Raw genomic sequence first — 112,775 nt, 5'->3', positions numbered from 1 at the left:
GAAGGTGAGCGCGAGCAGCACGATCGCGAGCAGCAGGAAGATCCGCTTGAGCGCCTTCACGGGGCCGACGGCGTCCGCGAGCTTGCCGCCCCACACGTTGCCGAACGCGACCGACACGCCGTAGCCGACGAGCACGAGGCTGACCTGCGACGGTGTGAAGCCGGCGATCTGCTCGAGCAGCGGGGCCATGTACGTGAACGCGATCAGCGAGCCGCCGTAGCCGACGGCCGTCATCGCATAGACCAGCAGCAGGCGCGGCTGCGCGAGCACGCGGAACTGGCGGGCGAGCGGCGCGGGCGCCGTTTGCGGCAAGCCGCGCGGCACGAAGGCCACCGCGCCGACGAACGCGACGAGGCCGAACAGCGCGACGACCAGGAACGTCGCGCGCCAGCCGAAGTGCTGGCCGATGAAGGTGCCGAGCGGAATGCCGGCGACGAACGCGACGGTCATCCCGCTGAACATCGTCGCGATCGCGCTGGCGGCCTTCTCCTTCGGCACGAGCGTGGTCGCGATGATCGAGCCGACCGAGAAGAACACGCCGTGCGCGAGGCCGGTGAGAATGCGCGCGACGATCAGCGATTCGTAGCCGGGCGCCTGCCACGCGACGAGGTTGCCGACGGTGAACAGCGCCATCAGCGCGGCGAGCAGGGTCTTGCGCGGCACGCGGCCGGTGAGCGCGGTGAGGAGCGGCGCGCCGATCGCGACGCTCAGTGCGTAAAGGCTGACGAGCAGGCCGGCGGACGGCAGGCTGACGCCGAGGTCGGCGCCGATCGTCGGGATCAGCCCGACGATCACGAATTCGGTGGTACCGATGGCAAATGCGCTGATGGTCAGCGCAAGCAGGGCGAGTGGCATGACGGGTGCTCCAGGGTCCGGTGAGGATGGAGCGCAGTGTGCCGACTTTACTTTTGCTGAAAAACAGGTCTATAAACCAAATTGTTTTGATTTGAAATCAAGAATGCAGCGATGAAGATTACACTCGACGAACTCCAGGCCTTTGCCGCCGTGGTCGACTCCGGTTCGATCACGGCGGCCGCGCAGCAGCTCGACCTCACGGTGTCGGCGACGAGCCGCACGCTCGGGCGGCTCGAGGAGAAGCTGAAGACCACGCTGCTGCGCCGGACCACGCGCCGGCTCGAACTGACCGAGGAAGGGCGCGCGTTCCTGCAGGACGCGCGCGCGATCATCGAATCGGTCGAGACGGCGGAAGAGCAGATGCTCGCGCGGCGCGAGATGCCGTCGGGGCGGCTGCGCGTGGACGCGGCGACGCCGTTCATGCTGCACGTGATCGTGCCGCTCGTGCGCGGCTACCGCGAACGCTTCCCGAAAGTCGAGCTGGAGCTGAACAGCAACGAGGGCATCATCGACCTGCTGGAGCGGCGCACCGACGTTGCGTTCCGCATCGGCCGGCTGAAGGATTCGACGCTCCACAGCCGCCGCATCGGCACCAGCCGGATCCGCATGCTCGCGAGCCCAGAATATGTGGCGGCGCACGGCCAGCCGCGCAAGGTGGAGGATCTCGACAAGCACACGCTGCTCGGCTTCACGCAGCCTGAATCGCTTAACGTGTGGCCGATCCTCGGCACCGACGGCGAGCCGTGCCGCATCGAGCCGGGCATCCGCTCGTCGAGCGGCGAGACGCTGCGGCAGCTTGCGCTCGATGGCGCGGGGGTCGTCTGCCTGTCGGATTTCATGACCGCGCAGGATCGCGAGGCGGGCCGGCTCGTGCAGGTGCTCGCACGCCAGACGCTCGAGGTCGAGCAGCCGATCCACGCGGTGTACTACCGCAATACCGCGATCTCGTCGCGGATCGCGTCGTTCGTCGATTACCTGATCGAGGCGCTGGGCGGCGGCGGCAGCGATGCGCCGGGGCGGCGCAAGGCGGCGTCGTGGATGGAGCCGCGCTAGGCGGCGGCCGGGACGACGGGGCGGGTTACGCCCCGTGCGATTTGGCGTGCGATCCGGCGTGCCGTACTCCGGCACGCCGTCGGGTGGCGGTTACGCCTCTTCGGACCAAGACATCCCGTCGCGCGCGAGCAGCGCCGACGAAGCCGCGGGCCCGAACGTGCCGGCCGTGTACAGGCGCGGCCGGTCGCCGAGCTGCTTCCAGCCGTCGAGGATCGGCTCGACCCACGACCACGCGGCTTCGAGCTCGTCGCGGCGCATGAAGTGCGTGAGGCGGCCGCGGATCACGTCGATCAGCAGACGCTCGTACGCTTCCGCGCGCCGCTCCGGAATCGCCTGCTGCAGGTCGAGGTTCAGGCTCACGGGCACCATGTTCATCCCGCTGCCCGGTTCCTTCGCGAGCATCTGCAGCTGGATCGACTCTTCCGGCTGGAGCTGGATCACGAGACGGTTGCTGTAGTGGCGCGGGCCGGTCGGGATGATCGAGAACGGCATGTCCGCGAACTCGATCACGATTTCCGACTGGCGGCGCTGCAGCCGCTTGCCGGTGCGCAGGAAGAACGGCACGTTCGCCCAGCGCCAGTTGTTGATGTGCGCGCGCAGCGCGACGAAGGTTTCCGCGCGGCTCTCCGCCGGCACGTTGTCTTCCTCGAGATAGCCCTTCACCGGCTGGCCGTCGACCGCGCCGGCCGTGTACTGGCCGCGCACCGTGTCGCGCGCGACGTCGGCCACCGCCATCGGCCGCAGCGAGCGCAGCACCTTCAGCTTCTCGTCGCGCACCGCGTCCGGGTCGAGCGACACCGGCGGCTCCATCGCGACGATGCACAGCAGCTGCAACAGGTGGTTCTGCACCATGTCGCGCAGCGCGCCGGTATGGTCGTAGAAGCCCGCGCGACTGCCGACGCCCACCGTCTCCGCCACCGTGATCTGCACGCTGCGGATGCTCGGCGCCTGCCACAGCGGCCCGAAGATCGGGTTGCCGAAGCGCAGCACCATCAGGTTCTGCACGGTTTCCTTGCCGAGATAGTGGTCGATCCGATAGATCTGCGATTCCTCGAAGTGCTTGCCGACCGCATCGTTGATCGCCTTCGCGGACGCGAGATCGTGGCCGAGCGGCTTTTCGAGGACGACGCGCGAGTGCTTGTCGACGAGATGCGCGGCCGACAGGTTGTCGCAGATGGTGGTGAACAGCTCCGGCGACGTCGACAGGTAGAACACGCGGATCGCGTCGCCGCGCGCCGCTTCCGCGAGCCGCAGGTAGTCGTCCGGTGCGTTCACGTCGATCAGCACGTACTTGAACAGGTCGAGGAAACGGCTCCAGGCCGCTTGATCGAACGCCTTTTCGTCGATGAACGGGCGCGACTGCTCGTCCATGAACTTGCGATAGCCGTCGATGCCCCAGTCGCGGCGGCCGACCGCGATGATGCGCGTCTCGGGCGGAAGGTTGCAGTGCAGGTGCGCCATGTACAGCGCGGGCAACAGCTTGCGGGCGGCCAGGTCGCCGCCGCCGCCGAAGATGATCATGTCGACGGGCCGGTCGGCTCCGGTCTGGGTAGGCTGATTCGTCATGGGAGGTTCGCGGTGTGAAACGGGGAACGTGAAACGAACATCGGAGGCGTCGGGCGCCGGTACGGCAAAACCCTAATAGTGCACGCTTTTGATGGATTGTGTGCGTGTCCGTTTACTGTCGCGAGGCGGCCGGGCGGCGTATTGCCGTCGAACGTACAGGAGTGAGCGCTGACATCGGGTTGGCTCGCCGGGAGCGGCAAGCAGCCGTTCGGCCCCGGCGCGTGAGGGCGGGCGTCGGCTGGCGCCCGCCCGCGTGCGGCGATCGACGGGCGCGGCCGTTGCCTCAACCCGCCTGTTCCACCAGCGCCTGCACGTCGTGCCCGGCCTTCGCGATGGCCGCTTGCACCGCATCGCCGCCCAATACGGTGCCTTCCATGCGGACTTCGCGGATGTCGGTCAACCCGATGAACCCGAGCAGATGCTTCAGATAGCCGGACTGGTAGTCGAACGGCGCATACGGGCCTTCCGAAAAGATGCCGCCGCTGGCGGTGACCAGATAGACCTGCTTGCCTTCCACCGTGCCGGCGACGCCGCTTTCGCCATAGCGAAACGTGACCTGCGGCCAGATCACGCGGTCGAACCACGCGCGCAGCTGCGTGGACGGGCCGAAGTTGGTCATCGCGGAGCCGATCACGACGATGTCGGCGGCGCGCAATTCGTCGACCAGCGCTTGCGCCAGCTCGACGGCCTGCGCTTGCTCCGCGTTGCGCGCGTCCGGCGGCAGCATGCGGCCGACGATGTAGGCATCGTCGATATGCGGCAGCGGATCGGTGGAGAGGTCGCGCAACGTCACGGTGCTGTTTGCGTCGCGCGCCGCGAGTTGCCGCGCGAGGTCGTGCGCGACGCGCGTGGACAGGCTGTCGGTGCTGCGGGGGCTGGAGGTGATCAGCAGGATGCGGCTCATGAGCGTTCCTTTCGGGATAAGATGAGAACCCGGTAACTTTTGATAACTCAGTTACCGAAAAGCATGTGGAATGCTAGGGTTCGCGCCCGGGCCCCACAAGAACGCACAGGGTTGTGCCCCAGTTACATCGATGTTCCTGCCACCATGCCCCGACCCAGCGAAGACGGCTGCCAGGCGACCCGCCAGATCCTCGATCGCATCGGCGACAAGTGGAGCCTCTACATCATCGCGACGCTGAACGACGGTTCGCGGCGCTTCAACGAGCTGAAACGCGAGATCGAAGGGATTTCGCAGCGCATGCTGACGCTGTCATTGCGCGGGCTGGAGCGCGACGGGCTGGTCACGCGGACGGTGTTCCCGACGATTCCGCCGCGCGTCGACTATGCGCTCACGCCGCTCGGCGCAACGCTGCTGGAGCCCGTCATGGCGCTCGTCAGGTGGGCGGAGAAAAACAAGGAGCCGATCGCGCAAGCGCGCGAGCGTTTCGACGAGGCGGCCGATGCGGCGCCGAAGCCGGGCGAGGGCGTCGTTTACCGCAGTCGCTAGGGGCGGAGCGCGGGCGCCGCGTCCCCGAGCGTCGCGTGCGCTCAGCGCCCCAGCGCGTAGAACTCCGCATTCGGCCGCATGTTCGTCACGTTCGCGATACGGTTGGACATGCCGAAGAAAGCCGAGATCGCCATGATGTCCCACACGTCTTCTTCGACGAAGCCGTGCGACTTGAGCGTGTCGAAGTCCGTTTCGCCTACCTGATGCGCGGCCTGCGACACCTTCATCGCGAAGTCGAGCATCGCCTTCTGCCGGGCGGTGATATCGGCCTTGCGGTAGTTGGTGGCGACCTGGTCGGCGATCAGCGGATCCTTCGCGCGAATGCGCAGGATCGCACCGTGCGCGATCACGCAGTACTGGCACTGGTTCACGCTGCTGGTGGCCACGACGATCATCTCGCGCTCGGCCTTGCTCAGGTTGCCCGGCTTGTCCATCAGCGCGTCGTGGTAGGCCATGAACGCGCGAAACTCGTCCGGGCGATGTGCCAGCGTCAGGAATACGTTCGGGATGAAGCCCGACTTTTCCTGGACGGTCGCGATGCGTTCGCGAATGTCCTCGGGCAAGTCTTCGAGCGCGGGCACGGGAAAGCGGCTGATGGGGGCGGTGTGTGCGGCGGTCATGAGGTCTCCTGGATAACGTGGCGCGGGCGGACTCGCTGCGCGAGCCGCCGTCCGAATGAAGCAGCGCGGGTGATCGTCAGCGGCGTCACGCGTTGACGTCGACGACGACGCGGCCGCGCACCTTGCCGTTGATCAATTCCCCGGCAAGCGGAATGACGTCGCCCAGGCCGACCTGGTGGCTGATCGCGCCCAGCTTCCCGACGTCGAGGTCGGACGCGAGCCGGCGCCACGCTTCCAGGCGGTCGGCGCGCGGGCACATGACGCTGTCGATCCCGACGAGCGTGACGCCGCGCAGGATGAACGGCATGACCGTCGCGGGGAAATCGAAGCCCGCGGCCAGGCCGCAGGCGGTCACGACGCCGCGGTAGCGCGTGGTCGCGCACACGTTGGCGAGCACGTGGCTGCCCGCCACGTCGACTGCGCCGGCCCAGCGCTCCTTGCCCAGCGGCTTGCCGGGCTCGCTGAATTGCGACCGTTCGAGGATCTCCGCCGCGCCGAGCTGCCGCAGGTAGTCGGCATCGGCGGGGCGGCCCGTCACTGCGACCACGCGATATCCCAGCTTGGAGAGGATGGCGGTCGCGACGCTGCCCACCCCGCCTGCCGCGCCGGTCACCACGATCTCGCCGTCGTCCGGGCGCACGCCGTGTCGCTCCAGCGCCATCACGCACAGCATCGCGGTGTAGCCCGCCGTGCCGATGGCCATCGCCTGTTGCGGAGAAAAGGCGGACGGCAGCGGCACCAGCCAGTCACCGTCGACGCGGGCCTTCTGCGCGAGGCCACCCCAATGCGTTTCGCCGACGCCCCAGCCATTGAGCACGACCTGATCGCCGGGGCGATAGTCCGGGTGCGTGCTCGCTTCGACTTCGCCGACCAGATCGATGCCGGGCACCATCGGGAACTTGCGGACCACCGGGCTCTTGCCGGTGATTGCCAGCCCGTCCTTGTAGTTCAGCGTCGAATAGCCCACGCGCACCGTCACGTTGCCGGCGGGCAACTGCGCGTCGTCCAGCGTCTGGAGCCGGGCCTGCTGGCCGGTTTCATGCCTGTCGATCACGATGCCTTGAAACATGTGTCCTCCTTTCTAGACCGATTGTCTAGTTAATGGCAAAAAAATTCAGCGGCGCGGCAGTCCATTGAAGAAAAACTGCGCGAACAGGGTCAGTGGTTTGTCGCTGCGCTCCAGCTTCGCGCGCAGCACGGCGCCTTCCCAGCCGATCCAGAAGAATGCGGCCAGCTCGGCGGGATCGGCCGAGCCGGCCAGTTCACCGGCTTGCTGCGCGGCGGCCAGGCATTCGGCGAGGCGGCGTTGCCAGTCCTCGAACGTGGTGCGCAGGCGTTCGCGGAAGCTTTCCGGCAGCGTGCCCATTTCCTGCCCGAGGTTACCGATCAGGCAGCCGCGGCTGTACGCATAGCGGGCCATGCCGTCGCGGGCGTCGTCGACGAACGCGCGTACGCGCTGCAGCGGCGAGCGTGCCGGGTCGCTGAAATGGCGGTCGAGCTTGCGCGCGAAGAAGTCGGCGTAACGGTCGATCAGTTCGAGGCCGAACGCTTCCTTGCTGTCGAAGTAGTGATAGAAGGAGCCCTTCGGCACGCCGGCGCGCCCGAGGATCTCGTCGAGCCCGGTGGCCGAGAAGCCCTTTTCGGTGAGGATCTCGAGCCCGGTGCGCAACAGCATGTCACGCGTGGCGACGAGGTCGTCGTGCTGCTTGGGTGGCCTGCCGCGGCGGCGAGGCGGATCGATTCGAGCGTCCATGGCGGAAATAATAGACCGTTCGTCTCGAAAATCAATGGGTCGCGTATCGTCCGTATTAACCCTGATTAAAAAACCTTATCGCGGTGAAAAATTCCGCATCTTATTGAACCGATATCGGCTGGCTATAGTGGCTCGCTTTCCCGCACGCCCTCGTTGCGTGCGCAGACAAACAGCAGGAGCCCCTTGATGCCCACCGATACCCGATTCACCGAAGTCGAGGATCTGTTGCCCGCCGCCCGCGGGTTGCGCGAGATCCGTCACCACATCCATCACCACCCCGAGCTCGCGTACGAGGAGCACGACACGGCCGCGCTCGTCGCCGAGAAGCTCGAACAGTGGGGCTGGCAGGTGACGCGCGGGGTCGGCAAGACGGGCGTGGTCGGCACGCTGCGCGTGGGCGACGGCACGCGCAGCATCGGCATTCGCGCCGACATGGACGCGCTGCCGATCATCGAGGCGACGGGGCTGCCCTACGCGAGCGGCACGCACGGCAAGATGCATGCGTGCGGCCACGACGGCCACACGACGATGCTGCTCGGCGCCGCGCAGCACCTCGCGAAGACCCGCAACTTCTCCGGCACCGTGCACCTGTATTTCCAGCCGGCGGAAGAGCATGGCGTCGACAGCGGCGCGAAGAAGATGATCGACGATGGCCTGTTCGAGCGCTTCCCGTGCGACGCGGTGTTCGGCATGCACAACCATCCGGGCGCGGCACCGGGCGTGTTCCTGACGCGGCGCGGCCCGTTCATGTCGGCCGGCGACAAGGCGATCATCACGATCGAAGGCGTCGGCGGCCACGCGGCCCGGCCGCACCTGACGGTCGACCCGGTGGTCGTCGCGGCGAGCATCGTGATGGCGCTGCAGACGATCGTCGCGCGCAACGTCGATCCGTCGCAACCGGCGGTCGTCACGGTCGGCTCGATGCACGCGGGCACCGCGAACAACGTGATCCCGAACGGCGCGCGTCTCGAACTCAGCGTGCGCTCGTTCAGCCCCGACGTGCGCGCGCTGCTCAAGCGCCGCATCACGGAGCTGGCCGAAACGCAGGCCGCAAGCTACGGCGCAACCGCGCACGTGGAATACATCGAAGGCTATCCGGTCGTCGTCAATACGGATGCCGAAACGGATTTCGCCGCGCAGGTCGCGCGCGAACTCGTCGGCGACGCGCACGTGGTCGAGCAGACCGACCTGCTGATGGGCAGCGAGGATTTCGCGTTCATGCTGCAGCAGCGGCCGGGTTCGTTCGTGCGGCTCGGCAACGGCGAAGGCGAGGACGGCTGCATGGTGCACAACCCGAAATACGACTTCAACGATCGCAACCTGCCGATCGGCGCGGCGTACTGGACGCGTCTCGTGGAGCGTTACCTGGGGCAGTGATGCCGGCGGCGGCGCGAGCGGCCGGCGCTTCCGGCGCATTGACAGGAGAGGATAGCGATGCAGAAAGATCATCTCGCGCTGCACCACGCATCGACGGGGGCGGCCGAAGTCAGTCCCGCGCCAGGCGCACCGGCCGTCACGCGGCGCGGTGCGATTGCCGCGGCCGTGATCGGCAACTGGCTGGAATTCTTCGATTTCACCGTGTACGGCTTCTTCGCGGTGCTGATCGGCAAGCTGTTCTTCCCGTCGAGCGACCCGACCACGTCGCTGCTGCTGTCGGTCGCGACGTTCGCGGCCGGCTTCTTCACGCGGCCGCTCGGTAGCGTCGTGCTCGGCGTCTATGCGGACCGCAAGGGGCGCAAGGCGGCGCTGAACCTGACGATCATGCTGATGGCGCTCGGCACGGGCCTGATCGCGATCGCGCCGACGTATGCGCAGGTCGGCGTGGCCGCGCCGCTGCTGGTCGTGTTCGCGCGGCTGATGCAGGGCTTCTCGCAGGGCGGCGAATTCGGCGCGGCGACGTCGACGCTGCTCGAACAGGGCGGCACGTCGCGCCGCGCGTTCCGCGCGAGCTGGCAGCTCGCGACGCAGGGTGGCGCCGCGCTGATGGGCTCGGGCTTCGCGGCGCTGCTGTCGAACACGATGACGAAGGATGCGCTGGAAGGCTGGGGCTGGCGCTTGCCGTTTCTCGTCGGCGTGCTGATCGCGCCGGTCGGGATGTTCTTGCGCCGCCGGCTCGCCGACGATGCGCCCGGCGACAGCCATCACGGCATCGAACGCGGCGTGCTGCACGAGCTGTTCTCGAAGCACACGCGCACGGTGCTGCTGCTGATGCTCACGGTGATGGGCGGCACGGTGTCGACCTACATCCTGACGTTCTACATGCCGACCTATGCGATCCACACGCTCGGCCTGCCGATGAAGCTGTCGATGTTCGTCGGCGTCGCATCGGGCTGCGTGATGCTGGTCACGTGCCCGCTGTTCGGCTGGCTGTCGGACCGGCTCGGCAGCCGGCGCCTGCCGATCTTCGTCGGCCGCGGCGTGCTGGTCGCCTTGCTGTTCCCGGCGTTCTGGCTGATGAATCATCACCCGACGCTGTCGGTGATCCTGCCGCTGACCGCGCTGATGCTGCTGTTCTATTCGCTCGGCTCGGCGTCGGAAATGGCGCTGATGTGCGAGTCGTTGCCGCGCCACGTGCGCGCGACCGGCATCTCGATCGCGTATGCGCTCGCGGTGACGATCTTCGGCGGCACCGCGCAGCTGATCGCGACCTGGCTCGTGAAGACGACCGGCAGCAAGCTCGCGCCGGCCGGTTACGTGGCCGCGTGTGTGGTGCTGTCGTTGATCGCGGTGGCGATGCTGCGCGAGACGGCGCGGGATTCGATCGACTGATACGCGTCGTAGCACAGCATGACGGGCGGCGAGCGGCAACCCGCAATACGCGCTTACCGCCCGCGCACCACCCTCAGGTACGACGCGAGCATCGTCGCGAGTTCCTGCGCGGCCGGCGTCAGCGGCACGGCCGCGCGCTGCAGCAGGCAGATGTCCTGCGATTCGGCCTGTTCGCGCACGGGCACTTTCGCGAGCGCGCCGGCGAACGGCCCGTGCCGCGTCACGGCTTCGGTTTCGAGCGACAGGCAATCGGTCTGCGTGACGAGCTGCAACGTCTCGAACATCCCTTCGACGGTGGCGAGGATCTTCGGCGGCGGCAGGCCATGCACGTCGAAGTACGCGAGCAGCCGGTTGACGACGGGGTCCGCGCTCAGGTTCGGCGAGCGCGTCGACACCCATGCGTAGTCGGCCAGTTCGGCGAGCGATTGCGCATGCATCGCCGGATGCCCGTTGCGGCACACGACCACCGGCGCGGAAGCACGCAGCGGCGTGACCGCGAGATCGGTCGTGTCGGTTTGCTTCGCGACGAGCGCGATCGCGAAATCGACCGCGCTTTCCCGCAGCCAGCCGATCATCATCCGCGACGTGCCGGTACGCAGGTGCACGTCGACCTTGTCGAAGCGCGCACGGAACGCGCTCAGCACCGGCGCGAACGCATCGATCAGCGGTTCGGCCACGAGGCCGAGCGTGACGGTGCCTTCGTACGCGCCGCTCAGTTGCCGGATTTCCCGCTCGACCTGCTCGCATTCGCCGAGGATCGACCCGGAGCGCGCGAGCAGCCGCTGGCCGACGGCCGTCGGCACGATCCCGCGATTGGTGCGCGTGAACAGCGTCGCGCCGAGCGTCGCCTCGAGGCTCTGCAGTTGCTGCGTGACACCGCTCTGCGCGAGGTCGAGCGCGCGTGCGGCCGCGCGCAGGCTGCCGTGCTCGACGACGGCCTGGAAGATGCGGAGCTGGGAGAGCGTGAACGCCATGGGCAAGCGCGGGGCCGGTGATCGGGAAAAGTGATCATGATAAGGCAGTGGGCGATTCCGGCGGCGGCGCGTGCGCACTACGATCGCAGGCAGTCCGGCTCGTGCCGTTTGCCCATCGTCCCGCCTTCGTCGACCATGAAACGTCCCTTCCTGCCGCTCGTTTCTCTATGCCTTGCGCTCGCGGCCGGTTCCGCGCACGCACTCGATGCGCGCCCCGTGCGCCTCGGCATCGATCCCACCTATCCGCCGATGGATTCGAAGGCGCCCGACGGCAGCCTGAAGGGCTTCGACGTCGATCTCGGCAACGAGATCTGCCGCCGCGCGCAGTTGCGCTGCCAGTGGGTCGAGCTCGAATTCTCCGGGATGATTCCCGCGCTGCAGGCGCGCAAGATCGACGCGATCCTGTCGTCGATGGCGATCACCGAGAAGCGCGAGAAGCAGATCCTGTTCTCGTCGAAGCTGTTCCGCTTCAAGTCGCGGCTCGTCGCGCGGCCCGGCAGCGGCGTCGACAGCACGACCGCGTCGCTTGCGGGCAAGCGCGTCGGCGTGCAGTCGGGCACGCAGTTCGAATCGTGGGCGCTCGCGCACTGGGCGCCGGCCGGTGTCAGCGTGATGCCGTACAAGAGCCAGGACGACGTGTTCGCCGATCTCGTCAACGGCCGCCTCGACGCGGCGTTGCTCGGCACCGTGGAAGCCGACTACGGCTTCCTGCGCACGCCGAAGGGCAAGGGCTTCGCGTTCGTCGGCGCACCGCTCGACATGGGCGATCGCGGCGTCGGCATCGGCATGCGCCAGTCGGATACGGCGCTCAAGGCATCGATCGACGGCGCGATCGCGTCGATGCTGAAGGACGGCACGTACGACCGGATTGCCAGGAAGTATTTCGACTTCAACCCATACGGCGACTGAGCGCCGAGTCACCTCGACGTTTCACCGGCTTCTTCGTTTTCATTTCGTTCGAGACCATCGATGCAGATTCGCACCACGCCGCTCCTGTCGCCGTCGATCGGCACGCAGCGCACGCTGACGAGCTTTCATTTCGGGCCGGCCGACACCGGCCGCAAGATCTACCTGCAGGCCGCGCTGCACGCGGACGAGACGCCCGCGATGCTCGCGGCGTTCGTGCTGAAGCAGCGTCTCGCGCAGCTCGATGCCGACGGCCGGCTCGCGGCCGAGATCGTGCTCGTGCCGGTGGCGAACCCGGTTGGCCTCAATCATCATCTGCTCGGGCAGTTCATCGGCCGTTTCGATCTCGCGAGCGGCCGCAACTTCAATCGCGGCTTCCTGCCGCTCGCGGAGATCGCCGCGCGTGCGCGCGACCGGCTCGGCGACGACGGCGAGCGCAATCGCGCGATCGTGCGCGAGTGCGTCGGCGCGGCGCTCGACGAGATCGCGCCGCGCACGGAGTTCGATGCGCTGCAGCTCGCGCTGCTGAAGCTGTCGCTCGATGCCGAGGTGGTGATCGACCTGCATTGTTCGCTCGAAGCGGTGATGCACGTGTACACGAGCGATACCGCCTGGCCGGAAGTCGAGCCGCTCGCGCGTTATCTCGGCTCGGAGGTGTCGCTGCTCGCCGAGGATTCGGGCGGGCACGCGTTCGACGATGCGCATCACCTGCTGTGGTCGCAATTGCGGCAGCACTTGCCGGCGGGCACGCCGATGGCGGCCGGCACCGTGGCCGTGACGGTCGAGTGCCGCGGCCAGCGCGACGTGACGTACGACTATGCGGAACGCGATGCCGATGCGCTCGTCGACTATCTCGTGTGGCGCGGCGCGGTGCAGGGCGAACCCAGGCCGCTACCGCCGCTCGCCGCGCCGGCCACGCCGCTGGCCGGCAGCGAGCAGTTCCATGCGCCGGTGAGCGGGATACTCGTGCACCGCGCGGCGATCGGCGCGACGATCCGCGCCGGCGATCCGCTGTTCGATATCGTCGATCCGCTGACGGACGCGATCACGACGATTTCGAGCGGCACCGACGGCGTGTTCTACATGCGTCGCGCGATTCGGTTCGTCACGGCGGGTGCGCCGCTCGGCCGTGTGACGGGCACGGTGCCGGTGCGCAAGGGGATGTTGCTCGGCGCGTGAGCGGCGCTGTGTCCTGCCGGTGTGCGACGCAATTTCGTTCTTGTCAAGTTGACCGCGTTTCGGTGCGTCACTAAATTGTGCGGCGCGGAGTTCGCTCCGTGTTCCGTGAGAAGAACGTTGTAACCAAGTGGAGTTGATACGGGCAGCCCTGGGCTGCCCGTTTTTTTGCTCGATTGTCGTATCGCTGATACGACAATCGAGCCGGATGCGTCGTTGCCCCGGTTATTCGGGAAGCCGCACCTCATGCCGGCCCGTTGTTCACCCCCGCCGCGCCACCAGCTCCGACACCGTCTGCGCGGCCTGCTGCAGCCACCCGAGAAATTCCTTCACCGTCTGCTTCGCATATAGGTGCAGCGTATTTTCGTTCGTGTCAGATAGACCGAGTCTTGTCCCGTCACTAAATTGTGATGCTCGGTCATCTCCGTGTTCCGCGGAGGGGATCGCATGGGCAACAGGACGCTTTCCATGACAACCGCGAAAAGATCTGTCGTGCCGGCCGGCTATACCGGCGTCCATAGTGGCATCGTCGAATTGCTCGAGGCCGCACGCCATGCGGCGGCCCGCAAGGTCAATGCGCTGATGACGGCGAGTTATTGGGAAATTGGTCGCCGTATCGTCGAGGCTGAGCAGCAGGGAAGGCGGCGCGCAGGATATGGCGAGCAGTTGATCGAGCGCCTCGCGAACGATCTTACCGGGCGGTTCGGGCGCGGGTTCAGTCGCCAGAACTTGCAGCAGATGCGGTCGTTCTTTCTGACCTGGCCAATTCGCCAGACAGTGTCTGGCGAATCTTCCCCGGCATCGGTCCACCCGAGGCGGCTCGACGAACTGGCACAGTGCTTCACGCTGCCGTGGTCGGCCTATGTGCGGCTGCTGTCGGTCAAGGACGACCAGGCCCGCCAGTTCTACGAGGCCGAAGCCCTGCGCGGCGGGTGGAGCGTGCGCCAGCTCGACAGGCAGGTCGGCAGCCAGTTCTACGAACGCACGGCGCTGTCCCGAGACAAGGTCGCGATGCTGGTCAAGGGCGAGAAACGCAAGCCGGCGGACACCGTCACGCCCGACGACGCGATCAAGGACCCTTATGTGCTGGAGTTTCTGGACCTCAAGGACGAGTACTCGGAGTCCGACCTCGAAGCTGCGCTGATCGAGCGGCTGGAAGATCTTCTGATCGAGCTCGGCGAGGAGTTTGCTTTTGTCGGGCGTCAGCGCCGGTTGCGTATCGACCAGACCTGGTATCGGGTGGACTTGCTGTTCTTCCATCGTCGGCTGCGCTGTCTCGTCATCGTCGACTTGAAGCTCGGCAGCCTGACCCACGCGGACGTGGGCCAGATGCACCTGTATTGCAACTACGCCAAGGCGCATTGGACGCTTCCTGACGAGAACCCGCCGGTGGGGCTGATCCTTTGCGCCGACAAGGGGCACGCACTTGCGCGGTATGCGCTAGAGGGTTTGCCCACCAAGGTCATGGCAGCAAACTATCGAACCGTGCTACCGGATGCGGAGTTGTTGCAACGAGAGTTGGAGAACACGCGGCGCATGCTGGAGTCTCGCGTCAGGCCGCTCCGAAGATAGCGGAGCACGCCGATACGGGCGGCCGCGTCGGCTTGGCGGAGTGCCTCGATCTGCATCGGAGCGCCCTCTCTGCCGGCGCAGTGTTGACGACGATACCCACAGCGTTGCCGCTCCGCCCATGTCGAAGAGCCAGCAGGGCGGCAACGGCTTCATCGTCGCCGAGCGTGACAGCTTGTACTCACCCCCGCCGCGCCACCAGCTCCGACACCGTCTGCGCGGCCTGCTGCAGCGGCCCGAGAAACTCCTTCACCATCTGCTTCGCGGTATGCCGCTGCGCGTTGCCGCTGATGTTCATTGCCGCGATGATCTGCCCACGCCGGTTGCGGATCGGCGCGGACAACGACATCAGACCCACTTCGAGTTCCTGGTCGACCACCGCCCAGCCCTGCTGGCGCACCTGCGCGATCGCCGCCTTCAGTTCACCGAGGTCGGTGATCGTGCGCGGCGTATGCGCGCGGATGCCGCTTTGCGCGAGCGTCTCGTCGAGCTCGGCGTCGTCGAGCGCGGACAGCAGCACGCGGCCCATCGACGTGCAGTACGCGGGCAGCCGGCTGCCGATCGACAGGTTGATCGTCATGATCTTGCGGGTCGGCACGCGCAGCACGTAGACGATCTCGGTGCGGTCGAGCACGGCCGCCGAGCAGCTTTCGTGGATCTGCGCGGACAGCTGCTCCATCACGGGATCGGCGAGATTCCAGAACGGCATCGACGTGAGGTACGCGAAGCCGAGCTCGAGGATCTTCGGCGTGAGCCGGAACAGCCGGCCGTCGGCCTCGACGTAGCCGAGCGTCTGCAGCGTGAGCAGGATCCGGCGCGCGCCCGCGCGCGTGAGCCCGGTGGCCGAGGCGACCTCGGTGAGCGTCTGCTCCGGACGGGCCGCGTCGAATGCGCGGATCACCGCGAGGCCGCGCGCGAACGACTGGACATAGGAGTCGCCGGGTTTCGTCTGAGTGTCTTCGGTTGTCATGAGCGCCTGGAATATCGTGCAGCCGAGAAGATAGCGCATGGGGCCTGACACGCCAACCGCGCGGCGGACCGCGCGCTTGACAGGTCGTCCCCGCACTCCCTATGATGCGTTGAACGTTCGATACACGATCTTATGTTCGTATATAGAACATTTAAGCGCATCCCGGCGGGCAATGCAAGGGGCGCGCCCTGTTCATTCCCCCAGCCTGTCCTGGGACCGGAGACACTGATGACCGAAGCTTTTCTGTGTGATGCGATCCGTACGCCGATCGGGCGTTACGGCGGTGCACTGTCCGGCGTGCGCGCCGACGATCTGGGCGCGGTGCCGCTCAAGGCGCTCGTCGAGCGTAACCGCGACGTCGACTGGACGGCGATCGACGACGTGATCTACGGCTGCGCGAACCAGGCCGGCGAGGACAACCGCAACGTCGCGCGCATGTCGGCGCTGCTCGCAGGGCTGCCGCAGGGCGTGCCCGGTTCGACGATCAACCGCCTGTGCGGTTCCGGGATGGATGCGGTCGGCGTGGCCGCGCGGGCGATCAAGTCCGGCGAGGCCGCGCTGATGGTCGCGGGCGGCGTCGAGAGCATGACGCGCGCGCCGTTCGTGATGGGCAAGGCCGCGAGCGCGTTCGCGCGCCAGGCCGACATCTACGATACGACGATCGGCTGGCGCTTCATCAATCCGCTGATGAAACAGCTGCACGGCGTCGATTCGATGCCGGAGACGGCCGAAAACGTCGCGGTCGACTACAACATCAGCCGCGCCGACCAGGACCTGTTCGCGCTGCGCAGCCAGCAGAAGGCCGCGCGGGCGCAGCAGGACGGCACGCTGGCCGAGGAAATCGTCGCGGTCACGATTGCGCAGAAGAAGGGCGATCCGCTGGTCGTGTCGCGCGACGAGCATCCGCGCGAGACGTCGCTCGAAACACTGGCGAAGCTGAAGGGCGTCGTGCGCCCGGACGGCTCGGTGACGGCCGGCAACGCGTCGGGCGTCAATGACGGCGCCGCCGCGCTGCTGCTCGCGAACGAGGAAACCGCGAAGCGCTTCGGCCTGACGCCGCGCGCTCGTGTGCTGGGTATCGCGACGGCCGGCGTCGCGCCGCGCGTGATGGGCATCGGCCCCGCGCCGGCCACGCAGAAGCTGCTCGCCCGGCTCGGGATGACGATCGACCAGTTCGACGTGATCGAGCTGAACGAGGCGTTCGCGTCGCAAGGTCTCGCGGTGCTGCGCATGCTCGGCGTGGCCGATGACGATCCGCGCGTGAACCCGAACGGCGGCGCGATCGCACTGGGCCATCCGCTCGGCGCGTCGGGCGCGCGTCTCGTGACGACCGCGATGTATCAGCTGCATCGCACGAACGGCCGCTTTGCGCTGTGCACGATGTGCATCGGCGTCGGCCAGGGCATCGCGATCGCGATCGAGCGCGTCTGACCAGCGTCACACGGCGAAGCGGCAGCGCACGCGCCGCTTCGCGCTATCCGAATCGATGCGCGGCACGAGGTTCTCGTGCCGCGCATCGTCGTTAACCGGCTTGCGACAACTGCTTGAGGCGCGCATCGAGCGCGTCGATCTCGGTGTCCGCGAACACTTCGATGCCATGCTCGCGCAGCAACGCCGCGGTGACACCGGCGCCCGCGTGCCGCCGGTTCTCGAAGCTTCCGTCGTAGATGAACGTGCTGCCGCACGACGGACTGCCGTCGGCCAGGATCGCGAAGCGGCAATCGTGCGTGCGCGCGAGGGCCAGCGCGGTGTGCGCGCCGAACACGAACGGCGCCGTCACGTCGGTGCCGTTCACGTCGACGATGCGCGCGGCGCCAGCCAGCACCCGCTGCCCCGATTCGCCGTGGGCGATTTCGGCGGGCGGGCGCGGCACGCTGAAGCCGCCGGCCAGTTCGGGGCAGACGGGCACGAGACGCCCTTCGCGCTGCCACCGTTCGAGCGCCTCGTGCGCGGCGGTCTTGGCCGAGCCGTTGTAACGGACCGGATGACCGATCACGCACATGCTGACGAGGATCTTCGGCATGGCTTGCGGCTGCGCTTCGTTCTGCAATTTCACTCTCCGTGATGCGGCGATGGCCGATAGCGCCGTGGCAAAGCGGGAAATTCCACGCTTTGCCCGCGCGCCGGTGCGTCAGGCCGTCGGTCCTTCCAGGTGAATGTCTTCCGGCTCGAGCGCGTACAGCGCCGGGTCGGGCGATGTGCTGACCGTGAAGCCGAGCCGCAGGTAGAAGTCGATCGTGTTCTGCGACGGCGTCGCGGACACATACAGGCGCGCAGCGCCCATCGCGCGCGCCTGCTCGCGGGCCGCGCGGTAAAGCTGCTCGCCGAGCCCGCAGCCGCGCCAGTCGTGGCTCACGTGCAGGAACTTCAACTGCAGCATGTCGCCGTGCGGGCCGAGCGGCTGGCTGTCGACGATGACCGCCGCGACGAGCCGCGCGCCGTCGAACATGCCGACGCACCAGCCGCCGCGATCGTGGCAGTCGAGCAGGATCGGCGTGTAGTGGTCGGCTTCGCCGTCGGGCCAGCCCGCGACGTCATAAAAGTCGGGAACGAGATGCAGCGTGCCGTCGCGCAGCACGTACAGGTGCTCGATGATCTCGCGCCGGTCGATGGTCCACACGAGCGGCACGTCGTCGCGCGTGAGCAGGCGGGTGGACAGTGCGTCGCGTTCGGCGGCGGTGCGGCGCGTCATGCGGCCTCCCGATGCGCGGCGATCGCATACATCAGCGGCAGGCGCGGCATGTGATCGGGCGGCACCATCCGGCGGCCGTTCAACTCGCGCATGTCGTCGAAACCCTTCCAGCCGTTCGCGTACGGATATTCGGTCAGGCGGTCGATCGCGAGCCCGGCCGATACGAGCGCGTTCACGACATCGCCGATGCCCCACATGAACTCGTAGCTCGGATGCGGGTTCGCGAAATCGACGACGCCCGGATGGTCGTGCTGCGCGCCGAGCCCCGTGCCGGATGCGGCCACGTAATCGCCGACACCTGCCGGCTCCTCGGTCGCATCGCCTTTGAAATAGTCGTAGTGCGGCTTCCAGTGTTCGTCGAAATACAGCGCGAACGGATGGAACTCGACCATCGCGAAACGGCCGCCGGGCGCGAGCAGCGCGGCGATCCCGCGGGCCCACGCGTTCAGGTCGGACAGCCAGCAGATCGCGCCGTACGACGTGAACACGCGATCGAAGCGTTCGCCGCGCGCCGCGGCCTCGGGCATCCAGTCGAGCACGTCGGCGCGCTCGAAGCGTGCGGGCAGGCCCGCGTCGGCCGACAGTTGCCGTGCGAAGGCGATCGCTTCGTCGGAGATGTCGACGCCCGTCGCGTCCGCGCCGTCGCGCACGAGGCTCAGCGTGTCCTGCCCCGCGTTGCACTGCAGGTGCAGGAGCCGCAGCCCGCTGACGTCGCCGAGCAGTTCGCATTCTTCCGGGAAGAGCGTCGAGCCGCCCGCGCGAAAAAATGCGGCCTGATCGCCTTTATGACTGTTATGCGCGACTGTCGCCGTATTCCAGGACAGCCGATTCAGTTCGTGCAATGCCTTTTTCATCGAATTCGAATACCGATTGAACGGGACAGGATAGACGGAATCGTTTCGCCGCGTGCAACGGCCGACGGCGTTGGCGTGCCGTGCGGCCCGGCTGGGCAGTGCGGCGTGACAGGCGGATGAACACGCGCAGCGAATATTGCCGGATTATTTGATCGAAATCATGGCGTTCGCCAAATTGAATATTTTATGCGATCAAAGGGTAAGGTTTTTCCCCAATATGCCGACAGTAAGATGAAGACCGTCGTAAAGCGATAAACCGTTTTTCGGCTACTGAGCGTGAAGTCAGCGCGACGCGGACGTCAGATCCGCTTTTCGGAGCCTTGCATGCGCAATAACCAGCCCGTTACCCAACAGGAATTCGATTTTCCCGACGACGTCACGCTGATGTCGACGACCGACGCAGACAGCATCATCACCTACGCCAACACGACGTTCGCGCAGGTGAGCGGCTTCACGAACGAGGAACTCGTCGGCCAGCCGCACAACGCGGTGCGCCACCCGGACATGCCGCGCGAAGCGTTTGCCGACATGTGGGCGACGCTCCGGCGCGGCGAGCCGTGGACCGCGCTGGTGAAGAACCGCCGCAAGAACGGCGATCACTACTGGGTGCGTGCGAACGCGATTCCGGTGATGCGCAACGGCGAACCGCAAGGCTACATGTCGGTGAGGACGAAGGCGCCGCACGACGAGTCCGAGGCCGCCGACGCGCTGTATCGCGCGTTCCGCGAAGGCAAGGCCGGCCAGCGCCGGTTTCACAAGGGGCTGGTGATCCGTACGGGGCTGCTGCGCATCGCGTCGCTGTCGCAGACGATGTCGGTGCGCGCGCGGGTGCACTCGGCGCTGTGCGTGCTCGCGCCGGCGGTCGTTGGCGCAGGCTGGGCATGCGGGCTGGCGGGCGGCGGGCTCGCGGCGTTTGCCGGCGTGACGGTCGGCGTGGCGGCGGCGGCCGGCCTGTGGCTCGATGCGCAGATCGTGCGTCCGCTGAAGCGGCTGCACGACCAGGCGCTGAACGTCGCGACCGGCGAAAGCCGGCGCGGCGTGCGGATGAACCGTGTCGACGAGATCGGCATGACGCTGCGCACGATCAACCAGCTCGGGCTGATGTTCCGCTGGCTCGTCGACGACGTCAGCGAGCAGGTGCACAACGTGCAGCGCGCGAGCAACGAGATCGCGCAGGGCAACAACGACCTGAGCGCGCGCACCGAGCAGGCGGCGTCGAGCGTGCAGGAGACGGCCGCGTCGATGGCCGAGATGACGGCGACCGTCGACAGCAACGCGGAGACCGCGCTGCAGGCGAACCGGCTCGCGATGTCGGCGAGCGAGGCGGCCGGGCGCGGCGGGCAGGCGGTGGGCGAGGTCGTCACGACGATGAGCGACATCACGGCCAGCTCGCGCAAGATCGCCGACATCATCGGCGTGATCGACGGCATCGCGTTCCAGACCAACATCCTTGCGCTGAACGCGGCCGTGGAAGCGGCACGCGCGGGCGAGCAGGGGCGCGGCTTCGCGGTGGTCGCTGGCGAGGTGCGGGCGCTCGCGCAGCGCAGCGCGAACGCGGCGAAGGAGATCAAGACGCTGATCGGCGCGAGCGTCGAGCGCGTCGAATCGGGCGCGCGGCGCGTGGACGAGGCGGGCAAGACGATGGAGGACATCGTCGCGCAGGTGAAGCGCGTGTCGGACCTGATCGCGGAGATCAGCTCGTCGACGGCCGAGCAGAGCACGGGCGTGTCGCAGGTCGACCAGGCGGTCGTGCACCTGGACAACATCACGCAGCAGAACGCGGCGCTGGTCGAGCAGAGCACGGCGGCGTCGGAGAGCCTGAAGCAGCAGGCGACGCGGCTGGTGGATGCGGTGAACGTGTTCCGGTGAGCGTGGGGGCGCGCACGTGATGTGCGCGCCCGATCAATGCAGCATGATTGACGTGCGCAATGCGCGTTAGGGATTTTTTAGCCAATCAAAAATGCGCTGATCGACGAATATTCGTATTCGAGATTTTATGTTGATACATTGAATCGCGATTGATTAAATGGCGTTTAATGATCAGACGAATGCCCGTCAAACCGTTGCCTGGCCTGGTGTTTGGTTTATCCATAAACAAATTGTTCGGTAAAAACAAGATCATGTATTTCTAATGCATATTTACCCGAATACACCATAATGTTTTCGTGGAATTTGCCGAAAGCGCAGGGGTAAGACCAACGTGCATGCGGACAGACCGCAATGCGCGGGTCTCGAATCAATCGACAAGCGGACGCAAGATCCGTTACCCGGAGCTCCACACATGCGTAACAACCAGCCCGTCACGCAACGCGAATTCGATTTTCCCGATGACGCGACGCTGATGTCGACCACCGACGCGAACAGCTACATCACCTACGCGAACGCGGCCTTCATCCAGGTCAGCGGATTTTCCCCCGAAGAGATCGAAGGCCAGCCGCACAACGTCGTGCGGCATCCGGACATGCCGAAGGAGGCGTTCGCCGACATGTGGGCGACGCTCAAGGGCGGCGAGCCGTGGACCGCGCTCGTGAAGAACCGCCGCAAGAACGGCGATCACTACTGGGTGCGCGCGAATGCGATTCCGGTGATGCGCAACGGCGAGCCGAAGGGCTACATGTCGGTGCGCACGAAGGCGACGCGCGACGAGATCGCGGCCGCGGAGGCGCTCTACAAGGAATTCCGTGGAGGGCACGCCGGCAACCGGCATTTTCACAAGGGGCTGATCGTCCGCAAGGGCGTGGTCGGATTCACGTCGCTGTTCCAGACGATGTCGGTGCGTGCGCGGCTCCATGCGTCGCTGTGCGTGCTCGCGCCGGTCGTGGTGGCCGGCGGCTGGGCGTGCGGGCTGGCCGGCGGCGGGCTCGCCGCGTTCGCGGCGGTGACGGCCGGCGCTGCGGCGGCCGCGGGGCTGTGGCTCGATGCGCAGATTGCGCGCCCGCTCATGCAGTTGCGCGACGAGGCGCTGCGCGTGGCGACCGGCGAAAGCCGCAGCGGCGTGCGGATGAACCGTGTCGACGAGATCGGCATGACGCTGCGCACGATCAACCAGCTCGGGCTGATGTTCCGCTGGCTCGTCGACGACGTCAGCGAGCAGGTGCTGAACGTGCAGCGCGCGAGCAACGAGATCGCGCAGGGCAACAACGACCTGAGCGCGCGCACCGAGCAGGCGTCGACGAGCGTGCAGCAGACGGCGGCGTCGATGGCCGAGATGACGGCGACCGTGTCGAGCAATGCGGAGACGGCGCTGCAGGCGAACCAGCTGTCGGTGTCCGCGAGCGAAGCGGCGGGGCGCGGCGGGCAGGCGGTGAGCGAGGTGGTCGCGACGATGAACGACATCACGGCCAGCTCGCGCAAGATCTCGGACATCATCGGCGTGATCGACGGCATCGCGTTCCAGACCAACATCCTTGCGCTGAACGCGGCGGTGGAGGCGGCGCGGGCCGGCGATCAGGGGCGTGGTTTCGCGGTGGTCGCGGGTGAAGTGCGGGCACTCGCGCAGCGCAGTGCGAACGCGGCGAAGGAGATCAAGACACTGATCGGCGCGAGTGTCGATCGGGTCGAATCGGGCGCACGGATCGTCGATGGCGCGGGCAAGACGATGGAGGACATCGTGACGCAGGTGAAGCGCGTGTCGGACCTGATCGCGGAGATCAGCTCATCGACGGCGGAGCAGAGCACGGGGGTTGCGCAGGTCGACCATGCGGTCGTGCACCTGGACAACATCACGCAGCAGAACGCGGCGCTGGTCGAGCAGAGCACGGCGGCGTCGGAGAGCCTGAAGCAGCAGGCGTCGCGGCTGGTGGAGGCGGTGAACGTGTTCCGGTGAGCGTGGCGTGCCTCGTTGGCCTTCACGCATGTCGACCGGCCTCATGCGTGGATCGCGCCGTTCAGTGACGAACTGAACGGCGCGATCGGCCAGGCTGGAGATTTTCCAGCCTTTCGGATTAACCGATGCTCACCCCGTGAGCTTCTGCCAGAGGCTTCAGGCCACCCGTGAAACCTTGTCCGATCGCCTTGAACTTGAACTCGTCGTTGTGGCGATACAGCTCGCCGAAGATCATGGCGGTTTCGGTGGATGCGTCTTCGGACAGGTCGTAGCGGGCGATTTCCTTGCTGTCGGCCTTGTTGACGACGCGGATATAGGCGTTGCTCACTTGGCCGAATGACTGCTTGCGGGCTTCTGCGTCGTGAATCGTGACGGCGAAGACCAGCTTCTTCACGTCGGCCGCCAGACCGGCCAGCTTCACGTTGACCTGCTCGTCGTCGCCATCGCCCTGGCCGGAACGGTTGTCGCCCAGGTGCTCGATGGAACCGTCGGCGGACTTCTTGTTGTTGTAGAAGATGAAGCTGGCGTCGTTCAGGACTTTGCCGTTTTCACCGGTGACGAAGATCGAGGCGTCGAGGTCGAACTCGGTGCCGTCGGTGACGCGCGGGTCCCAGCCCAGGCCGACGACGATTTCGCTCAGGCCCGGGGCCTCTTTCGACAGGGAGACGTTACCGCCTTTGGACAGACTGACAGCCATGGTGTGATTCCTTGTTCAGGTGAGGAGACCGTTCAGAAGTTCATGCCGTAGCCGTTGGCCAGGGCACGCAGGCCGCCGGCGTAGCCTTGGCCAACGGCGCGGAATTTCCATTCGCCGCTGCTGCGGTACAACTCCGCGAAGATCATCGCGGTTTCGGTGGAGGCGTCTTCCGCCAGGTCGTAGCGGACCACCTCGGCGCCGGAGGTCTCGTTCACGACGCGGATGAACGAATTGCTGACCTGGCCGAAGTTCTGCTTGCGCGCTTCCGCGTCGTGGATGGTGACCGTGAAGGCGATCTTGTCGATGTCGGCCGGAACGCGGCTCAGGTCGACCTTGATGACTTCGTCATCGCCGTCGCCCGCGCCGGTACGGTTGTCGCCGGTATGCTCGACGGAGCCGTCCTGGCTGCGCAATTGGTTGTAGAAGATGAAGTCGGCTTCACCGCGGACTTTGCCGTTGGCCCCCAGCAGGAACGCGCTGGCGTCCAGATCGAACTCGGCGCCATCGGTCGCGCGCGGGTCCCAGCCCAGGCCAACCAGGATTCGGGTCAGGCTCGGGTCGGCTTTGGACAGGGAGAGGTTGCCGCCTTTTTGAAGAGTCAGTGCCATGAAAAACAGCTCCTTTGGGTTGTGACGGGTTACTGATTTTCGGCTTGCGCGTCTTCCTTGTTCGGGAAGATCACGCTGGCCAGGATTCCGATTGCCAGGACCGCCATGACGATGAGCAGGCTGGTGTTCGGGGAGATGCTGATACCGTGGTGGAACAGATGGTCGGTCGCGTTCAGGCCCAGCTTCGCCGCGATGAAGAACAGCAAGACGACCACGGCCTTTTCCAGATGCACCACGTAGCGCTTCAGCGCTTCCAGCACGAAATACAGCGTGCGAAGGCCAAGAATGGCGAACAGCATCGCCGAGTAGACGATCAGCGGTTCACGGCTGACTGCGATGACCGCGGGGACCGAGTCGAACGCGAACAGGACGTCGGACACTTCGATCACGACCAGGCAGAGGAACAGCGGCGTAGCGAACAGGCCGCCTTTGGCCGCCAGGCTCATGTCCCGCTCGGCCGTCCGTGCTTCCGCCTCGAGCTGCTTGCGGCTCACGAAAAATTTGTGGCCGTGCAGCCTGGGCCATACGGGGAAGAGCTTTTTCGCGAAGCGGCAAGCAAGATGCTGCGAGTAATCCTTCTCCTCGTCATCGTCGTCACCGCCCTTGAGCATCATGACGGCGGTCCACGCCACGATCAGCGCGAAGGCGATCTCGACCCATGGGCCGAATGCCAGCAGGCCGGTACCGATGACGACAAAGACCCCACGGAAGACGATGGCCCCGATGATGCCCCAGTGCAGGATGCGGTGACGCATGCCGTCCGGGACCTTGAACCACGCGAAGATCGCCATGAAGACGAACAGGTTGTCGACGGAGAGGACCTTCTCCAGCGCATAACCGGTCAGGAACAGGCTGGCCACTTCCGCGCCGTGTTGCACGTACAGGAAGCCGGCGAATGCAACGGAGATGGCCACCCAGAATACCGACCAGATGGATGCCCGGGCGAGGGTGATCGGCTTGTCGTCGCGGTGGGTCACCATGTCCAGCACCAGGGCGGCCAGCGCCAGGCCGATGAATACCGCCATGGTCAACGGCGGGAAGCCAATGTGTGTCGTTTCCACGTTTCGGTTTCCTACAGTTCGAAGTCAACCGGGTTCAAGCCGAGCTCGAGGCAAATCAGGCGGCAAGCCGCTTTTTCCTTGTCGTCGAAATGACCGTCGGATGCGCCAATGGCACAGGCCACGCGCACCAGCAAGCGTGCTTCGCCATCCTTGCCCTTGATCTTGCCGATCGCCTTCAGCGCCTCGGCCTGGCCGATCTGGAAATCGAATTCGAACTTGCCGCAGGCGTCGTTGAACACCGCGATCACGTCGCTCAGGTTGAAGACCTTCAATTCCGGGGAATTGTTGATGAAGCCGACCATCTTCAGCTTCTCTTCGGATTTGATCTCGCCATCCGCGGCGGAGATCAGCGCGCAAGCATTGGCGGTTGCCTCCATGAACGTCCGGTTCTTGAATTTGGCGACTTCGATGGTCAAGGTTTCGCGGGCTTTGGCCGCGTTGGTTTTCAGCCAGTCGAGCATGTGTTTCCTCTCAGTGAGCGGGGCCGGACGGCCCCGCCGGTCAATGGTTACTTGGAGCCTGCTTTCCAGCGCATCCCCCAGCCGTAGGCACGATCCATTTCCTCGTGTCCGGGATGGAAGTCGACTCGACGAGAGACCTTGACGGCCCCGTTCACGTTTTCAAGCAGGGCAATCGCGCACATGCCGTGGCGGCCGCCTTCCTCGTTCATGCGAACTTCGATTTCGGACTGGCCGGGCACGAAAATGGTGACGACACCATCCGTTGCCTTCCAGTTCGGCGCGCCGTCGTAGATGAACGCGAAAATCAGGATGCGTTCGATCTTGTTCCACTGTTGCCCATTGATGCGAAGCCACTCGCCATCGGCAACCGAGCCGGTGCGGTCATCTCCCATCAGCTGGATGTAGGGTTCCTCCCGCAGATCGCCGAAACGCTTGCCGAGCGCCTGCACGGCCCCTTTGAATCCGTCCTGCATTTCGAACAGGCAACCCAGGTCCAGGTCGATGGCGCCGCGTTTTCCCAGGAAGCCGCCGAGCAGGCCACTCGTACCCTGGTTCCAGTTCAGGTTCACCTTGATTTCACCGAAGCCGGCAGCGGTCTTCTCCAGGCTGATGCTGGGGCGTGATTTGTCGAGCGTGACTTTGCTGAGTCGGATCGTGGACGTCGGTGCGCCAGGCGGTACCGGTGCGGGCGCGGGCGCTGGTACGGGCACCGGGGCCGGCGCGGGAGGGCTCTGCGTCGGGCTACCGGAAGGCGCGGCAACGTCGACGCCGAAGTGCCTGGCCAGCGGCTCCAGGCCGCCGGCAAAGCCCTGTGCGACACAGCGGAATTTCCACGCGTCCTGACGGCGGTAAAACTCCCCGAGGATCAGCGCAGTCTCCTTCATCCCGGCAGTCGGGATCTGCGCCTCGATCCCTCCCGTCACGGCCAGCGCCAGCGTCGAAACGCGATCGAAGGTCGCCTTGTTCTCATGGATGGTCGCGGTGAGCGCGACTTTCTCGACGGCAGGGTCGATCCGGGCGAGATCCACGGTGAACGTTGCGCGGCCGGCCGTCGTGGCGGTCAACTGAACCGCGCCGCCCAGGACACTGGTTTGGCCGTAGAAGCACATGTCGCCATCGCCCCGGACTTTCGCCGCAGCGGTGAGCGCGAATGCGGAGATATCGATCTCCGCGCCTGGAATCGGCGCGTAGTTGATGTCCACGCGCAATTGACCGGTGGCCACCGGTGCATTGCCGCCAGGTACCAGTGTCGTCATGCTCGCACCGCCTGAATCGCCAGATTGACGAGATCGTCCGCGGTGCGGCCGTGGGTGGACTGGCCGATCGCCTTGAATTCCCAGCCCCCGCCACCACGGCTGAGGCTGGCCATGACAACACCGGTGTGGCGGCCCTTCTCCGCGAGGTTGAAGCGCGCCAGCTCCTTGTCTTGGGCGTCGTCGAGGATGCGGCAGTAGGCGTTTTCGACTTGGTCGAACGTCTGACCGCGGAAGCTGTTCACGGTGAACACCAGGTGCTGGATGGTGCCCGGCAGGCGCTGCAGGTCGACGTGGATGGTTTCATCGTCGCCATCGCCTTCACCCGTCAGGTTGTCGCCGGAGTGCTCGATGGCGCCGTCCCTGGATGCCAGTTGTCGGAACCAGACCAGGTCGACGGAATTCATGTCGCCGTCCAGCAGGATGCAGGAAGCATCGAGGTCGATGTCGTTGCTGCCGCCGCCCAGCATCTTGGAGAAGAAGCCGCTGGGCTTTACCGGGTCCCAACCCAGGCCCAGACTAATCGAGGTCAAGCCACGGCCCGCGGTTTTTTCCAGCGAGATGCTCTGATTCTTGCTCAGGGTGAGTGCCATCTTTACGCTCCTTGTTGATCTTCAATGTTCAGTGTTCGTGCGAGGGATCGGACGGAGTCACGTTGCCGAGTCCCGGCTTGGCCAAACCACGAGGATTGCCGCCACACGGGGAAAGCGTCGCCATGACCCGTCTTGTGCGGCAGCCGCTCACTCACGGTCCGGATGCAAGTCGCCGCTGCTGCTCGGCCGACATCGCGTCGGCGGACAGCAGACCGTGCGCCTTTGGAGGCAGCCTCATGCATTTCCGCGCGCATCAGCCGGCCTCCGCCAGTCGGACGCCATGCTCGCCATTGCTCGGGGCGGTGGGCTTCACGCCGTGCCACTTGGCGCGTTCGAGGATGTTGACCGCCCACTTGTAGTGGGTTGCCGGTTCGCACATCGCGTCGTTGTGCTTGAAAACGGCAGGGGCCGCATCGTTGACGATCAGCGTGGCGCAGTTGAAGTCCTCGAGGCTCACGCGCAGCGCCTCCTGGATGATGCGGATCTGGCTCGGGTGAATGGCCGTCTTCCCTACCAGGCCATGAGCGATGTCCAGTTCCAGTTCCTCGTTCAGGAGATGGGGCGTGGCGAGTTGCTCGAAGACGGGCGCGGTCAGGGCGAATCCCTGCGCCCCCATGATTCCGGCAAGCATGGGAATCACGTAGCTGAGAGGCGTGCTGTAGAGCGTGGTGGCCGGATTGCGCCGCAGACCAAGACAACCCATCAGGTCGTTGCCGCCGATGCGCAGCGCGATGATGCGTCGGTTCAGGTTCGCCTTCAGGGCCGAGCCAAGCTCCACCATTGCGCCCGGGTCGTAAACGTCGGCCGTCTCCAGTGTCGGCATGAGGTACAGGTCAGGATGACTGACCGCGCGCTCCCACGACGAAAGGGACTGCAGGGTCAACTTGGGTACGACGAACCCGTCGACGTGCTTCATCAGCGGCCAGTCGTTCAGCACCGCCGCCATCGCGGCATCACGTGGCCGAACGAACAGCAGGGGACCGGATTCGGCGCGCCCGCCCCGGGCATCGATATTCATGAGGAGCGCCCGCAGGTTCGCCAGCGCGCTGTCGACGTCGATTGCCGCCACCGCGTCTTCCAGACAGACCACCAGCGAGCGCAGCTCGGGGAATCGGGTGCCGGAAACCACATCCAGAATGTCGCTGCGGGTGGCGGGCATGTACAGCGTCGCGCCGAGGGCGAACGGAGAGATGGTTTTAATCAATTCGCGCTCCGAATGATGGTGACCGCGCAGTACGGCCCCAGATCGGCACCAGCTTCCTCCACGGTCACGCCCGCGCGTTCGGTGAGGTGCAGCAGCAACTGAACGTCGCTGTCATCGCGGTCACGTACCAGCACGCGATCCGGCACACGGCGCAGGACCGCTCGGGTTGCCTCGGCGATACCCGGTTTCACGCGGTTCAGGTTGCCGATGTCGAAGCGGGTTGCCAGCGCGGACACCACGCCGTCCGCGGACGCCTGGAGCGTCAGTCGCTGATCGTTGGTCCATGGAGCGGCAGGTCGGGCGCCTGCCAGCGCCCGACGTTCGGCGTCGATCCTGTCGATGAACGCGCGCGTGACATCGTGTTCGCGCAGGTGTTCGTAGACCACGCAACCATGCAGGCCGCCTTGAGCCGGCCAGATGGAGCGGGACACCAGCCCGGAAACGGTTGCACCGAGAATGCCGGACGGAATGGTCCAGTCTTGCGCGGAGGCAGCCAGCCACGCGCGGCCGCAAGGATCCGCCAGAACCACGAGGCGCGGACCTGCGGGGAAGCGCGTGTCGTCCGCCAGGGTCCGTGCGAGCTCGCCGGAAATGGCACCTTTGCCGGTCCAGCCGTCGACGAAGACGATGTTTTCGGCGCCATGCAGCCGGATGATGGCTTCCAGCGCAACCGTGTCGATCCCGCGATCGCGAATGATGCTGATCCCGTAGTGGCGGGCGTCGCGCCCCATCTCCACGAGTGCCCGGCGCAGCAGCACGCCAAGCGGCAGGCCCGCGCGCACAAACGAGACCAGCGCGATGCCCGGCCTGGTGCAAGCGGCATTCAGCGCCAGCGCCAGGGACTGCACCTCCGAAGCCATGCGGGCGCCGTTCTGCAGCAGCGCGCGGGCGTAAAGGCGCTGGTGCACGTCGCTGGGCGCCTGCTCGAGGCCGATCATTTCCGAGTAGTGTTTTTGATTCGTCTGGATCAGACGTTCCTTCTCCTCGACGTCGGTGACGCTCATCCGCACGTGTTGCAGCAGGACATGCACATCGTCGGGGGCATAGCTGCCGCTGCCGACGGTGTTCAGGCTCGCGAGGCGATTACCCATGGATCGTCCCCGTCACCCAATTCGCAAGCTGGCTGCGCGCCGGTGTCGCCCACATGTGGCAGAGATCCATGTACCCGAGATCGGTGATGCTGTCGCCGAAGCCCAGGACCGGTCGCTCGCCGTGGATCTCACGGTCGCGGCGCAACCATTCCTGAACGGCTGCACGCTTGGCCAGCCCCGTTGGCAGGAAGGCGAGGTTGTTGCCGTTGGCGTGAACGTGCATGCCGTCGACCATGCGCCGGGACCGCACTCCGGCCAGCACCTCGGCGAGCACTGCGTCGTCGGACGCGTTGTGCTTGATCACCACGTAGTGGCGCAAGCCTTCTTCTTCCACGACCCAGCCGCGGAGTGAGTAGCCGAGTTCCTCGCCGATCGCCAGCGTGGCCTCGCACAGTGCCGGCAGTCGCTCCTGAACGCCCTGGAGAACCTCGATCATTCGCCCGTGCCAGCTTCGATCGCGTAACCCGTCGGGGCGGAGCATGACGCCCCCATGCGAGCAGATTGCGCCTTCGGTGAAGGGAAGCATGACGCGGCCGTATGCCTCCACGCTGCGCGCGGTGACCGGAACGACGTCGGCGGTGGCGAGCAGCCACGTGATGAACGCGTGCTGGACCGGGTCCATGAAGCCGTTTGGCTGACCGTGCACGTCCAGCGTGGCCGCCGTGCGCGGGACGCCTTCCGCCATCTTGCGGGCGGTCTGGAACAGGGTGTCGTCGAGGTCGACGAACGCCAGGGGGCGGTTACCGCTCATCGACAATCACCTCTGCGTTCAGTGCATCGACGAGTTCCACGGGGAGTGCCTGAGCGGGCGTTTCCGTGCAGATCAGGACCCGGTCGAACTGGCCGGGCTTCACGTTGTAGAGGAAGTTCGGAATACCGAGGCCGTAGTTGTCGGGGAACGACAGCGCGTGCTCGATGGCATGGCCCAGGGCGATGGGGGACCGCGTGGTCGAGCTGAAGTGGACATCCGCGCCAGATCGCTCCAGGCGTTCCGCCAGCAGAAAAGGACGCCAGACGAACTCGCCGGTACCGACGACAATGACTTTCTCGCCGGGCCGGACCTGAACGCCCGGCGCAAGCGTGTCGTCCACCTCCCGGACGCCCAGACGTCCCCAGTCATTGCGGGGCGAGAGCGGCCATTCGCCCATGGAAACGGTGCCGACGTTCGGCATATCCGGGAGGGGTGCGGACTGATCCTCGTGGAACTGGTAGGAGCCGGTCAGCAGCGATACCGCGGTGACCGGTTCCCCGATCGCGTGACGCGCGGCACCGGCAGTCCAGTCCGTCAGGACGCAGGTGACCACTCGCTCGACGTTGCTCAGGCCTGCTGCGACCAGTGCGCGGTGCAGGTTCAGGAAGGTCTTGCCGGTGGAGGCTTCGTCGTCCACCAGGATCAGCGATCGAGCCTTCAGCATCAGGTCACGAATCTCCGGATCGACCGGCCAGTGGATCAGATGGGCGCTCGCATGGCTGTGTTCTTCCTCGAATCGAGCAAAGACGCGCGTACCCAGCGGATGCCGGGTACTGGTGAGGTACACGCTGTCAGGGCGGCCCGCACGATAGGCGCGGTGCACGCCGGCACCGAGGCCCACCGCGGTTTCGGCCATGCCGATCACCAGTACCGGCCCGGGCAGGTCCGCCGGAATGCCGGCCGCCAGGCGCTCGAAGCTGGCCGCCATGATCGACGGGCGTACCGGGATGTGACGGCCCAGGACCTTGGATACGAAGAGGAAGGCTCGCTTGGGATTCCGGCGCTCCGCGAAACCGAACAGGTTCGCAGGAGGCAGCGCGGCGGCGTCGACTCTGATCTCAAGCAGCCCCCGCTTGAGTTGGGCGCGCAGGCACGTTGGTCCTACGTGGCTTTCCATGAACAGCATCCTCGTTGAGCGTGGCTCGAAGACTGACGACGACCGCTTGCGCCGGGTGCGCAGTCGGTCGAACCGCGTTCGCGCCGGGCGCCGGCACCGTCGGTCCGGTATCCCGAAACCTTTCAAAATGAAATTGAATCGTATCAAATTTGAAAGGTTGGTGGGTGGAGGCGTGTGCCGATGTCGCGAGGGCTTTTGTTTTTCGGTTTTGTTCGAGAGGACGGGCTTGGCAGGCGTGGCGCGGCCTGATGACGACGGTCAGCCGTTCGACCAACGCCGATGCTGTGATCGCAGTCCGGTGAAAGCGGTGAGGAGGGGGAGGGGGAAGGGTGAGGCAGGAGGACGGCGGCCCGCATTGTGCGGGCCGGTGCGGGGTGTCCTGCAAAGTCATTGCGTCTTCGGTATCGGGTTTAAGTTCGGGCAACAATGGTTGGGGCATCCTGGGCCGAATGTGATTTCGACACGCCGCCCTGTATCGTCAAACTCGCTCGCGGGAAACGATAACGTGTAGATTCGGGCGATCATGGAATTTCGTTCGCCTCGAATCGAAAATTGATCTAGTGCGGCTTTAACGTTCGCAGCACGTCGATGCGCAAGAACTGCCGGTTTTCTCTCCGTTGGCTCCGCTAGTCCAACGATCGACACCACGTCGACAATGGGGAAGCGATTGCGCATATCGTTCGACCATACGGAAAGCTTCGCCAGTTCGGTGGTGGAAATGTCGCTGGAATTGTTGTCGAATCGAACATCAAACCCCCAACCGGGCATGTTCGATGGACCATCGCATGCGAACGCCGTGTGTGCGCAGGTCAACGCGAGCGCGGCGGCGGCTAGGAGCTTGGCCATCGTTGATATCGCGTCTCGCGACACTGTCGTCATGTTGGAAGGAGAGCATCGCTGACGCGAGTGCTCCGCAATCATCGATCGATGAGTTTGCTGTGCGGCGTCACGCGAGGGTCGTCACACATCCATGCGCAGCTACCTTCACATATCGGCGTAAATTCCACGATGATCTGATTGGTTTTTATTGTGCCGTCCGATCGTCGTGTGATCATTTCATCAGTAAATGTCTTTTTGTCGATCAAAATGTGATCGGCGCTGATTCCAAGCAGTTTTAAATACTCCTTTATGCTTTCTCCGCGCAATTCCTTCAGTTTTTCGATGTTCTTCTCGGAGGCGAAGGCGCCCGAAATTATGATCGCTTGAATTTTGACATTCGGCCATTTTTTTGCTTTGATAACGCTATCAGCAATCGTCACTCTGTCTGCATTGGAAAGTGTGAACGTGTTGACTGGAAGTTGCAATCGCGCTTCCTCGCCTATCGTGCATGCCACCGCTAGGTTCGATAGCATTGACGACAGAATGAGCACACAGGCTGTAGCGCTGGATTTGAGGGAATTGCTGTTCATTACTCGATGGTCTTGTCAAAGGTTGCTATGTATCCAGTAATGCTATCGGCATTATTAATAGCGAGATCCGGGTTGTTCATTGCGAAAATCTTCATCCCGAATTCGGTGTTGCCATACATGGCATCATCTGAATCGAACGTGTCGGTGAAGTGGGTGCATTCGTGAATCAACACCTTTATCTGTGCCTCATGATACAACTCGCCAAACGGGTCGCTGCAAAATGACGAGTAGATGGCGATGACTCGTTTATCGGAGTCGGGTTTGCAAACGGCGGCACGGTTTTGGCCGCTGTCAGGTACGACTGCGCAAGATAAATTCCTGCTGGCTTTGCTGTCCCATCGAACAATTTTTTCTGGCACTAACTCCTGCATCGCGGAGCGCAATCGCGGAAGACGGGTCGATAACGTGTTGCGAATCTGCGCGTTAGCACGTCCAAAATAGGTGGTGACGCGTGCTTGTTCGTTCACGTCCCATCCTGCTAGCGCTGCAATGCGGGCATTAATCAGGCGGACGGCTTCGTCGCGAGCACGCATCACGATTTTTCTGAATTCTTCATTGCTCACGTTCGGGCATATCGGCTTCGTGTTGATATCGACATACACCTTGGAACCCGGCCGTGTGTTCGTCATGGCCGTGTCGTGTACCAGCACATAGTCATCGTCAGGATTCGACATTGCCGTTCCTCGTAATTTCGAACTTGAGTGGTTCCGCATACTCGGATGTGACGCGTTGCGTGTGGCCTGTTGCGTCTGTCACGCCGGTGAATATCTTTCCGGTTGATAGGCGAATCCGATATCGGACATTCGCCAGCGGTTGCCCGCTATCCGCCTCACGTAACACGTATTGTTCGTCATGGATGCCTGATGCCGACTCGTTTCGAGCGGGGGCGAATGCTGAATATCCGATGAATGGGGACGCCGAGCCGTGGCCGCCGCCTCCAATGAAAAACGTGCAGTCGCTGCCGGCGACTAAAAGGTTTTGCCCACATGGACAAAGTACCGCGTCGCCCTCCACGGCTACGGCGCGTCCGCTTCCGACAACGGATACCGCGCTTCCTGCTATCGGAAACATTCCCTCGCAGTTTCCGCATGTCGCTTTATCGCCGTCTAAGGCAATGTGCTTGTTGTTCACGAATATGCTTGCAGTGCCCGCGATGACGATTCCACCGGTTGTCGTTGCGTCGCCGTTTCTGATTGCTCGTCGACTCATGGCTATGTCCTCAATTGAAGTGGTTCAATACCCGATCGGCCGACTCCGGGGCATGCATCGCATCTTGGTCGATCGTGACACCTTCTACGTCGACGGTCGGTGTGTTCCTCTTCTTTCATTGACTTAAAACTCTGGAGCGTGGACGAGCTATAGACAGTGGCTGGAAGTATTTTCTTTGTATATGGGATGAGTACGATTTTGGTTCGGATTGCGACTTAAATGTCGTACCGTGTGATGGCCGGTGAGGCCGATCAGGCCGCCACCTCCGATGATGCCGAGTGCACCGAGGGTCGCCAGCGCGTTGCTGAACGCCCCCGGCGCTCAGCCCGGCGAACAGGTCGCGGATCTGACTCGCGAGCGACTGGACGAAGATCCGCGCGGAGTGAAACGCCCCGGCCTTGAAGCTGCCTCGCACCTCGAGACGCACCTCGGCGTTCTCGCCGTTAAGTTCCTTGATGGCGGACGTGAAGAGGTCGGCGATCGCAATCAGTGCCGGCGCGAGGTCGCGCACGTCCATTCGGTACTCGGCGAGCGCCGGCCCGTCGTAGATGATGTTGAACGGTTGGTGATTGCTCGTGCCGCTCGTGCTACGTGGTGGTGGTGGGAGCAATCGGCGATTGGCGGTACTGACGATCATGAGCGCGCTCCATGATTCGGAGCGGCGATGATGCACCTTGGGCATCGGTGGAGCCTGGGGCGAATGTGACGAAGTGGCCGAGGGGCGCAGTGCGCCGGGCAGGTATGAACCGGGCAGTCAGGAGAGGTGTTCATGAACGAGCAAACAGGATCGAGGCGGAACGCTCAATCTAGCGGTTTGCTGGTGAACGAGAAATGAGACCTGAACGAAAACTGGCGGGGTATGCCGTTCGGCGGAGAGTGGCTTTGCTGCCGCTGTCGCGTGCGCGGAGCATGCAGGCTTAGAGCGTACCGACTTAACGCAGAAGATGACGCGGGCACGGCGGAGAGGGGTACCGGCCCGCGTCGGACCGCCCGGTTCCGGCCGGGCGGTCAGGGCCTGTCGCCGAAGCGGCAGGCCCTGAACCGTCAGACGGCGAGGCAGAGGTACTTGATCACGACGTAGTCGTCGATGCCGTAGTGCGAGCCTTCGCGGCCGAGGCCCGACTGCTTCACGCCGCCGAACGGCGCGACTTCGTTCGAGATCAGGCCCGTGTTCACGCCGACCATCCCGTATTCGAGCGCTTCCGCCACCTTCCACACGCGGCCGATGTCGCGGCTGTAGAAGTACGCGGCCAGGCCGAACTCGGTGTCGTTCGCGAGGCGGATCACTTCGTCGTCGCTGCCGAACTTGAACAGCGGCGCGAGCGGCCCGAACGTCTCTTCCTTCGCGACCTTCATCGCCGGCGTGACACCCGTCAGCACGGTCGGCTCGAAGAAGCCGTGGCCGAGCGCGTGGCGCTTGCCGCCCGTCACGACGGTCGCACCCTTCGCGAGCGCGTCCTCGATGTGCGCCTCGACCTTCAGCACGGCGGCTTCGTTGATCAGCGGACCTTGCGTGACGCCCGGCTCCGTGCCGCGCCCCACCTTCAGCTGGCCGACGGCTGCCGCGAGCTTCTGCGCGAACTGGTCGTACACGGCTTCATGCACGTAGAAACGGTTCGTGCACACGCAGGTCTGGCCGCTGTTGCGGTACTTCGATGCAATCGCGCCCTGCACGGCCGCATCGAGGTCGGCGTCGTCGAACACGATGAACGGTGCGTTGCCGCCGAGCTCCAGCGACACCTTCTTGACCGTCGCCGCGCATTGCGACATCAGCAGGCGGCCGACCGGCGTCGAGCCGGTGAACGACAGCTTGCGCACGATCGGGTTCGACGTCAGTTCGCCGCCGATCGCCTTCGGGTCGCCCGTGACGACGCTGAACACGCCCGCCGGCACGCCCGCGCGCTCGGCCAGCACGGCCATCGCGAGCGCGGAGAACGGCGTCGCCTCGGCCGGCTTCACGACGATCGGGCAGCCTGCGGCAAGCGCCGGGCCGACCTTGCGCGTGATCATCGCCGCCGGGAAGTTCCACGGCGTGATCGCCGCGCACACGCCGATCGCTTCCTTCGTCACGACGATGCGCTTGTCGCTCGCCGGCGTCGGGATCGTGTCGCCGTACACGCGCTTGCCTTCTTCCGCGAACCACTCGAGGAACGATGCGGCATAGCCGATTTCGCCTTTCGCTTCAGCCAGCGACTTGCCCTGCTCGGTGGTCAGGATCAGCGCGAGGTCGTCGGCGTTCTCCATCATCAGGTCGTGCCACTTACGCAGGACGACCGCGCGTTCCTTCGCGGTCTTCTTGCGCCACGCCGGCCAGGCGGCGTTCGCGGCTTCGATCGCGTGACGCGTCTCGGCCGTGCCCATCGCCGGCACCGTGCCGAGCAGGCCGCCCGTCGCCGGGTTGCGGACTTCGAACGTCTCGCCGTTCGTCGCGCCTTGCCATTCGCCGTTGACGTACGCCTGCTGGCGGAACAGCGACGGGTCTTTCAGTGCCAGGGTTTCCTGAACCGTGCTCATATGAATCACCTGCTTCGAAAAGGACGGATGAAACGGCCGCCGCCGTCATGAAGACGGCGGCGGCGCATTCAGTTGATGAAGTCGACGGACACTCAGGCCGGTACGCCGACCGTTTCCTTCAGCACTTCCTCGAGGATCACGAGCGCTTCGTCGAACACGGCTTGCGGGATCGTCAGCGGGAACAGGAAGCGCACGACGTTCGAGTACACGCCGCACACGAGCAGCAGCAGGCCGCGCTCGAGCGCACGCGTCTGCACGCGCTTCGTGAATTCCGCATCCGGCTCGCCCGAGCCCGGCTTCAGGAACTCGACCGCGATCATCGCGCCCGGGCCGCGCACGTCGGCGATCTGCGGCACGTCGGCCTGCAGTGCGTTCAGCTTCGCCTTCAGCACGTCGCCGAGTTGCGTCGCGCGCTCGCACAGCTTCTCTTCGTCGATGATCTCGAGCACCGCGTGTGCCGAGGCGACGGCCAGCGGGTTGCCCGCGTACGTGCCGCCGAGGCCGCCGGGAGCCGCCGCGTCCATCACGTCCGCACGGCCGACGACGCCCGACAGCGGCATGCCGCCGGCAAGGCTCTTCGCCATCGTGATCAGGTCGGCCAGCACGTCGTAGTGCTGCATCGCGAACAGCTTGCCGGTACGCGCGAAGCCCGTCTGCACTTCGTCGGCGATCAGCAGGATGCCGTGCTCGTTACAGATCTTGCGCAGTGCGCGCACGAACTCGGCCGGCGCCGGGTTGAAGCCGCCTTCGCCCTGGACCGGTTCGAAGATGATCGCGGCGACGCGCTTCGGATCGATGTCGGCCTTGAACAGCATCTCGATCGCCTTGATCGAGTCGGCGGTCGTCACGCCGTGCACGGCGTTCGGGTACGGGGCGTGGAACACGTCGCCCGGGAACGGGCCGAAGTTCAGCTTGTACGGGGCGACCTTGCCGGTCAGCGCCATGCCCATCATCGTGCGGCCGTGGAAGCCGCCCGAGAACGCGATGACGCCCGGGCGGCCGGTCGCTGCACGCGCGATCTTGATCGCGTTCTCGACGGCTTCCGCGCCGGTCGTGAAGAACGCGGTCTTCTTCGGGAAGTCGCCCGGCGCGCGGTCGTTGATCTTTTCAGCCAGCTCGACGTACGACGCGTACGGGACGATCTGGTAGGCGGTGTGCGTGAAGTTGTTCAGCTGATCCGCGATCGCCTTGACGATCTTCGGGTGGCGGTGGCCGGTGTTCAGCACCGCGATGCCGGCGGCGAAATCGATGAAGCGGCGGCCTTCGACATCCCACAGTTCCGCGTTCTCGGCGCGGGCTGCGTAGAAATCGCACATCACGCCAACACCGCGCGGGGTGGCGGCGTTCTTGCGGGCCTGCAGGTCGGCATTCTTCACGGTCATCTCCTTGATGTTCTGTCCGGTGGGTAGAAAATCGGGCGCTTCGACAGCCCATGGAGGCGACTATAATCACATTTGGCTCTGACAATCAGAGCCATTTCAATAAATATTCAGGAGCCAATCATGCGCGCGAGCGTGTTGTCGGACTGGCTGGCGCAGCGCCTCGTGCGCGGCGGCGAACAGCCGATCTACCGGCAGCTTCACCGGCTGCTGCAACAGGCGATCCTGTCGCGCGAACTGCCGGCCGGCACGCGTGTGCCGTCGTCGCGGCTCCTGGCCGCCGAGCTCGGGATCGCGCGCAACACGGTCACGCAGGTTTACGAACAGCTTGCGCTCGAAGGCTATGTGAACTCGGCGACCGGCCGCGGCACGTTCGTCGCCGACAGCGCGCCGGACGAGATCGTCGGTGCGCCGACCGACGCGGCTACCACCCACGCGGCGCTCGTGCAGCCGTCCGCGCGGCGGCTGTCCGCGCGCGGCACGCGGCTCGTGGAAGGCGCCGGCGTGTCGAAGCGGCAGGGCGGCGCGTTCATGCCGGGCGTGCCCGATGTGTCGCGATTTCCGGCGCGGGTGTGGACGCGGCTGCACAACAAGTACTGGCGGCGCCTGCGCCCCGACCTGCTGACCTACGCGCCGGGCGGCGGGCTCGCGCTGCTGCGCGAGGCGTTGGCCGACTACCTGCGCACGTCGCGCTCGGTGCGCTGCACGCCGGAGCAGATCGTGATCACGACCGGCATCCACCAGTCGATCGACCTCGCGGTGCGGCTGCTGACCGACCCGGGCGATGCAATCTGGACCGAGGATCCGTGCTACTGGGGCGTGCGCAGCGTGCTGAACGTGTCGGGGCTGACGACGCGGCCGATCCCGGTCGACGACGAAGGGATCGCGCCATCGGCCGCCGATCTCGCCGAGCCGCCGAAGCTGATGCTGGTCACGCCGTCGCACCAGTATCCGCTCGGGATGGTGATGAGCCTCGCGCGGCGGCGGATGCTGCTCGAATACGCGCGCCAGCACGGCTGCTGGATCATCGAGGACGACTACGACAGCGAATTCCGCTACGGCAGCCGGCCGCTCGCGTCGCTGCAGGGTCTCGATACGGCCGGGCAGGTGATCTATGTCGGCAGCTTCGGCAAGACGCTGTTCCCGGGGCTGCGGGTCGGTTATCTGGTTGCACCGGAGCCGCTCGCGGAAAGTTTCGCGACCGCCAGCGCCGAGCTGTATCGCGAAGGGCAGTTGCTGCAGCAGGCGGTGCTGGCCGAATTCATCGCGGAAGGGCACTTCGTGTCGCATATCCGCAAGATGCGCACGTTATATGGGCAGCGCCGCGAGGTGCTGCTCGACGCGGTCGCGCAGCGCTACGGCGACACGCTGCACGCGCTCGGCAGCGATGCGGGGCTGCATCTGGTCACGCAGTTGCCGGAAGGCGTCGACGATCGCGCGGTCGCGCAGGCCGCGCTCGAACGCAATATCGTCGTGCGGCCGTTGTCGGGGTATTACGCGGACCGCGACCGTGCGGCATCGGGGTTGCTGCTCGGTTATGCGTGCGTGCCGGAGGACGAGATCGCGACCGCGTTCGCGACGCTTGCCGAGGCGATCGACGAGCGGGCGTTTGGTCGGGTGGTCGAGGTGGCTTGAGCGGCGTATTCGGTGGCGGTATCGCGTTGCGATGCCCGCCGCGGCCATCGATACCGGACGGCGGCGTGCGCTGCGCACCGCGAAGCGCACGCGCGTTCTGCAGCCCCTGCGGTGAAGCTCAGTATCCGATCCACACCGCGAACGTCAGCACGACGCACGACAGTGCAAGCAGCGTCAGGAACAGCGGCAGCACGAAGCGGATCCACGCGCCGAAATCGACGCGTGCGGTGGCCAGATACGCGAGCAGCATCCCGGACGTCGGCGTGACGAGGTTCGTCAGCCCGCCGCCGAGCACGAACGCGAGCACCGACGTCTGGCCGCTCACGCCCGACAGCTGCGCGATCGGCCCGATGATCGGCATGCTGACCGCGGCCTTGCCCGACACCGACGGAATGAATACGTCGAGCACCATCTGCACCCCCATCAGCCCGTTGGCGACCCACACCGGCGATTGCCCGTCCGCGAGCCGCGTGAAGAAGTGGATCAGCGTGTCGAGCACGAGGCTGTTCTGCAGCAGCAGTTCGACGGACGCGGCGAGCCCCATCAACAGCGCCGCGAGGATCATGTTCTTCATCCCGTCGACGAACGCGTCCGCCGCGCTGCGCGAATCGAGCCCGCCGATCACGGCCGTCACGATGCTCACGAACGTATAGAACGCCGCCAGTTCGACGTTGCCCCACTTCAGTTCGCGCGTGCCGTAGATCAGCATCGCGACCGCCGCGGCGAACACGGCCAGTGTCGCCTTGTGGCGCAGCGACAGCTTCGCGGTTGCGTGCGCGGCGTGGCCGGCGGCGGTCTGCCCGGCGCGATAGCCGGTGCTGCGCACGTAGCGCAGCAGGTACAGGATGCCGATCGTCAGGAAGACGACGAACACGGCCGCGCGCAGCGCGACGCCGCTGAACAGCGGCACGCCGACGAGCGGCTGCGCGACGGCCAGCGCGAGCGGGTTCGTCACCGACGCGATATAGCCGATCTTCGCGGCGAGCGCGACCAGAGCGACCGCGAACAGGTCGGAGAGCCCCAGGCGCCGCGCGATCACGACCACCATCGGAATGATCACGAGGTACTCGGAGATGAAGCCGAGCAGCGTGCTGCCGAGCCCGATCAGGATCATCAGCATCGGTGTCAGCAGGTACGCATTGTTGCCGGTGAGCTGCAGCAGACGGTCGATGCCCGCGTCGACCACGCCGGTGCGGCGCATCACGCCGAACATCCCGCCGACGAACATCACCATCACGATCAGCGGCGCGTTCTTCAGCAATCCTTCCGGTATCGCGACGAATGCCGAGACGAGGCTCGCCGGCATCGCATGCGTGGGCGTGCTGTGGCTGACTGCCGGTGCAACGAGCGTCGTGAGCGCCGTGGTCTTCGGCACCACGTGATAGGTGCCCGGCACGACGAGCCGGCCGTTGCGCTCGAAGCGGCCGGAATCGACGATCCAGGTGAGTGCGATCGCGACCGCCAGTACCCACAGCATCATCACGACCGGATGCAGCATCTTGCCGTGTGGATGCGGCGTGCGGCCGGCGTGGGCCGATGCGTCGCCGGGCGCATTGCCGGCCGCGTCGTGGGTCGCTGCGTCAGCCGGTGCCGCGAGCGTGGTGGCGTCGGCGGCGCGTGCGCCGGCAGGGTTCGGGGAAGAGGCGGACATCGGATCCTCGTCGGTGAGGGAAGCGGGCCGTCAGGCCGGTTGCAGCGCGGCACGCGCCGGGACGTAGCCGAGTTCGGCGGAAATCGCGAGGCTGCACGCCTGCAGTCGTTCGAGATAGTCGGGAATGTCGGCGTGGCTCACGCGCACCTCGGGCCCCGTCACGCTGACCGACGCGACTGTCGCCCCCGTCAGGTCGCGCACCGGCACCGCAATCCCGACCGCGCCGGGCGTCACCTCGCCGCTGCTCACCGCGTAGCCTTTGCGCGCGACCGCGTCGAGTTCGCCGGCGAGCTTCGCCGGATCGTCGGCGTGCCCGTTTCGGCGCAGTTGCGCGAGATAGTCGTCGCGCACCGGATCGGGCGCGAATGCGAGCAGCACCTTGCCCGATGCGCCGAAATTGATTGGCCGGCGATTGCCGACCGCGCCGACGGTGCGCACTGCATGCGTCGTTTCGCAGCGCGCGACGCACACCGATTCGAGCCCTTCGCGCACGCGCAGCACGATGGTCTCGTTGATCGCCTGGTTGAGCGCGAGCATGTGACGGTGCGCGGCGCGCACGAGCGCGTTCTGCTGCGACGCGGCCACGCCGATCACGAACGCCTGCGGGCCGAGCGCATAGGTGGACGTGCGCGGGTCCTGCACGACGAAGCGGTGCAGTTCGAGCGTGCACAGCATCCGGTACGTGCGCGACTTGTTGATGCCGAGCTGCGACGCGAGCTCGGTCACGCCGAGGTTCGGATGCTCGGCCACGTAGGTCAGCAGCTTCAGCGCGCTGTCGACGGCGTCGACGATATAGGTCGTCATGCGGGGTCTCCCTGCGGCGCGATGCGCGCGCGGACGTAATCGGCGAGTGCATCGAGGTACGCGTCGACCGAGCGCTTCAGCGTGGCGAAGCCCACGTGTTTCGCGAATGCGGCCTCGTCCATGTACAGCGCGCGATTGAACTCGATCTGGATGCTGTGGCGCTGCCGCGCGGGATCCGCGAGCGCGGTCAGCAGGTCGCCGCCCTGGTACGGGTCGTTGATTTGCACGCGATAGCCGGCGTCGGCGAACCACTGCGCGGTCCACGCGGTGAAGGCCGGATCCGAGGTCGTGCCGCGCCGGTCGCTGACGACGACGTCCGGCCGCCATGCGCCCGCGTCGACGTTCATCGCGTTGCCGCGCGACTTCATCGAATGGCAGTCGATATGCCACAGCGCGCCGTGCGCGGCGTGCAGCGGCTCGGCGATGCCGGCGAGCGCGCGGCGGTACGGCAGGTAGTACGCGTCGATCCGGTGGCGTACTGCTTCGAGCGACAGCTTGCGGTCGTATAGCGGCACGCCGGGCAGCGCGTCGCGACGGATCAGCCCCATCCCGCGCTGCGTGTACGGCTGCGGCGCAAGCGGCTCAGGCCACGGCTCGGCGAGCAGCGTTGCGTCGATGTCCGTTTCCGCGCGGTTCGGATCGATGTATGCGCGCGGAAACCTCGCGCCGAGCAGCGTGCCGCCGCGCGCGGGCGTGCCGGTCCACAGTTCGTCGACGTACGCGTCCCACGTCGTGCGGATCGCGTCATCGGGTGCAACGGTGGCGAAGTCCGGCGGATACGCGATGCCGCTGTGCGGCGAGTCGACGACGATCGGCAGGGCCGGCACCGTCGGCGTCGCGACGAAGTACGCAGGCGATGCGCCGGCGGCCGCGTTGTTGCAATTAAACGTCAGCATGGGGATCAGGTTCTTTACCTAGTTTCTCGAAGCGTCTCGTGCGTTTGTTTTAATCATTAAAACAGCGTATCAATATTTCACAACGACTGAAAATCGCGGTCAAGGGCTTTTTGCGATATCGGGATTGCGTGTCGAGATCGGGCTGTAATGCCCGTGGTTATTGGGTGTGTTTCATTCCTTGAAACGCCTGGAGATTCAGGGGTATTCCACTCCCATGTACGATTTTTGTCATCGCTTGACGCTTTAAATCGCCAAATTCGACAATGAATAAGACGATGTTTTATTCAATAAAACACGTGTCGAGCGAAATAAATCGCTCCCCATATTCGGTCGATAAAAGGGGTTGGAGATGAAGCGGAAAGGAATGGCGGTCGCGCTGGCGGGACTCGCAACGGCGGCGGGTGCGATGCACGCGCATGCGCAGTCGAGCGTGACGCTGTACGGCGTGGTCGATTCGGGGATCACGTACACGAACAACCAGAACGGGCATGCCGCGTGGCAGGCGACCGGCGGCAACGAGCAGGGCACGCGCTTCGGGCTGCTCGGCAAGGAAGACCTCGGCGGCGGCACGCGCGCGGTGTTCCGGCTCGAGAACGGCTTCAACATCGAGAGCGGCGCCGCGAGCCAGGGCGGCCGGCTGTTCGGGCGCCGCGCGTACGTCGGGCTGGAAAACGACCGCTGGGGCACGCTGACGATGGGTCGCCAGTACAACGCGGCGCAGGAAGTGCTGGAGCCGCTGCAGATCGGCGCGACCACCGCGCTCACGCAGTACGCGCTGCACCCGTTCGACACCGACGACCTGAACAACACGTTCCGCACCAACAATTCGGTGCAGTACCAGACGCCCACCTGGTACGGCTTGCGCGCGGTCGGCCTGTACGGCTTCTCGAATTCGACGTCGTTCGCGCAAAACCGCGTGTGGAGCATCGGCACGAGCTACGAGAACGGGCCGCTGCAACTCGGTGCGGCCTATGTGCGCGTCGATCATCCGGCGCTCGACACCACCGGCGCGGCGGCGTCCGACAACTACTACACGTTCATCAAGGGCGTGACGCGCCAGCAGATCTGGGGCGCGGGCGGCGCGTATGCGTGGGGTGCCGCGACGTTCGGGCTGCTGTACACGAGTTCGCTGTTCAACCTGCAGACGGGCGGCGCGATGCGCTTCAACAACTACGAGGGCAGCGTGCGCTACCTGATGACGCCCGCGCTGCAGTTCGCGCTCGGCGAAACCTATACGCAGGTGCTCGCGTCGCAAGGGCCGAAGCCGAGTTCGCACTACCTGCAGACGAGCGTCGGTGCCCAGTATTTCCTGTCGAAGCGCACCGATATCTACGTGAACGCGTTCTACCAGCGTGCGTCGTCGAACACGGTGGCCGCGATCGAAGGCATCTCGAATCCGTCGAGCACGCGCACGCAGATCGTCGCGGTGACGGGCATCCGCCACAAGTTCTGAGTGCGCCGGGAGACCGGCAAGGAGCAGGTGGTGCAAGTCCACTGCGATGAAGGCGTAGCGAACCACATTGGCCCCGAGCCGTGCGACGGCCGCCGCGAGGCGACCGGCGAAGCGTCGGTAGGGGAACGTGCGGGCCAGCCATTGAGCCGCGATAGTTGTGTTATTCCGGGTGCCGACGCGGTTCAGAACGCGGAAGGCAACACGAAGAGGTGCGCAAGCGCGAGTGCCTCGACGACCCGGCGTGGTCGGAGAACCTGGCACGTACGGACGCTCTTTGCGCGGGAACCGGGAGGTCTCTCGTTCGGCCAACTGCAGCATGGGTTGGTCCGCGTCGGGAAGGCGAGGAGCCGTAGCCGATGATGAACGGACGAGAGAAGTCAGACTCCGCCATAGTAGCGAGGAAGCCTGCGAACAACGCCGGGAAGCCGGCTGCGGAGTGGGTGGAGCCAAGGGCGGGGACCAAGAGGAGCACGGGTCAGTCGCACACGTGCCGGGCGCAGAACCGGGCAAGCGTGTCACAGGGGCTGGACCGTGTACGGCAGGCTGCAAGGCAGCGGAAGAAGGAACGGTTCACCGCGCTGCTGCACCACGTCACGATCGATCGCCTCAGGGCGTCGTTCTTTGCGCTCAAACGCAATGCGGCCCCTGGGGTGGACGGTTTGACCTGGCGGTACTACGAGGCAGGACTGGAAGACCACCTCCAGCGCCTGCACGCGCGAGTACACAGTGGAGCGTACCGGGCACTACCCGTACGGCGACAGTACATACCGAAGCCGGATGGCAAACAGCGCCCGCTGGGGATTGCCGCGCTGGAAGACAAGATCGTCCAGCGCGCGGTGGTCGAAGTGCTGAACGCGATCTACGAGGGGGACTTCCTCGGATTCTCGTACGGGTTCCGGCCCGGGCGCAGTCAGCACGATGCGTTGGACGCGTTGGCGACAGCGATCACCGGCACCCCGGTGAACTGGATTCTGGACACCGATCTCAAGAGCTTCTTTGATTCGGTCAGTCAGGAATGGCTGGTCCGTTTCATTGAGCACCGGATCGGCGACCAGCGCATCATCCGTCTTGTGCGTAAGTGGCTCAAGGCGGGCGTGCTGGAAGACGGAGAGCTAAGCGTGAGTGAGACAGGCACTCCGCAGGGATCAGTGGCCTCGCCACTGTCCGCGAACGTGTACCTACACTACGTCTTCGATCTCTGGGCCAATCGTTGGCGGCGGCGGGAAGCCAAGGGCAACGTCATCATTCTGCGATACGCAGATGATGTCGTGGTCGGCTTCGAGCACGAAGCCGACGCACGGCGCTTCTGGGATGCGATGCGTTCGAGGCTGGAGGAGTTCGCGCTTGCGCTTCACCCGGACAAGACGAGGCTGCTGGAGTTTGGTCGCTATGCAGCGGCAAATCGCCAACACCGCGGTCTTGGTCGGCCGGAGACCTTCGCCTTTCTAGGCTTCATCTTTATCTGCGGCAGATCGCGCCGTGGTGCCTTCCAGCTTCAGCGGAAGACCCGAGGCGATCGCATGCGGGCGAAGCTCAGGGGGATCAAGGAGGAACTACGGCGGCGTATGCATGAACCGATCCCAGTGCAAGGGAAATGGCTTGGGCAGGTGGTGCGCGGCTACTTCGCGTACCACGCGGTACCGACGAACTCGCGCGCACTTGGCGCGTTCCGTTACCACGTCGTGGATCTCTGGCGACGGGCGCTTCGACGCCGTAGCCAGAAGGATCACATGACGTGGACACGGGTCGAGCGGATCGCGGATGCCTGGCTACCCCAACCTCGAATCCTTCATCCGTGGCCCGACCGGCGCTTTGCCGTCAAACACTCAAGGTAGGAGCCCGGTGCCCGAATTGGGCACGCCGGGATCTGTGCGGGGGGTGTCCAGTAATGGGCATTCCTACCGCGATCGCGGCGGCAGGCGCGCGGGCGCGCGCTCGTTCTGCTTACAGCCGGATCAGCGCCGCGCCCGCCACCACCAGCACGCACGCGGCGAGCCGCTGCGCGCCGGGCCGCTCGCGCATCACGAGCCAGCCGATCGCGACCGCGAAGATCGAGCTCGTTTCGCGCAGCGCCGACACCGTGCCGACCGGCAAGTACCGGTACGCGAGGATCACGATCCCGTACGCCGCGAGCGAGATCGTGCCGGCGATCGCGCCCTGCGTGAGCGCGGTGCGCGAGCCGAGCACCGCGCGCGGGCCGCCACGCACCGCGCACACCAGCACGAATTGCGGCACGCTCCACAGCACGTACACCCATGCGATGTAGCCGAGCGCGCTGCCGGATACGCGCGAGCCGATGCCGTCGCAGATCGAATACGCGGCGATGAACACGCCCGTGAGCAGCGCAAACGGCACGCCTTCGCCGGAGAACCGGAAGCCGCGCCGCAGTGCGAGCGACATGATGCCGAACGACACGAGTGCGATGCCCGCGAAGCCGAGCGGCGTCGGCCGCTCATGCAGGATCGCGAGCGCGAGTACCGACACGAGCAGCGGAGAAATCCCGCGTGCGATCGGGTAGATCTGCCCGAATTCGCCGCTGCGATACGCGCGCGCCAGCGTGAAGCAGTACGCGACCTCGAGCACGGCCGACCCGGCGATATACGGCCACGCGGCGGGCGCCGGCGCGGGCAGCAGCGCGGCGCCCGCCGCGCCGAACACGAAATACGGCAGCGACATCGTGCCGAGCTGGACGAGCCGGTCTTCGCTGACGTGGAGGAAGGCATTCCAGATCGCGTGCAGCAACGCGGAGCACAGCACGAGGCCGATGAAGAGGTGGTCCATGGACGAAGCGGCGGACAGGGGCGGGAGCGGGGGCGGCGCCGTCATTATGTGGGTATCGGGCGCACTCGCATGGAATTGTCGATAATGGCGTGTTGTTATTCACCGGATGCCGACCATGACCGAAGCCACCCAAGCCCAGCCTGCCGTTCCGCGCCTCACGAGCCTGTCACATGGCGGCGGCTGCGGCTGCAAGATCGCGCCGGGCGTGCTGTCCGAGCTGCTGAAGCGCGCGACGCCGCCGGCGCTGTTCCCGGATCTGCTGGTCGGCACCGAGACCTCCGACGACGCGGCCGTCTACCGCCTCAACGACGAGCAGGCGATCGTCGCGACCACCGACTTCTTCATGCCGATCGTCGACGATCCGTTCGACTTCGGCCGCATCGCCGCGACCAACGCGCTGTCCGACGTCTATGCGATGGGCGGCAAGCCGATCCTCGCGCTCGCGCTGGTCGGCATGCCGATCAACGTGCTGCCGCACGAAACGATCGCGGCCGTGCTGCGCGGCGGCGAATCGGTGTGCGCGGACGCCGGCATCCCGGTCGCGGGCGGCCATTCGATCGATTCGGTCGAGCCGATCTACGGGCTTGCGGCAATTGGCGTCGTGCATCCGTCGCGTGTGAAGCGCAATGCGGCCGCGCGCGCGGGCGACGTGCTCGTGCTCGGCAAGCCGCTCGGCGTCGGCGTGCTGTCCGCCGCGCTGAAGAAGAACCAGCTCGATGCCGATGGCTATGCGCAGATGGTCGCGACGACCACCAAGCTGAACCGGCCGGGCGCCGAACTCGCCGCGCTGCCGGGCGTGCATGCGCTGACCGACGTGACAGGCTTCGGGCTGCTCGGCCATACGCTCGAGCTGGCGCGCGGCGCACACCTCACCGCGCGCGTGCACTATGCGTCGCTGCCGTGGCTCGCGAGCGTCGAGGCGTTCGTCGCCGATGGCGTGTTCACCGGCGCGTCGGGCCGCAACTGGGCCGCGTACGGCGCGGACGTGCAGCTGGCCGCCACGCTGCCGCCCGTCGCGCAGGCGCTGCTGACCGATCCGCAGACGTCGGGCGGCCTGCTGGTCGCGTGCGCGCCGGAGGCCGTCGACGACGTGCTCGCGTGCTTCCGTGCCGACGGCTTCGACCGCGCGGGCGTGATCGGCGAGATGGTGGACGGGCCCGCACGCGTCGACGTCGCGTGACGCTCACGCGCCACGCAGGATTTTTTTGCGGTCGCTAGAATCGATGCCTTCCATAGAAGGCATCGACGACCGATGAACGACTTCCTGTTCGGGCTGATGATCGCGCTGTCGGTCGGGCCCGTCGCGCTGATGATCGCGAACTACGGGATGCGCGCCGGCACCGCAAGCGGCGTGCGCGCGGCGGTGGGTGTCGCGACGGCCGACGGCTGCTATGCGGTCGTCGCATTCACGCTCGGCGCGATGCTCGCGAGCACGCTCGCCGCCCATCTGTTGCTGTTTCGCCTGGTGGGCGCGCTCGTGCTGCTCGCAATGGGCGCGCGGATGCTGTGGCAGGCGCTGCGGGATCGCCGCCGCACGCTCGACGGTGATGCACGGCCGCCAGGCAGCCGCCCGTTTTCATCGATGTTCTTCGTCACGCTGGCGAACCCGCTCACGATCCTGTTGTTCTACGGTTATGCAACGGCTGCCGCCGGTGCGCATCGGCACTGGCTGCTGGGTGCCGCGTGCGTGTTTGCCGGCAGTCTCGCGGGGCAGCTCGTGTTCGCATTCGGCGGCAGCATGATCGGCCGGATCGTGAAGTCGCCGGCGCTGCTCGCGGCGAGCCATGTGGTCGCGGCGCTTGTCGTGCTGGGTTACGGGGTGGCCGGGCTGGCACGGTTGTAGCGGCCGCCGGGTGACACGCGTGCACGTGCGATTGACGTGCCGGTGTCGAGCAACCGGATAGTATTCCTGATGGTGTGTCGACGCGCGGAGACGATTTCCCTCGTCATTCCCGCGCGTACCCGACCCGCACCGACGCACCGTCGCCGTTTCGTAGTCGGGTTCCGCATCGGGCACGCGCGTTCTATACTCCGACGCGCAGTCTACGAGAGCCGTTCTCACCCAACATCATCGAAACAAGGAACGCCGATGCTGACTCGCTCCATTCTTTCCGCCGCTGCATTCTCGCTCGCAGCCTGTGCGACCGCGCCGTCGATCGCGCAGGACAACCAGGGCAACAACGCGGGCAACAATGCATTCGCCGAGACCGGTGCACAGGGCCGCCCGGTCAAGGTCATGATCATCACGATGTTCGGTCCGGAGGGCCAGGCCTGGCTCGACCGGATCGGCCCGTGGCGCGACATCGCCGTGCCCGGCCTGTCGCCCGATTACCCGAACGTGCATTGCAACAAGCAGGACGTGTGCGTGGTCACGACCGGCATGGGCTATGCGAACGCGTCGGCGACGATCATGGCGCTCACATTCTCGCAGCGCTTCGACCTGCGCCGCACGTACTTCCTGATCTCCGGCATCGCGGGCGTCGACCCCGCGCAAGGCACGGTCGGTTCGGCCGCGTGGTCGAAATACCTCGTCGATTTCAGCCTGCAGTGGGAGCTCGATGCACGCGAGATTCCGGCCGGCTGGAATACCGGCTTCCTCGGCATCAACACGAAGAGCCCGAACGACAAGCCGCCGCTCGACTATCGCACCGAGGTGTTCCAGCTCAACCCGCAGCTGACCGACGCCGCGGTCGCGCTGTCGCGCAACGTCGTGCTCGCCGACAGCGCGCAGGCGCAGGCCGCACGCGCGAAGTTCAACTACGCGCCGGCGAACCGGCCGCCGACGGTGATCCAGTGCGACACGTCATCGGGCAACACGTGGTTCTCGGGCACGCTGATCGGCGAGCGCGCGCGCCAGTGGACGAAGATCCTGACCGACGGCAAGGGCACGTACTGCATGACCGCGCAGGAAGACAACGCGACGTATGAGGCGCTCAAGCGCGCGGCGAGCGTGAAGCGGGTCGACCTGTCGCGCGTCGCGGTGCTGCGCACCGGGTCCGATTTCGATCGGCCGTATGCGGGGCAGACGAGTGCCGACAACCTGCTGAACTACGCGGACCAGGGCGGCTTCGCCCCGGCGACCGAAAACCTGTACCGCGCGGGCAATCCGCTCGTGCAGGACATCGTGACGCATTGGGGCGAATGGCGTGATGGGGTGCCGCGCCGGTAAGTACCGGACGACGACTTAGCCGCGATCAATGCGAATGCGGGGCCGAACGGAACGGCGTCCACACCGGCGTGGTGTCGTCCCAGTGATCGAGCGGCGAAGGGAGTTGATCGTTCATCATGTTCTCCTGCAACTAACTATCTAGCTGACTGACTCGGCGAGTCGTCGATGGCGGGTTCGAAACGCCGCGCGCGGGGCAACCCGTTGCGCGGCGTTGCGCGTTTACCGGCCCCCGCCGGCGAGCTGGTTGCTTTCCGGCATCGAGCGATACGGGCCTTGCGCCAGTTCGAGCCCTTGCGGATACGAATTGGCCTTACGCAGGTACGCGAGCGTGCCGTCCTTGCGTGCCTGCGCGACTTCCGCATTCACTTCGGCGCGCGTACGCGGGCCGTTGTGTTGCGAGTACCACGACGTGTTGCCGTAGTCGCCGGCGTGCGGGGTGCCGGAATCGGCGAAGGCCGGGGCGGACACGGCGAGCGTGAGGGCGAGGGCGGAGAGAAGATGGCGGCGGTTCATGGCGTAACTCCTGTGTCGATATGAGTTAGCGCTTCAGCGCTTACTCAGATCCCATGCTTGGCATGTCGGAGCTGGCGCTAGAGCGCTTACTCCGGTCCCATCGAGCGGGATCTGTTCGATGCGCAACGAGGTGCGCGACAGGGTTTACTCTAGGTATCTGTTCCGTCGCGATAAATGCGGCAGATGCGAATTGAATTGTCGTGTCAGTGGAACAATCGCCATCCGTACACCCGGCAGGGTTATGCAGAAATCGCTCGAACCCGCTTGCAGCGGGCCTCGCACGGGCGCGACGGCGGCGCGCGACGACGCAGGCGGACGATTGCGTCGCCTGGCACAAAGGTTTGCTGCGGATTCGGGAAGGATCGGGTGCGCCGGGCGGGAAATGGGGCGCGGAGGCGGGACGACACGCGGGCCTGGCAGCCCGCGTGTGCGGTTCAGTTGCTCAGTTCAGGCGCTTACGCAACCCACTCGTTGATGACCGGCGTGTCGAGCGCCGGTGCGCGTTCGGCTTCCTCGAACGTGCGCTTGCTGCACGTCGCGTCGAGGCTGCCCTTGCCGCTCAGCAGCGGGCAGCGGTCGAACACCTCGGCGATCCAGTCGACGAACACGCGCACCTTCGGCGACAGATGGCGGCTGTGCGGATACACGACCGAGATCGGCATCGGCAGCGGCTTGACGCCCGGCAGCACTTCCTTGAGCCGGCCTTCGCGCAGATGCGGCAGCACCATGAAGAGCGGCGGCTGGATCAGCCCGAAGCCTTCGATCCCGCAGGTCACGTATGCATCCGCGTCGTTCACCGACACGATGCCTTCCATCTTCATCTCGACTTCCTTGCCGTCGGTCAGGAACGTCCAGTCGATCGTGCGGCCGGTGCGGCTCGAGAAGTAGTTGACGGCCTTGTGCTGGTTCAGGTCGTCGATCGTCTGCGGCTCGCCGTGGCGCTCGAGATAGTCGGGCGACGCGACCGTCACGCATTCGAACAGGCCGACCCGGCGTGCGACGAGCGACGAGTCCTGCAGCGCACCGACGCGGATCACGCAATCGACCCCTTCCTGCAGCAGGTCGACCGGCCGGTCGGACAGGCCGAGCTGCAGGTCGATGTCCGGATAGCGCGTATGGAATTCGCACAGCGACGGAATTACGAGCAGCCGCCCGATCGAACCCGGCATGTCGATACGCAACTTTCCGTGCGGCTTCCGGTTGTTTGCCTGGAAGCTCGCCTCGGTTTCCTCGACGTCCGCGAGGATCCGCACGCATCGTTCGTAGTACGCGGCGCCGTCCGGCGTGAGCGACAGCCGGCGCGTGGTCCGGTGCATCAGCCGCACACCGAGGAATGCTTCGAGATTCTGGATGATCGTCGTGACGGACGCTCGCGGCAAGCTGAGCGTTTCTGCTGCCTTGGTGAAGCTGCTTGTATCGACGACGCGAGTAAACACCTGCATGGCCTGAAGCCGGTCCATCACAACCTCCGCAATCTAATGAGCCTCCGGAACAAGAAGGCTGCGCTACCTCGTGGGTAAACGCAGCCTCGGATTGTTCGGGGGCGTTGAATTGTGTTGCCGGATTATAGGCATTTATCCCAATGTCTGCCGGACCCAGAATTCGTTCCATCTCGAAATGGATGCTGCATCGTCATGGACGCTTCTGAATTCAGCAAATTCCTGAAGGCCGCGTTGCCCGTGCAAGCCACGGCAGGCGCGGCGCTGACGGTCGCCGAAGTCGAAATTCCCGGCTACGCGCAGGACATCGTGCTGCGCCTCTACCGCCGCCCGGACAAGACCGGGTTGCCAGTAGTGCTTTATTTCCACGGCGGCGGCTTCGTGCGCGGTTCGCTCGAAGACGCCGATTTCGCCGCGCGTTTTTTAGCAGAACGCTTACCAGCGCTCGTAGTGTCGGTCGATTATTCGCTCGCGCCGGCCTTTCCTTTTCCGGCCGCGCCGGAGGATGCGTATCGCGCCGCCGTGTGGGCCGCGACGCGCGCCCGCGCGTTCGGCGGCAACCCGAAGAAGATCGGTGTCGCGGGCCACGACGCGGGCGGCCAGCTCGCGAACTGCCTCGCGTTCATCGCGCGCGATCGCGGCGAGGTGCAGATCGTCGCGCAGGCGCTGTTCGGGCCGATGCTCGACCCGAGCATGACGCGTATCGGCGACGCCGATCGCCTTTCCTCCGACATCACCCCGCGCGAATGCGCGGCCTGTTATCGCGCGTATCTGCCGCAGGCCGCCCAGCGCATGCATCCGTACGCGGCACCGCTCGAATCGGTGCGCCTCGCGGGGTTGCCGCCGACGCTCGTCGTCACCGCGCAGAACGACGTGCTGCACGTCGAGGCGGAGAAATATGCGGGCTGCCTGATCTCGTCGGGCGTGCTCACGCAGGTGATCCGCTATCCGGACATCACGCACGCCGCGCTCGCGACGCACGAAGCCGCCTTCGAGGAAGCCGTGCGCTTCTTCCAGTGCCGCTTCCAGGCGCGTCAGCCGAACCGTTCCGAATAACCAAAACCAATCCACGTTTACTGGAGATCCACATGGCCATCCTACGCACCTCCCGTTCCCGAATCGCGACAGCGGCGATCGTGACGCTCGCCGTCGTCGGCCTCGGAACGTTCGGCGCGATGCGCGTGAACGCAAACGCACCGGAGAAAGCGGCAGCACCGCTGCCCGAAGTCGACGTCGCGACCGTCGTGCCGCAGACCGTGACCGACTGGCAGAGTTATTCGGGCCGCCTCGAAGCGGTCGAGAAAGTCGACGTGCGCCCGCAGGTGTCGGGCACGATCGTCGCGGTGAACTTCAAGGACGGCGCGCTCGTGAAGAAGGGCGACGTGCTGTTCGTGATCGACCCGCGCCCGTACCAGGCCGAAACCGATCGCGCAGCCGCGCAGCTCGCGGCCGCGCAGGCGCGCAACGGCTACGCGCAGACCGACTGGCAGCGCGCGCAACGGCTGATCGGCGACAACGCGATCGCGAAGCGCGACTACGACGAGAAGCAGAATGCGGCCCGCGAGGCGACGGCGAACCTGAAGGCCGCGGAAGCCGCGCTGGAAACGGCGCGCATCAACCTCGGCTATACGCGGATCACGGCGCCGGTGTCGGGCCGCGTGTCGCGTGCGGAAATCACGCTCGGCAACGTCGTGTCGGCCGGCGCAGCGGCCGCGCCGCTGACGACGCTGGTGTCGGTGTCGCCGATCTACGCATCGTTCGACGCGGACGAGCAGACCTACCTGCAATACATCAACGGCGCGCGCAGCGGCCGCAAGGTGCCGGTCGAGCTCGGCCTCGCGAATGAAACCGGCTACTCGCGCAGCGGCGAGATCGACTCGGTCGACAACCGGCTCGACACGTCGTCCGGCACGATCCGCGTGCGCGCGCGCTTCGACAACGCCGACGGCGCGCTCGTCCCGGGCCTGTATGCACGCGTGAAGGTGGGCGGCAGCGCGCCGCACGAGGCACTGCTCGTCGACGACGCGGCGATCAACACCGACCAGGACAAGAAGTTCGTGTTCGTCGTCGACCAGCAAGGCCGCGTGTCGTACCGCGAAGTGCAGCAAGGGATGCAGCACGGCAACCGGCGCGTGATCGTGAGCGGGCTCTCCGCCGGCGATCGCGTGGTCGTGAACGGCACGCAGCGCGTGCGCCCCGGCGAGCAGGTGAAGCCGCACATGGTCCCGATGACGGGCGGTGACGCGCCGTCCGCGCCTTTGGCGGGCAACGCGAAGCCGGCCGCCCCGGCGAAGGCGGATTCGTAAGCGGCCCGCCGCTTCGTATCCGCGTTCAACCAGACAGAGCCACACATGAACATTTCCAAATTCTTTATCGACCGGCCGATCTTCGCAGGAGTCCTATCGGTGATCATCCTGCTCGGCGGGGTGATCGCGATGTTCCTGCTGCCGATCTCCGAGTATCCGGAAGTCGTGCCGCCTTCCGTGATCGTCAAGGCGCAGTACCCGGGCGCGAACCCGAAAGTGATCGCCGAGACGGTCGCGTCGCCGCTTGAAGAGCAGATCAACGGTGTCGAGGACATGCTCTACATGCAGTCGCAGGCGAACAGCGACGGCAACATGACGATCACCGTCACGTTCAAGCTCGGCACCGATCCGGACAAGGCCACGCAGCTCGTGCAGAACCGCGTGAACCAGGCGCTGCCGCGCCTGCCGGAAGACGTGCAGCGGCTCGGCATCACGACGGTGAAGAGCTCGCCGACGCTGACGATGGTGGTCCACCTGATCTCGCCGGACAACCGCTACGACATGACCTACCTGCGCAACTACGCGCTGATCAACGTGAAGGATCGCCTGTCGCGGATCCAGGGCGTCGGCCAGGTGCAGCTGTGGGGTTCGGGCGACTACGCGATGCGCGTGTGGCTCGACCCGCAGAAGGTCGCGCAGCGCGGACTGTCGGCCGAGGACGTCGTGCAGGCGATCCGCGAGCAGAACGTGCAGGTCGCGGCTGGGGTGATCGGCGCATCGCCGTCGCTGCCGGGTACGCCGCTGCAGTTGTCGGTGAACGCGCGCGGCCGCTTGCAGACGGAAGACGAGTTCGGCGACATCGTCGTGAAGACGACGCCGGACGGCGGCGTCACGCACCTGCGCGACATCGCGCGGATCCAGCTCGACGCATCCGAATACGGGCTGCGCTCGCTGCTCGACAACAAGCCGGCCGTCGCGATGGCGATCAACCAGTCGCCGGGCGCGAACTCGCTGCAGATCTCGGACGAAGTGCGCAAGACGATGGCCGAGCTGAAGCAGGACATGCCGGCGGGCGTCGACTACAAGATCGTCTATGACCCGACGCAGTTCGTGCGTTCGTCGATCAAGGCCGTCGTGCACACGCTGCTCGAAGCGATCGCGCTGGTCGTGATCGTCGTGATCGTGTTCCTGCAGACCTGGCGCGCGTCGCTGATTCCGCTGATCGCGGTGCCGGTGTCGATCATCGGTACGTTCTCGCTGCTGCTCGCGTTCGGGTATTCGATCAACGCGTTGTCACTGTTCGGGATGGTGCTCGCGATCGGGATCGTGGTCGACGATGCGATCGTGGTGGTCGAGAACGTCGAGCGGAACATCGAGAGCGGGATGAACGCACGGGCGGCGACCTACAAGGCGATGCAGGAAGTGAGCGGGCCGATCATCGCGATCGCGCTGACGCTCGTCGCCGTGTTCGTGCCGCTCGCGTTCATGTCGGGCCTGACCGGCCAGTTCTACAAGCAGTTCGCGATGACCATCGCGATCTCGACGGTGATCTCGGCGTTCAACTCGCTGACGTTGTCGCCGGCGCTGTCCGCGATCCTGCTGAAGGGTCACGGCGACAAGGAAGACTGGCTCACGCGCGTGATGAACCGCGTGCTCGGCGGCTTCTTCCGCGGCTTCAACAAGGTGTTCCATCGCGGCGCGGAGAACTACGGCCGCGGCGTGCGCGGCGTGCTGTCGCGCAAGACGCTGATGCTCGGCGTGTACCTCGTGCTGGTGGGCGCGACCGTGCTCGTGTCGAAGGTCGTGCCGGGCGGCTTCGTGCCCGCGCAGGACAAGGAATACCTGATCGCGTTCGCGCAACTGCCGAACGGTGCGTCGCTCGACCGCACCGAGAAGGTGATCCGCGACATGGGGTCGATCGCGCTGAAGCAGCCGGGCGTCGAGAGCGCGGTCGCGTTCCCGGGGCTGTCGGTGAACGGTTTCACGAACAGCTCGAGCGCGGGCATCGTGTTCGTCACGCTGAAGCCGTTCTCGGAACGGCACGGCAAGGCGCTGTCGGCCGGCGCGATCGCGGGGGCGCTGAACCAGAAGTACGGCGCGATGAAGGACTCGTTCGTCGCGGTGTTCCCGCCGCCGCCGGTGCTCGGCCTCGGTACGCTGGGCGGGTTCAAGATGCAGGTGGAGGATCGCGGCGCGGTCGGCTATGCGCGGCTCGCGGATGCGACCAACGACTTCATCAAGCGCGCGCAGCAGGCGCCTGAGCTTGGCCCGTTGTTCACGAGCTACCAGATCAACGTGCCGCAGCTCAACGTCGATCTCGATCGCGTGAAGGCGAAGCAGTTGGGCGTGCCGGTGACCGACGTGTTCAACACGATGCAGGTGTATCTCGGCTCGCTGTACGTGAACGACTTCAACCGCTTCGGCCGTGTGTACCAGGTGCGTGTGCAGGCCGATGCGCCGTTCCGCCAGCGCGCGGACGACATCCTGCAGTTGAAGACCCGCAACGACCGTGGCGAGATGGTGCCGCTGTCGTCGCTCGTCACGGTGACGCCGACGTTCGGCCCGGAAATGGTCGTGCGCTACAACGGCTACACGGCGGCCGACATCAACGGCGGCCCGGCACCGGGCTTCTCGTCGGGGCAGGCGCAGGCGGCGATCGAGCGCATCGCGCATGAAACGCTGCCGCGCGGCGTGCGGTTCGAATGGACCGACCTCACGTACCAGCAGATTCTTGCCGGCGATTCGGCGATGTACGTGTTCCCGATCAGCGTGCTGCTCGTGTTCCTCGTGCTCGCGGCGTTGTATGAAAGCCTGACGCTGCCGCTCGCGGTGATCCTGATCGTGCCGATGAGCATTCTGTCGGCGCTGACGGGCGTGTGGCTCACGCAGGGCGACAACAACATCTTCACGCAGATCGGCTTGATGGTGCTGGTGGGGCTGTCGGCGAAGAACGCGATCCTGATCGTCGAGTTCGCGCGTGAACTCGAACACGACGGCAGGACGCCGCTCGAGGCCGCGATCGAGGCGAGCCGGCTGCGGCTGCGCCCGATCCTGATGACGTCGATCGCCTTCATCATGGGCGTGGTGCCGCTCGTCACGTCGACGGGTGCCGGTTCGGAAATGCGCCATGCGATGGGTGTCGCCGTGTTCTTCGGGATGCTCGGCGTGACGCTGTTCGGGCTGATGCTGACGCCGGTGTTCTACGTCGTGCTGCGCACGCTCGCGGGCGGCAAGATCCACGTCGCCGGGAAGGACTCGGCGGGTTACGGTGTGCCGTCCCAGCACGTGCCGGCTTCGGATGCTTGAGGACAGGAAGATGAATAACTTGCACAACACGAATGGCCTGATGCGCTTCGCGAAGGTGGCGGCCGCGAGCACCCTGCTCGCGACGCTGCTCGCCGCGTGCGCGGTGGGGCCCGACTACAAGCGCCCGGATGCGCCGACGCCTGCCGCATTCAAGGAAGCGCCGACGCTCGCCGCCGGCGAACAGGCCGGCACGTGGAAGACGGCCGAGCCGTCGGACGGCGCGCATCGCGGCGAATGGTGGAAGGTGTTCGGCGACCCGGTGCTCGATTCGCTCGAGACGCAAGCGCTCGCCGCGAACCAGAACCTGAAGGCCGCGGCCGCACGTGTCGAGGAAGCGCGTGCGGCGACCCGTACCGCGCGCTCGCAATGGTTCCCGCAGATCGGTGCCGGCTTCGGGCCGACGCGCGAAGGGCTGTCGTCGGCGTCGCAGTTCCAGCCGCAGGGCACGGGCCCGACCAACGCGACGCTGTGGCGCGCGCAGGGCACGGTGTCGTATGAAGCCGACCTGTTCGGCCGCGTCGGCCGCAACGTCGAGGCGTCGCGTGCCGACCAGGCGCAGAGCGAAGCGCTGTTCCGCTCGGTGCAGCTCGCGCTGCAGGCGGACGTCGCGCAGAACTACTTCGAACTGCGTCAGCTCGATTCCGACCAGGACCTGTACCGCCGCACGGTGGAGCTGCGCGAGCAGGCACTGAAGCTCGTGCAGCGCCGCTTCAACGAAGGCGACATCAGCGAGCTCGACGTATCGCGCGCGAAGAACGAGCTGGCGACCGCGCAGGCCGATGCGGTCGGCGTCGCGCGGCGGCGCGCGGCGTCCGAGCATGCGCTCGCGATCCTGCTCGGCAAGGCGCCCGCGGATTTCGCGTTCAAGGAAACGCCGATCGTGCCGGTCGCGGTGAAGGTGCCGCCGGGCCTGCCGTCCGCGCTGCTCGAACGCCGTCCGGACGTGTCGGCGGCAGAGCGCGCGATGGCGGCCGCGAACGCGCGAATCGGCCTCGCGAAGTCGGCGTACTTCCCGAAGCTCGATATCACGGGCGCGTTCGGGTATGAGGCGTCGACGCTCGGCAACCTGTTCCTGTGGTCGAGCCGCACGTTCCTGCTCGGGCCGTTCGCCGGCACCGCGCTGACGTTGCCGCTGTTCGACGGTGGCCGTCGTGCGGCCGGTGTGCAGCAGGCACGCGCGCAGTACGACGAGCAGGTCGCGAACTACCGGCAGCAGGTGCTCGTCGCGTTCCGCGAGGTCGAGGACAATCTCGCCGACCTGCGCCTGCTCGACGACCAGATCCGCGCGCAGGATGCGGCCGTCAACGCGTCGCGGCGCGCGGCGACGTTGTCGCGCACGCAGTATCAGGAAGGCGAGGTCGCGTATCTCGACGTGATCGACAGCGAGCGCTCGGTGCTGCAGTCGCAATTGCAGTCGAACCAGTTGACCGGCGCGCAGGCCGTGTCGACCGTGAACCTGATCCGCGCGCTGGGCGGCGGATGGGGGCCGGCACCGACGGCGGTGGGCGATGCGGCGACGGGCAAGGCGGAGGTCGCCGCGCGGTGATGCACCGGCCCGAGACGGGCCGACTTACCGGTTAGTCGATCGAAGAACCCCGATCCGTGGCGACGCGGATCGGGTTTTTTATTGGCGGTCAGTCAGGGCGGTCAGGCCTGTTGCTCCGGTTTCACGTCTGTGCGTTCCGCGATCACCACCGCGTAGCGGCCGACCGCATCGGCGATGCGCTGTGCCAGTTCCGGATCGCGCACCGCGCGCGCGAGCGTGACGCCGCCCGACAGCAGCGCAAGAAACGCGATGGCCCGATCGTCATCGGGTGGGATATCCATTCCTGCCGACACTTCGGCAACGATCTGCCGCAGTGCCTGCTCGTAAGCGTCGCGCGTTTCGTCGTCGGCGCGCATCACTTCCGGGGACAGGCTTGGCAGCGCACAGCTTTCGCCGAGTTCGCAGGTGCGTCGCGGGCCGAGGTAGAACGACACGAACGGGCGCCGCCAGCGCGCGCCATGCTCGGCCTTGAACGTCGCGACGCCGTGCCGGAGCTGGGCAAGGCCATCGAGGACGACCTGCCGGAACGCTTCACCCTTCGTTTTGAAATGGCCGTAGAACGCGCCGTTGGTGACGCCCGCCGCCTTCGTCAGCGGACCGATGCCGGAGCCGCCATACCCCTCCTCGCGGAACAGCCGGCTCGCGGCTTCGAGGATGCGCGTACGGGTTTCGTGCTTGTGCTCGACGGAATAACGCATGACAGGCTCGCTTCAGAGTGATCACTCTTTATCTTGCATAGAGAGCGATCAGTGTCTAACGTATAGAGAGTGACTGGTATTTATATCACGTCACCCAACCGATGACCTGACCAGGAGAAAGTGCGATGCCGATTACGCTGACCGTATCCGAAGGGGTTTTCACGCCGGACGACGAGGGGCCGGTGTTTGCCGAGTTGACCGATGCGCTGCTGGAAGTGGAGGGGCTGACCGGGAATGCGTTCCTGGCGCCGAACGTGGTAGGCACGCTCAACGTGCTGCCGCGACACCGGACCTTCGTGCATGGGCGCGCGGAGCCTGCTGCGTTCGTCGAGCTGAAGTTGCCTGCCGTGGCGCTCGCGGCGCCTGAGCGGCAGCGGCAATTCGTCGAACGGGCGACCGCGATCGTGCTGCGCCGGGCCGGCGGGCGGCTGACGGCCGCGCAAGTGTGGGTGAATGTCGTTCATGCGGTCGACGGCGGGTGGAGCATTGCCGGGCGCCGCTACGACAACGCGGCACTCGTCGATTCGATCCAGCGTGCGGCGGCCGCTGCGCACTGATCGCAACTAACGGTCAAGCCGTCCGGTATTGACCGACGGCGTGGCGGCGCTCGCCGCCACGCCGCGTTCGCACCCCGGTGCCACGCGTGTCGGTTCACGTCAAAATTACTTGATCAAACGCATCCCGGCGACCTTCGAGGCCGTGACATCGAAAGTTGCCGTGTACTCGCAATCGGCGGCGTGCCCCGACCGCTCGATCAGGCAGTCGGCGAAATCGGCCTTCGCCGATGCCACGAAAGTGCGAAGCGCTTTTCGCACTGTGTCCGCACCTTCAACGACCAATTCCTTGGTCGCGATCATCGAATCGATAATGTCCTTCATCTGCTCGCGTTCGACACCGTAGCAGCGACCGAGTACCCACACGACCTCGACCAGCGCGACCTGCGAAACGTACCCCGGCCGTTCGGCCGAAAGGCTCTCCATCAGCGCTGTCGCCTTCTTCGACTGCACGACGTCCTCCTGGGCGAAGTAACGAACCAGCCCGTTTTTACATCCAGCCCAATCATCGCGCGGATGCTCCCGGCTCGGCGATGGCCCGGTTCATCTCTTCGAGCGACACCGGTTTCGAGGGCTTCCTCACGATGCCCTTGAGCGACGCGAGCGAGCGTGTGGCTGGATAGACCTCGTACCGGCCCGTGGTCTCGTTGTAGCTGAATTCGATCCGGTCGCCGGACCGCAAGCCAAGCCGATTCCGCACGTCGACGGGAATCGTGACTTGGCCCTTCGAAGTGATGGTTGCAGTGGTCATGGTGATGGCTCCAATTTTCCCTGCTTTAAGGTAAGGGAATGGGAAAGACAAGGTCGAGCACGCGGGTGCTCCGTGGACCAACTGCCCACGAGATCGGTCGGCGTCACTCGCCGAGGTCGATCGTGGCGACAGCATCTAGCTACTCGCGTTCGGACGCCGCCGCCACGAACGGATACCCCCCTAATTTTCGTCACCCGCCACCCGCAGCGCGCGAACCAGTTCGCTCGCCGCCTTGCCGAGCCCCGTATGCTTCGGCCGCCGCAGGTACACGGGCAGCGGCAGCCCGTTGCGGATGTTCGCGAACACGAGCGGCGCGAGTTCGCCGTCGGCGACGTATCGGCCGATCATGGATTTGGGCAAATTCGCCCAGCCATGCCCGGCCTTCACGAGCGCGATTGCGGTGGCCATGTCGGTCACCTTCCACGTGCGGTTGCCGATCAACGGCCGCACATCGGTGAGCGGCCGCTCGGGATCGGCGATCACGATCTGCCTGAAGCCCGACAACCGCTCGATCGCTTCCGGTTGCGCGCATTCGGCGATTGCCGGATGGCTCGGCGCGGCGACCGCGACGAGCGTCTCGGTCCACAGCGCGTGGATCTGCTCCTGCGGATGCAGGTCGAGCCCGCCATACGCGACACAGAGATCGACGGCACCGCGATGCAGCGCATCGATGATCACGTCCTGCGGCGCCGTGACGATGCTGATCGCGAGCGCCGGGTATTTCGCGGCGACGGCCGTCAGCGCGCGGGCGACGGGCGCGCCGTCGAGTTCGGCGGCGAGGCCGAGCCGCAACGTATCCTCGACGCCTTCCGACAGGTGCTGCGCATGCGCGCGCAGCGCGTGCAGCCGCTCGGCGATCGACCGCGCGTCGGGCAGCAGCGCCGCCATCGCGGCGGTCGGCGTCGGTTCGCGCGTGCCGCGGTCGAACAGCATGAGGTCGAGCTCGGCCTCGAGGTTCGCGATCGCCATGCTGATCGCGGACGGCGTGCGGCCGAGCGCCCGCGCGGCAGCGGAAAACGAGCCTTTGTCGATGACGGTCAGCAGCATGTCGATGTGGTCGCTGGTCAGCATGCACTGGCCTCCTGTCAGAAAAATTGAAAGGACCTGACTTTGGCGGACGCGCTACCCGCTGATAGTCTCGCCACCTTGTTCGATAGAAGGTGGATGGTGATGCAAGGGTGGAAGAGACGCATAGTCTACGTCGTGATGTTCGAGGTGCTCGGTATCCTGATCGCATCGTCGGTGCTCGGCATGCTGAGCGGCGCCAGCGTGGCGGCGAGCGGCCTGCTGGGCGTGATGATTTCGACGACGGGCGTCACCGTCAATTTCCTGTACAACCTCGTGTTCGAGGCGTGGGAGCGCAGGAGTGCAGCGACGACGCGCACGGTCGGACGCCGCGTACTGCATGCGATCGGCTTCCAGATCGCGCTCGTGACGTTCCTGATCCCGCTGATCGCATGGTGGCTCGACGTGTCGCTGCTGCAGGCGCTCCTGTACGACGCGGTGCTGATCGTGTTCTTCCCGATCTTCACGTTCACGTACAACTGGGCGTTCGACAGCGTGTTCGGGCTGCCCGATGCGGTCACGCGCAAGGCGGAGCCGGAGCCGGCCGTGTGGTAAGCCGTGCTGACGGAATGGCGCAGGCGGATTGACGGGGCGGACGCGCCGGTGACGCACGGCGGTTGATGAAGCGGCGATGCGGCGCGTATCCGCATCGTCGTTGAACAGCGAGGAGAACGGGCGGCGCGGAAACCGCCCGCGAGCGTTACGCGGCGACGAACTCGTGCACGAAGCGGTTGAACACGGCGGGGCTCGCGGCGTTCATCCCGTGCGACGCGCCGGCAACGGTCTGCCGTTGCGCATTGCCTATCCACTGCGACAGCGTGTCGACGTTGTTGCGGAACATCTTCGGGCTGCGCTGGCCGTCGATCAGCAGCGTGCGGCATGCGATGTCGCCGGCCGTGTGCTGCGAGTACGCGGGCAGCGGGTCGCGCAGCTGCTTCGGCAGCGTGCTCGCGTTGTCGATCGCCATCGTGCGGAAACGCGACGTGCTCTTCTTCCATGCACCCGGCAGGCTCACGGAATCGACGAACATCTCGAGGCCCGATTCGACTTCGCCTTGCCCGATCAGGTTCACGGCCTGCGTGCGCAGCGCGATCGCGGCGGCCGGCAGCGCGGCTTCGCGCACGCCCGGCTGTTGCAGCGGGCCGCCCGGATCGGCGAGGGTCAGCGATTCGACGAGATGCGGATGCTGGCGCGCGACGTTGAACGCGACGCTGCCGCCGCGCGAGTGGCCGACCAGGTGCACGGGGCCGAGATCGAGCGCGTCGATGAATTCGGCGAGCTCGTCGACGTGGTTCTGCCAGCTGAACTCGTCCTGGATGCCCGCTTCGACGGCCGGCCAGTAATGGCTGAGGCTCGGCGCGATGCAGCGGTAGTGGGCCGACAGCGACGCGAGCTGCGGATCCCAGTAGCGGTAGTCGCACAGCGAGCCGTGCACGAACACCATCGGCGCGCCGCTGCCCCGCTCGACATACGGCAGGCTGATGCCTGACGAAAGCGTCGCAAATTGCAGGTCGGGGTTCGCGAGCACGGACGGCTCGATTCGCATGTTCATGACTGAAAGACTCAAAGGTGCGTCAACACGACGCAACTATGCATCACGGCGACCTGCAAGGAAAACGCATAATTTTCATCGTGACGATCAATTTTATTGATGGCTCGGCCGGAAACCCTTGTCGGAAGGGGGCGGGTGTCGATGCTTTCAATCATCTGACGATTGGTCGAGACGCCCGAAAGGCCGGATAAAGACGTGCGGCGACCTGCGCACCTGCACATCGCATCTTTGGAAAACGGGAAGAAAGCGCGCCGCGACAGCGGCCCGCGCGTCAGCGCACCGCCAGCGCGGGCGCGGTCTGAAGCACGACGGGGAGGCCGTTGTCGGCCGCGAACTGCATCGCGAAATCGAATGCGTCCGCGCACACGGTGCGCAATTCGTCCGACACGAACAGGCATTTGACGTTGCCGTCGACGACGGGCATCGCGAGCCGCGACAGCGCGCACGGATAGCCGGGCCGCCGTTCGCCGACGAACAGCGTGATGACGCCCGCGAGGCGTTCGGGCCAGTCGCTCGGGCGGAAGGTTTTCTGCGCGTGCGTGACGCCGCGGATCAGGTGGCCGGTGACGCGGCCGTGTTCGGTGATGTCGATGCGATCCATGCTGGAGTGTGTGTCCTCGTTCGCGTCATTCGCCGCCATCGGCCGCCGCGTCGCCGCGCGAGGGTATCCGCAGGTTGCGCAGCTTGTGATAGAGCGTTTTCTTCGGCATCCCGAGCGCTTCGCTTGCCTCCGCGACGTTGCCGTTGTGACGCTGCAGCATGTCCTCGATCAGCATCCGCTCGAAATACGCGAGCTGTTCCGCGAGCGTGCCGCCCGCGGCCGGCGTGCCGCCGGACGACAGCAGGCTGTCGCCGGTCAGCCCGAGCACGAAGCGGTCGGCCACGTTCTGCAGCTCACGCACGTTGCCGGGCCACGCGTGCGTCATCAGTTCGGACACCTGTGCAGCCGTGACGACCGGCGCCGGCTGCCCGAAGCGGCGTGCGGCCGCGAGCACGAAATGTTCGAACAGCAGCGGGACGTCCTCGCGCCGCTCGCGCAGCGGCGGCAGTTCGATCTGCGCGACGTTGAGGCGATACAGCAAGTCCGCGCGAAAGCGGCCGTCGGCCGCGAGCTCGGCAAGATCGGCCTTCGACGCGGCGACCACGCGGCAGTCGACCGGAATCAGCTCGTTCGCGCCGAGCCGCTCGACCACGCGCTCCTGCAGCACGCGCAGCATCTTGACCTGCAGCGGAATCGGCATCGTCTCGATCTCGTCGAGGAACAGCGTGCCGCCGTCCGCCCATTCGATCTTGCCGATGCGTTTCTTGATCGCGCCGGTGAACGCGCCGGCTTCATGGCCGAACAGTTCGCTCTCGAAGACCTGCTCGGGCAGGCCGCCGCAGTTCAGCGCGACGAAATGCGCGTCGCGCCGGCCGCCGAAGTCGTGCAGGCTGCGCGCGATCAGTTCCTTGCCGGTACCCGTTTCGCCGGTGATCAGCACCGACACCGACGTATCGGCGAGGCGCAGGATCTTCTTGCGGACGTCGGCCATCGCGGGCGACTTGCCGAGCACGAACGCCTCGATGCCCTGCCAGTTGTTCAGCGCCGCGCGCAGCCCCTGCACCTCGAGCGTCAGGCGGCGCTTCTCGACCGCGCGCGCGACGCGCCCCGCGATCACGTCCGACGAGAACGGCTTCTCGATGAAATCGTACGCGCCGACCTGCATCGCGCCGACGGCCGTCGAGATGTCGGCATGGCCGCTGATCAGCACGACCGGGATCTGCGCGTCGATGGCCATCACGCGATCGAGCAGCTGCAGCCCGTCGATGCCCGGCATCCGCACGTCCGACACGATCACGACCGGCGCGCCGGGCGCGACGTGATGCAGCGCGTCGGCGGCCGACGCGAACGCATCGACCGCGAAGCCGGCAAGCGCTACCGCCTGCTCGACGCCGATCCGGACGTTTTCATCGTCCTCGACGACCAGCACCCGAATCTCATCTTCCATGCTCTGTCCTTTGCAGCGTGGCCGCCGCGAATTCGATACTGAACTGCGCGCCGCCTTCGTCGCGGTTCGTCGCGGCGATCTTCGCGCCGAACGCCTCGACGATGCGCGACGTGATTGCGAGGCCGAGCCCGAGGCCCTGGCCGCGCGGCTTGGTCGTGACGAACGGCTCGAACAGGTGCGGCAGCACGTCGGGCGCGATGCCCGCGCCGCTGTCGGCCACCGTGAAGCGCACGCGGCCGGCTTCGTCCGGCCCGGCGGCCTCGATGACGATGCGGCGCACGGGTGCGTCGTGCACCGCGTCGAGCGCGTTGCCGAGCAGGTTCACGATCACCTGCTGCAACTGGCTCGATTCGGCCGACACGGCGGTGCCCGGCGCGATGTTCACGTCGAGCTGCACGCCTTCGTCGCGGATCCGCGCATCGTAGATGAGCCGCGCATGCGCGACGGCCTCGTTCAGCGACACCGCGACGCGCTCGACGTCCGGCTTGCGCGCGAAGGTCTTCAGCTCGCCGGTGAGCACCGCCATGCTGTCGACGAGCTTGCCGATCCGTTCGAGATTGGCGAGCGCCGGCGCGGGCTGGCCGCGCTCGAAGAACGTGCGCGCGTTGTCGCACAGCGTGCGGATCGCGACGAGCGGCTGGTTCAGCTCGTGCGTGAGGCCGGCGGCCATCTGCCCGAGCACCGCGAGCTTGCCCGCATGCACGACTTCCTGCTGCGATGCGCGCAGCCGCTGCTCGGTGCGCTCGCGCTCGACGATCTCGCGCTGCATCCGTTCGTTCGCGGCCGTCAGCGCGGCCGTGCGCTGCGCGACGGTCAGCTCGAGCTGGTCGTTCGCGCGCCGCAGCGCGTCCTGCGCGTTCAGCCGCGCGACGATCGCCCGGCGGCGCTGGATCGCGTAGCCGGCGAGCAGCGCGGCGATCAGGAACGCGCCGGTGACGAACACGAAGGCCGTCTGCTGCTGGCGCCGCGCGCCCGCGATGTCGAGCAGCACCATCAGCGAGTCGCCGGCCTGCGGCGCGGGGCGCGACATCACGAGATAGCGCGTGGTGCGGCCGCTGTGGCGCGTATCGGGGAAGGTGCCGAACCACGCGGCCGCGCTGCGGTCGCCGATATGGCGGTACGGCAGCGCGTCGACCGTGCGGCCCGCGTATTGCCGCGACGCCTGGATGTCGCGCTGCTGCTGCGCGGTGATCGGGCGCAGCGCGGTGAATTTCCAGGCGGGTTCGGTCGAGATCACGACCACGCCGTTGCTGTCGACGACCATCGCGGCGACGCCCGGCGCGCGCCACGCCGATTCGAGCGAATCGACGCTGATCTTCACGGCGGCCACGCCGATCGGCACGCCTTCGTCGCGCACCGCGCTGGCGAAGTAGACGCCCGGCACGCCGGTGTTGGTGCCGATGCCGAAGAAGCGGCCGCTGCCGCGCGCGAGCGCGTCCTTGAAATACGGCCGGTACGACACGTTGGTGCCGACGAAGCTGAGCGTCTCGTTCCAGTTGCTGGCGGCGATCACGTCGCCCTGCAGGTCGATCACGTCGACCGCGCCGCTGCCCGCGTCGCGGTTCACGGCTTCGAGGTAGGTGTCGACCGTGTGCACGAGTTCGGGAGCGTCATGCGGCGCGGCTTTCAGCATCGTGCGCACGCCATCCTGCCGCGCGACCAGGCCGGGCAGGATCTCGAAGCGGCCGAGCTCGCTTTTCAGGCTCGACGCATACAGGTCGAGCCGGTGCGCGCCGGTTTCCTCGAGCGCGTCGATCGCGCGTTCCCACGCGAAATCGACGGCCGCGGCCGCCACGCACACGTACAGCACGCCGGCCGATGCCCAGCCCCACCACGGGATGCCCTTGAAGCTCTTCTGCACGTTCGCCCTCATCGAAACCCGCAACCGTCCGCACGGCGTGACGCCCGAAGCGACACACGAAGCGACGCCCCGAACGACGCGCGCCGCGCGCCGGCTGGGCCGGCGGCGGCGCGTGCAAAGCGGCCTGCGCGACGGTGCGCGCGGCGGCGCGTCATCCGAAGTGGGCGATCAGGATCAGCGTGACCGTGACGACGATCGCGCCGCCGATCCGCGTCGCGATCTGCGCGAACGGCATCAGCTGCATCCGGTTCGCGGCAGTCAGGATCGCGACGTCGCCGGTGCCGCCTTGCCCACTGTGGCAGGCGTTCACGATTGCGGTGTCGATAGGGTACATCTTCATCAGGCGGCCGACCACGAAACCGGTGCCCATCAGCGTCGCGACGGTCGACACGATCGTGACGACGTTGACGATCGTGAACGCGGCGGTCAGCTTGTCCCACGGCGTCATCGCGACGCCGATCGCGAACAGCAGCGGGTACGTGACGGCGGTCGAGAAGAACTTGTAGACGACGAACGCGCCTTCCTGCAGCGGCGGCGACACCGCGCGCGCGAGCTTCACGAGCACCGCGAGGAACAGCATCGCGACCGGCGCGGGCAGGCCGAACAGCTTGTGCGCCATCAGGCCGACCAGGTACAGCGTGATGGCCGTGATGCCGGCGCCCGCGATGTGCGAGACGTCGACGTGGCCGCGGATTTCCTCGTTCTCGGGCGTCATGTCGCCCGATTCGCCGACCTGCAGGCGGCCGTTGCCGGTCAGGTGCGGGAAGCGCTTGCCGAGCATGTCGAGCGCGCCCGACAGGATGATCGCGGTCAGGCTGCCGAGCATCACCGGCGGCAGCACCATCGCGAACATTTCGCCTTGCGGCAGGTGCATCAGTTCCGAATAGCCGATCGACAGCGGAATCGCGCCTTCGCCGACGCCGCCGGCCATGATCGGCACGACGATGTACAGCAGCGTGTGGCGCGCGCCGAGGCCGAGCGCGGTGCCAACCGCCGTGCCGACGATCGCGGCCGCGACCGAGCCGGCCGCGAGCGGGATGAAGATCTTCACGAAGCCCTGGATCAGCACGCGGCGATCCATGCTCAGGATGCTGCCGACGATGATCGACGCGATGAACAGGTACAGGAAGTTGGTCGACTTCGTGAATTCGACGGTGAGGTTCAGCACGGGCTTCGGCAGCACGTGGTAGTACGTGAGCGCCGACGGCACGAAGGTCGCGAAGATCGCGGCCGCGCCGATGTTGCGCAAGAGCGGCAGGCGCTTGCCCAGTTCCGCGCAGGTGAAGCCGAAGAACGCGAGCACCGCGATCGCCATCGAGATCTCGCCGGGCACCTTGCCGGTCACCGAGAAGCCGACGATCAGCGCGAGCAGGATGAAGTAGACGGGCAGCGGAATGATGCCGATGCGGATTTCCATCAGTTTCCACCAGCCTTCAGGCCAGAAGCGCTCGCGCGGGGTGGCGACGGCGTCGGAAACCGGCTCCGGATGGGACGGGTCCGGATGGGACGGGGTATGGATAGAGGTCTGCAAGACGTGTCTCCTGATGTTGGTATGCCTGCATGGCTTCGCGGCATCGTGTGCCGTCTATTACGCAACCCCCGTGCCAGAAATCCGGCCTGTCGGAATATTTTTAATGCATTGATTTATAAGGGGTTTGTTTCGTCTGCGGAAAGGGCGGCCCGACCGGCTGGCCGAGATTTCGGAATTCGCCCGGCGCCCAGGCCGAGATTTCGGCCTGGCGGCCGGCCGGGCGCCCGGTCAGGCCGCCGATCCCGCATGGCCGCCCGCCATATCGCCGCGCGCGATTTTCTTCGCACAATCGCTTCGTAGACCGCCCCCGCGCCGCTCTCTATCATCGGCTGATCTTTTCCGATGCGTTTGACCTCTGTCCGGAGAACGCCCGTGCGTTCGCCGCGGCGTCGCTCATCCATCGATACCGTCTTTGGACAGGAGAGTGGTTTCATGCTGCATGCCGTTTTTTCCGCCCGCTTTTCCGCCGGCCGCGTCGCGCGCCTGCTGGCTGCCGCCGTGCTTGGCGTCGCATTGCTCAATGGCGCGCACGCCGACACCGCGCCGCTGAAGGTCGGCATCTCGACCAGCCCGCAGATCGAGGCACTGAAAGTTGCCGCGAAGGAGGCGAAGGCGCAGGGGCTCGACGTGAAGATCGTCGAGTTCACCGACTGGAATACGCCGAACGCGGCGCTCGCGAACAAGGACATCGACGTCAACTACTTCCAGCACATCCCGTTCCTCGAGAACGCGAACAAGCAGGGCGGCTACAACTTCGTGTCGATCGCGCCCGGCACGATCATGAAGATCGGCCTCTATTCGAAGAAGGTGAAAAGCTTCAGCGAGCTGAAGGACGGCGCGAAAGTCGCGATCGCGAACGATCCGGTGAACGGCGGGCGCGGGCTGTTGCTGCTGCAGCGCGCGGGGCTCATCACGCTGAAGCCGGGCGCCGACTACCGCGCGACGACGCATGACATCGTCGCGAACCCGAAGCACCTGAAGATCATCCCGCTCGAAGCGTCGCAGCTCGCGCGCTCGCTCGACGACGTCGATCTCGCGCAGGGCTACCCGAGCTTCATCAAGCTCGCCGGCACGACCGACCCGAACAGCGCGCTGCTGTTCGACGGCACCGAGAACAAGATCTTCGCGATCCAGTGGGTCGTGCGGCCGGACAGCGTGAACGATCCGCGCATCCGCAAGTTCATCGCGATCTACCAGCACTCGCCGGCCGTGCGCAAGGCGCTCGACAACGCGTTCGGCTCGCTGTACGCGATCGCGTGGTGACGGAGGCGCGCATGACGACGGCGAACCGCAAGAAAATCCTGCTCAACGCGTTCAACATGAACTGCGTCGGGCACATCAACCACGGGCTGTGGACGCATCCGCGCGACCGCTCCGCGCACTACACCGATCTCGACTACTGGGCCGACCTCGCGAAGACGCTCGAACGCGGCAAGTTCGACGGGATCTTCCTCGCGGACATCGTCGGCGTGTACGACGTGTTCGGCGGCGGCCCCGACGCCGCGCTGCGCGAATCGGTGCAGGTGCCCGTCAACGATCCGCTGCTGCTCGTGCCCGCGATGGCGCAGGTCACGCGGCACCTCGGCTTCGGCGTGACCGCGAACCTCACCTACGAGCCGCCTTACCTGTTCGCGCGCCGCATGTCGACGCTCGATCATCTGACAAAAGGGCGCGTGGGCTGGAACATCGTCACCGGCTATCTCGACAGCGCCGCGCGCGGCATGGGCCTCGCGCAGCAGATCGGCCACGACGACCGCTACGAGCGCGCGGACGACTACATGGACGTCGTCTACAAGCTGTGGGAACAGAGCTGGGACGACGATGCGGTGATCCGCGACGCGCAGGCGCGCGTGTTCGCGCAGCCGGGCAAGGTGCGGCGCGTGAAGCACGACGGGCCGTTCTATTCGATCGACGCGATTCATCTGAGCGAGCCGTCGCTGCAACGCACGCCGGTGCTGTACCAGGCCGGTTCGTCCGCGCGCGGTGTCGAGTTCGCGGGGCGTCACGCGGAATGCGTGTTCGTGAACGGGCAAAGCAAGGCCGCCGCGCGCGCGGCGACACTCGACATTCGCGCGGCCGCTGCACGGCAGGGCCGTGATCCTGCGTCAATCAAGATCTTTGCCGGCGTGAGCGTCGTGACGGCCGAGACTGAATTGCTTGCCCGCGAGAAATTCGACGAATACCGGCGCTACGCGAGCGCCGAAGCCGGTCTCGCGCATTTCGCGAGCTCGACCGGCATCGACTTCGCGAAGTACGGCCTCGACGAGCCGATCTCGTACGTGAAGACCGATTCGATCCAGTCGGCCGTCGACGCGATCTCGCGCAAGAGCACGACCGGCACCTGGACCGTGCGCCGCATGCTCGAACAGATGTCGCTCGGCGGCCGCTATGCGCCGATCGTCGGCTCGCCGTCGCAGGTCGCGGACGAGCTGCAGTCGTGGATCGACGAGACCGGCATCGACGGCTTCAACCTGACGCGCACCGTGATGCCCGAGTCGTTCGAGGATTTCGTCGACTGGGTCGTGCCCGAGCTGCAGAACCGCGGCGTCTACAAGGAAGACTACGATCCCGCGCCGACGCTGCGCGAGAAGCTGTTCGGCGCGGGCCCGCGCCTGCCCGCGTGGCATACCGGCGCGCAGCACCGGCCGGGCGCCGCCGTGCACGCCGAATCCGCGCATCCCGCGCATGTCTGAACGTGACGGAGCGAAGCGATGACGCAATTGTTCGATACGCTGGGTTTCATTGAGACCTCGGCAGTACGTGCGGGAGCCGAGGCAACGGCACATGACGAAGCGGCCGCGTCGGCCGAATCGACCCGCGCCGGCGCCGCCGTATCGCTGGAGCAGGTCGGCAAGGTGTTCGCGACGCCGCGCGGCCAGGCCGCCGCGCTGCGCGACGTGACGCTCGACGTGCGGCGCGGCGAGGTTTTCGGGATCATCGGCCGCAGCGGCGCCGGGAAGTCGACGCTGCTGCGGCTCGTGAACGGGCTCGAGCGGCCGAGTTCGGGCCGCGTGCGCGTGCAGGGCGTCGACGTCGGCGCGCTCGACGAGAATGGGCTCGTCGCGCTGCGGCGCCGCACCGGCATGGTGTTCCAGCATTTCAACCTGCTGTCCGCGAAGACGGTGTTCGAGAACGTCGCGCTGCCGCTGAAGATCGCCGGCGTGCCGAAGGCCGAGCGCGTGCGCAAGGTCGAGGCGCTGCTCGACCTCGTCGGGCTCGCCGCGAAGCGCGACGCGTATCCGGCCAGCCTGTCGGGCGGGCAGAAGCAGCGCGTCGGCATTGCCCGCGCGCTCGTGCACGATCCGGAGGTGCTGCTGTGCGACGAGGCGACGTCGGCGCTCGATCCCGAGACGACGCAGTCGATCCTCGCGCTGCTCGCCGACATCAACCGTCGCCTCGGGCTGACGATCGTGCTGATCACGCACGAGATGGAAGTGATCCGCGCGGTGTGCGACACGGTCGCGGTGATCGAGCAGGGCGAAGTCGTCGAAACGGGCCCCGTGTGGCGCGTGTTCGGCGATCCGCGCCACGGCGCGACGCGCGCGCTGCTCAGCACGCTCGTGCACGACCTGCCGGCCGAACTGGCCGCGCGCGTGCAGCCGTTGCCGGCACAAGCCGCGTTGCCTGAAGGCGCGCAGGTCGTGCTCGACGTCCGCTATACGGGCGAGAGCGGCGGCGAGCCGGATGTCGGCGCGCTCGCGGTGGCGCTCGGCGGCTCGGTGCGTTTCCTGCACGGCGGGATCGAGCGCATCCAGGGGCACGCACAGGGGCGGCTCGTGATCGCGGCGGCACTGCGTGCGGACGACGCCGGCCAATCGACCGCCCGCGGCGGCGCGGTGGCCGCGCTGCTCGAACGCGCGCGTCGCCACGCGAATCACGCGGAGGTGCTCGGCTATGTTTGACCTCTGGTGGCCCGAACTGCTCGACGCGATCCGCGACACGTTGTCGATGGTTGCAGCGTCGGCCGTGATTGCCGCGCTGATCGGCATCCCGCTCGCGGTGATCCTCGTGACGACCGCGCCCGGCGGCATCTACGAGCGGCGCGGCGTGAATGCGGTGCTCGGCGCGCTCGTCAACGTGTTCCGCTCGACGCCGTTCATCATCCTGCTCGTCGCTTTGCTGCCGTTCACGCGCGTGCTGATCGGCACGACGATCGGCGTCTGGGCAGCCGTCGTGCCGCTGTCGATCGCCGCGATCCCGTTCTTCGCGCGGATCGCCGAGGTGAGCCTGCGCGAAGTCGACCGCGGGCTGATCGAGGCCGCGCTCGCGATGGGCGCGAAGCGCCGCCACATCGTCTGGCACGTGCTGCTGCCCGAAGCGCTGCCCGGCATGCTCGGCGGCTTCACCATTACCGTCGTCGCGCTGATCGGCTCGACGGCGATGGCGGGCGCCGTCGGCGCGGGCGGCCTCGGCGATCTGGCGATCCGCTATGGCTACCAGCGTTTCGACACCACCGTCATGGCGACCGTGATCGTGATCCTGATCGCGCTCGTCTCGGCCGTGCAAATCACGGGCGACCGCCTGGTCCGACGCGTGACCCGGCGTACCTGAGCGACGCCACAAGCGTCCGCTCGCTTCATTCATGATCCTGAGAGAAAGAAACCTATGACCTTGCCCATCGGCGCGCCGCGCGAATGGAACGGACAATTCGAGGAAGCGCTGTTTCTCGACGTGGCGCGACGCCATCGTCCTGACTTCCCGGCGAAGCTCGCCACGCCGCCGCGCGAGCCGCGCAACGACGACGAACTGGCCGCCGTCGCCGACTACTACACGAAGATGGCGTCGCACGACCTGTTCATCGTGCAGGTCGTCGCGAAGGCGATCGACACGCTGTTCCGCGACGATCCGCATTTCCAGCTGATCCTGTCGCGCCAGCTCGGCGACGACGGCGCGCACGCGGTGATCGGCCGCGAACGCGTGACCGAACTGACGGGGCGTGACCCGCTGCCGGAAGTCGACCGGCTCGTCGCCGCGCACTGGGCGCGCATCGGCGACATCGCGGTGCGCGACATCGCCGGCTTTCTCGCGTTCGAATGGCACTACGAGCTGCACATCCTCGCGAAGCTGTGGATCCAGCGCAAGACCGGCCGCATCGGCGATTCCGCGATGCGCGAGCATGGCGAGAACCGGATCCGGCCGGACGAGGAATGGCATCGCGTGCAGATCGTCCAGTGGTGGTTCGACACGTTGAAGGCGTTGCCGCCAGCCGAACGCGATGCGCTGATCGATCGCGTGATCGCGGCCGATGAGGAAACGCAGGCGCGGCTCGACGGTTACCTGCACGACGAGTACGCGCATACCGCACACGTGTTCGGCGCGGATATCGCCGAATACCGCGCGATCTACGACGACTGGCGGCGCGAGATCCTGTCGCGGCTGACCGGCCGCACGCTCGACGCGCTGGTGCCGCTGTCGGGTGAAGCGGTTGCGCAGGAAGCCGTCGCATGAACGATCCACGCGGCCCGGCGACCTTTGCGCCCGATACCGATGCCCCGGCCTTCGACCACGCCGCGCTGGCGCGCGCGATCGACGCGTTGCGCACCACGGCCGCCGCGCGCGACCGCGCGGGCGGTCATGCGGCACAGGAGAAGCAGTGGCTCGCCGATGCGGGCCTGCTGTCGCTCGCGGTGCCGCGTGCGTTCGGCGGGCAGGAAGCCGCGTGGCCCGGGATCTACGACGCGATCCGGCAGATCGCGCGCGTCGACAGCGCGCTCGCGCATCTCGTCGGATTCCAGTGCCTGCAGGTGGTGAGCGTCGACGTGTGGGGCAACGCCGCGCAGCGCGAACGTTACCTGCGTGGCACGGTCGAGCAGCAATGGTGGTGGGGCAATGCGGTCAATCCGCTCGACACGCGGCTCGTGGCCACGGCCACGCCTGACGGCGGCTACCGGCTCGATGGCGTGAAGGGTTTCTGTTCGGGCACGCGCGGCTCGCAGCGCATGACGGTGTCCGCGCACGATCCGGACACCGGCCGCACCGTGTTCGGCGTGGTGCCGACCGATCGCGCGGGGATCACGGTCAACGAAGACTGGGATCCGATCGGCCAGCGCCAGACCGACAGCGGCAGCGTGCGCTTCGACGGCGTGACGCTTGCGGCGGACGAGGTGCTGCACCGTTCCGAGACGCCGCCGACCCCGCGCGCGACGCTGCGCACGCTCGTGTCGCAGCTCGTGCTGACCAACCTGTTCGTCGGGCTCGCGGAAGGCACGCTGGCGGAAGCGCGCGACTACGTGCTGAAGCATGGCCGCCCGTGGATCCAGTCGGAGGTCGCTCAGGCGAGCGACGATCCGTACACGCTGCAGCGCTTCGGCGACATGCGCGTGCGGGCGATCGCCGCGGCGGCGCTGGCCGATCGCGCGGCTGCGGCGTTGCAGCGTGCGTGGGCGCGGCAGGATGCGCTGACGGCGGACGAGCGCGCCGAGGTGGCGCTCGCGGTATCGGAGGCGAAGATCGTCGCGCAGCGCGCGGCGCTCGAGAACGGCGAGGCGCTGTTCGACGCCTGCGGCGCACGCGCGACAGCCGCGTCGCTCGGCCTCGACCGCTTCTGGCGGAATGCGCGCACGCATACGCTGCACGATCCGCTCGACTACCGGCTGCGGGATGTCGGCCGGTTCGCGTTGACGGGCGAGTTGCCGCAGGCGTCGCTCTATACGTAAGTGAGCGCGCGCGGTTACTGGTCGACGGTAGGCAAGGTGTCCGGCGGCACGGCCACCGGGGTGGACGCGGGCACAGGCTGGCTGGCCAGCGGTGCGCCGCCGTCCACGCCGGCGCGCTTGAACGACACCAGTTCGTTCGAGTAGCGCGCATTGCGCATCCCGTTCGCGTCGTAGAACTCCTCGACCGACTTGACCCAGCGTCCGACCGCCGGCACGTACCAGAACGCCATGTAGGTCTTGCCGGTCCCTTCCGCCGTTCCGTTGTTGTGGCTCTGCATCACGATCGTCGAGCCGTTCGCGTTGCGTGACACGCCGGACGTGACCGATTGCCCCGGCGCGAGCTGGGCCTTCCACATACCTTCGGCCTCGATCTTGATTGCATCGAACTTGCCGCCCGCTACGGTGACGGTGTCGGGGCCGACGACCTTGTAATGCGTGTCGTACGCCTCCGACGCGTGCCGCGCATTCGGGTGCGACTCGCTGTACTTGACCTCCCACGTCTTGCCGACCGTCAGCGGAAACGCCAGCGGACGGTTCACCACGGTGTCCGTGCCGTTGACGCTGCGCGAACGGCTCCAGTCCGCATCGACGATCAACTCACGCGGCGCCTGCGTCGTGCCGCTCTGCTGCGTTTCGACGTAGATGTGCTCGGACGTCGTGCGCTGCACGGAAATCTGGTCGCGCGTCTGGCGCCAGCCATTCGGGCCGATTTCGACGGTGTTGATGTAGGTCCAGGTATCGCCAGGCTTCAGCACGGGGGCCGCGATCGATTGGGCGAGCGCGACGCCGGGCAGCGTGGCGCACAGTGACAACGCAGCAAGTATTTTCGTTTTCATGGTGTGTGGGGGCCATCGGTCTCGCCGGAGAGCTTACCAATCACACCTTTCAATCGGCATGCCGTGCGCGATGCCGCTGCCGCTCGCGTAGAACCCGCGCCCGCGCCTCATCGCTCGATCGCGCGTAGGACTGATCGACGGGGCCGCTGGTCACAGTCACGGCCTGCTGGACGTCCGAAATGATATGTTATATCGTTGCGATACAATATATCATTCTCTCCTCAACGTCCTCGACCGGAATCGCCCGATGAGTGCTGCACTCCAACCGCCCGCGCGGCTTCCCGTGACCGTCCTGTCCGGCTTCCTCGGCGCCGGCAAGACGACGCTGCTCAACCACATCCTGAACAATCGCGAGGGCCGGCGCGTCGCGGTCATCGTCAACGACATGTCCGAGGTCAACATCGACGCCGCGCTCGTGCGCGACGGCGGCGCGGGGCTGTCGCGCACCGACGAGAAGCTGGTCGAGATGAGCAACGGCTGCATCTGCTGCACGCTGCGCGAGGATCTGCTGATCGAGGTCGACCGGCTCGCGCGCGAAGGGCGGTTCGACCAGCTCGTGATCGAATCGACCGGCATCTCGGAGCCGCTGCCGGTGGCCGAGACGTTCACGTTCGAAGGCGAGGATGGCCGCAGCCTCGGCGAAGTCGCGCGGCTCGACACGATGGTGACGGTGGTCGATGCGTTCAATTTCCTGCGCGACTACGCGTCGCGCGACAGCCTGCAGTCGCGCGGCGAATCGATGGGCGAGGAGGATGCGCGCACGGTCGTCGATCTGCTGATCGACCAGATCGAGTTCTGCGACGTGATCGTGATCAACAAGATCGACCTGATCGACGCAAGCGCGCGCGAGCGGCTGGTCGCGCTGCTGCGCGGCTTGAACCCGCGCGCACGGATCGAGATCGCCGAATTCGGCAAGGTGCCGCTCGAGCGCGTGCTCGACACGGGCCTGTTCGACTTCGAAGCCGCATCGCGCGCACCGGGCTGGCTGCAGGAGATGCGCGGCACGCACACGCCCGAGACCGACGAATACGGCATTCGCAGCTTCGTCTATCGCGCGCGTCGGCCGTTCCATCCGCAGCGTTTCTTCGATCTCGTCGAAAGCGAATGGCCCGGCGTTGTGCGCTCGAAGGGATTCTTCTGGCTCGCCACCCACCCGACCGTTGCCGGTTCGTGGTCGCAGGCCGGTGCGGTCGCGCGGCACGGGCCGGCCGGCTACTGGTGGGCGGCCATGCCGCCCGAGCGCTGGCCGCAGGACGCGGAAGCCGTCGCGCAGATCCGCGCGCGCTGGGACGAGCACGTCGGCGATGCGCGGCAGGAACTCGTGCTGATCGGCATGGACATGGACGAGCCCGCGCTGCGCGCGCGCTTCGACGCGTGTCTGCTGACCGACGCCGAGATGGCCACCGGCCCCGAACACTGGACCACGTGGGACAACCCGTTTCGCGACTGGCCCTGACCTGAACGCGCTTCCTGCATCGATCCGGATGGAGAAGGCGCTCCACCGGATTCCGAGCATGAACGCACCCCTTCCCGATATTTCCCTGACCGATGCCGCGCCGGGCGGCCGCCCGCTCGAATGGGTCGGCATGCAGGGCATCGACCTGCCCGTTGCCGTGGCCGAGCCCGGCTGCCGGCGCGACGTGCATGCGCGCGCCGACGTGCAGGTCGATCTGCCTGCGCCGCACGTGAAGGGCATCCACATGTCGCGGCTGTACCGGCTGCTCGACGGGCTCGATGATGGCGCGGCGCTGTCGCCGGCCGGCCTTCAGCGTGTGCTGCATGCGATGGTCGACAGCCATCGCGACTGCGACACGCGCAGCGCGCGGCTCCGGTTGCGCTTCGACTTGCTGGCGCGCCGCGCCGCGCTGGTGACCGACGGGCTGGCCGGATGGAAAGCCTATCCGGTCCGGCTCGACGCGACGCTGACCGGCTCCCGGTTCGCGCTGCGCGCGCAGGTGACGGTCGTCTATTCGTCGACGTGCCCGTGCTCGGCCGCGCTGTCGCGGCACTGGGTCGAGCAGGCGTTCCTGGCGGCATTCGGCCGCGACGATCGCGTGGAGCCGGCCGCAGTCGCCGCGTGGCTGAAGCGGCACGCGACGGCGGCCACGCCGCACAGCCAGCGCAGCGAAGCCGTCGTCAGCGTGGCGCTGCCCGACGATGGCGCGACGCTGGGGCTGATCGACCTGATCGATCGCATCGAGCACGCGCTCGGCACGCCGGTGCAGACGGCCGTCAAGCGCGCGGATGAGCAGGCCTTCGCGGTGCTGAACGGCGGCAACCTGATGTTCGTCGAGGATGCCGCGCGCCGGGTCCAGGCCGCGCTGGACGGCCACCATGCGACCCCGCACGTGCACGTGCGCCATCTGGAAAGCCTGCATCCGCACGATGCGGTGGCCTGGGCCGCGCCGGTGCGCGAAGGCGGCGACGCATGCTGATCCGCAAGCTGTTCCGCTTCGAGAACGCGCACGTCGTGCGCGGCTGCAGCACGCGGCGCTGCTCGCATTCGATCCACGGCCATTCGTACCGCGTCGAGCTGTTGCTGGAAGCGCACGCGCTGGATCACGGGCAGATGATCTACGACTTCGGGCTGCTCAAGGGCGACGTGCGCGACCTGATCGACGCGTTCGATCACGCCGTGACGCTGTGGTCGGATGACGACCCGTGCTATGTCGAGAGCATGCGCCGGCATTCCGAGCGCTGGGTGCTGCTGCCCGTGTCGCCGAGCGCCGAGCAGTTCTCGCGCGTGTTCTTTCGCCTCGTCGATGCGGCGCTGTCCGGCACCCGCATGACGAACGGCGAAGCCGACGTGCGGCTGCATTCGATCATCGTTCACGAGACCGAGACCGGTTACGCGCAGTGCTTTCGCGACGATGCGTTCAACCCGCGCATGGGCCGCATCGACCTGGACGACATCGTGTTCGCGCCGGCCATCGCCGGACAGTGGCGCGATCCGGGCCTGTTCGAGCGGATCAAGCGCGGCCGCCCCATTTCAAGGCAGGAATCCTGATGATCAGAAAGAACCCGCGCGGCGACCTGCCGCAGATTCATCCGAGCGCCTTCGTCGATCCGACCGCCATTCTGTGCGGGCTCGTGATCGTCGAGGAGAACGTGTTCATCGGCCCGTACGCGGTGATCCGCGCCGACGAAACGGATGCCGGCGGCCGGATCGCGCCGATCGTGATCGGTGCGCATTCGAACATCCAGGACGGCGTGGTGATCCATTCGAAGTCGGGTGCGAGCGTCACCATCGGCGAGCACACGTCGATCGCGCATCGCGCGATCGTCCACGGGCCGTGCAAGGTCGGCAACGGCGTGTTCGTCGGCTTCAACAGCGTGCTGTTCAACTGCACCATCGACGACGGTTGCGTGGTGCGCTACAACGCGGTCGTCGACGGCTGCCATCTGCCGCCGGGTTTCTACGTGCGTTCGACCGAGCGCATCGGGCCGGAAACCGATCTCGCCGCGTTGCCTCAGGTGACGGCCGACGCGAGCGATTTCTCCGAGGATGTCGCACGCACGAACAACGCGCTGGTGCTGGGCTACAAGCACATTCAGAACGAGTTCTGAATCATGGACGAGCCCATTCGACGTGAAGCGGGCACGAGCGACGCGCTGAAGCGACGTCACGCCGACCTGCTCGTGCATGGCGGCACCGCGATGACACCCAACGGAGCCGAGCGGATCGACATCGCGTGCGTGGGCGGCCGTGTCGTCGCGCTGGGCGCGTTGCACGGCACGTGGAGCGCCGACGTCCTGCTGGATGCCGGCGGCCTGCACGTGTTGCCGGGCGTCGTCGACAGCCAGGTGCATTTCCGCGAACCGGGCTTGACGCACAAGGAGACCCTCGAGGCCGGCACGCGCGGCGCGGTGCTCGGCGGCGTCACGACGATCTTCGAGATGCCCAACACGCATCCGCTGACGCTGACCGCGCAGGATCTGCAGGCCAAGCTGGATCTTGCGCGCGGCCGTGCATGGTGCGACTACGCGTTCTACATCGGCGGCTCGGCCGCGAACGCCGAACGGCTGCCGGTACTCGAAAACCTGCCGGGCTGCGCGGGGGTGAAGGTCTTCATGGGCAGTTCGTTCGGCGACCTGCTGGCCGACGACGAAGCCGTGTTGCGCCGGATCGTGCGCAACGGGCGGCGTCGCATGGCCGTGCACGCGGAAGACGAGGCGCGGCTGCGCGAACGCCGGGCGCTAGCCGAAGCGAGCGGCGACGTGCGTGATCATCCTCGCTGGCGCGACGAGGAAAGCGCGCTGGCCGCGACGCGGCGCATCGTCGGGCTGGCTGCCGAGACGGGCCGCCGGCTGCATGTGCTGCACGTGTCCACCGCCGGCGAAATGGCGTTCCTCGCGCGGAACCGGCAGCGCGTGACCGTCGAGGTCACGCCGCATCACCTGAGCCTGTACGCGCCCGATTGCTACGAGCGGCTCGGCACGTTCGCGCAGATGAATCCGCCGGTGCGCGAGCGGCATCATCAGGACGCGCTGTGGCAGGCCGTTCGCGATGGCGTGGTCGACGTGATCGGCAGCGATCACGCGCCGCATACGCGCGATGAAAAACGCCGGCCCTATCCGCAGTCGCCGAGCGGGATGACCGGCGTGCAGACACTCCTGCCGCTGATGCTCGATCACGTGCAAGCGGGGCGCCTGAGCCTCGAACGGCTGGTCGACCTGACCAGTGCCGGGCCGGCGCGTATCTTCGGCATCGCGGGGAAAGGGCGCATTGCGGCCGGCTACGATGCCGATTTCAGCATCGTCGACTTGCGTGCGCGTCGCATCATTCGGGACGAATGGATTGCCAGCGTGAGCGGTTGGACGCCCTACGACGGTTGTGCGGTTACAGGCTGGCCCGTGCACACGGTCGTGCGCGGGCAGGTCGTGGTGCGCGAAGGCGAGCTGAACGGGGAGCCGGCAGGGCAGGCCGTGACGTTTCTGGATGCGGCGGGTTAGCCGCGCATTACGCCGGCAACGCATCCGCCAGCGCCCGCATGGCCTCCACCGTCTCCGGGTTCGCCGGAAAGAACGCCTCGATCGCGAGTTCCGACAGCGTCACGTCGACCGGCGTGCCGAACACCGTCGTCGTGCTGAAGAACGTCAGTTCGCCGGCCGCCGTGCGCAGCCGCAGCGGCACGGCGATCTCCGCGAAGTCGGTGCGCGCGAGCGTGTCGTCGGACTGGCCGGCCGGCGCCGGATACGCGGCGAGTTCGTCGCGCAGCGTGTGCAGCGTGCGGTCGCCGCTCGCATCGATCTGCCGCTGCAGCCGATGCAGGATGTGCGCGCGCCATTCGTGCCAGTTGACGATCTGCGACGCGAGCCCGTCCGGATGCAGGCTCAGCCGCAGCACGTTGACGGGCGGCTGCAGCAGCGCCGGATCGGCTTGCGCGACCAGCGCACCGAGCATCCGGTTCGCCGCGAGCAGCGTCCAGTGGCGGTCCACGGCGAGCGCCGGATAAGGCTCGTGGCCGCGCAGCACGGCTTCGACCGCATGGCGCGCGGCATCCAGTTGCGGATCCGAAAACGGCCGTTCGCGGAACAGCGGCGCGAAGCCGGCCGCGACGAGCAGCGCATTGCGCTCGCGCAACGGCACGTCGAGGCGCTCGGCGAGATGCAGCACCATCTCGCGGCTCGGCTGCGCGCGGCCCGATTCGACGAAGCTCAGGTGGCGCGCGGAGACGTCCGCGTCGAGCGCGAGCGCCATCTGGCTCAGGCGCCGGCGTTGCCGCCACGTGCGCAGCAGCGGGCCGATGCCTGGCGTGCGGCCGGCGGACGGGGAGGGCGAATGGAGGGCGGCGGTCGGGTTCATGTGGCAGATGATAGGCAATCCCGCGCAGCTTGGGCATTACCTCGGACGTAAGCATCGCGCCGTTCCCCGGGCGTGTCACCGCGCTGCGTTACCATAGCCCCCGTGCCAACTGAGAGACGACGCCGGACCCGCGATTGAAAACGCCTGGGCCGGTGTCGTGCATATTTACGACAAGGCATTCCAGGGGAATCCAACAATGAAAAAACTTGCCGTCCGGCTCGCCTGCGTGGCGACGCTCGCATTCGCCGCGACCACCGGCCACGCGCAGACCGAAGCTGCGCAGGTGGAAATGAGGGCCGCCGCCGCGGCCGCCAACGACGCGGTCGTGAAGGGCCCGACCGACATCGACGTAAAACACGAAGCCGTGCTGAAGCTGAAAGCCGGCGAATCGTTCGTGCCGGCTGCCGAAGCCGGCCGCTACCTGCGCTCGATGGGCAACTCGATCGACGAATCCAAGCTGGTCGGCCTCGTGCTGCCCGACGATCCCGATGCCGACTGGATCTCGGTCGTGTCGTTCGAGCCGAGCGGCTATATCCGCGATGACGACGCGAAGGACTGGAAGCCCGACGAATTGCTGAAGAGCCTGCAGTCCGGCACCGAGGAAGACAACCCGGGGCGCAAGGAGCGCGGCCTGCCGGAGACCGAGGTGGTCGGCTGGGCGAAGGCGCCCGCGTACGACGCGGCCACGCACCGGCTCGTGTGGTCGGCGATCATCCGCGACAAGGGCGCGGCCCCGAACGCCGAGAACGACGGCGTGAACTACCGGACGCTCGTGCTCGGCCGTGACGGCTACCTGTCGCTGACGATGGCGTCGACGCTTGCCGACCTGCCGAAATACAAGGCGTCGGCCGACGAGCTGCTGTCGAACATCCGCTTCAACGACGGCAAGCGCTACGCCGATTTCAACAAGTCGACCGACCACGTCGCCGAGTACGGCCTCGCGGCGTTGATCGTCGGCGTCGGCGCGAAGAAGCTCGGCCTGCTCGCGCTGATCGGCGCGTTCGCGGTGAAGTTCTTCAAGATCGGTGCGGTCGCGCTGCTGGCCGGTGGTGCGGCACTGAAGCGCTTCTTCGGGCGCAAGCCGAAGGCGGCCGCGGTACCGGCCGTCGCCGAGGCATCCAGCGTCTCCGACGCATCCGGCATGGAGCGCAAGGAATGACGAAGCTGTTGCTGCTGATCTTCGGCGGCCTCAAGCTCGGCAAGGTGCTGATGTCGGCGGGCACCATGCTGGCATCGATCGCGGTCTACGCGCTGTTCTACGGCTGGCGGTTCGCGGCCGGTTTCGTGGCGCTGCTGCTGGTGCACGAGGCCGGCCACTACATCGCCGCGCAGCGGCGCGGGCTCGACGTCGGGCTGCCGACCTTCATCCCGTTCGTCGGCGCGTGGATCCAGCTGAAGGAGATGCCGCACGACGCGGAAACCGAAGCGTACGTCGGGCTCGCCGGGCCGTTCGTCGGCACGCTCGGCGCGCTGGCCTGCTACGCGGCCGCGCGCCACACCGACAGCAACCTGCTGCTCGCGCTGTCGTACACGGGCTTCTTCCTGAACCTGTTCAACATGATTCCGCTGTCGCCGTTCGACGGCGGGCGGATCACCGCGGTGCTGTCGCCGCGCATCTGGTTCGCGGGCGTGCCGGTGCTGATCGCGCTGTTCGTGTATCGCCCGAGCCCGTTGCTGATCGTGATGGCGATCCTCGCGCTGCCGCAGCTGAAGCGTGCGTGGCGCTACGATCCCGACGCGCCGGAGAACCGCGTGTACTACGCGACGTCGATCGAGACGAAGACGACGTACGCGCTCTGCTACGTGGGCCTGCTCGCGTTCCTCGCGCTGATGACGTCCGGCGTGCACGACATGCTGCGCGTCGCGCATTCGTCGATCTGACAGCGGATACCTGAGGTCGAATGCGACGACGGCGGCCGCTTTCATGCGGCCGCCGTTGTCTTGTCTTGAAGCTGAACGTCAGGCGTCGCGATGACGCAGTTCGACGCGTTTGATGTCCTTCACGATCACGAGATAGCTGAACACGGTGACGAGCGCGTTCAGCCCGACGAACACGAGCGCGCCGTTGAACGAGCCGCTCGCGCCGACGAGGTAGCCGATCGCGATCGGCGCGATGATGCCGGCCGTGTTGCCGAACATGTTGAACAGGCTGCCCGACAGGCCGATCGCTTCCTTCGGCGCGGTATCCGCGACGACGGCCCAGCCCAGCGAGCCGATCCCCTTGCCGAAGAACGACACGGCCATCAGCACGATCACCAGTACTTCGCTGTCGACGTAGTTGCAGCCGATGATGACCATCGACAGCGCCATCCCGCCGACGATCGGGATCTTGCGCGCGAGCGTGAGCGACACGCCGCGGCGGATCAGTCCGTCCGACAGCATCCCGCCGAGCACGCCGCCGAGGAACCCGCAGATCGCGGGCAGCGACGTCATGAAGCCGGCCTTCAGCAGCGACATCCCGCGCGCCTGCACGAGATAGATCGGGAACCACGTGAGGAAGAAGTACGTGAGCACGTTCACGCAGTACTGGCCAAGGTACACGCCGATCAGCATCCGGTTCGACAGCAGCTGGCGCACGTAGTACCAGCCGGCCACGCGGCTGCTTTCGGAGCGCGCGCCGTTGCTGCTGCGTGCAGCGGTGCGCACGAGGCCGCCGCCTTGCTCGATATGCTCGAGTTCGGCGCGGTTCACGGCCGGATGGTCGGCCGGATCCTTCATGACCCGCAGCCACAGGAACGCGAGCGCGATGCCCGCGAGGCCGAGCCACAGGTACACCTGGTGCCAGCCGTACGCATGCGTGAGCCACGCCATCAGCGGCGAGAACACCACGGCCGCGAAGTACTGCGCGGCGTTGAAGATCGCCGACGCGGTGCCGCGTTCGGCGGTCGGGAACCAGCTCGCGACCACTTTCGCGTTCGCCGGAAAGGCGGGGGCTTCGGCGATGCCGACCGCGAAGCGCATCGCGAACAGCGCGGCGACCGCGAACGCGGCGCTGCCGCCGAGGCCGATCGTGCTCTGCAGCAGCGTGAACGCCGACCACAGGAAGATGCTGGCCGCATACACGCGCCGCGCGCCGAAGCGGTCGAGCAGCCAGCCGCTCGGCAGTTGCGCGAGCACGTACGCCCAGCTGAACGCCGAGAAGATGTAGCCCATCGTCACCGGATCGATGCCGAATGCCTTGCGGATCGGCGTGCCGGTGATCGACAGCGTCGCGCGGTCCGCATAGTTGAGCGTCGTGACGACGAACAGCATCGCCAGGATCCAGTAGCGCACGGCGGTCCGGCGCGCGGTGCGCGCGAGGTTGAGCGGAAGCTCGCGAGAAGGGGTTTGATTAGGCACTTTAATGTATGTCGTCGTATGACTTGTCGACAGTTTATTGGCAATGATCAGAGGCAGAAACCTCGGGTTTTCCCTCTGGATGGTGGTGCGAAAGGGTGGAAATCCCAGATATTGGCGTGTGAAATAAGGGTTTTGCGCGTGTCGGCGCCAACCCGACAATTGACGCGAATATTGAGGTTAGGTGGGCGGACATCATATCTGTTGAGCTACAATGAGCGATCTATTCCCGAACCACGGAGCACACCCCATGCAACTGACTGGAGAGATGCTGATCGGCGCCGAAACGGTCGCCGGCTCGGCCGGTACCTTGCGCGCGTTCGACCCGTCGAAGGGCGAGCCGATCGACGCGCCGGCGTTCGGCGTTGCGGCGCAGGCCGACGTCGACCGCGCATGCGAACTCGCGCGCGATGCGTTCGACGCGTACCGCGCGCAGCCGCTCGCGGCCCGTGCGGCGTTTCTCGACGCGATCGCGGATGAAATCGTCGCGCTCGGCGACGCGCTGATCGAGCGCGCGCACGCCGAAACGGGCCTGCCCGTCGCGCGGCTGCAGGGTGAGCGTGGCCGCACCGTCGGCCAGCTGCGGCTATTCGCGCGCGTCGTGCGCGACGGGCGCTTCCTCGCCGCGTCGATCGATCCCGCGCAGCCGGCGCGTACGCCGCTGCCGCGTTCGGACCTGCGGCTGCAGAAAGTCGGGCTCGGGCCCGTCGTCGTATTCGGGGCGAGCAATTTCCCGCTCGCGTTCTCGGTGGCCGGCGGCGATACGGCGTCGGCGCTCGCGGCCGGCTGCCCGGTGATCGTGAAGGCGCACGAGGCGCACCTCGGCACGTCCGAGCTGGTCGGCCGCGCGATCCGCGCCGCCGTCGCGAAAACCGGCATGCCGGCGGGCGTGTTCTCGCTGCTGGTCGGCCCCGGCCGCGTGATCGGCGCGGCGCTCGTCAGCCATCCGGCGGTCCAGGCGGTCGGCTTCACGGGGTCGCGGCAGGGCGGCATGGCGCTCGTGCAGCTCGCGAACGCGCGCCCGCAGCCGATTCCCGTCTACGCGGAAATGAGCAGCATCAACCCCGTCGTGCTGTTCCCGGCGGCACTTGCCGCGCGCGGCGACGCGATCGCGACGGGCTTCGTCGATTCGCTGACGCTGGGCGTCGGCCAGTTCTGTACCAACCCGGGCCTCGTGCTCGCGATCGACGGCCCCGATCTCGACCGCTTCGAAACCGTCGCCGCGCAGGCGCTCGCGAAGAAGCCGGCCGGCGTGATGCTCACGCGCGGCATCGCAGATGCGTATCGCAACGGCCGCGGCAAGCTGGCCGAACTGCCGGGCGTGCGCGAGATCGGCGCGGGCGAGGCGGCGCAGACCGACTGCCAGGCCGGCGGCGCGCTGTACGAAGTCGGCGCGCAGGCGTTCCTGGCCGAGCCGGCGTTCAGCCATGAGGTGTTCGGGCCGGCGTCGCTGATCGTGCGTTGTCGCGATCTCGACGAAGTCGCGCGCGTGCTCGAGGCACTCGAAGGCCAGCTGACGGCCACGCTGCAGATGGACGCCGACGACAAGCCGCTCGCGCGCCGGCTGCTGCCGGTCCTCGAACGCAAGGCGGGTCGCCTGCTGGTCAACGGCTACCCGACCGGCGTCGAGGTGTGCGATGCGATGGTGCACGGCGGACCGTTCCCGGCCACGTCGAATCCGGCCGTCACGTCGGTCGGTGCGACGGCGATCGAGCGTTTCCTGCGGCCGGTGTGCTACCAGGATTTCCCGGACGATCTGCTGCCGGAAGGGTTGCAGGAAAGCAATCCGCTCGCGATTCCGCGGCTGCGGGACGGGAAGGCGGAGTAATCGGCACGTACGACTGATGGCGTCATGACGGCGGTCAATGCGCCGATTACATGCCTGAAATCGGAAAGGCGGAGGTAGCCGGTCGGCTGCTTCCGCCTTTTTTTCGTGCTTCGGAAACTGTCGGAGAACGGATGCATGCCACCCCGGCAGACTTTCGCCGCTCCCGCTTTTCTCCTACAGTACCGAAGCCCCGGGTCGACCGACCTGCGGGCGAAGCCTGAGAGATCCAGAAAAAGTCTAAAAGGGTACCGAATCCATGAATATCAACAAACGTGGCGACCACCTGTTCGCGGCCGGATTGTGGAAAGCGATCGGCGACGTCGCGAAATCCGTGCGCACCCAGATCGGCCAGTACAGCGAAGGACGCGTGCTCGCGAATGCACTGCTGGAATTCCAGCGCGACCTGGGCGGCAGCGAATTCGACATCACGATCAACCAGGGGCGGCTCGTCACGGGTTCCGACGCGCATTCGCTCGTGTTCGGTCAAGCCGTTCGCCGTTTCCGGCAGGACATGGAAGCGCTGGTGTTCGCGCTCCAGTACCGGCGCGGCATCGATGAACGCGATCCGGGCCTGCGCACCGAAGCGTTGATGCAGGCGAACAGCCAGCTCGCGACCGCGAAGCAGTCGGCGACGATCACGGTCGGCCGGTTCTTCGACGCGGTCGTTGACCGCGACGTACTCGGGCAGATCCTTGGCAGCGAATCGAATTCGCGCGCGCGATCGGGTGCGCAGGACCAGATCGAGGCGACACGCGTCAAGCTGGGGAACGTGCGTTACCGGATCGTCGGGGTCATCGCGCAGATGTGACGGTGGCGACACGCATTGCGGCGGATGCGTGCGTCATCGCGGAAAGCGCGCAAAAGGTCGCGGCCGGCGAATGCCGGCCGCGATGTAGCACTGCCGGCGCGGTGTCAATGAAGACGTGCGCCGCCGACGAACACCGCTTATTGCGGCCCCATCTTCTTGATCAGCACGTCGAGCTCCGCCGCTTCTTCATCGGTGAGATCGACGAGCGGCGCGCGCACCGGGCCTGCGTCATGGCCGACGAGCTTCGCGCCCGCCTTCACGATGCTGACCGCATAGCCCGCGCGGCGATTGCGGATCTTCAGGTACGGCAGGAAGAATTCGTCGATCAGGCGGCCGACCGTGGCGTGGTCGTCCTTCGCGATCGCTTCGTAGAATGCCATCGCCGTCTTCGGGATGAAGTTGAACACGGCCGACGAATACACCGGCACGCCGAGCGCCTTGTATGCGGCCGCATAGACTTCGGCTGTCGGCAGGCCGCCGAGGTACGCGAAACGGTCGCCGAGGCGCCGGCGGATCGTCACCATGCTTTCGATTTCGCCGACACCGTCCTTGAAGCCGATCAGGTTCGGGCAACGATCGGCGAGGCGCTCGAGCATGTCGGCGTTCAGCTTCGAATTCGCGCGGTTGTACACCACGACACCGATCTTCAGCGCACGGCACACCTGCTCGACGTGGTCGGCGATCCCTTCCTGGCTGGCTTCGGTCAGGTAATGCGGCATCAGCAGCACGCCGCTCGCGCCGAGGCGCTCGGCCTCCTGCGCATATTCGATCGCGACGCGCGTCGCGCCGCCCGCGCCGGCGAGGATCGGCACCTTGCCCTTGCAGGTTTCCGTCGCGACACGGATCACGTCCGAATACTCGCGCTGCGTGAGCGAGAAGAATTCACCGGTGCCGCCGGCCGCGAACAGCGCGCTCGCACCGTACGGCGCGAGCCATTCCAGGCGCTCGGCATAGGTGGACGGGCGGAAGCTGCCGTCGGCGTCGAAATCCGTCAGCGGAAACGACAGCAGGCCGTGGGAAATGATCTGTTTGAGTTCTTGCGGTGAGGTCATGGTTGGGTCGTCCGTCTAGCGCGAGTGCTGGGTTCGTTGGGAACGGCATACGAGCCACATTGGCGATGTCGTTGTATGTCATCGTACAACGAGGGGAGGGGCGACGCAAGCGGTTTGCTGCTCGATAAATAGTAGGGTCTTTCCGGATAAGGGTTTACGCAGCATCGCCGAGCAAGGTCGAATGTCGTATGATGACTAACGATATGGCCGATAGCCTCCAGGAATTCCGATGACTGCTTCCCCGCTCTATATCCGTGTGCATCCGGACGACAACGTCGCGATCGTCGTCAACGACGGCGGCCTGCCCGAGGGCGCGACGTTCGCCGACGGGCTGACGCTGCGCGAAGGCGTGCCGCAGGGGCACAAGGTTGCGCTGGTCGATCTCGCGGCCGGCGACCCGATCGTCCGCTACAACGTGGTGATCGGCTATGCGCTGGTCGAGCTGCGCCGCGGCAGCTGGGTCAACGAGCGCACGATGCGCATGCCCGAGCCGCCGGGGCTCGACGACCTGCCGCTCGCGACGCGCGCCGCGCCGCCGCTGCCGCCGCTCGAAGGCTATACGTTCGAGGGCTTCCGCAATGCCGACGGCTCGGTCGGCACGCGCAACATCCTCGCGATCACGACGACCGTGCAGTGCGTGTCGGGCGTCGTCGAGCACGCGGTGAAGCGGATCAAGGCCGAGCTGCTGCCGCGCTACCCGAACGTCGACGACGTGGTCGGGCTCGAGCACACGTACGGTTGCGGCGTGGCGATCGACGCGCCCGACGCCGACATCCCGATCCGCACGCTGCGCAACATCAGCCTGAATCCGAACTTCGGCGGCGAGGTGATGACCGTGAGCCTCGGCTGCGAGAAGCTGCAGCCCGAGCGCCTGCTGCCGCCCGGCACGATTCCGGTCGCGGCCGACGGTGCGACCGACAACGGCGGCGTGGTGTGCCTGCAGGACGCCGCGCACGTCGGCTTCAACTCCATGATCGACTCGATCATGACGATGGCCGAATCGCATCTCGAGCGGCTCAACCGCCGCCGCCGCGAAACGTGCCCGGCATCGGATCTCGTCGTCGGCGTGCAGTGCGGCGGCAGCGATGCGTTCTCGGGGCTCACCGCGAACCCGGCCGTCGGCTTCGCGGCCGACCTGCTGGTGCGCGCGGGCGCGACGATCATGTTCTCCGAGGTGACGGAAGTGCGCGATGGCGTCGCGCAGCTCACGTCGCGCGCGGCGACCGAGGACGTGGCGCGCGAGATCATCCGCGAGATGGACTGGTACGACCGCTACCTGCAGCGCGGCCGCGTCGACCGCAGCGCGAACACGACGCCCGGCAACAAGAAGGGTGGCCTGTCGAACATCGTCGAGAAGGCGATGGGCTCGATCGTGAAGTCGGGCAGCGCGCCGATCGCCGGCGTCGTGCGTCCCGGCGATCGCGCGAAGCAGAAGGGGCTGCTGTACGCGGCGACACCCGCGAGCGATTTCATCTGCGGCACGCTGCAGCTCGCGGCCGGGATGAACCTGCATATTTTCACGACCGGCCGCGGCACGCCGTACGGTCTCGCGCAGGTGCCGGTGATCAAGGTCGCGACGCGCAGCGACCTCGCGCGCCGCTGGCACGACCTGATGGATCTCGACGCGGGGCAGATCGCGACCGGCGCGGCCACGATCGAGGACACCGGCTGGGCACTGTTCCGGCTGATGCTCGATGTCGCGAGCGGCAAGCGCCGCACGTGGGCCGAGCAGTGGAAGCTCGCGAATGCGCTGACGCTGTTCAACCCGGCGCCGGTGACCTGACACGCGCGGCTGTTGCCGCCGGACGAAGCGGGCGCCCGAGGGCGCCCGTTTTCATTTCGGCGGAGCACGTGTCGGCTGGATGTCCACGATGAGGAGAACTGATGCATGGCGGGCGACGTCCGGCGTGCGGAGCAGCCATGGGCTCGAAGCGACCGGCGCGATTTCCTTACCCCGCACGTAATCGACCGCCCGCGCGCGGCCGGCGACGATGTCTGCACGCGAACACGCAACACGCCACGTTCGCGACATCGTCCTCTCATCGACCCAAGGAGCCTCGCCATGAACACCGCCCAATCCGCTTCGTCCGCATCGTCGGTTCACGCCGACCTGATCGACCGCTACTTCGACGCCTGGAACGAACCCGACGTCGCGCGCCGCCGTGCGCTGATCGACGCGACCTACGCGAGCGACGCGGCCTATCGCGATCCGCTGATGGCCGGCGACGGCCACGCGGGCATCGACGCGATGATCGCGGCCGTGCAGGCGCGTTTCCCCGCGTTCCGTTTCCGCCGCACGACCGACGTCGACGGCTTCGGCAAGCACCTGAGGTTCTCGTGGGCGCTCGTGTCGCCCGACGGCGCGGCGATCGTGAAGGGCTCGGACTTCGGCACCGTCGACGCGTCGGGCCGCCTCGCATCGGTCACGGGTTTCATCGACGAAATGCCGGCCGCGGCGTCGTGACGCGAGCGACGCATGCGCAGCGGCCACCGGGATCGGGTAACGTTATGCGGTTTGTTCCTGATCCCGGAGACTAGCCGACATGCTGAAGAATCTCGACCCGCTGCTGCACGCCGACATCCTGCACACGCTGCGCGCGATGGGCCACGGTGACGAAATCGCGATCTGCGATGCGAATTTCCCGGCGGAATCCGTCGCGGAGCACACGGTGGTCGGCCGCGCGTTGCGGATCGACGGTGCCGATTCGGCGCGCGTCGTGCGCGCGGTGCTGTCCGTGCTGCCGCTCGACACGTTCGTCGACACCCCCGCGTGGCGGATGGAAGTCGTCGGCGATGCGGCGGCGGTGCCGCCCGTGCAGCGCGAAGTGCAGGCCGAGATCGACCATGCGGAAGGGCGCGCGGTGCCGCTCGCGGGCATCGACCGGTTCGCGTTCTACGAGCGCGCGCAGCAGGCCTACGCGGTGATCGTCACCGGCGAGCTGCGCGGCTACGGCTGCTTCATCTTCAAGAAGGGCGTGTTGTTGAGCGACGCGGGCTAAACGCCTTTTCATCCCGCCGCCTTCGGGCCGCGCGGCCGCCGCCGTGTAAAGATTTGCTACAACCTTTTTCTTGGACACGGCCGAAACTCTGTCTATGCTGGCCCATTTGCCGCGGGCCCCGCAGGGTCGCGCGGCGCCGAACCGCCCGGGCGCGCCCCGCGCGGGCGGCCGAATTGCATACGAGGAGAGAGGCATGACGCGTTCCGTCGATTCCGGCGTCATTTTTTTCGCGCGCCTGGCGCTGGCGGCGTTGTTCCTGTGGGGCGGCGTGATGAAGCTGCTCGGCTACGGCGATTTCATCGGCTACCTGCATGGGCTGAACGTGCCGTATCCGCAGGTGATCGGGCCGATCGTCGTCGCGATCGAGGGGCTCGGCGGGCTGCTGCTGATCGTCGGCTACAAGGTGAAACCGCTCGCACTGCTGATGGCGTTCTACACGGTCGCGACCGCGATGGTCGGGCACAATTTCTGGGACGCGACGGACGCCGCGGTCCAGCACGACATGGTGATCCATTTCTGGAAGAACATCGCGATCGCTGGCGGTTTCCTGCTGCTGTTCGTCACCGGCGCCGGCGGCGCGAGCATCGACGGCCTGCGCCGGCCGAGTACGACGTACGGCAGCCTGCGCTGATCGCACATCCTCGCGCCGTCGCCGTCGCCGTTGCGCTGAAGCAGAACAAAAGGGCCGAATCCCGCGGGATTCGGCCCTTTGTTCATGGAGCGCGTGCATTCGGTCATTCAATGCGGCGCTGGACGCTACCGCACGCGCACCGTCGCCGCTCAGTGCGGCGAATCCTCCTTCGCATCCTTCGAGAACTGCACGGCGATCGCGCCGACCACGCAGATCGCCGCGACGTACACCACCGGTGCGAGCGGATTCGACTTCATCATCAGCGACACGATCACCGGCGTGAGGCCGCCGAAGATCGCATACGCGACGTTGTACGAGAACGAGATGCCCGAGAAGCGCACGACGGCCGGGAAGCTCTTGACCATCACGAACGGCACCGCGCCGATCGTGCCGACCATGAAGCCCGCGATCCCGTAGTAGAGCGGCAGCGTCGACGCATCCGCCGCGACCTGCACGAACAGCAGGTAGTAGCACGCGGCCAGCCCGATGCCGCCGATGCCGAGCACGCGCTTCGCGCCGATCCAGCCCGCGAGCGAACCCGCGGTGATGCAGCCGGCCGTCAGGCACAACGTCGCGACGCTGTTCGCGAACAGCGTCGTCGCGGGTGTCAGGTGGAACTGCTTCTGCAGCAGCGCAGGCGTCATCAGGATCACGACGACGATCGCGGCCGACAGCATCCACGTGAGCAGCATCGACACGATCACCGCGCGGCCGTGGTCGCGCAGCACGGCCTTCAGCGGAATCTCGGCCGCGAGCGCCTTCTTCGCCTTCATCTCGGCGAACACCGGCGTCTCGTGCAGCCAGCGGCGCAGGTACACCGAAAACAGGCCGAACACGCCGCCGAGCAGGAACGGGATGCGCCACGCGAACGCGCCGACTTCGGCGCTCGAGTAACGGCTGTTGATGCCGGCGGCGACCAGCGAGCCGAGCAGGATGCCGGCCGTCAGGCCCGCGGTCAGCGTGCCGCACGCATAGCCGATGTGGCGCGACGGCACGTGCTCGGACACGAACACCCATGCGCCCGGCACTTCGCCGCCGACGGCCGCGCCCTGCAGCACGCGGAACAGCAGCAGCAACACCGGCGCGAGGATGCCGATCGTGTCGTAGGTCGGCAGCAGGCCCATCAGCAGCGTCGGCACGGACATCATCAGCACGCTCAGCGTGAACATCCGCTTGCGGCCGAACAGGTCGCCGAAGTGCGCCATGATCACGCCGCCGAGCGGGCGCGCGAGGTAGCCGGCCGCGAAGATGCCGAACGTCTGCAACTGGCGCAGCCAGTCGGGAATGTCGTGCGGGAAGAACAGTTGCCCAATCGCCGGCGCGAAGAACACGAAGATGATGAAGTCGTAGAACTCGAGGGCGCCGCCGAGTGCGGCAAGGCCAAGGGTCTTGTAGTCGCTGCGCGTGAGCGCGCGTTCGGCGGCGCGAGGCACGCCGCTCAATTCGGAAGCTTGCATGGTCAGGACGATTGGTTTTCGAATAGTGTTGTCGGTGCTGCGTCTCCAGGGCCCGCTTTTCGGCATGGACTGACAAGGCGCGGCTTGCGTCGTCGAAGCGTGCCGCGTGCCGGGTGAGGCACGAAACACGCGCCGCCGCACCGGGATGGGGCGCGGCGGAGACGAAGCGTCAAAGCGGGTGGGGGGATTCTACAGGAGCGCGAAATGCACGCGCGTGGGTGCGCGCCGAGGAACGGTTCGGACCGCGAAGCCGAGGCAGACGCAGAAGCGCGCGCGGCGCGGGCGGCCGGTGAGCCGCTGACGCGCCGCGCGGGGCAGGGTTTTGCGTATCAGTTGCCGGCGATCGTATCGACCGGCTTGAACGCGCCGTGCTCGACCTTGTAGATCGTCACCGGCGCATCCCTCAGGTCGCCTTTCGTGTCGTACGCGATGCTGGGGGCCGACACGCCCTTGACCGACACCTTGCCGAGATACGGCGTGTACACCTTCGGGTCGGTCGAGTTCGCGTCCTTCATCGCGGTGAGCAGCGCGATCGTGCCGTCGTACGAGTACGGCGAGTAGGTGATCACGTCCTCGTTGAAGCGCGCCTTGTAGCGTGCCGCGTAGCCGGCGAAGCCGGGCATCTTTTCCTTCGGCAGCCCGCCCATGTAGACGATCGCGCCTTCGGCCGCGTCGCCGCCGACCTTCAGGAACGTCGGCGAACGCGACATCTCGCCCGTCACGAACGCCGACTTCATCCCGAGTTGGCGCATCTTGCGGATCATCGGCGACGATTGCGCGTCGCCGCCGCCGTAGAAGATCGCGTCCGGGTTCATCCCCTTGAGGTTGGTCAGGATCGCGGAGAAATCGAGCGCCTTGTCGTTCGTGAAGTCGCGCTTGATGATCGTGCCGCCCGCCGCTTCGACGGCCTTCGCGAATTCGTCGGCGATGCCCTGGCCGTAGGCCGTGCGGTCGTCGATGATCGCGATGCGCTTGAAGCGCAGCGTCTTCACCGCGTACGTGCCGACGATGCGGCCCGCCTGCGCGTCGCTCGTCAGCAGCCGGTAGGTCGTCTTGTAGCCGCGCGCCGTGTATTGCGGCGACGTGGCCATCGAGATCTGCGGCAGCCCCGCGCGATCGTACAGGTCGGACGCGGGAATGCTCGTGCCCGAGTTGAAGTGTCCGATGATCCCGCGGACGTTGTCGTCGATCAGCCGCTGCGCGACGGTCGTGCCGGTGCGCGGGTCGGCCTGGTCGTCCTGCGAGTCGAGCTGGAACGTGACGGGCTTGCCGCCGATCGTCGGACGCGTCGCGTTGAAATCGGCGATCGCGAGCTGCACGCCCTTCTGCATGTCCGTGCCGTAGTTCGACTGCGGGCCGGTCAGCGGTGCGGCGAAACCGATCTTGACGACGTCGGCGGCGATGGCGTGCGCGCCCGATAGTGCGCAGGCAGCGGCCAGCGCGACGTGCGATACCTTCAGCTTCACTTTCACTTCCCCTTGATGGCGTGGTTGGGCCGCCGCCGGCTGGCGGGTCGGCGCCGGTAAACCGGGCGAGACGGTTCGGTCGGCAGGCCGATGCGAGGGCCATGCGTGCGTGCCGCGTGCTGCCCGGGCTGTGCCGGAATCGGCGCAGCTTATGGCCGATGCCGCAGGCCATGCATGCCGATTGCTGCCGCGGCGTGAGGTCGTCTCGTGACCGTGAAGCGAAGTCTAGATAGCGAAAATGCGTGCGTCTTGCGCGTTCGATGCGCGGCCGGCGACGATATCGGCATATCGTCGATAACCCTGATATATGCCGAAATCGTCACGCCGAATGCGCAAACGCGCCAAGACGCTGCACGTTCGCATTTCTATGCTGGCGAGTTCGGGCGTACGGTGCCGGTGTGCGAATGCGCCAGTCCGCGCGTGGCGTGTCGGCACCGGCGCACGCGTAGTGGCTGCGTCGACACAAGCGGATTCGCGGCCGGCCGCCGCACGCTCGACGCAGTGGTTGCGCGCGCAACCTGTGTCGCATGACGATGCCGGCCGATCGGCGGCGCGTTGCGACGGCCGCCGCCAACTTGCCCGCCTTTGCGATCGGCGCGACGCGATCGAAGGGGCGCTTCTATAATCGACGCCATCTGCCACTCGCATTGCGGTTGCCGGGATGACGCCCTTGCTTGCCGTACCGCCCATGAGCCTGTCCGAACCGTTGCGCTACCAGCCCGACAACGCCGATTTCGGCGCGATGCTTGCGCACTTCCGCCTGCTCGAGCCGGTGTTCGATGCACTGCCGGACGTCGCGTTCTTCGTGAAGGATGCGGGCGGCCGCTACGCGATCGTCAATCGCACGCTGGCGATGCGCTGCGGCTACAAGGACAAGCGTGACCTGCTCGGCAAGACGGCCGACGAAGTGTTTCCGCGCCGCTTCGGCCGCAGCTATTTCGAGCAGGACATGGCGACGATCAACGCCGGCCAGCAACTGGTGGACCAGCTCGAGCTGCACCTGTATCCGGGCCGTCAGCCAGGCTGGTGCCTGACCTGCAAGGAGCCGCTGCGCGACGCCGCGGGCAGGGTGGTCGGCCTCGCGGGCATCTCGCGCGACCTGAAGGCGCATGAGGGATCGCACCCGGCGTACAGCCGGCTCGCCGACGTCGTGCAGCACATCCAGGATCACTACGTGCAGCCGCTGAACCTGAAGCAGCTCGCGCAGATGGCGGGGATGTCGGTCGCGCAGCTCGAACGCTACTTCCACAAGGTGTTCCACCTGACGCCGCGCCAGGTGCTGCTGAAGACGCGGCTCGATGCGGCCACCGCGCTGCTCGTCACGCACGACAAGGTGACCGACGTCGCGGCGCTATGCGGCTATACGGATCACAGCGCGTTCACGCGCCAGTTCAAGGCGACGGTCGGCGTCACGCCGACGGAATACCGGTTGATGCTGCAGGAGCGGGCAGGGTGACGCGACACGCCGACAGGGCCGGCGAGTCGCTGGGAATCGGGGTGATGCGGGAAAACGGGAAAGGGATGAAAACGGCGGCTCAGCGGTAGCCGAGCCCTTTCAGGACGGCGGTGCCGTCTTCGGTCAGCCGGAAGCTGGGTGCCGTTTCGGTGTCGAGCTTGACCATCTCGACGAGACCGGCTTCCTGCAGCGCAGGCAGTTCGGGTTTGGCGTTGGCGCCGATCGGTGCGTGCAGCAGCACGAGCAGCGTCGCGATTTCATGATGACTGAGCAGGCGGCGCAGCATCGTCTTCTTTGCAGGGGGCGCGGCCGGGCGGCCCGCGGGTGCTTCTACGGCGCTCATCGCTTTCCTCCTTTTCGAGATAACCGTCGGGTACTGGCTGCGGATGGTGCCGTCGAAGACTTAAGCGATTCTTAAAACCGCACGGGGCGACGAGATGCTGCGCTGCGGTATGGGTTACGGGATGTAACGCCATATGGAATGCGGTTTCCGGCCCGATCGCGGCGAGCCGCGCGGGCGGGGGCGCGGCCGAGCGATTCACCGCGATGGTGCGCGCATGATGTGGCCCTTTGAGGCGGCCGCGGGCCGCGAATGTGATGCGCCCCTTGAATCCCGGTCGGCTTCCTTCCGTTACTTCCTGCGCTGCGCCTGTGCGGCGAGCCGCACGGCCGCATTCGTCGCGCCGTAGCCGTCGTATCCGCCGCGCCGCTCGACGATTTCGAGCGAGAAGCGGTTGTCGACCAGTTCTGTATACGCGTGCAGGAATTCGCCGCCGTGCTCGTCACGGTCATACAGCAGGTGATGCGTGCTCAGCGTCTCGATCAGGTCGTCCGGCAGCGCGTAGCGTGCGGCGAGATCGTCGTAGTAGTTCGGCGGAATGCGGAGGAACGGAATGCCGTCGGCCGCGAACGCGGCGATCGTCTTCACGATGTCGTCCGTGCGGAACGCAACGTGGTTCAGCCCCGTGCCGTGGTAGCGGTCGAGCGATTCGGCGACCGCCGTGTGCCGGTCGACCGACGCGTTCAGCGCGATCCGCACCGAGCCGTCGGCGCTGCGCACCGCGCGGCTGCGCATCAGCCCGTACGGGTCGGGCACGAGCCAGCTGCGTTCCGCCTCGAAGCCGAATGCCGTCTTGAAGAACAGGATCCACGTATCGAGCGCGTCGGCCGGCAGCGCAAGGCACACGTGGTCGATACCCGCGAGCGGGCCGACTTCGCTCGGGCCGTCGATGTCGGTCAGCACGAAATCCGATTCGTACAGCGTCGGCGCGTTCGGCGCTTCGTCGACGAAGTATTCGAGGCTGCCGTCCGGCGCCTGCACGCTCGGCAGCACGCGCTCGTTCGGCCCGACGCGGCCGGAGAACGGCGCATAGCCGAAGCCGGCCGCGCGCTCGAACGCCACTTTCGCGTCGTCGACACGGAATGCCGATGCGCACAGCGACAGCCCGTGCTGCTGGAAGAACGCATCGGCGAACGAGTCGCGCTCCGCGTTCAGCACGATCGACGCGGCGCCGTGCTGGAACAGCGTCACGTCCTTCGAGCGATGGCGGCCCGCGAGCCGGAAGCGCATCCGGCCGAGCCATTCGCCGACGGTCGCCGCCGCCTGCGCGTCGACCGCGAATTCGATGAACTGGAACCCGACGTGCGCGGGCGGCGCCGGCGGCGCGAACAGCGGTTGGCCGGCGGCCGGTGCGCGGCCGTCCTGCGCGAGCCGCTCGCGCGTCAGTTCTTCCAGATAGAGCAGCGAGCGATGACCGTCGGCGGCCGTGATCGCGGTCGGCGCGGCGCGGAAGCCGTCGTTGAAGATCTCGAGCGACAGCGGCCCCGTATAGCCCGACTCGATCACGCGCGCGGTGAAGCGTGCGAGGTCGAAGTCGCCCTGGCCCGGGAACGAGCGGAAATGGCGGCTCCATTCGAGCACGTCCATCGCGAGCTTCGGCGCATCGGCGATCTGCACGAACGCGATCCGGTCGCCGGGGATGTCCGCGATCGCGTCCGGCGAATCGTCGAGCGACAGCGTGTGGAAGCTGTCGAGCGCCAGGCCGAGGTGCGGGCTGTTCACGGCATTCACGAGTTTCCACGCATGGCCGTAGCGCTTCACGACGCGGCCCCACGCGAGCGCTTCGTACGCGGCGACCACGCCGGCCTGCCGCGCGGCTTCGGCGAGCTCGCCGAGCTGGTCGACGAGCAGCCCGTCGTCCGCGATCGTGTCGGCCGATACGTTGCTGCACACCAGGATGCGGTCGGTGCCGAGCGCATGCATCACGTCGAACTTGCGCTTGATCCGGTCGAGGTTGCGGGCGAGCTGGGCCGCGCTCACCCCTTCGAAGTCGCGAAACGGCTGGAACAGCACGATGTCGAGGCCGAGATCGGCGGCCATGCGCCGGACGTCGGCCGGCGATCCATCGAAGTAGACGAGGTCGTTTTCGAAGATTTCGACGCCGTCGAAGCCTGCGGCCTGGATGGCGGCGAGTTTCTCGGCGAGCGTGCCGGACAGTGACACGGTGGCGATCGAGCGCTGCATGGGCGATTCCTGAGGATGAGCGGGCATGGCGTCGGCCGAACCGGCCCTGAATGAACCAGTCGTTGAGTTCATGACAGGCGCCATATCCCGAATTTACTAGGCGGGTGATGCATATTGTACAAACTAACTAGGTGGTACAAATTAGCGAAAACCCGAAAAGACAGCCCGCTTGCACGGGCGCACACTAGCGCCACATTCCGATGTCTTCGGGGCGGCGCCGATCGTGGTCCGCCCCTGTTTCAGGAGCAGAAACACGATGAGCAAGCACAAGGTGCTCGTGCTGAACGGCCCGAACCTGAATTTGTTGGGCACACGCGAGCCCCATATCTACGGCGCGGAAACGCTCGCCGATGTCGAGCAGCGCTGCCGTACGGCGGGCGAGGCGCTCGGGCTGGAAATCGACTTCCGCCAGTCGAACGCCGAGCACCAGCTGATCGACTGGCTGCATGTCGCGCGTCATGACACGCACGGCATCGTGATCAATCCGGCCGCCTATACGCATACGTCGGTGGCGCTGGCCGACGCGCTTTCAGCGATCGCGAAGCCGGTGATCGAAGTGCATATCTCGAACGTGCATCGCCGCGAGGCGTTCCGGCACCATTCCTATGTGTCGGCGCTCGCCGAAGCCGTGATCTGCGGCTGCGGCACCGAGGGCTACGTGTTCGCGCTGCAGCGTCTGGCGACGCTGTTCGCGCAGGGAGCCGCACGATGAGCCGCCCGTCGTTTCTGATCGGCCTGATCGGCCAGGGCATCGGCGGCTCGCTGTCGCCCGCGATGCACGAGGAAGAAGGCTTCCGCCAGGGGTTCGGCTATGTCTACCGGCGCATCGATCTCGACGTGCTGGGCGTGACCGTCGACGCGCTGCCGCAACTGCTCGATGCCGCGCAGCGGATGGGCTACAACGGCCTGAACATCACGCACCCGTGCAAGCAGCGCGTGATCGAGCACCTCGATGAACTGTCGGACGATGCGCGCGCGCTCGGCGCGGTGAACACCGTGCTGTTCAAGGACGGCAAGCGGATCGGCCACAACACCGACTGGTCGGGTTTCGCGAAATCGTTCCGCCGCGGGTTGCCCGGCGCGTCGCTCGAACGCGTCGTCCAGCTCGGCGCGGGTGGCGCGGGCGCGGCCGTGGCGCACGCAGCGCTGCAGATGGGCGCGGCCGAACTGACGATTTTCGATGTCGACGGCACGCGCGCCGCCGCGCTCGCCGCCGAGCTGCAGCAGCGCTTCCCGGCGGCACGCGTCGTGCAGGGCGACGATCTCGCGGCCTCGATGCGCGCCGCGACGGGCCTGATCCACTGCACGCCCACCGGCATGGCCAAGCATCCGGGCCTGCCGCTGCCGGCCGAACTGCTCCACGCGGGCATGTGGGTGGCCGACATCGTGTACTTCCCGCTCGAAACCGAACTGATCCACGCGGCGCGCGCGGCCGGTTGCGCCACGCTGCCGGGCGGCGGGATGGCCGTCTACCAGGCGGTCGACGCGTTCGAGATCTTCACCGGACGCACGCCCGACGCCGAGCGGATGTTCGAACACTTTCAGTCGCTCGTCGCGCGCTGACCCCTTCCATAAAGAGAGACCAGGAGACGACCATGCAGCACACCACCCACACGAGCGCCGCGCCGGCGCAGGCGTCCGGCACCGTCCGGCGCACTTCGGCGCGCTACAAGATTCTCGCGCTGCTCGCGATCGGCACGATGATCAACTATCTCGACCGCACCGTGCTGGGGGTGGCTGCGCCTCAGCTCACCAAGGAGCTCGGCATCAACGCGGCCGTGATGGGCATCATGTTTTCCGCATTTTCGTGGACGTATGTCGCGATGCAGGTTCCCGGCGGCCTGTTCCTCGACCGCTTCGGCAGCAAGATCACCTATTACTGGTCGATGACGCTGTGGTCGCTGTGCACGTTCCTGCAAGGCTTCGTGCCCGGCGTCGCGACGCTGCTCGCGTGCCGGCTCGGCCTCGGCGTGACGGAAGCGCCGTGCTTCCCGACCAACAGCCGCGTCGTCGCGACGTGGTTCCCGCAGAACGAGCGTGCGATGGCGACGGGTACCTATACCGTCGGCGAGTACATCGGCCTCGCGTTCTTCAGCCCGGTGCTGTTCGCGCTGATGGGGGCGTTCGGCTGGCGCTCGCTGTTCTGGGTCGTCGGCGCGGTGGGTATCGTGTTCGGCCTGGTCTGGTGGAAGTTCTATCACGAGCCGCGCAACCATCCGGGTGCGAACTCGGAGGAGCTGGCCTATATCGAGGCGGGCGGCGGTCTCGTACACGGTGCGCGCAAGAGCGGCGACAAGGGCGACAAGCCGGCGCAGGCCAAGTTCAGCTGGTCGATGGTCGGCAAACTGGTGAAGAAGCGCCAGCTCGCGGGCATCTGCCTCGGCCAGTTCGCCGGCAACTCGACGCTCGTGTTCTTCCTGACCTGGTTCCCGACCTACCTCGCCACCGAACGCCACATGGGCTGGCTGAAGATCGGCTTCTTCGCGGTGATGCCGTTCATCGCCGCGTCGGTCGGCGTGATGTTCGGCGGGATCTTCTCGGACTGGCTGCTGCGTCGCGGCAAGTCCGCGAACCTCGCGCGCAAGCTGCCGATCATCGCGGGCCTGCTGCTCGCATCGACGATCATTCTCGCGAACTACGTGCAGAGCAACGAAGCCGTGATCGCGATCATGTCGGTCGCATTCTTCGCGCAGGGGATGGCTGCACTCGGCTGGACGCTCGTGTCGGACATCGCGCCGGACGGCCTGCTCGGCGTCACGGGCGGCATCTTCAACTTCGCGGCGAACCTGGCGGGCATCGTCACGCCGCTCGTGGTCGGCTTCATCGTCGCGTCGACCGGGTCGTTCGTCGGCGCGCTCGTGTTCATCGGCGTGATCGCGCTGGTCGGAGCAGCGTCGTACATCTTCGTGGTCGGCGACATCAAGCGGATCGAGCTGTAAGCACCGGCTCCACGCAGATCCTGTGCGTTAGCCCGGCAGCCGCAAGGCCGCCGGGCTTTTTTGCGTGGTACGGCGCTTATGCGCGCTGCACTGCGATGCCGAGCGATTCGACCGCCTGCGCAATGGCCGCGACCGCGCGGCGGATATCGTTCGAGTCGATCGCGCCGATGCAGCCGACACGGAGCGTCTCGAGCTGCGTGAGCTTGCCCGGATACAGGATGAAGCCCGCGTCGCGCACCGCGTCGTAGAAGCGGCGGAAATCGTAGGCCGGGTGGTCGGGCGCGTGGAACGTGACGATCACCGGCGCCTGCACGCTCGCATCGAGGAACGGCGTGAAGCCGAGCGCGTGCATCGACTCGACCAGCGTCCGGCAGTTGTCCACATAGCGCGCGCCGCGCGCCGGCTGGCCGCCTTCGGCGAGGTACTGATCGAGTGCGGCGCGCAGCGCGGCGATCACATGCGTCGGCGGCGTGAAGCGCCACTGGCCTGTCTTGCGCAGGTACGCATATTGATCGTGCAGATCGAGCGCGAGCGACGGCGAGTTGCCTTCGCTCGCGTCGAGCGCGTCGCGCCGCACGATCGCGAACCCCATCCCCGGCACGCCTTCCAGGCATTTGCCGCTCGCCGAGATCAGCGCATCGATGCCGCTGCCGGCCAGCGTGATCGGCAGTGCGCCGAACGAGCTCATCGCGTCGACGATCAGCCGCTTGTCGTGGCGCCGGCACACGGCGGCGATGTCGTCGAGCGGGTTCAGGATGCCGGCGCTCGTCTCCAGATGCACCTGCGCGACATGCGTGATGCGCGGCTCGCGTGCGAACGCGGCTTCGAGCGCGGCCGGATCGACGGCCGCGTCCTCGCCGAACGGCAATGCGATCGCTTCGATACCGAGCCGGCCGAGGATCTTCAGGATGCGCGCGCAGTACGCGCCGTTGTCGGGCACCAGCACGACACCGTCACGCGGCACCAGCGTGCCGAGCGCGGCTTCGACCGAGAACGTGCCGCTGCCCTGCATCGGGACGCACACGTACTCGTCGCCGCCGTGCGCGATCGTGACGAGATCGGCGCAGACGCTGGCCGTCAGTTGATTGAACGCGGCATCCCACGAGCCCCAGTCATGTTGCATTGCGTGGCGCGTTGTGGCGGACGTCGTGAGCGGGCCAGGCGTAAGAAGAATCGGATCGGACATGGTTTTCCCTTGCAAAGATCGGAAGAAACGCCGGGCGGCATTTCTGAATGACTTGCATGATATTGGCAAAATGTGTCATTTTTTGGAAATTGCCGCATTCGTCACGGGTTTGTCATCGAACGCTGTGATCCTTCGCTTGCCGCGCGAAACCTAACCTCGGCGCGGTAGCGAGGCGGGCCGTCGCTCGGCCCCGCCCGGAGATAACAGGAGAGCCGGATCGTGCCCCGGCCATTTGGTGTTCCGCCTACGGAGAAGTCAGATGACACTGCAGAAACCCTCGCGCGCCGCTGCCGGCGCGTTCCGCAAGCTTGCGCTGGCCGCCAGCGTCGCCGGCCTGATGGGCGCCGCGCTGCCCGCACATGCGGCGAACGCGGTCGTGCTGTATACGGCAGACGGCCTCGAGAACCTCTATCGCGATGTGCTGCCGGCTTTCGAGAAGAAGGAAGGCGTCAAGGTCAACATCGTGACGGCGGGCAGCGGTGAAGTCGTCAACCGCGCGAACATCGAGAAGAACTCCCCGAAGGCCGACGTGATCGTCACGCTGCCGCCGTTCATTCAGCAAGCTGGCCAGATGGGCCTGCTGCAGCCGTACCAGAGCGTGAACTACAAGAACGTGCCGGCCATCGCGAAGGCTGAAGACGGCACGTGGGCGACGTTCGTGAACAACTACTTCTCGTTCGCGATCAACCCGGACGTCGTGAAGAGCCAGCCGAAGACGTTCGCCGACCTGCTCGCGCCGGCCTACGCCGGCAAGGTCGCGTACTCGAACCCGGCCACCGCCGGCGACGGGATGGCCGTGCTGATCCTGACGACGTCGCTGATGGGCGAGGACAAGGCGTTCGACTACCTCGCGAAGCTGTCGCAGAGCGTGAAGTTCCACACGAAGGGCACGGGCTACCTGAACGTGCTGCTGTCGCGTAACGAAATCAGCGTCGCGAACGGCGACCTGCAGATGGACCTCGACGATGCCGAACACGGCGCGCTGTCCGTCAAGCCGATCTTCCTGGCCGCGAAGGAAGGCGACCAGCCGACCACGTTCCAGCTCCCGTACGGCATCGGCCTGATCAAGAGCGGCCCGAACCAGGACGCCGGCAAGAAGCTGATCGACTACCTGATGTCGACGGACGTGCAGTCGAAGGTGCCTGACATGTACGGCATCCCGGGCCGCACGGACGTGCCGCTGGCCGGCAAGAACGGCGAAGCGGTCAAGAAGGCGATCGCGGGCGTGAAGCTGATCCCGGTCGACTGGACCCAGGTGATGGCGAAGAAGCCGGTGTGGATCGAGCGCTGGAAGAAGGACGTGATCGGCAGCTCGGGCAAGCAGCTCGACGTCGTCAAGCCGAAGTGATCGGCGTACGCCGCCTGTATTTGTGAGCAAGAGGATGAACCCGGTGGAAACCGCCCTGACCCATCCCGGCGCATTCGGCGCCGCCGAACCGCAGGCTACGCTGCGGTCCGGCGCGCCGGGCGGCGTGCAGATCGAACACCTGAGCGTGCGCTACGGCGCACGCACGGTGCTGGGAGATCTGTCGCTGTCGATCGGTGCCGGTGAATTTCTGACCGTGCTCGGCAAGAGCGGCTGCGGCAAGACCACGCTGCTGCGCTTCATCGCCGGGTTCGTGAAGGCCGACGGCCTGACCGGCACGCTGACCGTGGCCGGACGCGACCTGACCTATGCGCCGCCGCACAAGCGCAATCTTGGTCTGCTGTTCCAGAATTACGCGCTGTTCCCGCACCTGACGGTGTTCGAGAACGTCGCATTCGGGCTGCGCGCACGCGGCATGGCGTCGTCGGAAGTGACGCGCCGCGTCGCCGATGCGCTGAAGCTCGTGCAGCTCGGCGATGCGGGCCATCACCTGCCCGCGCAACTGTCGGGCGGGATGCAGCAGCGCGTCGCGCTGGCGCGCGCACTCGTGATCGAGCCGGACGTGCTGCTGCTCGACGAGCCGCTGTCGGCGCTCGACGCCAACCTGCGCGCATCGGTGCGCAGCGAACTGAAGGCGCTGCACGAGCGCCTGCCGAACCTGACCGTCGTCTGCGTGACGCATGACCGCGACGACGCGCTCGTGCTGTCCGATCGCGCGCTGCTGATGCGCGACGGCCACATCGCGCAACTCGGCACGCCGCAGCAGCTGTACGACGCGCCGCAGGACGGCTACGTCGCACGCTATCTCGGGCCGGCGAACCTGCTGCCGCCGCACGTGATCTTCCCGCTCGGCGATCCGCGCCACGAAGTGCGCGGCAAGGTGGCCTGCGTGCGCCCCGAGCGCCTGACCCTGATGCCGCCGGCCGCAGGCGGGCTGCACGGCACGGTGTCGTCCGTCGAATGGCAGGGCGCTGACCTGTCGATCGCGGTCACGATCGATGCGGCCCCCGACGAGCCGGTGCGCGTCACGATGCAACGCGGCCGCGGTGCGGCTCCCGAGCGCGGTGCGCGCGTTTCCCTGCATTGCGAGGCAGACGATGTCGTCCTTATCGAGCCCTGAAGCCCGCCTGCCGCCGCACGTGCTCGCGTCGGCCGCCGCGCACGCCGCCGCCGCGCGGCGCCGCAAGCGCATGGGCGACCTGCACCTGGCCGCGCTCGCGATCGTCCTGCTGGGCCCGCTCGTCGTCTATCCGCTGGTGCGGCTCGTGCTGCTGAGCGTGTCGGGCGATCACGGGCTGAGTTTCGCCGCGTACCGCACGTTCTTCGGCAACCCCGATACGCGCAGCGTGCTGCTGACCACACTTGGCGTGCTGTTCGCGAGCGCCGGCACTGCGTCGGTGCTCGGCGTGCTGCTGGCCGCGCTGCTGTTCTTCAAGCCCTTTCCGGGCGCATCGCTCGTCACGCGTTTCCTGGAGCTGTACGTCGCGTTCCCGTCGTTCCTCGTCGCGTTCACGCTGATCTTCCTGTACGGCTCGCAAGGCTCGATCAGCATCGCGCTACAGCACCTGTTCCATCTCGAGAATCCGCCGCTCGATTTCCTGTTCGGCATCGGCGGCGTGATTCTCGCGCAGACCGTGTTCTATACGCCGTTCGTCGTGCGGCCGACGCTCGCGTCGTTCGCGACGCTCGACCTGCGGCTGATCGAAGCCGCGCGCAGCCTCGGCGCGTCCGGCTGGATGCTGGCACGTCGCGTCGTGCTGCCGATCGCATGGCCGGGCATCGCTGCCGGCACCGTGCTGTGCTTCCTGCTGACGCTGAACGAATTCGGGATTCTGCTCGTGCTCGGCAGCGCGCGGCTCGTGACGCTGCCGGTTGCGATCTACAGCAGCGCGACGGTCGACCTCGACCTGCCGACCGCGTCGGCCGGCGCGGTCGTGATGCTCGCGCTGTCGCTGGCGTTGTATGCGGTTTATCGCCGGGTGAACCGGCGTGCGACGGGAGGGAACGATGTCCGCTGAATTCCGTATCGGGCAAGCCGTGCCGCGCCACCAGATCGGCTGGGGCGACACGGTGCTCAAGCATGCGTCGCGCGCGGCGCTCGCGCTGGCCGCGTTCGCGTGCTTCTGGCTGTTCGTGTTGCCGGTCATCGTCGTCGCGCTGTCGAGCGTGTCGACGCAGTGGTCGGGCACGATCCTGCCGGCCGGCTACAGCCTGCGCTGGTTCGAGCGGCTCGGGTCGCCGGAATACGATGCGCTGCTGACGAGCCTGGAAATCGGCTTCGGCGTGTCGGCGGTCGGCACGGTCCTCGGGCTGTGGCTCGCGCTGGCGCTCGAAGGGCGCGACCGGCGCGGCCTCGGCGCGGTGGTCGATGCGCTCGTGATGGTGCCGAACGGTGTGCCGAGCGTCGTGCTCGGGCTCGCGGTGCTGATCGCGTATCACCAGAAGCCGGTCGACCTGTCGAGCTCGGCGGCGATCGTCGTGCTCGTGCAGCTCGCGCTGATCTTGCCGTTCTGCTATCGCTGCGCGGCCGCCGCGCTGCGTCCGGAACTGACCGTGCTGCGCGAAGCGGCGGCGAGCCTCGGTGCGCCGCCCGCGATGGTGCTGCGTCGCGTGCTGCTGCCGCAGCTCGTGCCGGCGCTGCGCGCGAGCCTCGCGCTCGGTTTCGCGCTGTCGCTCGGCGAACTCGGCGCGACGCTGACGGTGTATCCGCCCGGCTTCGCCACCGTGCCGATCGTCGTGATCGGCCAGGTGGAGCGCGGGTATTACCTTCCGGCATCGGCGCTGTCGCTGCTGATGCTCGGCGCGTCGCTCGCGGCGCTGCTGCTGATCGCGGCGCGCGTGCCGCGCGGCAAGCGGGTGGCATCATGAACGCCGCGTTCGCCTTGCGCCAGCCTGGTGAAGCGTCGGCGGCCGGCGCATCGACGGGGCTCGCGGGACGTTCCGTCGACGTCAACGGCCGCCACTACCGGCTGCCGGTCGAGCCGACCGTCGTCGTCTGCGTCGACGGCTGCGAGTACGACTATCTCGAACGGGCGGTGGCAGCGGGCGTCGCGCCGTTCATCGGCCGGATGATCGCGGAAGGCACGGCCTGGCGCGCCGATTGCGTCGTGCCGACCTTCACCAACCCGAACAACCTGTCGATCGTCTGCGGCGTGCCGCCGGCGGTCCACGGGATCTGCGGCAACTACTTCTGGGATTCGGCCGCCGACGGCGGACGCGGCGCCGAAGTCATGATGAACGACCCGGCCTACCTGCGGGCCGGCACGCTGCTCGCGGCGGCGGCCGACGCCGGTGCGCGGGTTGCCGTCGTGACGGCGAAGGACAAGCTGCGCCGGCTGCTCGGCTGGCAACTGAACGGCATCTGCTTTTCGGCCGAGAAGGCCGCGCAGGCGAATCTCGCGGAAAACGGGATCGTCGACGTGCTCGACTGGGTCGGCCTGCCGTCGCCGGACGTCTACAGCGCGGCGTTGTCCGAATTCGTGTTCGCGGCCGGCGTGCGGCTTGCGCAGACGCGCCAGGTCGATCTGATGTACCTGTCGACCACCGATTACGTGCAGCACAAGTGCGAGCCGGGCAGTGCCGGCGCGAACGCGTTCTACGCGATGATGGACGGCTATCTTGCGCAGCTCGACGCGCTCGGCTGGGCGATCGGCCTCACGGCCGACCACGGGATGAACGCGAAGCACGATCCCGCGACGGGCCGGCCGAACGTCATCTATCTGCAGGACGCATTCGACGGCTGGTACGGCGCGCAGGCCGCGCGCGTGATCCTGCCGATCACGGATCCGTACGTCGTGCACCACGGCGCGCTCGGTTCGTTTGCGACCGTCTATCTGGCACCGGGCGTCGACCGGGCCGAGGCGATGTGGCGCATCGGCGGCCTCGACGGCGTCGAGCTCGTGCTCGACAACGCGGAAGCCGCAGCCCGTTTCGAGCTGCCGGCCGACCGGATCGGCGATCTCGTCGTGATCGGCCGCCGCGACATGACGCTCGGCACGCGCGAGCGCGAACACGATCTGTCGGGCCTCACGGTGCCGCTGCGTTCGCATGGCGGCGTGTCGGAGCAGGAAGTGCCGCTGCTGTTCAATCGCCGTATCGAGCCGGCCGATCCCGCGCGTCGCCCGCGCAACTTCGACGTGTTCGATTTCGTGCTGAACCGGGTCGCGGCATGATGGCTCATCCCCGACACGATCACCCGGCGTTTCGTGCAGAGGCGCTGCGCTGGTGCGGCACGCGCGCGACGCGGGAACGCACGCTCGACGTCATGGACCCTTACACGGGCACGCGCGTCGGGACGGTGCCGCTGGCGAGCATCGACGATGTGCGCGCGGCATTCGACTATGCGATGGCGTACCGGCCGAAGCTCACGCGGTACGAGCGTTCGCAGATCCTCGAGCGTGCGGCCGCGCTGCTGCGCGAGCGCACCGAGGAAGCGTCCGACCTGATCACGCTCGAATCGGGGCTGTCGAAACAGGACTCGCGCTACGAGATCGGCCGCGTGGCCGACGTGTTGAAGTTTGCGGCGGTCGAGGCGCTGCGCGACGACGCGCAGAGTTTCTCGTGCGACCTGACGCCCCACGGCAAGGCGCGCCGCGTGTTTTCGCAGCGGCAGCCGCTCGACGGTGTGATCGTCGCGATCACGCCGTTCAATCATCCGATGAACCAGGTGGCGCACAAGATCGCGCCGGCGATCGCGACCAACAACCGCGTGATCGTGAAGCCGTCGGAGAAGGTGCCGCTGTCGGCGTTCTACCTGGCCGATCTGCTGTACGAAGCCGGGCTGCCGGAGCCGATGCTGCAGGTGCTGACCGGCGATCCGCGCGAGATCGCGGACGAACTCGTCACGCATCCGCATGCGTCGCTGATTACGTTTACGGGCGGCGTGGCGATCGGCAAGGCGATTGCCGCGCGGGCCGGCTACCGCCGCATCGTGCTGGAACTGGGTGGCAACGATCCGCTGATCGTCCTCGAGGACGCCGATCTCGAACGCGCGGCGTCGCTGGCCGTGCTCGGCTCGTACCGGAATTCGGGCCAGCGCTGCACGGCCGTCAAGCGGATGCTGGTGCAGCGTTCGATCGCGCCGGCGTTTACCGAGTTGCTCGTCGAGAAGACGCGTGCATGGAAGTACGGCGATCCGTTCGATCCCGCGAACGAAATGGGCACGGTGATCGACGAGGAAGCGGCGCGGCTGTTCGAGGCGCGAGTGGAAGAGGCGGTCGCGCAGGGCGCGCGCTTGTTGACCGGCAATGTGCGGCGCGGCGCGCTGTATGCGCCGACCGTGCTCGACAACGTCGATCCGTCGATGACGCTCGTGCGCGAGGAGACCTTCGGGCCGGTCTCGCCGGTGATCACGTTCGACACGATCGACGACGCGATCCGGATCAGCAACGGGACGGCGTTCGGGCTGTCGTCGGGCGTCTGTACCGACAGCACGGCGGCGGTCGTGCGGTTCGTGAACGAGCTGAACGTCGGCACGGTGAATGTATGGGAAGTGCCCGGCTACCGGATCGAGCTGTCACCGTTCGGCGGGATCAAGGATTCGGGGCTCGGTTACAAGGAAGGCGTTCAGGAGGCGATGAAGAGCTTCACGAACCTGAAGACGTTTTCGCTGCCTTGGGAGTGAATGAATGGCATTGACGGTGGAAGAGATCCACGGGCTGTATCGCGAGCATGGCCATGTGGCCTATAGCGGCGAGCCGGTCACGCAGCTCGAGCATGCATTGCAGAGCGGATTGCTGGCCGAAGAGGCGGGGGCTGACGAAGCGCTGGTCGCGGCGGCGTTCCTGCATGACCTCGGGCATCTGCTGAATCGCCAGGGCGAGACGCCGAGCGCGCGCGGGATCGACGATCTGCATCAGTATTACGTGCTGCCGTTCCTGCGGCCGCTGTTTTCCGACGCGGTGCTGGAGCCGATCCGGCTGCACGTCGACGCGAAGCGCTGCCTGTGCCGCACGGACGCCGGCTACTTCGAGAGCCTGTCGCCGGACTCGGTGCGCAGCCTCGCGCTGCAGGGCGGCATCTTCAGTGAAGAGGAGACGGCGGCGTTCCTGCAGCGCCCGTTCGCGGAGGACGCGCTGCGTCTGCGCCGCTGGGACGATACGGCGAAGGAGGAAGGCAAGGCGACGCCGGATCTCGATCACTATATGGAGATCGTCGCGCGCCAGGTGCGCGCGGCCTGACGGTTCGGCTGCTTCTATATAAGGCCCCGCACGCGGCAGCGTGCGGGGCCTTATATTTTTTGAGAAACCCCTTGCGCAGATCGAAGAGGCTGCCTACAATCACGCCTCTTTCGCGCTAACGGAAACGCGGCGCGGGAGAAGGGAAGCAAGGTGGGTGGTGTGCTTGCAGTCTGGAGCGCGCAGCTGGCCTGGAAGTTGAGCCCCGCAGTCGCAACGATGCAGTAAAAAAGTTGTTGACGAACTGCGAAACACGGTTCATAATCTCGCTTCTCTGCTGCTGAAAACGCAGCGCTGCCGGGAAACACGAAGTTCCTCGCAGAATGCTCTTTAAAAATTAACAGCCGATAAGTGTGGGCGCTTGATGAAAGCGAGCTGATCCTCGGATCAGATAGCGAAAGTATCAAGAGTCTCACACTAAAGTAAGTCAGGTT

Annotated in this window: 103 protein-coding genes and 2 pseudogenes (1 of these 105 running past the window's edge); 52 read left to right on the top strand and 53 right to left on the bottom strand. The window is 66.6% G+C overall.

The genetic code is table 11. The annotated features are described in order from the left end of the window. A protein-coding gene (locus CFB39_RS30800; RefSeq protein ID WP_039349950.1) for an MFS transporter crosses the window boundary here: on the bottom strand, window positions 1-855 show its 5' portion. The gene continues 348 nt to the left of window position 1, outside the view; the window shows 855 of its 1,203 coding nt (coding positions 1-855); its start codon is at window positions 853-855; its stop codon lies beyond the left edge, outside the window. Between the two features lie 111 nt (window positions 856-966). On the opposite strand from CFB39_RS30800, the gene CFB39_RS30795 reads away from it, so the two are divergent. Beyond that, entirely contained in the window at window positions 967-1,908 is a 942-nt protein-coding gene (locus tag CFB39_RS30795) for a LysR family transcriptional regulator (RefSeq protein WP_089475779.1), read from the top strand. Window positions 1,909-1,998: 90 nt separating this feature from the next. On the opposite strand, the gene zwf is transcribed toward CFB39_RS30795, so the two are convergent. Together zwf and CFB39_RS30785 are read right to left on the bottom strand one after the other, a co-directional pair. Next, window positions 1,999-3,474, bottom strand: a complete 1,476-nt coding sequence (gene zwf, locus CFB39_RS30790; protein ID WP_089475778.1) for a glucose-6-phosphate dehydrogenase — start codon at window positions 3,472-3,474, stop codon at window positions 1,999-2,001. Window positions 3,475-3,757: 283 nt separating this feature from the next. Beyond that, window positions 3,758-4,378 (bottom strand): FMN-dependent NADH-azoreductase, encoded by a 621-nt coding sequence (locus tag CFB39_RS30785; protein ID WP_089475777.1) that lies wholly within the window; start codon window positions 4,376-4,378, stop codon window positions 3,758-3,760. Window positions 4,379-4,489: 111 nt separating this feature from the next. Here CFB39_RS30785 and CFB39_RS30780 point away from each other — a divergent pair, with 111 nt between their 5' ends. Beyond that, window positions 4,490-4,924: a helix-turn-helix domain-containing protein gene (locus tag CFB39_RS30780; protein WP_179257763.1), complete on the top strand. Its 435-nt coding sequence runs from the start codon at window positions 4,490-4,492 to the stop codon at window positions 4,922-4,924. Window positions 4,925-4,965: 41 nt separating this feature from the next. Here CFB39_RS30780 and CFB39_RS30775 read toward each other — a convergent pair whose 3' ends face one another. From CFB39_RS30775 to CFB39_RS30765, 3 genes are all read right to left on the bottom strand, one after another. After that, the gene (locus tag CFB39_RS30775; RefSeq protein WP_089475775.1) at window positions 4,966-5,544 is read right to left on the bottom strand and encodes a peroxidase-related enzyme; all 579 of its coding nucleotides are present in this window, start codon (window positions 5,542-5,544) and stop codon (window positions 4,966-4,968) included. Between the two features lie 85 nt (window positions 5,545-5,629). After that, window positions 5,630-6,613 carry an MDR family oxidoreductase gene (locus CFB39_RS30770; RefSeq protein ID WP_089475774.1) on the bottom strand — a complete coding sequence of 328 codons (984 nt, stop codon included), beginning with the start codon at window positions 6,611-6,613 and terminating at the stop codon, window positions 5,630-5,632. Between the two features lie 45 nt (window positions 6,614-6,658). Then, window positions 6,659-7,297: a TetR/AcrR family transcriptional regulator gene (locus CFB39_RS30765; RefSeq protein WP_089475773.1), complete on the bottom strand. Its 639-nt coding sequence runs from the start codon at window positions 7,295-7,297 to the stop codon at window positions 6,659-6,661. 186 nt (window positions 7,298-7,483) lie between these two features. Between CFB39_RS30765 and CFB39_RS30760 the strand changes: the two genes are divergently transcribed. Both CFB39_RS30760 and CFB39_RS30755 read left to right on the top strand, forming a co-directional pair. Next, window positions 7,484-8,674: a M20 aminoacylase family protein gene (locus tag CFB39_RS30760; RefSeq protein ID WP_089475772.1), complete on the top strand. Its 1,191-nt coding sequence runs from the start codon at window positions 7,484-7,486 to the stop codon at window positions 8,672-8,674. A gap of 57 nt (window positions 8,675-8,731) precedes the next feature. After that, complete coding sequence (locus tag CFB39_RS30755) at window positions 8,732-10,066, top strand: MFS transporter (protein ID WP_089475771.1); 1,335 nt, start codon at window positions 8,732-8,734, stop codon at window positions 10,064-10,066. 53 nt (window positions 10,067-10,119) lie between these two features. Here the strand turns inward: CFB39_RS30755 and CFB39_RS30750 are convergent, their stop codons facing one another. Beyond that, window positions 10,120-11,040: a LysR family transcriptional regulator gene (locus tag CFB39_RS30750; protein ID WP_089428962.1), complete on the bottom strand. Its 921-nt coding sequence runs from the start codon at window positions 11,038-11,040 to the stop codon at window positions 10,120-10,122. A 135-nt stretch (window positions 11,041-11,175) separates the two neighbouring features. On the opposite strand from CFB39_RS30750, the gene CFB39_RS30745 reads away from it, so the two are divergent. After that, window positions 11,176-11,949, top strand: coding sequence for a transporter substrate-binding domain-containing protein (locus CFB39_RS30745; protein ID WP_089475770.1), 774 nt, complete (start codon window positions 11,176-11,178; stop codon window positions 11,947-11,949). 60 nt (window positions 11,950-12,009) lie between these two features. After that, window positions 12,010-13,125, top strand: coding sequence for a succinylglutamate desuccinylase/aspartoacylase family protein (locus CFB39_RS30740; RefSeq protein ID WP_089475769.1), 1,116 nt, complete (start codon window positions 12,010-12,012; stop codon window positions 13,123-13,125). Window positions 13,126-13,383: 258 nt separating this feature from the next. Here the strand turns inward: CFB39_RS30740 and CFB39_RS41285 are convergent. Further along, window positions 13,384-13,467 (bottom strand): annotated as a pseudogene (locus CFB39_RS41285) (IclR family transcriptional regulator); the annotation flags it as partial. A gap of 102 nt (window positions 13,468-13,569) precedes the next feature. Here CFB39_RS41285 and CFB39_RS30735 point away from each other — a divergent pair. Next, window positions 13,570-14,694 (top strand): YhcG family protein, encoded by a 1,125-nt coding sequence (locus tag CFB39_RS30735; protein ID WP_256991491.1) that lies wholly within the window; start codon window positions 13,570-13,572, stop codon window positions 14,692-14,694. Between the two features lie 178 nt (window positions 14,695-14,872). Here the strand turns inward: CFB39_RS30735 and CFB39_RS30730 are convergent, their stop codons facing one another. Continuing rightward, complete coding sequence (locus CFB39_RS30730; RefSeq protein WP_039367952.1) at window positions 14,873-15,661, bottom strand: IclR family transcriptional regulator; 789 nt, start codon at window positions 15,659-15,661, stop codon at window positions 14,873-14,875. Window positions 15,662-15,889: 228 nt separating this feature from the next. On the opposite strand from CFB39_RS30730, the gene pcaF reads away from it, so the two are divergent. Beyond that, a complete protein-coding gene (gene pcaF / locus CFB39_RS30725; RefSeq protein ID WP_089475767.1) occupies window positions 15,890-17,092 on the top strand; it encodes a 3-oxoadipyl-CoA thiolase in 1,203 nt (400 codons plus the stop codon). A gap of 91 nt (window positions 17,093-17,183) precedes the next feature. Here the strand turns inward: pcaF and CFB39_RS30720 are convergent, their stop codons facing one another. The 3 genes from CFB39_RS30720 to CFB39_RS30710 form a co-directional block, all read right to left on the bottom strand. Then, a complete protein-coding gene (locus CFB39_RS30720) occupies window positions 17,184-17,684 on the bottom strand; it encodes a DUF523 domain-containing protein (protein ID WP_373452755.1) in 501 nt (166 codons plus the stop codon). A gap of 108 nt (window positions 17,685-17,792) precedes the next feature. Beyond that, window positions 17,793-18,353, bottom strand: a complete 561-nt coding sequence (locus CFB39_RS30715) for a GNAT family N-acetyltransferase (protein ID WP_089475765.1) — start codon at window positions 18,351-18,353, stop codon at window positions 17,793-17,795. Further along, window positions 18,350-19,207 carry a class I SAM-dependent methyltransferase gene (locus CFB39_RS30710; protein WP_089475764.1) on the bottom strand — a complete coding sequence of 286 codons (858 nt, stop codon included), beginning with the start codon at window positions 19,205-19,207 and terminating at the stop codon, window positions 18,350-18,352. The genes CFB39_RS30715 and CFB39_RS30710 overlap by 4 nt, the downstream gene beginning before the upstream one ends. 324 nt (window positions 19,208-19,531) lie before the next feature. Here CFB39_RS30710 and CFB39_RS30705 point away from each other — a divergent pair, with 324 nt between their 5' ends. Together CFB39_RS30705 and CFB39_RS30700 are read left to right on the top strand one after the other, a co-directional pair. After that, on the top strand, window positions 19,532-21,076 hold the full coding sequence (locus tag CFB39_RS30705; protein ID WP_089475763.1) for a PAS domain-containing methyl-accepting chemotaxis protein: 1,545 nt from the start codon (window positions 19,532-19,534) through the stop codon (window positions 21,074-21,076). A 412-nt stretch (window positions 21,077-21,488) separates the two neighbouring features. Beyond that, a complete protein-coding gene (locus CFB39_RS30700) occupies window positions 21,489-23,033 on the top strand; it encodes a PAS domain-containing methyl-accepting chemotaxis protein (protein ID WP_089475762.1) in 1,545 nt (514 codons plus the stop codon). Window positions 23,034-23,151: 118 nt separating this feature from the next. Here CFB39_RS30700 and CFB39_RS30695 read toward each other — a convergent pair whose 3' ends face one another. The 17 genes from CFB39_RS30695 to CFB39_RS30620 form a co-directional block, all read right to left on the bottom strand. Further along, window positions 23,152-23,730 (bottom strand): TerD family protein, encoded by a 579-nt coding sequence (locus CFB39_RS30695; RefSeq protein ID WP_089475761.1) that lies wholly within the window; start codon window positions 23,728-23,730, stop codon window positions 23,152-23,154. A 32-nt stretch (window positions 23,731-23,762) separates the two neighbouring features. Continuing rightward, window positions 23,763-24,338 carry a TerD family protein gene (locus tag CFB39_RS30690; RefSeq protein ID WP_089428971.1) on the bottom strand — a complete coding sequence of 192 codons (576 nt, stop codon included), beginning with the start codon at window positions 24,336-24,338 and terminating at the stop codon, window positions 23,763-23,765. 29 nt (window positions 24,339-24,367) lie between these two features. Continuing rightward, window positions 24,368-25,399 (bottom strand): TerC/Alx family metal homeostasis membrane protein, encoded by a 1,032-nt coding sequence (locus CFB39_RS30685; protein WP_089475760.1) that lies wholly within the window; start codon window positions 25,397-25,399, stop codon window positions 24,368-24,370. Window positions 25,400-25,410: 11 nt separating this feature from the next. Then, complete coding sequence (locus CFB39_RS30680; protein ID WP_089428973.1) at window positions 25,411-25,860, bottom strand: tellurite resistance TerB family protein; 450 nt, start codon at window positions 25,858-25,860, stop codon at window positions 25,411-25,413. A gap of 47 nt (window positions 25,861-25,907) precedes the next feature. After that, a complete protein-coding gene (locus CFB39_RS30675; protein WP_089475759.1) occupies window positions 25,908-27,116 on the bottom strand; it encodes a TerD family protein in 1,209 nt (402 codons plus the stop codon). Then, complete coding sequence (locus CFB39_RS30670; RefSeq protein ID WP_089475758.1) at window positions 27,113-27,706, bottom strand: TerD family protein; 594 nt, start codon at window positions 27,704-27,706, stop codon at window positions 27,113-27,115. Before CFB39_RS30670 ends, CFB39_RS30675 begins: the two co-directional genes overlap by 4 nt. Before the next feature lie 253 nt (window positions 27,707-27,959). After that, window positions 27,960-28,910 carry an HpcH/HpaI aldolase/citrate lyase family protein gene (locus tag CFB39_RS30665; RefSeq protein WP_256991490.1) on the bottom strand — a complete coding sequence of 317 codons (951 nt, stop codon included), beginning with the start codon at window positions 28,908-28,910 and terminating at the stop codon, window positions 27,960-27,962. After that, window positions 28,907-30,001, bottom strand: coding sequence for a cysteine protease StiP domain-containing protein (locus CFB39_RS30660; protein WP_089475757.1), 1,095 nt, complete (start codon window positions 29,999-30,001; stop codon window positions 28,907-28,909). The genes CFB39_RS30665 and CFB39_RS30660 overlap by 4 nt, the downstream gene beginning before the upstream one ends. Beyond that, a complete protein-coding gene (locus CFB39_RS30655) occupies window positions 29,994-30,752 on the bottom strand; it encodes a trehalose phosphatase (RefSeq protein WP_089475756.1) in 759 nt (252 codons plus the stop codon). Before CFB39_RS30655 ends, CFB39_RS30660 begins: the two co-directional genes overlap by 8 nt. Beyond that, window positions 30,742-31,869, bottom strand: coding sequence for a phosphoribosyltransferase domain-containing protein (locus tag CFB39_RS30650; RefSeq protein ID WP_179257762.1), 1,128 nt, complete (start codon window positions 31,867-31,869; stop codon window positions 30,742-30,744). The genes CFB39_RS30655 and CFB39_RS30650 overlap by 11 nt, the downstream gene beginning before the upstream one ends. 387 nt (window positions 31,870-32,256) lie before the next feature. After that, window positions 32,257-32,715, bottom strand: coding sequence for a hypothetical protein (locus CFB39_RS30645; protein ID WP_256991489.1), 459 nt, complete (start codon window positions 32,713-32,715; stop codon window positions 32,257-32,259). 71 nt (window positions 32,716-32,786) lie between these two features. After that, window positions 32,787-33,278 carry a hypothetical protein gene (locus CFB39_RS39740; RefSeq protein ID WP_144030341.1) on the bottom strand — a complete coding sequence of 164 codons (492 nt, stop codon included), beginning with the start codon at window positions 33,276-33,278 and terminating at the stop codon, window positions 32,787-32,789. After that, window positions 33,278-33,952 carry a M35 family metallo-endopeptidase gene (locus CFB39_RS30640; protein ID WP_089475753.1) on the bottom strand — a complete coding sequence of 225 codons (675 nt, stop codon included), beginning with the start codon at window positions 33,950-33,952 and terminating at the stop codon, window positions 33,278-33,280. Before CFB39_RS30640 ends, CFB39_RS39740 begins: the two co-directional genes overlap by 1 nt. Further along, entirely contained in the window at window positions 33,939-34,487 is a 549-nt protein-coding gene (locus CFB39_RS30635; RefSeq protein WP_089475752.1) for a PAAR domain-containing protein, read from the bottom strand. The genes CFB39_RS30640 and CFB39_RS30635 overlap by 14 nt, the downstream gene beginning before the upstream one ends. A 115-nt stretch (window positions 34,488-34,602) precedes the next feature. Further along, the gene (locus tag CFB39_RS30630; protein ID WP_256991488.1) at window positions 34,603-35,124 is read right to left on the bottom strand and encodes a hypothetical protein; all 522 of its coding nucleotides are present in this window, start codon (window positions 35,122-35,124) and stop codon (window positions 34,603-34,605) included. Between the two features lie 407 nt (window positions 35,125-35,531). Then, window positions 35,532-37,001 carry an NADP-dependent succinate-semialdehyde dehydrogenase gene (gabD, locus tag CFB39_RS30625; protein WP_021156413.1) on the bottom strand — a complete coding sequence of 490 codons (1,470 nt, stop codon included), beginning with the start codon at window positions 36,999-37,001 and terminating at the stop codon, window positions 35,532-35,534. Window positions 37,002-37,093: 92 nt separating this feature from the next. Next, window positions 37,094-38,377, bottom strand: coding sequence for a 4-aminobutyrate--2-oxoglutarate transaminase (locus CFB39_RS30620; RefSeq protein ID WP_083266220.1), 1,284 nt, complete (start codon window positions 38,375-38,377; stop codon window positions 37,094-37,096). Window positions 38,378-38,503: 126 nt separating this feature from the next. On the opposite strand from CFB39_RS30620, the gene CFB39_RS30615 reads away from it, so the two are divergent. After that, the gene (locus CFB39_RS30615) at window positions 38,504-40,015 is read left to right on the top strand and encodes a PLP-dependent aminotransferase family protein (RefSeq protein WP_089428978.1); all 1,512 of its coding nucleotides are present in this window, start codon (window positions 38,504-38,506) and stop codon (window positions 40,013-40,015) included. Window positions 40,016-40,133: 118 nt separating this feature from the next. Here the strand turns inward: CFB39_RS30615 and CFB39_RS30610 are convergent, their stop codons facing one another. Genes CFB39_RS30610 through CFB39_RS30600 form a run of 3 tightly spaced genes read right to left on the bottom strand, consistent with a single transcriptional unit; the run spans window position 40,134 to window position 43,366 of the window. Beyond that, window positions 40,134-41,666 (bottom strand): YfcC family protein, encoded by a 1,533-nt coding sequence (locus CFB39_RS30610; RefSeq protein WP_089475751.1) that lies wholly within the window; start codon window positions 41,664-41,666, stop codon window positions 40,134-40,136. 30 nt (window positions 41,667-41,696) lie between these two features. Next, window positions 41,697-42,470 (bottom strand): IclR family transcriptional regulator, encoded by a 774-nt coding sequence (locus CFB39_RS30605; protein WP_089475750.1) that lies wholly within the window; start codon window positions 42,468-42,470, stop codon window positions 41,697-41,699. Then, entirely contained in the window at window positions 42,467-43,366 is a 900-nt protein-coding gene (locus CFB39_RS30600) for an N-formylglutamate amidohydrolase (RefSeq protein ID WP_089475749.1), read from the bottom strand. Before CFB39_RS30600 ends, CFB39_RS30605 begins: the two co-directional genes overlap by 4 nt. A 349-nt stretch (window positions 43,367-43,715) precedes the next feature. On the opposite strand from CFB39_RS30600, the gene CFB39_RS30595 reads away from it, so the two are divergent. Both CFB39_RS30595 and ltrA read left to right on the top strand, forming a co-directional pair. Next, window positions 43,716-44,819 (top strand): porin, encoded by a 1,104-nt coding sequence (locus CFB39_RS30595; protein ID WP_179255322.1) that lies wholly within the window; start codon window positions 43,716-43,718, stop codon window positions 44,817-44,819. A 359-nt stretch (window positions 44,820-45,178) separates the two neighbouring features. Further along, window positions 45,179-46,654 (top strand): group II intron reverse transcriptase/maturase, encoded by a 1,476-nt coding sequence (gene ltrA / locus CFB39_RS30585; RefSeq protein WP_373452724.1) that lies wholly within the window; start codon window positions 45,179-45,181, stop codon window positions 46,652-46,654. 109 nt (window positions 46,655-46,763) lie between these two features. Here the strand turns inward: ltrA and CFB39_RS30580 are convergent, their stop codons facing one another. Next, window positions 46,764-47,600 (bottom strand): DMT family transporter, encoded by an 837-nt coding sequence (locus CFB39_RS30580; RefSeq protein ID WP_089475748.1) that lies wholly within the window; start codon window positions 47,598-47,600, stop codon window positions 46,764-46,766. Window positions 47,601-47,715: 115 nt separating this feature from the next. Here CFB39_RS30580 and selD point away from each other — a divergent pair, with 115 nt between their 5' ends. The 3 genes from selD to CFB39_RS30565 all read left to right on the top strand — a co-directional run bounded on the left by selD (window position 47,716) and on the right by CFB39_RS30565 (window position 50,769). After that, window positions 47,716-48,780, top strand: coding sequence for a selenide, water dikinase SelD (gene selD, locus CFB39_RS30575; protein WP_089475965.1), 1,065 nt, complete (start codon window positions 47,716-47,718; stop codon window positions 48,778-48,780). A gap of 72 nt (window positions 48,781-48,852) precedes the next feature. Continuing rightward, the gene (locus CFB39_RS30570) at window positions 48,853-49,443 is read left to right on the top strand and encodes a LysE family translocator (protein WP_089475747.1); all 591 of its coding nucleotides are present in this window, start codon (window positions 48,853-48,855) and stop codon (window positions 49,441-49,443) included. A gap of 246 nt (window positions 49,444-49,689) precedes the next feature. Then, window positions 49,690-50,769, top strand: a complete 1,080-nt coding sequence (locus tag CFB39_RS30565; protein ID WP_011353903.1) for a purine nucleoside permease — start codon at window positions 49,690-49,692, stop codon at window positions 50,767-50,769. A 219-nt stretch (window positions 50,770-50,988) separates the two neighbouring features. Here the strand turns inward: CFB39_RS30565 and CFB39_RS30560 are convergent, their stop codons facing one another. Both CFB39_RS30560 and ceoR read right to left on the bottom strand, forming a co-directional pair. Next, window positions 50,989-51,282, bottom strand: a complete 294-nt coding sequence (locus CFB39_RS30560; protein ID WP_089475746.1) for a DUF4148 domain-containing protein — start codon at window positions 51,280-51,282, stop codon at window positions 50,989-50,991. Window positions 51,283-51,737: 455 nt separating this feature from the next. Then, window positions 51,738-52,742 (bottom strand): putative multidrug efflux transcriptional regulator CeoR, encoded by a 1,005-nt coding sequence (gene ceoR, locus CFB39_RS30555; RefSeq protein WP_039367883.1) that lies wholly within the window; start codon window positions 52,740-52,742, stop codon window positions 51,738-51,740. Window positions 52,743-52,916: 174 nt separating this feature from the next. On the opposite strand from ceoR, the gene CFB39_RS30550 reads away from it, so the two are divergent. The 4 genes from CFB39_RS30550 to opcM are packed head-to-tail and all read left to right on the top strand — an operon-like array spanning window position 52,917 to window position 59,819. Beyond that, window positions 52,917-53,777, top strand: coding sequence for an alpha/beta hydrolase (locus tag CFB39_RS30550; protein WP_089428984.1), 861 nt, complete (start codon window positions 52,917-52,919; stop codon window positions 53,775-53,777). A gap of 32 nt (window positions 53,778-53,809) precedes the next feature. After that, window positions 53,810-55,027 carry a multidrug efflux RND transporter periplasmic adaptor subunit CeoA gene (gene ceoA, locus CFB39_RS30545; protein ID WP_089433383.1) on the top strand — a complete coding sequence of 406 codons (1,218 nt, stop codon included), beginning with the start codon at window positions 53,810-53,812 and terminating at the stop codon, window positions 55,025-55,027. Window positions 55,028-55,072: 45 nt separating this feature from the next. Beyond that, window positions 55,073-58,273: a multidrug efflux RND transporter permease subunit CeoB gene (gene ceoB, locus CFB39_RS30540; RefSeq protein WP_089433382.1), complete on the top strand. Its 3,201-nt coding sequence runs from the start codon at window positions 55,073-55,075 to the stop codon at window positions 58,271-58,273. Between the two features lie 10 nt (window positions 58,274-58,283). After that, window positions 58,284-59,819 (top strand): multidrug efflux transporter outer membrane subunit OpcM, encoded by a 1,536-nt coding sequence (gene opcM / locus CFB39_RS30535; protein WP_089475745.1) that lies wholly within the window; start codon window positions 58,284-58,286, stop codon window positions 59,817-59,819. A gap of 101 nt (window positions 59,820-59,920) precedes the next feature. On the opposite strand, the gene CFB39_RS30530 is transcribed toward opcM, so the two are convergent. Then, window positions 59,921-60,517: a TetR/AcrR family transcriptional regulator gene (locus CFB39_RS30530; RefSeq protein WP_089475744.1), complete on the bottom strand. Its 597-nt coding sequence runs from the start codon at window positions 60,515-60,517 to the stop codon at window positions 59,921-59,923. 125 nt (window positions 60,518-60,642) lie between these two features. On the opposite strand from CFB39_RS30530, the gene CFB39_RS30525 reads away from it, so the two are divergent. Further along, on the top strand, window positions 60,643-61,074 hold the full coding sequence (locus CFB39_RS30525) for a Tautomerase enzyme (RefSeq protein ID WP_089475743.1): 432 nt from the start codon (window positions 60,643-60,645) through the stop codon (window positions 61,072-61,074). Window positions 61,075-61,179: 105 nt separating this feature from the next. Here CFB39_RS30525 and CFB39_RS30520 read toward each other — a convergent pair. The 3 genes and pseudogenes from CFB39_RS30520 to CFB39_RS30510 form a co-directional block, all read right to left on the bottom strand. Further along, window positions 61,180-61,580: pseudogene (locus tag CFB39_RS30520) on the bottom strand (PIN domain-containing protein). Then, window positions 61,577-61,822 carry an AbrB/MazE/SpoVT family DNA-binding domain-containing protein gene (locus tag CFB39_RS30515; protein ID WP_089475742.1) on the bottom strand — a complete coding sequence of 82 codons (246 nt, stop codon included), beginning with the start codon at window positions 61,820-61,822 and terminating at the stop codon, window positions 61,577-61,579. Before CFB39_RS30515 ends, CFB39_RS30520 begins: the two are co-directional and overlap by 4 nt. A 180-nt stretch (window positions 61,823-62,002) precedes the next feature. Then, on the bottom strand, window positions 62,003-62,893 hold the full coding sequence (locus CFB39_RS30510) for a LysR family transcriptional regulator (protein ID WP_089475741.1): 891 nt from the start codon (window positions 62,891-62,893) through the stop codon (window positions 62,003-62,005). 99 nt (window positions 62,894-62,992) lie between these two features. On the opposite strand from CFB39_RS30510, the gene CFB39_RS30505 reads away from it, so the two are divergent. Then, window positions 62,993-63,442, top strand: coding sequence for a PACE efflux transporter (locus CFB39_RS30505; RefSeq protein ID WP_089475964.1), 450 nt, complete (start codon window positions 62,993-62,995; stop codon window positions 63,440-63,442). A gap of 145 nt (window positions 63,443-63,587) precedes the next feature. Here the strand turns inward: CFB39_RS30505 and CFB39_RS30500 are convergent, their stop codons facing one another. The 5 genes from CFB39_RS30500 to CFB39_RS30480 all read right to left on the bottom strand — a co-directional run bounded on the left by CFB39_RS30500 (window position 63,588) and on the right by CFB39_RS30480 (window position 69,819). Then, window positions 63,588-64,439, bottom strand: a complete 852-nt coding sequence (locus tag CFB39_RS30500) for an alpha/beta fold hydrolase (protein ID WP_089475740.1) — start codon at window positions 64,437-64,439, stop codon at window positions 63,588-63,590. Window positions 64,440-64,710: 271 nt separating this feature from the next. Next, window positions 64,711-65,040, bottom strand: a complete 330-nt coding sequence (locus CFB39_RS30495) for a DUF3579 domain-containing protein (protein WP_089475739.1) — start codon at window positions 65,038-65,040, stop codon at window positions 64,711-64,713. Between the two features lie 25 nt (window positions 65,041-65,065). Continuing rightward, on the bottom strand, window positions 65,066-66,427 hold the full coding sequence (locus tag CFB39_RS30490) for a sigma-54 dependent transcriptional regulator (RefSeq protein WP_089475738.1): 1,362 nt from the start codon (window positions 66,425-66,427) through the stop codon (window positions 65,066-65,068). Next, complete coding sequence (locus CFB39_RS30485) at window positions 66,417-68,300, bottom strand: ATP-binding protein (protein WP_089475737.1); 1,884 nt, start codon at window positions 68,298-68,300, stop codon at window positions 66,417-66,419. Before CFB39_RS30485 ends, CFB39_RS30490 begins: the two co-directional genes overlap by 11 nt. Window positions 68,301-68,439: 139 nt before the next feature. Further along, window positions 68,440-69,819 carry a 2-hydroxycarboxylate transporter family protein gene (locus CFB39_RS30480; protein ID WP_089475736.1) on the bottom strand — a complete coding sequence of 460 codons (1,380 nt, stop codon included), beginning with the start codon at window positions 69,817-69,819 and terminating at the stop codon, window positions 68,440-68,442. Between the two features lie 432 nt (window positions 69,820-70,251). Here CFB39_RS30480 and CFB39_RS30475 point away from each other — a divergent pair, with 432 nt between their 5' ends. From CFB39_RS30475 to CFB39_RS30450, 6 genes are read left to right on the top strand one after another with little or no spacing between them, the layout of a single operon-like run. Then, window positions 70,252-71,082, top strand: a complete 831-nt coding sequence (locus CFB39_RS30475; protein WP_089475735.1) for a MetQ/NlpA family ABC transporter substrate-binding protein — start codon at window positions 70,252-70,254, stop codon at window positions 71,080-71,082. A gap of 11 nt (window positions 71,083-71,093) precedes the next feature. Next, window positions 71,094-72,512 (top strand): LLM class flavin-dependent oxidoreductase, encoded by a 1,419-nt coding sequence (locus tag CFB39_RS30470; protein ID WP_089429229.1) that lies wholly within the window; start codon window positions 71,094-71,096, stop codon window positions 72,510-72,512. A gap of 18 nt (window positions 72,513-72,530) precedes the next feature. After that, complete coding sequence (locus tag CFB39_RS30465; protein WP_089428997.1) at window positions 72,531-73,721, top strand: methionine ABC transporter ATP-binding protein; 1,191 nt, start codon at window positions 72,531-72,533, stop codon at window positions 73,719-73,721. Further along, window positions 73,714-74,370, top strand: coding sequence for a methionine ABC transporter permease (locus CFB39_RS30460; protein WP_046546161.1), 657 nt, complete (start codon window positions 73,714-73,716; stop codon window positions 74,368-74,370). Before CFB39_RS30465 ends, CFB39_RS30460 begins: the two co-directional genes overlap by 8 nt. 54 nt (window positions 74,371-74,424) lie before the next feature. After that, the gene (locus CFB39_RS30455; protein ID WP_089475734.1) at window positions 74,425-75,267 is read left to right on the top strand and encodes a hypothetical protein; all 843 of its coding nucleotides are present in this window, start codon (window positions 74,425-74,427) and stop codon (window positions 75,265-75,267) included. Continuing rightward, window positions 75,264-76,475, top strand: a complete 1,212-nt coding sequence (locus CFB39_RS30450; protein WP_089475733.1) for an acyl-CoA dehydrogenase family protein — start codon at window positions 75,264-75,266, stop codon at window positions 76,473-76,475. The genes CFB39_RS30455 and CFB39_RS30450 overlap by 4 nt, the downstream gene beginning before the upstream one ends. A gap of 14 nt (window positions 76,476-76,489) precedes the next feature. Here CFB39_RS30450 and CFB39_RS30445 read toward each other — a convergent pair whose 3' ends face one another. Further along, on the bottom strand, window positions 76,490-77,311 hold the full coding sequence (locus CFB39_RS30445; protein ID WP_089475732.1) for a hypothetical protein: 822 nt from the start codon (window positions 77,309-77,311) through the stop codon (window positions 76,490-76,492). Window positions 77,312-77,558: 247 nt separating this feature from the next. Here CFB39_RS30445 and zigA point away from each other — a divergent pair, with 247 nt between their 5' ends. Genes zigA through CFB39_RS30420 form a run of 5 tightly spaced genes read left to right on the top strand, consistent with a single transcriptional unit; the run spans window position 77,559 to window position 82,264 of the window. Then, complete coding sequence (gene zigA, locus CFB39_RS30440; protein ID WP_179257761.1) at window positions 77,559-78,767, top strand: zinc metallochaperone GTPase ZigA; 1,209 nt, start codon at window positions 77,559-77,561, stop codon at window positions 78,765-78,767. A gap of 58 nt (window positions 78,768-78,825) precedes the next feature. Beyond that, window positions 78,826-79,746 (top strand): GTP cyclohydrolase FolE2, encoded by a 921-nt coding sequence (folE2, locus tag CFB39_RS30435; protein WP_179257760.1) that lies wholly within the window; start codon window positions 78,826-78,828, stop codon window positions 79,744-79,746. Beyond that, the gene (locus tag CFB39_RS30430; RefSeq protein WP_089475729.1) at window positions 79,740-80,318 is read left to right on the top strand and encodes a 6-carboxytetrahydropterin synthase; all 579 of its coding nucleotides are present in this window, start codon (window positions 79,740-79,742) and stop codon (window positions 80,316-80,318) included. Before folE2 ends, CFB39_RS30430 begins: the two co-directional genes overlap by 7 nt. Beyond that, window positions 80,318-80,878, top strand: a complete 561-nt coding sequence (locus tag CFB39_RS30425; protein ID WP_089475728.1) for a carbonate dehydratase — start codon at window positions 80,318-80,320, stop codon at window positions 80,876-80,878. The genes CFB39_RS30430 and CFB39_RS30425 overlap by 1 nt, the downstream gene beginning before the upstream one ends. Before the next feature lie 3 nt (window positions 80,879-80,881). After that, a complete protein-coding gene (locus tag CFB39_RS30420) occupies window positions 80,882-82,264 on the top strand; it encodes a dihydroorotase (protein WP_089475727.1) in 1,383 nt (460 codons plus the stop codon). Between the two features lie 7 nt (window positions 82,265-82,271). Here the strand turns inward: CFB39_RS30420 and CFB39_RS30415 are convergent, their stop codons facing one another. Continuing rightward, window positions 82,272-83,117, bottom strand: coding sequence for a helix-turn-helix domain-containing protein (locus CFB39_RS30415; protein WP_089475726.1), 846 nt, complete (start codon window positions 83,115-83,117; stop codon window positions 82,272-82,274). Between the two features lie 196 nt (window positions 83,118-83,313). Between CFB39_RS30415 and CFB39_RS30410 the strand changes: the two genes are divergently transcribed. Both CFB39_RS30410 and CFB39_RS30405 read left to right on the top strand, forming a co-directional pair. Then, on the top strand, window positions 83,314-84,276 hold the full coding sequence (locus CFB39_RS30410; RefSeq protein WP_089475725.1) for a DUF2167 domain-containing protein: 963 nt from the start codon (window positions 83,314-83,316) through the stop codon (window positions 84,274-84,276). Beyond that, window positions 84,273-84,998: a site-2 protease family protein gene (locus CFB39_RS30405; protein ID WP_089462013.1), complete on the top strand. Its 726-nt coding sequence runs from the start codon at window positions 84,273-84,275 to the stop codon at window positions 84,996-84,998. The genes CFB39_RS30410 and CFB39_RS30405 overlap by 4 nt, the downstream gene beginning before the upstream one ends. 78 nt (window positions 84,999-85,076) lie before the next feature. Here the strand turns inward: CFB39_RS30405 and CFB39_RS30400 are convergent, their stop codons facing one another. Further along, window positions 85,077-86,456, bottom strand: a complete 1,380-nt coding sequence (locus CFB39_RS30400; protein WP_089475724.1) for an MFS transporter — start codon at window positions 86,454-86,456, stop codon at window positions 85,077-85,079. Window positions 86,457-86,703: 247 nt separating this feature from the next. Here CFB39_RS30400 and CFB39_RS30395 point away from each other — a divergent pair, with 247 nt between their 5' ends. Then, window positions 86,704-88,281, top strand: a complete 1,578-nt coding sequence (locus CFB39_RS30395) for an aldehyde dehydrogenase (NADP(+)) (RefSeq protein ID WP_089475723.1) — start codon at window positions 86,704-86,706, stop codon at window positions 88,279-88,281. A gap of 256 nt (window positions 88,282-88,537) precedes the next feature. Continuing rightward, window positions 88,538-89,089, top strand: a complete 552-nt coding sequence (locus CFB39_RS30390; RefSeq protein WP_089429010.1) for a hypothetical protein — start codon at window positions 88,538-88,540, stop codon at window positions 89,087-89,089. A 137-nt stretch (window positions 89,090-89,226) separates the two neighbouring features. Here the strand turns inward: CFB39_RS30390 and kdgD are convergent, their stop codons facing one another. Next, entirely contained in the window at window positions 89,227-90,141 is a 915-nt protein-coding gene (kdgD, locus tag CFB39_RS30385) for a 5-dehydro-4-deoxyglucarate dehydratase (RefSeq protein ID WP_011546881.1), read from the bottom strand. A 229-nt stretch (window positions 90,142-90,370) separates the two neighbouring features. Here kdgD and garD point away from each other — a divergent pair, with 229 nt between their 5' ends. From garD to CFB39_RS30365, 4 genes are all read left to right on the top strand, one after another. Beyond that, the gene (gene garD / locus CFB39_RS30380; protein ID WP_089475722.1) at window positions 90,371-91,924 is read left to right on the top strand and encodes a galactarate dehydratase; all 1,554 of its coding nucleotides are present in this window, start codon (window positions 90,371-90,373) and stop codon (window positions 91,922-91,924) included. 279 nt (window positions 91,925-92,203) lie between these two features. Then, window positions 92,204-92,605, top strand: a complete 402-nt coding sequence (locus CFB39_RS30375; RefSeq protein WP_089475721.1) for a nuclear transport factor 2 family protein — start codon at window positions 92,204-92,206, stop codon at window positions 92,603-92,605. A gap of 79 nt (window positions 92,606-92,684) precedes the next feature. Beyond that, on the top strand, window positions 92,685-93,140 hold the full coding sequence (locus CFB39_RS30370) for an RbsD/FucU family protein (protein ID WP_089475720.1): 456 nt from the start codon (window positions 92,685-92,687) through the stop codon (window positions 93,138-93,140). 193 nt (window positions 93,141-93,333) lie between these two features. Continuing rightward, entirely contained in the window at window positions 93,334-93,771 is a 438-nt protein-coding gene (locus CFB39_RS30365; protein WP_069260786.1) for a DoxX family protein, read from the top strand. Window positions 93,772-93,920: 149 nt separating this feature from the next. Here CFB39_RS30365 and CFB39_RS30360 read toward each other — a convergent pair whose 3' ends face one another. Further along, window positions 93,921-95,228: an MFS transporter gene (locus CFB39_RS30360; protein WP_089429015.1), complete on the bottom strand. Its 1,308-nt coding sequence runs from the start codon at window positions 95,226-95,228 to the stop codon at window positions 93,921-93,923. A 329-nt stretch (window positions 95,229-95,557) separates the two neighbouring features. Then, window positions 95,558-96,694 (bottom strand): branched-chain amino acid ABC transporter substrate-binding protein, encoded by a 1,137-nt coding sequence (locus tag CFB39_RS30355; RefSeq protein WP_089433550.1) that lies wholly within the window; start codon window positions 96,692-96,694, stop codon window positions 95,558-95,560. A gap of 661 nt (window positions 96,695-97,355) precedes the next feature. Here CFB39_RS30355 and CFB39_RS30345 point away from each other — a divergent pair. After that, complete coding sequence (locus CFB39_RS30345; protein WP_089429017.1) at window positions 97,356-98,150, top strand: AraC family transcriptional regulator; 795 nt, start codon at window positions 97,356-97,358, stop codon at window positions 98,148-98,150. Between the two features lie 79 nt (window positions 98,151-98,229). Here CFB39_RS30345 and CFB39_RS30340 read toward each other — a convergent pair whose 3' ends face one another. Continuing rightward, on the bottom strand, window positions 98,230-98,493 hold the full coding sequence (locus CFB39_RS30340) for a hypothetical protein (RefSeq protein ID WP_039367795.1): 264 nt from the start codon (window positions 98,491-98,493) through the stop codon (window positions 98,230-98,232). 288 nt (window positions 98,494-98,781) lie between these two features. Beyond that, entirely contained in the window at window positions 98,782-100,674 is a 1,893-nt protein-coding gene (locus CFB39_RS30335; protein ID WP_089475718.1) for a bifunctional sugar phosphate isomerase/epimerase/4-hydroxyphenylpyruvate dioxygenase family protein, read from the bottom strand. 256 nt (window positions 100,675-100,930) lie between these two features. Between CFB39_RS30335 and aroQ the strand changes: the two genes are divergently transcribed. Genes aroQ through CFB39_RS30320 form a run of 3 tightly spaced genes read left to right on the top strand, consistent with a single transcriptional unit; the run spans window position 100,931 to window position 103,613 of the window. Next, complete coding sequence (gene aroQ, locus CFB39_RS30330) at window positions 100,931-101,386, top strand: type II 3-dehydroquinate dehydratase (RefSeq protein WP_089475717.1); 456 nt, start codon at window positions 100,931-100,933, stop codon at window positions 101,384-101,386. Then, entirely contained in the window at window positions 101,383-102,237 is an 855-nt protein-coding gene (locus CFB39_RS30325; protein WP_089475716.1) for a shikimate dehydrogenase, read from the top strand. Before aroQ ends, CFB39_RS30325 begins: the two co-directional genes overlap by 4 nt. 32 nt (window positions 102,238-102,269) lie before the next feature. Continuing rightward, window positions 102,270-103,613, top strand: coding sequence for an MFS transporter (locus CFB39_RS30320; RefSeq protein ID WP_089429021.1), 1,344 nt, complete (start codon window positions 102,270-102,272; stop codon window positions 103,611-103,613). Window positions 103,614-103,689: 76 nt separating this feature from the next. Here the strand turns inward: CFB39_RS30320 and CFB39_RS30315 are convergent, their stop codons facing one another. Beyond that, entirely contained in the window at window positions 103,690-104,799 is a 1,110-nt protein-coding gene (locus CFB39_RS30315; RefSeq protein ID WP_089475715.1) for a 2-aminoethylphosphonate--pyruvate transaminase, read from the bottom strand. A gap of 259 nt (window positions 104,800-105,058) precedes the next feature. On the opposite strand from CFB39_RS30315, the gene phnS reads away from it, so the two are divergent. The 7 genes from phnS to CFB39_RS30280 are packed head-to-tail and all read left to right on the top strand — an operon-like array spanning window position 105,059 to window position 112,344. Beyond that, complete coding sequence (gene phnS, locus CFB39_RS30310) at window positions 105,059-106,147, top strand: 2-aminoethylphosphonate ABC transporter substrate-binding protein (protein WP_089429023.1); 1,089 nt, start codon at window positions 105,059-105,061, stop codon at window positions 106,145-106,147. 34 nt (window positions 106,148-106,181) lie between these two features. Then, window positions 106,182-107,285: a 2-aminoethylphosphonate ABC transport system ATP-binding subunit PhnT gene (gene phnT / locus CFB39_RS30305; RefSeq protein ID WP_179257759.1), complete on the top strand. Its 1,104-nt coding sequence runs from the start codon at window positions 106,182-106,184 to the stop codon at window positions 107,283-107,285. Next, window positions 107,263-108,183 carry a 2-aminoethylphosphonate ABC transporter permease subunit gene (locus tag CFB39_RS30300; RefSeq protein WP_089475713.1) on the top strand — a complete coding sequence of 307 codons (921 nt, stop codon included), beginning with the start codon at window positions 107,263-107,265 and terminating at the stop codon, window positions 108,181-108,183. The genes phnT and CFB39_RS30300 overlap by 23 nt, the downstream gene beginning before the upstream one ends. Next, window positions 108,173-109,033 (top strand): 2-aminoethylphosphonate ABC transport system, membrane component PhnV, encoded by an 861-nt coding sequence (gene phnV / locus CFB39_RS30295; RefSeq protein ID WP_060074338.1) that lies wholly within the window; start codon window positions 108,173-108,175, stop codon window positions 109,031-109,033. Before CFB39_RS30300 ends, phnV begins: the two co-directional genes overlap by 11 nt. Continuing rightward, a complete protein-coding gene (phnA, locus tag CFB39_RS30290; protein WP_179257758.1) occupies window positions 109,030-110,337 on the top strand; it encodes a phosphonoacetate hydrolase in 1,308 nt (435 codons plus the stop codon). Before phnV ends, phnA begins: the two co-directional genes overlap by 4 nt. Then, a complete protein-coding gene (gene phnY, locus CFB39_RS30285) occupies window positions 110,334-111,788 on the top strand; it encodes a phosphonoacetaldehyde dehydrogenase (RefSeq protein ID WP_089475712.1) in 1,455 nt (484 codons plus the stop codon). Before phnA ends, phnY begins: the two co-directional genes overlap by 4 nt. A 4-nt stretch (window positions 111,789-111,792) precedes the next feature. Then, on the top strand, window positions 111,793-112,344 hold the full coding sequence (locus CFB39_RS30280; protein WP_089475711.1) for a phosphonate degradation HD-domain oxygenase: 552 nt from the start codon (window positions 111,793-111,795) through the stop codon (window positions 112,342-112,344). The last annotated feature ends 431 nt before the right edge of the window (window positions 112,345-112,775 follow it).

The organism is Burkholderia sp. AU6039, from assembly GCF_002223365.1.
In the GTDB taxonomy this organism is placed as follows: Bacteria; Pseudomonadota; Gammaproteobacteria; order Burkholderiales; family Burkholderiaceae; genus Burkholderia.
This window is presented reverse-complemented; position numbering and strand designations above follow the sequence as displayed.

Bases quoted from the DNA above. Each gene is read 5' to 3' on its own strand.
- CFB39_RS30795 (WP_089475779.1), top strand. From the start codon at position 967: ATGAAGATTACACTCGACGAACTCCAGGCCTTTGCCGCCGTGGTCGAC.
- zwf (WP_089475778.1), bottom strand. From the start codon at position 3,474: ATGACGAATCAGCCTACCCAGACCGGAGCCGACCGGCCCGTCGACATG.
- CFB39_RS30785 (WP_089475777.1), bottom strand. From the start codon at position 4,378: ATGAGCCGCATCCTGCTGATCACCTCCAGCCCCCGCAGCACCGACAGC.
- CFB39_RS30775 (WP_089475775.1), bottom strand. From the start codon at position 5,544: ATGACCGCCGCACACACCGCCCCCATCAGCCGCTTTCCCGTGCCCGCG.
- CFB39_RS30770 (WP_089475774.1), bottom strand. From the start codon at position 6,613: ATGTTTCAAGGCATCGTGATCGACAGGCATGAAACCGGCCAGCAGGCC.
- CFB39_RS30765 (WP_089475773.1), bottom strand. From the start codon at position 7,297: ATGGACGCTCGAATCGATCCGCCTCGCCGCCGCGGCAGGCCACCCAAG.
- CFB39_RS30760 (WP_089475772.1), top strand. From the start codon at position 7,484: ATGCCCACCGATACCCGATTCACCGAAGTCGAGGATCTGTTGCCCGCC.
- CFB39_RS30755 (WP_089475771.1), top strand. From the start codon at position 8,732: ATGCAGAAAGATCATCTCGCGCTGCACCACGCATCGACGGGGGCGGCC.
- CFB39_RS30750 (WP_089428962.1), bottom strand. From the start codon at position 11,040: ATGGCGTTCACGCTCTCCCAGCTCCGCATCTTCCAGGCCGTCGTCGAG.
- CFB39_RS30745 (WP_089475770.1), top strand. From the start codon at position 11,176: ATGAAACGTCCCTTCCTGCCGCTCGTTTCTCTATGCCTTGCGCTCGCG.
- CFB39_RS30740 (WP_089475769.1), top strand. From the start codon at position 12,010: ATGCAGATTCGCACCACGCCGCTCCTGTCGCCGTCGATCGGCACGCAG.
- CFB39_RS30735 (WP_256991491.1), top strand. From the start codon at position 13,570: ATGGGCAACAGGACGCTTTCCATGACAACCGCGAAAAGATCTGTCGTG.
- CFB39_RS30730 (WP_039367952.1), bottom strand. From the start codon at position 15,661: ATGACAACCGAAGACACTCAGACGAAACCCGGCGACTCCTATGTCCAG.
- pcaF (WP_089475767.1), top strand. From the start codon at position 15,890: ATGACCGAAGCTTTTCTGTGTGATGCGATCCGTACGCCGATCGGGCGT.
- CFB39_RS30720 (WP_373452755.1), bottom strand. From the start codon at position 17,684: ATGCCGAAGATCCTCGTCAGCATGTGCGTGATCGGTCATCCGGTCCGT.
- CFB39_RS30715 (WP_089475765.1), bottom strand. From the start codon at position 18,353: ATGACGCGCCGCACCGCCGCCGAACGCGACGCACTGTCCACCCGCCTG.
- CFB39_RS30710 (WP_089475764.1), bottom strand. From the start codon at position 19,207: ATGAAAAAGGCATTGCACGAACTGAATCGGCTGTCCTGGAATACGGCG.
- CFB39_RS30705 (WP_089475763.1), top strand. From the start codon at position 19,532: ATGCGCAATAACCAGCCCGTTACCCAACAGGAATTCGATTTTCCCGAC.
- CFB39_RS30700 (WP_089475762.1), top strand. From the start codon at position 21,489: ATGCGTAACAACCAGCCCGTCACGCAACGCGAATTCGATTTTCCCGAT.
- CFB39_RS30695 (WP_089475761.1), bottom strand. From the start codon at position 23,730: ATGGCTGTCAGTCTGTCCAAAGGCGGTAACGTCTCCCTGTCGAAAGAG.
- CFB39_RS30690 (WP_089428971.1), bottom strand. From the start codon at position 24,338: ATGGCACTGACTCTTCAAAAAGGCGGCAACCTCTCCCTGTCCAAAGCC.
- CFB39_RS30680 (WP_089428973.1), bottom strand. From the start codon at position 25,860: ATGCTCGACTGGCTGAAAACCAACGCGGCCAAAGCCCGCGAAACCTTG.
- CFB39_RS30675 (WP_089475759.1), bottom strand. From the start codon at position 27,116: ATGACGACACTGGTACCTGGCGGCAATGCACCGGTGGCCACCGGTCAA.
- CFB39_RS30670 (WP_089475758.1), bottom strand. From the start codon at position 27,706: ATGGCACTCACCCTGAGCAAGAATCAGAGCATCTCGCTGGAAAAAACC.
- CFB39_RS30660 (WP_089475757.1), bottom strand. From the start codon at position 30,001: ATGGGTAATCGCCTCGCGAGCCTGAACACCGTCGGCAGCGGCAGCTAT.
- CFB39_RS30655 (WP_089475756.1), bottom strand. From the start codon at position 30,752: ATGAGCGGTAACCGCCCCCTGGCGTTCGTCGACCTCGACGACACCCTG.
- CFB39_RS30650 (WP_179257762.1), bottom strand. From the start codon at position 31,869: ATGGAAAGCCACGTAGGACCAACGTGCCTGCGCGCCCAACTCAAGCGG.
- CFB39_RS30645 (WP_256991489.1), bottom strand. From the start codon at position 32,715: ATGGCCAAGCTCCTAGCCGCCGCCGCGCTCGCGTTGACCTGCGCACAC.
- CFB39_RS39740 (WP_144030341.1), bottom strand. From the start codon at position 33,278: ATGAACAGCAATTCCCTCAAATCCAGCGCTACAGCCTGTGTGCTCATT.
- CFB39_RS30640 (WP_089475753.1), bottom strand. From the start codon at position 33,952: ATGTCGAATCCTGACGATGACTATGTGCTGGTACACGACACGGCCATG.
- CFB39_RS30635 (WP_089475752.1), bottom strand. From the start codon at position 34,487: ATGAGTCGACGAGCAATCAGAAACGGCGACGCAACGACAACCGGTGGA.
- CFB39_RS30630 (WP_256991488.1), bottom strand. From the start codon at position 35,124: ATGATCGTCAGTACCGCCAATCGCCGATTGCTCCCACCACCACCACGT.
- gabD (WP_021156413.1), bottom strand. From the start codon at position 37,001: ATGAGCACGGTTCAGGAAACCCTGGCACTGAAAGACCCGTCGCTGTTC.
- CFB39_RS30615 (WP_089428978.1), top strand. From the start codon at position 38,504: ATGCGCGCGAGCGTGTTGTCGGACTGGCTGGCGCAGCGCCTCGTGCGC.
- CFB39_RS30610 (WP_089475751.1), bottom strand. From the start codon at position 41,666: ATGTCCGCCTCTTCCCCGAACCCTGCCGGCGCACGCGCCGCCGACGCC.
- CFB39_RS30605 (WP_089475750.1), bottom strand. From the start codon at position 42,470: ATGACGACCTATATCGTCGACGCCGTCGACAGCGCGCTGAAGCTGCTG.
- CFB39_RS30600 (WP_089475749.1), bottom strand. From the start codon at position 43,366: ATGCTGACGTTTAATTGCAACAACGCGGCCGCCGGCGCATCGCCTGCG.
- CFB39_RS30595 (WP_179255322.1), top strand. From the start codon at position 43,716: ATGAAGCGGAAAGGAATGGCGGTCGCGCTGGCGGGACTCGCAACGGCG.
- ltrA (WP_373452724.1), top strand. From the start codon at position 45,179: ATGAACGGACGAGAGAAGTCAGACTCCGCCATAGTAGCGAGGAAGCCT.
- CFB39_RS30580 (WP_089475748.1), bottom strand. From the start codon at position 47,600: ATGGACCACCTCTTCATCGGCCTCGTGCTGTGCTCCGCGTTGCTGCAC.
- selD (WP_089475965.1), top strand. From the start codon at position 47,716: ATGACCGAAGCCACCCAAGCCCAGCCTGCCGTTCCGCGCCTCACGAGC.
- CFB39_RS30570 (WP_089475747.1), top strand. From the start codon at position 48,853: ATGAACGACTTCCTGTTCGGGCTGATGATCGCGCTGTCGGTCGGGCCC.
- CFB39_RS30565 (WP_011353903.1), top strand. From the start codon at position 49,690: ATGCTGACTCGCTCCATTCTTTCCGCCGCTGCATTCTCGCTCGCAGCC.
- CFB39_RS30560 (WP_089475746.1), bottom strand. From the start codon at position 51,282: ATGAACCGCCGCCATCTTCTCTCCGCCCTCGCCCTCACGCTCGCCGTG.
- ceoR (WP_039367883.1), bottom strand. From the start codon at position 52,742: ATGGACCGGCTTCAGGCCATGCAGGTGTTTACTCGCGTCGTCGATACA.
- CFB39_RS30550 (WP_089428984.1), top strand. From the start codon at position 52,917: ATGGACGCTTCTGAATTCAGCAAATTCCTGAAGGCCGCGTTGCCCGTG.
- ceoA (WP_089433383.1), top strand. From the start codon at position 53,810: ATGGCCATCCTACGCACCTCCCGTTCCCGAATCGCGACAGCGGCGATC.
- ceoB (WP_089433382.1), top strand. From the start codon at position 55,073: ATGAACATTTCCAAATTCTTTATCGACCGGCCGATCTTCGCAGGAGTC.
- opcM (WP_089475745.1), top strand. From the start codon at position 58,284: ATGAATAACTTGCACAACACGAATGGCCTGATGCGCTTCGCGAAGGTG.
- CFB39_RS30530 (WP_089475744.1), bottom strand. From the start codon at position 60,517: ATGCGTTATTCCGTCGAGCACAAGCACGAAACCCGTACGCGCATCCTC.
- CFB39_RS30525 (WP_089475743.1), top strand. From the start codon at position 60,643: ATGCCGATTACGCTGACCGTATCCGAAGGGGTTTTCACGCCGGACGAC.
- CFB39_RS30515 (WP_089475742.1), bottom strand. From the start codon at position 61,822: ATGACCACTGCAACCATCACTTCGAAGGGCCAAGTCACGATTCCCGTC.
- CFB39_RS30510 (WP_089475741.1), bottom strand. From the start codon at position 62,893: ATGCTGACCAGCGACCACATCGACATGCTGCTGACCGTCATCGACAAA.
- CFB39_RS30505 (WP_089475964.1), top strand. From the start codon at position 62,993: ATGCAAGGGTGGAAGAGACGCATAGTCTACGTCGTGATGTTCGAGGTG.
- CFB39_RS30500 (WP_089475740.1), bottom strand. From the start codon at position 64,439: ATGAACATGCGAATCGAGCCGTCCGTGCTCGCGAACCCCGACCTGCAA.
- CFB39_RS30495 (WP_089475739.1), bottom strand. From the start codon at position 65,040: ATGGATCGCATCGACATCACCGAACACGGCCGCGTCACCGGCCACCTG.
- CFB39_RS30490 (WP_089475738.1), bottom strand. From the start codon at position 66,427: ATGGAAGATGAGATTCGGGTGCTGGTCGTCGAGGACGATGAAAACGTC.
- CFB39_RS30485 (WP_089475737.1), bottom strand. From the start codon at position 68,300: ATGAGGGCGAACGTGCAGAAGAGCTTCAAGGGCATCCCGTGGTGGGGC.
- CFB39_RS30475 (WP_089475735.1), top strand. From the start codon at position 70,252: ATGCTGCATGCCGTTTTTTCCGCCCGCTTTTCCGCCGGCCGCGTCGCG.
- CFB39_RS30470 (WP_089429229.1), top strand. From the start codon at position 71,094: ATGACGACGGCGAACCGCAAGAAAATCCTGCTCAACGCGTTCAACATG.
- CFB39_RS30465 (WP_089428997.1), top strand. From the start codon at position 72,531: ATGACGCAATTGTTCGATACGCTGGGTTTCATTGAGACCTCGGCAGTA.
- CFB39_RS30460 (WP_046546161.1), top strand. From the start codon at position 73,714: ATGTTTGACCTCTGGTGGCCCGAACTGCTCGACGCGATCCGCGACACG.
- CFB39_RS30455 (WP_089475734.1), top strand. From the start codon at position 74,425: ATGACCTTGCCCATCGGCGCGCCGCGCGAATGGAACGGACAATTCGAG.
- CFB39_RS30450 (WP_089475733.1), top strand. From the start codon at position 75,264: ATGAACGATCCACGCGGCCCGGCGACCTTTGCGCCCGATACCGATGCC.
- CFB39_RS30445 (WP_089475732.1), bottom strand. From the start codon at position 77,311: ATGAAAACGAAAATACTTGCTGCGTTGTCACTGTGCGCCACGCTGCCC.
- zigA (WP_179257761.1), top strand. From the start codon at position 77,559: ATGAGTGCTGCACTCCAACCGCCCGCGCGGCTTCCCGTGACCGTCCTG.
- folE2 (WP_179257760.1), top strand. From the start codon at position 78,826: ATGAACGCACCCCTTCCCGATATTTCCCTGACCGATGCCGCGCCGGGC.
- CFB39_RS30430 (WP_089475729.1), top strand. From the start codon at position 79,740: ATGCTGATCCGCAAGCTGTTCCGCTTCGAGAACGCGCACGTCGTGCGC.
- CFB39_RS30425 (WP_089475728.1), top strand. From the start codon at position 80,318: ATGATCAGAAAGAACCCGCGCGGCGACCTGCCGCAGATTCATCCGAGC.
- CFB39_RS30420 (WP_089475727.1), top strand. From the start codon at position 80,882: ATGGACGAGCCCATTCGACGTGAAGCGGGCACGAGCGACGCGCTGAAG.
- CFB39_RS30415 (WP_089475726.1), bottom strand. From the start codon at position 83,117: ATGAACCCGACCGCCGCCCTCCATTCGCCCTCCCCGTCCGCCGGCCGC.
- CFB39_RS30410 (WP_089475725.1), top strand. From the start codon at position 83,314: ATGAAAAAACTTGCCGTCCGGCTCGCCTGCGTGGCGACGCTCGCATTC.
- CFB39_RS30405 (WP_089462013.1), top strand. From the start codon at position 84,273: ATGACGAAGCTGTTGCTGCTGATCTTCGGCGGCCTCAAGCTCGGCAAG.
- CFB39_RS30395 (WP_089475723.1), top strand. From the start codon at position 86,704: ATGCAACTGACTGGAGAGATGCTGATCGGCGCCGAAACGGTCGCCGGC.
- CFB39_RS30390 (WP_089429010.1), top strand. From the start codon at position 88,538: ATGAATATCAACAAACGTGGCGACCACCTGTTCGCGGCCGGATTGTGG.
- kdgD (WP_011546881.1), bottom strand. From the start codon at position 90,141: ATGACCTCACCGCAAGAACTCAAACAGATCATTTCCCACGGCCTGCTG.
- garD (WP_089475722.1), top strand. From the start codon at position 90,371: ATGACTGCTTCCCCGCTCTATATCCGTGTGCATCCGGACGACAACGTC.
- CFB39_RS30375 (WP_089475721.1), top strand. From the start codon at position 92,204: ATGAACACCGCCCAATCCGCTTCGTCCGCATCGTCGGTTCACGCCGAC.
- CFB39_RS30370 (WP_089475720.1), top strand. From the start codon at position 92,685: ATGCTGAAGAATCTCGACCCGCTGCTGCACGCCGACATCCTGCACACG.
- CFB39_RS30365 (WP_069260786.1), top strand. From the start codon at position 93,334: ATGACGCGTTCCGTCGATTCCGGCGTCATTTTTTTCGCGCGCCTGGCG.
- CFB39_RS30360 (WP_089429015.1), bottom strand. From the start codon at position 95,228: ATGCAAGCTTCCGAATTGAGCGGCGTGCCTCGCGCCGCCGAACGCGCG.
- CFB39_RS30345 (WP_089429017.1), top strand. From the start codon at position 97,356: ATGACGCCCTTGCTTGCCGTACCGCCCATGAGCCTGTCCGAACCGTTG.
- CFB39_RS30340 (WP_039367795.1), bottom strand. From the start codon at position 98,493: ATGAGCGCCGTAGAAGCACCCGCGGGCCGCCCGGCCGCGCCCCCTGCA.
- CFB39_RS30335 (WP_089475718.1), bottom strand. From the start codon at position 100,674: ATGCAGCGCTCGATCGCCACCGTGTCACTGTCCGGCACGCTCGCCGAG.
- aroQ (WP_089475717.1), top strand. From the start codon at position 100,931: ATGAGCAAGCACAAGGTGCTCGTGCTGAACGGCCCGAACCTGAATTTG.
- CFB39_RS30325 (WP_089475716.1), top strand. From the start codon at position 101,383: ATGAGCCGCCCGTCGTTTCTGATCGGCCTGATCGGCCAGGGCATCGGC.
- CFB39_RS30320 (WP_089429021.1), top strand. From the start codon at position 102,270: ATGCAGCACACCACCCACACGAGCGCCGCGCCGGCGCAGGCGTCCGGC.
- CFB39_RS30315 (WP_089475715.1), bottom strand. From the start codon at position 104,799: ATGTCCGATCCGATTCTTCTTACGCCTGGCCCGCTCACGACGTCCGCC.
- phnS (WP_089429023.1), top strand. From the start codon at position 105,059: ATGACACTGCAGAAACCCTCGCGCGCCGCTGCCGGCGCGTTCCGCAAG.
- phnT (WP_179257759.1), top strand. From the start codon at position 106,182: ATGAACCCGGTGGAAACCGCCCTGACCCATCCCGGCGCATTCGGCGCC.
- CFB39_RS30300 (WP_089475713.1), top strand. From the start codon at position 107,263: ATGTCGTCCTTATCGAGCCCTGAAGCCCGCCTGCCGCCGCACGTGCTC.
- phnV (WP_060074338.1), top strand. From the start codon at position 108,173: ATGTCCGCTGAATTCCGTATCGGGCAAGCCGTGCCGCGCCACCAGATC.
- phnA (WP_179257758.1), top strand. From the start codon at position 109,030: ATGAACGCCGCGTTCGCCTTGCGCCAGCCTGGTGAAGCGTCGGCGGCC.
- phnY (WP_089475712.1), top strand. From the start codon at position 110,334: ATGATGGCTCATCCCCGACACGATCACCCGGCGTTTCGTGCAGAGGCG.
- CFB39_RS30280 (WP_089475711.1), top strand. From the start codon at position 111,793: ATGGCATTGACGGTGGAAGAGATCCACGGGCTGTATCGCGAGCATGGC.